The sequence below is a fragment of the Vibrio sp. 2096 genome, from assembly GCF_033339595.1.
Lineage (GTDB): Bacteria > Pseudomonadota > Gammaproteobacteria > Enterobacterales > Vibrionaceae > Vibrio > Vibrio alginolyticus.
In genome coordinates, this window is sequence record NZ_JAWOUX010000006.1 from 57,672 (window position 1) to 173,014 (window position 115,343).

The 115,343-nt window shown below is 42.6% G+C and carries 103 protein-coding genes and 7 tRNA genes (1 of these 110 only partly in view); 43 read left to right on the plus strand and 67 right to left on the minus strand.

All coding sequences use genetic code 11. The features are described from left to right. The first annotated feature begins 23 nt into the window (after window positions 1–23). Entirely contained in the window at window positions 24–458 is a 435-nt protein-coding gene (trxC, locus tag R7Q41_RS13220; RefSeq protein ID WP_005376074.1) for a thioredoxin TrxC, read from the plus strand. 176 nt (window positions 459–634) lie between these two features. Next, a complete protein-coding gene (locus tag R7Q41_RS13225; RefSeq protein WP_033907039.1) occupies window positions 635–1,795 on the plus strand; it encodes an MFS transporter in 1,161 nt (386 codons plus the stop codon). Window positions 1,796–1,844: 49 nt separating this feature from the next. On the opposite strand, the gene R7Q41_RS13230 is transcribed toward R7Q41_RS13225, so the two are convergent. Both R7Q41_RS13230 and R7Q41_RS13235 read right to left on the minus strand, forming a co-directional pair. Beyond that, window positions 1,845–2,234 (minus strand): nitrous oxide-stimulated promoter family protein, encoded by a 390-nt coding sequence (locus R7Q41_RS13230; RefSeq protein WP_025767744.1) that lies wholly within the window; start codon window positions 2,232–2,234, stop codon window positions 1,845–1,847. A 14-nt stretch (window positions 2,235–2,248) separates the two neighbouring features. Further along, entirely contained in the window at window positions 2,249–2,758 is a 510-nt protein-coding gene (locus tag R7Q41_RS13235) for a GNAT family N-acetyltransferase (RefSeq protein WP_005376068.1), read from the minus strand. Window positions 2,759–2,894: 136 nt separating this feature from the next. Between R7Q41_RS13235 and R7Q41_RS13240 the strand changes: the two genes are divergently transcribed. Further along, entirely contained in the window at window positions 2,895–3,086 is a 192-nt protein-coding gene (locus R7Q41_RS13240; protein WP_005376066.1) for a DUF2986 domain-containing protein, read from the plus strand. A gap of 49 nt (window positions 3,087–3,135) precedes the next feature. On the opposite strand, the gene R7Q41_RS13245 is transcribed toward R7Q41_RS13240, so the two are convergent. Next, a complete protein-coding gene (locus tag R7Q41_RS13245) occupies window positions 3,136–5,307 on the minus strand; it encodes a TonB-dependent receptor (RefSeq protein ID WP_213907651.1) in 2,172 nt (723 codons plus the stop codon). Window positions 5,308–5,396: 89 nt separating this feature from the next. After that, complete coding sequence (locus R7Q41_RS13250) at window positions 5,397–6,134, minus strand: siderophore ferric iron reductase (RefSeq protein WP_005376062.1); 738 nt, start codon at window positions 6,132–6,134, stop codon at window positions 5,397–5,399. A 419-nt stretch (window positions 6,135–6,553) separates the two neighbouring features. Here R7Q41_RS13250 and R7Q41_RS13255 point away from each other — a divergent pair, with 419 nt between their 5' ends. Next, window positions 6,554–7,885: an anaerobic C4-dicarboxylate transporter gene (locus tag R7Q41_RS13255; RefSeq protein WP_033907036.1), complete on the plus strand. Its 1,332-nt coding sequence runs from the start codon at window positions 6,554–6,556 to the stop codon at window positions 7,883–7,885. Between the two features lie 88 nt (window positions 7,886–7,973). Here the strand turns inward: R7Q41_RS13255 and R7Q41_RS13260 are convergent, their stop codons facing one another. Beyond that, the gene (locus R7Q41_RS13260; protein ID WP_005387978.1) at window positions 7,974–8,462 is read right to left on the minus strand and encodes an NYN domain-containing protein; all 489 of its coding nucleotides are present in this window, start codon (window positions 8,460–8,462) and stop codon (window positions 7,974–7,976) included. Between the two features lie 119 nt (window positions 8,463–8,581). Between R7Q41_RS13260 and R7Q41_RS13265 the strand changes: the two genes are divergently transcribed. After that, complete coding sequence (locus tag R7Q41_RS13265) at window positions 8,582–9,022, plus strand: DUF4174 domain-containing protein (RefSeq protein ID WP_005387976.1); 441 nt, start codon at window positions 8,582–8,584, stop codon at window positions 9,020–9,022. 16 nt (window positions 9,023–9,038) lie between these two features. Here R7Q41_RS13265 and cobA read toward each other — a convergent pair whose 3' ends face one another. The 4 genes from cobA to nirB (R7Q41_RS13285) form a co-directional block, all read right to left on the minus strand. Beyond that, window positions 9,039–9,797 (minus strand): uroporphyrinogen-III C-methyltransferase, encoded by a 759-nt coding sequence (cobA, locus tag R7Q41_RS13270; protein ID WP_025767740.1) that lies wholly within the window; start codon window positions 9,795–9,797, stop codon window positions 9,039–9,041. A gap of 173 nt (window positions 9,798–9,970) precedes the next feature. Then, on the minus strand, window positions 9,971–10,822 hold the full coding sequence (locus R7Q41_RS13275) for a formate/nitrite transporter family protein (protein ID WP_033907034.1): 852 nt from the start codon (window positions 10,820–10,822) through the stop codon (window positions 9,971–9,973). Window positions 10,823–11,017: 195 nt separating this feature from the next. Then, on the minus strand, window positions 11,018–11,341 hold the full coding sequence (nirD, locus tag R7Q41_RS13280; protein ID WP_005387969.1) for a nitrite reductase small subunit NirD: 324 nt from the start codon (window positions 11,339–11,341) through the stop codon (window positions 11,018–11,020). A gap of 13 nt (window positions 11,342–11,354) precedes the next feature. Then, window positions 11,355–13,919, minus strand: a complete 2,565-nt coding sequence (gene nirB / locus R7Q41_RS13285; RefSeq protein WP_132936432.1) for a nitrite reductase large subunit NirB — start codon at window positions 13,917–13,919, stop codon at window positions 11,355–11,357. Between the two features lie 527 nt (window positions 13,920–14,446). Between nirB (R7Q41_RS13285) and rnk the strand changes: the two genes are divergently transcribed. The 5 genes from rnk to R7Q41_RS13310 all read left to right on the plus strand — a co-directional run bounded on the left by rnk (window position 14,447) and on the right by R7Q41_RS13310 (window position 19,833). After that, on the plus strand, window positions 14,447–14,854 hold the full coding sequence (rnk, locus tag R7Q41_RS13290) for a nucleoside diphosphate kinase regulator (protein ID WP_005376048.1): 408 nt from the start codon (window positions 14,447–14,449) through the stop codon (window positions 14,852–14,854). A 238-nt stretch (window positions 14,855–15,092) separates the two neighbouring features. Continuing rightward, window positions 15,093–16,052, plus strand: a complete 960-nt coding sequence (locus R7Q41_RS13295; protein ID WP_318107930.1) for a GGDEF domain-containing protein — start codon at window positions 15,093–15,095, stop codon at window positions 16,050–16,052. Window positions 16,053–16,279: 227 nt separating this feature from the next. Beyond that, complete coding sequence (locus R7Q41_RS13300; RefSeq protein WP_318075909.1) at window positions 16,280–17,266, plus strand: ABC transporter substrate-binding protein; 987 nt, start codon at window positions 16,280–16,282, stop codon at window positions 17,264–17,266. Window positions 17,267–17,564: 298 nt separating this feature from the next. Next, window positions 17,565–18,605: a GGDEF domain-containing protein gene (locus R7Q41_RS13305; protein WP_225455651.1), complete on the plus strand. Its 1,041-nt coding sequence runs from the start codon at window positions 17,565–17,567 to the stop codon at window positions 18,603–18,605. A 235-nt stretch (window positions 18,606–18,840) separates the two neighbouring features. Beyond that, complete coding sequence (locus R7Q41_RS13310; protein WP_005376038.1) at window positions 18,841–19,833, plus strand: LLM class flavin-dependent oxidoreductase; 993 nt, start codon at window positions 18,841–18,843, stop codon at window positions 19,831–19,833. A 5-nt stretch (window positions 19,834–19,838) separates the two neighbouring features. Here the strand turns inward: R7Q41_RS13310 and R7Q41_RS13315 are convergent. Further along, window positions 19,839–19,912: transfer RNA gene (locus tag R7Q41_RS13315), tRNA-Cys, on the minus strand. Window positions 19,913–19,935: 23 nt separating this feature from the next. Continuing rightward, window positions 19,936–20,022 (minus strand) — tRNA-Leu (locus R7Q41_RS13320). A 301-nt stretch (window positions 20,023–20,323) separates the two neighbouring features. Between R7Q41_RS13320 and R7Q41_RS13325 the strand changes: the two genes are divergently transcribed. Together R7Q41_RS13325 and R7Q41_RS13330 are read left to right on the plus strand one after the other, a co-directional pair. Continuing rightward, the gene (locus R7Q41_RS13325) at window positions 20,324–21,253 is read left to right on the plus strand and encodes a CHAD domain-containing protein (protein ID WP_021707732.1); all 930 of its coding nucleotides are present in this window, start codon (window positions 20,324–20,326) and stop codon (window positions 21,251–21,253) included. Window positions 21,254–21,322: 69 nt separating this feature from the next. Next, the gene (locus R7Q41_RS13330) at window positions 21,323–22,111 is read left to right on the plus strand and encodes a lipase family protein (RefSeq protein WP_005375991.1); all 789 of its coding nucleotides are present in this window, start codon (window positions 21,323–21,325) and stop codon (window positions 22,109–22,111) included. Between the two features lie 74 nt (window positions 22,112–22,185). On the opposite strand, the gene R7Q41_RS13335 is transcribed toward R7Q41_RS13330, so the two are convergent. The 4 genes from R7Q41_RS13335 to R7Q41_RS13350 all read right to left on the minus strand — a co-directional run bounded on the left by R7Q41_RS13335 (window position 22,186) and on the right by R7Q41_RS13350 (window position 24,598). Beyond that, window positions 22,186–22,440, minus strand: coding sequence for a hypothetical protein (locus tag R7Q41_RS13335; protein WP_005375990.1), 255 nt, complete (start codon window positions 22,438–22,440; stop codon window positions 22,186–22,188). A gap of 130 nt (window positions 22,441–22,570) precedes the next feature. After that, window positions 22,571–24,094, minus strand: a complete 1,524-nt coding sequence (gene amyS, locus R7Q41_RS13340; RefSeq protein ID WP_213968368.1) for an alpha-amylase — start codon at window positions 24,092–24,094, stop codon at window positions 22,571–22,573. A 307-nt stretch (window positions 24,095–24,401) separates the two neighbouring features. Then, a tRNA-Cys gene (locus R7Q41_RS13345) sits at window positions 24,402–24,475 on the minus strand. Window positions 24,476–24,511: 36 nt separating this feature from the next. Further along, window positions 24,512–24,598, minus strand: a tRNA-Leu gene (locus R7Q41_RS13350). A gap of 481 nt (window positions 24,599–25,079) precedes the next feature. Between R7Q41_RS13350 and R7Q41_RS13355 the strand changes: the two genes are divergently transcribed. The 8 genes from R7Q41_RS13355 (at window position 25,080) to R7Q41_RS13390 (ending at window position 32,888) form a co-directional block, all read left to right on the plus strand. After that, entirely contained in the window at window positions 25,080–25,586 is a 507-nt protein-coding gene (locus tag R7Q41_RS13355; RefSeq protein WP_225492135.1) for a hypothetical protein, read from the plus strand. A 77-nt stretch (window positions 25,587–25,663) separates the two neighbouring features. Beyond that, window positions 25,664–26,164, plus strand: coding sequence for a hypothetical protein (locus R7Q41_RS13360; protein WP_169644000.1), 501 nt, complete (start codon window positions 25,664–25,666; stop codon window positions 26,162–26,164). A 75-nt stretch (window positions 26,165–26,239) separates the two neighbouring features. Then, window positions 26,240–26,947, plus strand: a complete 708-nt coding sequence (locus R7Q41_RS13365) for a molecular chaperone (protein ID WP_169643998.1) — start codon at window positions 26,240–26,242, stop codon at window positions 26,945–26,947. A gap of 2 nt (window positions 26,948–26,949) precedes the next feature. Continuing rightward, the gene (locus R7Q41_RS13370) at window positions 26,950–27,645 is read left to right on the plus strand and encodes a fimbria/pilus periplasmic chaperone (RefSeq protein WP_169643996.1); all 696 of its coding nucleotides are present in this window, start codon (window positions 26,950–26,952) and stop codon (window positions 27,643–27,645) included. Window positions 27,646–27,736: 91 nt separating this feature from the next. Further along, window positions 27,737–30,121 (plus strand): fimbria/pilus outer membrane usher protein, encoded by a 2,385-nt coding sequence (locus R7Q41_RS13375; protein WP_169644015.1) that lies wholly within the window; start codon window positions 27,737–27,739, stop codon window positions 30,119–30,121. Then, the gene (locus R7Q41_RS13380; protein ID WP_169643994.1) at window positions 30,111–30,992 is read left to right on the plus strand and encodes a hypothetical protein; all 882 of its coding nucleotides are present in this window, start codon (window positions 30,111–30,113) and stop codon (window positions 30,990–30,992) included. Before R7Q41_RS13375 ends, R7Q41_RS13380 begins: the two co-directional genes overlap by 11 nt. A gap of 107 nt (window positions 30,993–31,099) precedes the next feature. Continuing rightward, a complete protein-coding gene (locus tag R7Q41_RS13385; RefSeq protein WP_169643992.1) occupies window positions 31,100–31,801 on the plus strand; it encodes a response regulator transcription factor in 702 nt (233 codons plus the stop codon). 166 nt (window positions 31,802–31,967) lie between these two features. After that, window positions 31,968–32,888: an IS5 family transposase gene (locus R7Q41_RS13390; protein ID WP_182016104.1), complete on the plus strand. Its 921-nt coding sequence runs from the start codon at window positions 31,968–31,970 to the stop codon at window positions 32,886–32,888. A gap of 300 nt (window positions 32,889–33,188) precedes the next feature. Here the strand turns inward: R7Q41_RS13390 and R7Q41_RS13395 are convergent, their stop codons facing one another. Further along, window positions 33,189–34,223, minus strand: coding sequence for an IS110 family transposase (locus R7Q41_RS13395; protein ID WP_140136440.1), 1,035 nt, complete (start codon window positions 34,221–34,223; stop codon window positions 33,189–33,191). Between the two features lie 519 nt (window positions 34,224–34,742). On the opposite strand from R7Q41_RS13395, the gene R7Q41_RS13400 reads away from it, so the two are divergent. The 5 genes from R7Q41_RS13400 (at window position 34,743) to R7Q41_RS13420 (ending at window position 40,791) form a co-directional block, all read left to right on the plus strand. Next, window positions 34,743–35,306, plus strand: coding sequence for a hypothetical protein (locus R7Q41_RS13400; RefSeq protein ID WP_169643913.1), 564 nt, complete (start codon window positions 34,743–34,745; stop codon window positions 35,304–35,306). Between the two features lie 143 nt (window positions 35,307–35,449). Further along, complete coding sequence (locus R7Q41_RS13405; RefSeq protein ID WP_169643911.1) at window positions 35,450–36,070, plus strand: hypothetical protein; 621 nt, start codon at window positions 35,450–35,452, stop codon at window positions 36,068–36,070. 129 nt (window positions 36,071–36,199) lie between these two features. Then, complete coding sequence (locus R7Q41_RS13410; RefSeq protein WP_169643909.1) at window positions 36,200–36,856, plus strand: hypothetical protein; 657 nt, start codon at window positions 36,200–36,202, stop codon at window positions 36,854–36,856. After that, window positions 36,832–38,682 (plus strand): hypothetical protein, encoded by a 1,851-nt coding sequence (locus tag R7Q41_RS13415; RefSeq protein WP_250154728.1) that lies wholly within the window; start codon window positions 36,832–36,834, stop codon window positions 38,680–38,682. The genes R7Q41_RS13410 and R7Q41_RS13415 overlap by 25 nt, the downstream gene beginning before the upstream one ends. 66 nt (window positions 38,683–38,748) lie before the next feature. After that, window positions 38,749–40,791 (plus strand): DNA polymerase, encoded by a 2,043-nt coding sequence (locus R7Q41_RS13420; RefSeq protein ID WP_213965039.1) that lies wholly within the window; start codon window positions 38,749–38,751, stop codon window positions 40,789–40,791. A 60-nt stretch (window positions 40,792–40,851) separates the two neighbouring features. On the opposite strand, the gene R7Q41_RS13425 is transcribed toward R7Q41_RS13420, so the two are convergent. After that, window positions 40,852–41,877: a hypothetical protein gene (locus R7Q41_RS13425; RefSeq protein WP_182016105.1), complete on the minus strand. Its 1,026-nt coding sequence runs from the start codon at window positions 41,875–41,877 to the stop codon at window positions 40,852–40,854. Between the two features lie 353 nt (window positions 41,878–42,230). Between R7Q41_RS13425 and R7Q41_RS13430 the strand changes: the two genes are divergently transcribed. Together R7Q41_RS13430 and R7Q41_RS13435 are read left to right on the plus strand one after the other, a co-directional pair. Then, on the plus strand, window positions 42,231–42,713 hold the full coding sequence (locus tag R7Q41_RS13430) for a DNA polymerase (RefSeq protein ID WP_310650399.1): 483 nt from the start codon (window positions 42,231–42,233) through the stop codon (window positions 42,711–42,713). A 545-nt stretch (window positions 42,714–43,258) separates the two neighbouring features. Then, on the plus strand, window positions 43,259–43,933 hold the full coding sequence (locus R7Q41_RS13435; RefSeq protein ID WP_025607861.1) for a hypothetical protein: 675 nt from the start codon (window positions 43,259–43,261) through the stop codon (window positions 43,931–43,933). A 345-nt stretch (window positions 43,934–44,278) separates the two neighbouring features. Here R7Q41_RS13435 and R7Q41_RS13440 read toward each other — a convergent pair whose 3' ends face one another. Beyond that, a complete protein-coding gene (locus tag R7Q41_RS13440) occupies window positions 44,279–44,455 on the minus strand; it encodes a hypothetical protein (protein WP_019280745.1) in 177 nt (58 codons plus the stop codon). A gap of 296 nt (window positions 44,456–44,751) precedes the next feature. After that, on the minus strand, window positions 44,752–45,009 hold the full coding sequence (locus tag R7Q41_RS13445) for a hypothetical protein (protein ID WP_169644533.1): 258 nt from the start codon (window positions 45,007–45,009) through the stop codon (window positions 44,752–44,754). A gap of 267 nt (window positions 45,010–45,276) precedes the next feature. On the opposite strand from R7Q41_RS13445, the gene R7Q41_RS13450 reads away from it, so the two are divergent. Then, window positions 45,277–46,158, plus strand: coding sequence for a helix-turn-helix transcriptional regulator (locus tag R7Q41_RS13450; protein WP_169644535.1), 882 nt, complete (start codon window positions 45,277–45,279; stop codon window positions 46,156–46,158). An 801-nt stretch (window positions 46,159–46,959) separates the two neighbouring features. On the opposite strand, the gene R7Q41_RS13455 is transcribed toward R7Q41_RS13450, so the two are convergent. The 9 genes from R7Q41_RS13455 to R7Q41_RS13495 form a co-directional block, all read right to left on the minus strand. Continuing rightward, a complete protein-coding gene (locus R7Q41_RS13455; RefSeq protein ID WP_169644537.1) occupies window positions 46,960–47,382 on the minus strand; it encodes a DUF2787 family protein in 423 nt (140 codons plus the stop codon). 62 nt (window positions 47,383–47,444) lie between these two features. Beyond that, window positions 47,445–48,002 carry a hypothetical protein gene (locus tag R7Q41_RS13460; RefSeq protein WP_318144524.1) on the minus strand — a complete coding sequence of 186 codons (558 nt, stop codon included), beginning with the start codon at window positions 48,000–48,002 and terminating at the stop codon, window positions 47,445–47,447. Window positions 48,003–48,031: 29 nt separating this feature from the next. Further along, window positions 48,032–48,421, minus strand: coding sequence for a hypothetical protein (locus tag R7Q41_RS13465; protein ID WP_140139237.1), 390 nt, complete (start codon window positions 48,419–48,421; stop codon window positions 48,032–48,034). Between the two features lie 78 nt (window positions 48,422–48,499). Further along, a complete protein-coding gene (locus R7Q41_RS13470) occupies window positions 48,500–49,690 on the minus strand; it encodes a site-specific integrase (protein ID WP_140139238.1) in 1,191 nt (396 codons plus the stop codon). 81 nt (window positions 49,691–49,771) lie between these two features. Further along, window positions 49,772–50,323 (minus strand): adenylyltransferase/cytidyltransferase family protein, encoded by a 552-nt coding sequence (locus R7Q41_RS13475; protein WP_140139239.1) that lies wholly within the window; start codon window positions 50,321–50,323, stop codon window positions 49,772–49,774. An 8-nt stretch (window positions 50,324–50,331) separates the two neighbouring features. Then, window positions 50,332–51,300, minus strand: coding sequence for a hypothetical protein (locus R7Q41_RS13480; protein WP_276444243.1), 969 nt, complete (start codon window positions 51,298–51,300; stop codon window positions 50,332–50,334). Next, entirely contained in the window at window positions 51,263–52,120 is an 858-nt protein-coding gene (locus tag R7Q41_RS13485; protein ID WP_193246494.1) for a hypothetical protein, read from the minus strand. The genes R7Q41_RS13480 and R7Q41_RS13485 overlap by 38 nt, the downstream gene beginning before the upstream one ends. A 4-nt stretch (window positions 52,121–52,124) precedes the next feature. Continuing rightward, window positions 52,125–53,012, minus strand: coding sequence for an HTH domain-containing protein (locus R7Q41_RS13490; RefSeq protein WP_180769564.1), 888 nt, complete (start codon window positions 53,010–53,012; stop codon window positions 52,125–52,127). Window positions 53,013–53,412: 400 nt separating this feature from the next. Beyond that, a tRNA-Leu gene (locus tag R7Q41_RS13495) sits at window positions 53,413–53,492 on the minus strand. Between the two features lie 554 nt (window positions 53,493–54,046). Between R7Q41_RS13495 and R7Q41_RS13500 the strand changes: the two genes are divergently transcribed. The 4 genes from R7Q41_RS13500 to R7Q41_RS13515 all read left to right on the plus strand — a co-directional run bounded on the left by R7Q41_RS13500 (window position 54,047) and on the right by R7Q41_RS13515 (window position 58,457). Then, complete coding sequence (locus tag R7Q41_RS13500; RefSeq protein ID WP_005375988.1) at window positions 54,047–55,678, plus strand: methyl-accepting chemotaxis protein; 1,632 nt, start codon at window positions 54,047–54,049, stop codon at window positions 55,676–55,678. 201 nt (window positions 55,679–55,879) lie between these two features. Then, on the plus strand, window positions 55,880–57,109 hold the full coding sequence (alr, locus tag R7Q41_RS13505; protein WP_182038311.1) for an alanine racemase: 1,230 nt from the start codon (window positions 55,880–55,882) through the stop codon (window positions 57,107–57,109). 311 nt (window positions 57,110–57,420) lie between these two features. After that, the gene (locus R7Q41_RS13510) at window positions 57,421–58,152 is read left to right on the plus strand and encodes an AzlC family ABC transporter permease (protein ID WP_182038313.1); all 732 of its coding nucleotides are present in this window, start codon (window positions 57,421–57,423) and stop codon (window positions 58,150–58,152) included. Next, window positions 58,149–58,457, plus strand: coding sequence for an AzlD family protein (locus R7Q41_RS13515; RefSeq protein WP_182038315.1), 309 nt, complete (start codon window positions 58,149–58,151; stop codon window positions 58,455–58,457). Before R7Q41_RS13510 ends, R7Q41_RS13515 begins: the two co-directional genes overlap by 4 nt. 140 nt (window positions 58,458–58,597) lie before the next feature. On the opposite strand, the gene dld is transcribed toward R7Q41_RS13515, so the two are convergent. The 6 genes from dld to R7Q41_RS13545 all read right to left on the minus strand — a co-directional run bounded on the left by dld (window position 58,598) and on the right by R7Q41_RS13545 (window position 65,347). Further along, the gene (gene dld / locus R7Q41_RS13520; protein ID WP_054578961.1) at window positions 58,598–60,304 is read right to left on the minus strand and encodes a D-lactate dehydrogenase; all 1,707 of its coding nucleotides are present in this window, start codon (window positions 60,302–60,304) and stop codon (window positions 58,598–58,600) included. A gap of 384 nt (window positions 60,305–60,688) precedes the next feature. Then, complete coding sequence (locus tag R7Q41_RS13525) at window positions 60,689–61,591, minus strand: LysR family transcriptional regulator (protein ID WP_005375982.1); 903 nt, start codon at window positions 61,589–61,591, stop codon at window positions 60,689–60,691. Between the two features lie 239 nt (window positions 61,592–61,830). Continuing rightward, window positions 61,831–61,906, minus strand: a tRNA-Gly gene (locus tag R7Q41_RS13530). 37 nt (window positions 61,907–61,943) lie between these two features. After that, window positions 61,944–62,017, minus strand: a tRNA-Cys gene (locus tag R7Q41_RS13535). A gap of 204 nt (window positions 62,018–62,221) precedes the next feature. Continuing rightward, a complete protein-coding gene (gene viaA, locus R7Q41_RS13540) occupies window positions 62,222–63,676 on the minus strand; it encodes an ATPase RavA stimulator ViaA (RefSeq protein WP_064354821.1) in 1,455 nt (484 codons plus the stop codon). A gap of 9 nt (window positions 63,677–63,685) precedes the next feature. Continuing rightward, a complete protein-coding gene (locus R7Q41_RS13545; RefSeq protein ID WP_158173101.1) occupies window positions 63,686–65,347 on the minus strand; it encodes an ATPase RavA domain-containing protein in 1,662 nt (553 codons plus the stop codon). A 269-nt stretch (window positions 65,348–65,616) separates the two neighbouring features. Here R7Q41_RS13545 and R7Q41_RS13550 point away from each other — a divergent pair, with 269 nt between their 5' ends. The 5 genes from R7Q41_RS13550 (at window position 65,617) to R7Q41_RS13570 (ending at window position 70,409) form a co-directional block, all read left to right on the plus strand. Continuing rightward, the gene (locus tag R7Q41_RS13550; protein WP_017820203.1) at window positions 65,617–66,132 is read left to right on the plus strand and encodes an NUDIX hydrolase; all 516 of its coding nucleotides are present in this window, start codon (window positions 65,617–65,619) and stop codon (window positions 66,130–66,132) included. Window positions 66,133–66,154: 22 nt separating this feature from the next. Beyond that, window positions 66,155–67,159 (plus strand): low-specificity L-threonine aldolase, encoded by a 1,005-nt coding sequence (gene ltaE / locus R7Q41_RS13555; RefSeq protein ID WP_182038317.1) that lies wholly within the window; start codon window positions 66,155–66,157, stop codon window positions 67,157–67,159. 78 nt (window positions 67,160–67,237) lie between these two features. Then, window positions 67,238–67,558: a c-type cytochrome gene (locus R7Q41_RS13560; protein WP_186585269.1), complete on the plus strand. Its 321-nt coding sequence runs from the start codon at window positions 67,238–67,240 to the stop codon at window positions 67,556–67,558. A 212-nt stretch (window positions 67,559–67,770) separates the two neighbouring features. Beyond that, a complete protein-coding gene (yfcC, locus tag R7Q41_RS13565; protein ID WP_005387492.1) occupies window positions 67,771–69,303 on the plus strand; it encodes a putative basic amino acid antiporter YfcC in 1,533 nt (510 codons plus the stop codon). A gap of 110 nt (window positions 69,304–69,413) precedes the next feature. Then, window positions 69,414–70,409, plus strand: a complete 996-nt coding sequence (locus R7Q41_RS13570; RefSeq protein WP_042520988.1) for a succinylglutamate desuccinylase/aspartoacylase family protein — start codon at window positions 69,414–69,416, stop codon at window positions 70,407–70,409. 207 nt (window positions 70,410–70,616) lie between these two features. Here the strand turns inward: R7Q41_RS13570 and R7Q41_RS13575 are convergent, their stop codons facing one another. Beyond that, on the minus strand, window positions 70,617–71,150 hold the full coding sequence (locus R7Q41_RS13575; RefSeq protein ID WP_054576742.1) for a lipocalin family protein: 534 nt from the start codon (window positions 71,148–71,150) through the stop codon (window positions 70,617–70,619). A gap of 307 nt (window positions 71,151–71,457) precedes the next feature. Between R7Q41_RS13575 and R7Q41_RS13580 the strand changes: the two genes are divergently transcribed. Continuing rightward, entirely contained in the window at window positions 71,458–71,838 is a 381-nt protein-coding gene (locus R7Q41_RS13580) for a cystatin domain-containing protein (RefSeq protein WP_005387498.1), read from the plus strand. A 59-nt stretch (window positions 71,839–71,897) separates the two neighbouring features. On the opposite strand, the gene R7Q41_RS13585 is transcribed toward R7Q41_RS13580, so the two are convergent. The 22 genes from R7Q41_RS13585 to tagH form a co-directional block, all read right to left on the minus strand. Next, window positions 71,898–74,954 carry an SMC family ATPase gene (locus R7Q41_RS13585; RefSeq protein WP_262606014.1) on the minus strand — a complete coding sequence of 1,019 codons (3,057 nt, stop codon included), beginning with the start codon at window positions 74,952–74,954 and terminating at the stop codon, window positions 71,898–71,900. Between the two features lie 9 nt (window positions 74,955–74,963). Continuing rightward, the gene (locus R7Q41_RS13590) at window positions 74,964–76,097 is read right to left on the minus strand and encodes an exonuclease SbcCD subunit D (RefSeq protein ID WP_158173104.1); all 1,134 of its coding nucleotides are present in this window, start codon (window positions 76,095–76,097) and stop codon (window positions 74,964–74,966) included. Between the two features lie 364 nt (window positions 76,098–76,461). After that, window positions 76,462–77,301, minus strand: a complete 840-nt coding sequence (locus R7Q41_RS13595; RefSeq protein WP_115386667.1) for an NAD/NADP transhydrogenase subunit beta — start codon at window positions 77,299–77,301, stop codon at window positions 76,462–76,464. Continuing rightward, window positions 77,302–77,592, minus strand: a complete 291-nt coding sequence (locus tag R7Q41_RS13600; protein WP_005375969.1) for a PAAR domain-containing protein — start codon at window positions 77,590–77,592, stop codon at window positions 77,302–77,304. A gap of 11 nt (window positions 77,593–77,603) precedes the next feature. Continuing rightward, window positions 77,604–79,439, minus strand: coding sequence for a type VI secretion system tip protein TssI/VgrG (gene tssI / locus R7Q41_RS13605; protein ID WP_318107887.1), 1,836 nt, complete (start codon window positions 79,437–79,439; stop codon window positions 77,604–77,606). 49 nt (window positions 79,440–79,488) lie between these two features. After that, window positions 79,489–79,968, minus strand: a complete 480-nt coding sequence (locus R7Q41_RS13610; protein ID WP_005375967.1) for an Hcp family type VI secretion system effector — start codon at window positions 79,966–79,968, stop codon at window positions 79,489–79,491. 208 nt (window positions 79,969–80,176) lie between these two features. Then, window positions 80,177–82,744 carry a type VI secretion system ATPase TssH gene (gene tssH, locus R7Q41_RS13615; RefSeq protein ID WP_064369230.1) on the minus strand — a complete coding sequence of 856 codons (2,568 nt, stop codon included), beginning with the start codon at window positions 82,742–82,744 and terminating at the stop codon, window positions 80,177–80,179. Window positions 82,745–82,754: 10 nt separating this feature from the next. Then, window positions 82,755–83,720: a type VI secretion system baseplate subunit TssG gene (gene tssG / locus R7Q41_RS13620; RefSeq protein ID WP_005375963.1), complete on the minus strand. Its 966-nt coding sequence runs from the start codon at window positions 83,718–83,720 to the stop codon at window positions 82,755–82,757. Further along, window positions 83,717–85,540 carry a type VI secretion system baseplate subunit TssF gene (gene tssF, locus R7Q41_RS13625; protein ID WP_017820213.1) on the minus strand — a complete coding sequence of 608 codons (1,824 nt, stop codon included), beginning with the start codon at window positions 85,538–85,540 and terminating at the stop codon, window positions 83,717–83,719. The genes tssG and tssF overlap by 4 nt, the downstream gene beginning before the upstream one ends. Further along, entirely contained in the window at window positions 85,537–86,001 is a 465-nt protein-coding gene (gene tssE, locus R7Q41_RS13630; RefSeq protein ID WP_017635621.1) for a type VI secretion system baseplate subunit TssE, read from the minus strand. The genes tssF and tssE overlap by 4 nt, the downstream gene beginning before the upstream one ends. 7 nt (window positions 86,002–86,008) lie before the next feature. Beyond that, window positions 86,009–86,803, minus strand: a complete 795-nt coding sequence (locus R7Q41_RS13635; protein WP_017820215.1) for a type VI secretion system accessory protein TagJ — start codon at window positions 86,801–86,803, stop codon at window positions 86,009–86,011. A gap of 10 nt (window positions 86,804–86,813) precedes the next feature. Next, window positions 86,814–88,325, minus strand: a complete 1,512-nt coding sequence (gene tssC, locus R7Q41_RS13640; protein ID WP_053303680.1) for a type VI secretion system contractile sheath large subunit — start codon at window positions 88,323–88,325, stop codon at window positions 86,814–86,816. A 52-nt stretch (window positions 88,326–88,377) separates the two neighbouring features. Continuing rightward, window positions 88,378–89,871, minus strand: coding sequence for a type VI secretion system contractile sheath large subunit (gene tssC, locus R7Q41_RS13645; protein ID WP_005375950.1), 1,494 nt, complete (start codon window positions 89,869–89,871; stop codon window positions 88,378–88,380). Then, window positions 89,871–90,401 (minus strand): type VI secretion system contractile sheath small subunit, encoded by a 531-nt coding sequence (gene tssB, locus R7Q41_RS13650; protein ID WP_005375949.1) that lies wholly within the window; start codon window positions 90,399–90,401, stop codon window positions 89,871–89,873. Before tssB ends, tssC (R7Q41_RS13645) begins: the two co-directional genes overlap by 1 nt. 15 nt (window positions 90,402–90,416) lie before the next feature. Beyond that, complete coding sequence (gene tssA / locus R7Q41_RS13655; RefSeq protein ID WP_053307735.1) at window positions 90,417–91,532, minus strand: type VI secretion system protein TssA; 1,116 nt, start codon at window positions 91,530–91,532, stop codon at window positions 90,417–90,419. Then, a complete protein-coding gene (locus R7Q41_RS13660) occupies window positions 91,525–92,319 on the minus strand; it encodes a PP2C family protein-serine/threonine phosphatase (protein WP_005375947.1) in 795 nt (264 codons plus the stop codon). Before R7Q41_RS13660 ends, tssA begins: the two co-directional genes overlap by 8 nt. Window positions 92,320–92,328: 9 nt before the next feature. Beyond that, window positions 92,329–93,024 (minus strand): type VI secretion system-associated protein TagF, encoded by a 696-nt coding sequence (tagF, locus tag R7Q41_RS13665; RefSeq protein WP_005375944.1) that lies wholly within the window; start codon window positions 93,022–93,024, stop codon window positions 92,329–92,331. Beyond that, a complete protein-coding gene (tssM, locus tag R7Q41_RS13670; protein ID WP_047100988.1) occupies window positions 93,006–96,524 on the minus strand; it encodes a type VI secretion system membrane subunit TssM in 3,519 nt (1,172 codons plus the stop codon). The genes tagF and tssM overlap by 19 nt, the downstream gene beginning before the upstream one ends. A 16-nt stretch (window positions 96,525–96,540) precedes the next feature. Beyond that, complete coding sequence (tssL, locus tag R7Q41_RS13675) at window positions 96,541–97,833, minus strand: type VI secretion system protein TssL, long form (protein WP_005375939.1); 1,293 nt, start codon at window positions 97,831–97,833, stop codon at window positions 96,541–96,543. Window positions 97,834–97,844: 11 nt separating this feature from the next. Beyond that, the gene (gene tssK, locus R7Q41_RS13680) at window positions 97,845–99,170 is read right to left on the minus strand and encodes a type VI secretion system baseplate subunit TssK (protein ID WP_270054861.1); all 1,326 of its coding nucleotides are present in this window, start codon (window positions 99,168–99,170) and stop codon (window positions 97,845–97,847) included. 21 nt (window positions 99,171–99,191) lie between these two features. Further along, window positions 99,192–99,647, minus strand: a complete 456-nt coding sequence (gene tssJ / locus R7Q41_RS13685; protein WP_017820223.1) for a type VI secretion system lipoprotein TssJ — start codon at window positions 99,645–99,647, stop codon at window positions 99,192–99,194. A gap of 11 nt (window positions 99,648–99,658) precedes the next feature. After that, window positions 99,659–100,852 carry a type VI secretion system-associated FHA domain protein TagH gene (tagH, locus tag R7Q41_RS13690; RefSeq protein ID WP_318144525.1) on the minus strand — a complete coding sequence of 398 codons (1,194 nt, stop codon included), beginning with the start codon at window positions 100,850–100,852 and terminating at the stop codon, window positions 99,659–99,661. A gap of 312 nt (window positions 100,853–101,164) precedes the next feature. Here tagH and R7Q41_RS13695 point away from each other — a divergent pair, with 312 nt between their 5' ends. The 3 genes from R7Q41_RS13695 (at window position 101,165) to R7Q41_RS13705 (ending at window position 104,323) form a co-directional block, all read left to right on the plus strand. Then, window positions 101,165–103,315, plus strand: a complete 2,151-nt coding sequence (locus R7Q41_RS13695; protein ID WP_270054860.1) for a serine/threonine-protein kinase — start codon at window positions 101,165–101,167, stop codon at window positions 103,313–103,315. Between the two features lie 446 nt (window positions 103,316–103,761). After that, the gene (locus R7Q41_RS13700; RefSeq protein WP_031781126.1) at window positions 103,762–104,097 is read left to right on the plus strand and encodes an Hpt domain-containing protein; all 336 of its coding nucleotides are present in this window, start codon (window positions 103,762–103,764) and stop codon (window positions 104,095–104,097) included. A gap of 34 nt (window positions 104,098–104,131) precedes the next feature. Continuing rightward, a complete protein-coding gene (locus R7Q41_RS13705; protein WP_025767706.1) occupies window positions 104,132–104,323 on the plus strand; it encodes a hypothetical protein in 192 nt (63 codons plus the stop codon). 70 nt (window positions 104,324–104,393) lie between these two features. Here R7Q41_RS13705 and R7Q41_RS13710 read toward each other — a convergent pair whose 3' ends face one another. The 4 genes from R7Q41_RS13710 to R7Q41_RS13725 form a co-directional block, all read right to left on the minus strand. After that, a complete protein-coding gene (locus R7Q41_RS13710) occupies window positions 104,394–104,855 on the minus strand; it encodes an ATP-binding protein (RefSeq protein WP_025998580.1) in 462 nt (153 codons plus the stop codon). After that, window positions 104,836–106,065 (minus strand): PP2C family protein-serine/threonine phosphatase, encoded by a 1,230-nt coding sequence (locus R7Q41_RS13715; RefSeq protein ID WP_005387548.1) that lies wholly within the window; start codon window positions 106,063–106,065, stop codon window positions 104,836–104,838. The genes R7Q41_RS13710 and R7Q41_RS13715 overlap by 20 nt, the downstream gene beginning before the upstream one ends. A 29-nt stretch (window positions 106,066–106,094) precedes the next feature. Further along, entirely contained in the window at window positions 106,095–106,355 is a 261-nt protein-coding gene (locus tag R7Q41_RS13720) for a hypothetical protein (protein ID WP_017820228.1), read from the minus strand. Between the two features lie 220 nt (window positions 106,356–106,575). After that, complete coding sequence (locus R7Q41_RS13725) at window positions 106,576–107,190, minus strand: glutathione S-transferase family protein (protein WP_005387550.1); 615 nt, start codon at window positions 107,188–107,190, stop codon at window positions 106,576–106,578. 284 nt (window positions 107,191–107,474) lie between these two features. Between R7Q41_RS13725 and R7Q41_RS13730 the strand changes: the two genes are divergently transcribed. Together R7Q41_RS13730 and R7Q41_RS13735 are read left to right on the plus strand one after the other, a co-directional pair. Continuing rightward, window positions 107,475–108,050, plus strand: a complete 576-nt coding sequence (locus R7Q41_RS13730) for a TetR/AcrR family transcriptional regulator (RefSeq protein ID WP_005375904.1) — start codon at window positions 107,475–107,477, stop codon at window positions 108,048–108,050. A 1-nt stretch (window position 108,051) separates the two neighbouring features. Next, window positions 108,052–108,456 (plus strand): PPC domain-containing DNA-binding protein, encoded by a 405-nt coding sequence (locus tag R7Q41_RS13735; protein WP_054701378.1) that lies wholly within the window; start codon window positions 108,052–108,054, stop codon window positions 108,454–108,456. A 98-nt stretch (window positions 108,457–108,554) separates the two neighbouring features. Here R7Q41_RS13735 and nirD (R7Q41_RS13740) read toward each other — a convergent pair whose 3' ends face one another. From nirD (R7Q41_RS13740) to R7Q41_RS13765, 6 genes are all read right to left on the minus strand, one after another. Further along, on the minus strand, window positions 108,555–108,890 hold the full coding sequence (nirD, locus tag R7Q41_RS13740) for a nitrite reductase small subunit NirD (RefSeq protein ID WP_318107875.1): 336 nt from the start codon (window positions 108,888–108,890) through the stop codon (window positions 108,555–108,557). Next, complete coding sequence (gene nirB / locus R7Q41_RS13745) at window positions 108,891–111,410, minus strand: nitrite reductase large subunit NirB (protein WP_213914830.1); 2,520 nt, start codon at window positions 111,408–111,410, stop codon at window positions 108,891–108,893. 10 nt (window positions 111,411–111,420) lie between these two features. Continuing rightward, window positions 111,421–112,257: an ABC transporter ATP-binding protein gene (locus R7Q41_RS13750; protein WP_318144526.1), complete on the minus strand. Its 837-nt coding sequence runs from the start codon at window positions 112,255–112,257 to the stop codon at window positions 111,421–111,423. A gap of 11 nt (window positions 112,258–112,268) precedes the next feature. After that, entirely contained in the window at window positions 112,269–113,234 is a 966-nt protein-coding gene (locus R7Q41_RS13755; RefSeq protein ID WP_005375889.1) for an ABC transporter permease, read from the minus strand. Between the two features lie 72 nt (window positions 113,235–113,306). Beyond that, window positions 113,307–114,671, minus strand: a complete 1,365-nt coding sequence (locus R7Q41_RS13760) for a CmpA/NrtA family ABC transporter substrate-binding protein (protein WP_005387573.1) — start codon at window positions 114,669–114,671, stop codon at window positions 113,307–113,309. Window positions 114,672–114,936: 265 nt separating this feature from the next. Next, window positions 114,937–115,343, minus strand: partial view of an ANTAR domain-containing response regulator gene (locus R7Q41_RS13765; protein WP_213891300.1) — the 3' portion only. The gene runs 175 nt beyond the window's last position; the window shows 407 of its 582 coding nt (coding positions 176–582); the start codon falls outside the window, past its right edge; its stop codon occupies window positions 114,937–114,939.

Below are 115,343 nucleotides of genomic sequence, written 5' to 3' on the forward strand. Positions count from 1 at the left end.
AATACGTAATAAAGGAAGAAGTCATGTCATCGTTTAAAACTCGCTGCCCTTCGTGCGGCGGTCTAAATCGTGTCCCTAATGAGCGCGTTGCCGAATCTGCAACTTGCGGTAAATGTAAAAGTGCACTTTTAGACGGCTCGCCTATCGAAGGTACACAAGATAACTTTTCTGCTCTATTACAAAGTGATATGCCTGTTGTAGTAGATTTTTGGGCCCCATGGTGCAACCCGTGCGTTGGTTTTGCTCCTGTTTTCTCTGATGTTGCTCATGAACAAGCCGGTACGGCTCGTTTTGTTAAGATTGATACCGAAGCTCAACAACAACTTGCGGCGCAATTTGGTATTCGCAGTATTCCTACCATTATGGTTTTCAAGAATGGTCAACGCGTTGATATGATCAATGGTGCGTTACCTAAAACTCAATTTGATCAATGGTTAAATCAAGCACTTACTAAATAATCTTCCACGCCAACCTTGTTTGTAGGTTGGCGTTTTTATGCAACTTATCAACCTATCTAGTTAATAAATATTATTTGTCGAAACGACTTAAATTTATCATTTTACTTGCCTAACTATTAGCCTCATATTCGCGCCGAATAACCCTTAGATTTCATTTAACTTATAGGCGCAAAACAGTGGAAAACACAGTCGTTCCTGCAGCATCACCACGAGTTACAGTTCCAGTCGTCGCACTGTCTCTTTATGCGGTGGCTTCGGGCTATTTAATGAGCTTGATCCCTCTCATGCTCGGTGAATACAACATCTCAGCAGATTACGCGAGTTGGTTGGCGAGTGTGTTTTATGGCGGCTTATTAACCGGTGCTATTTTTATTGAACGTATCGTTCGTCAAGTTGGTCACCGTAACGCGTTTATTGGTTGCTTGGCCGTATTTTCGCTAACTATCGTCACACTACCCGTGTTTGCTAACGGATTGATGTGGCTTGCCGCTCGCTTTATTGCGGGTATCGCGGTTGCTGGTGTTTTTGTCATTGTTGAGTCTTGGCTAATGTCTGGAGACGAAGCATCGCGTGCGAAACGTTTGAGCTTGTACATGCTATCGCTTTATGGTGGTTCAGCATTAGGCCAGTTTGGTATTGGCGTGCTTGGCGTAAGTGGCGGCGTTCCGTTTATTGCGATCACGACGTTGATCTTAATGGCGATGCTGGTGCTAATGTTCATTGAGTGTGAGCAGCCAAACAGCCATGAATCAACCGCTTTATCATTTAAGCAAATTGCCAAACTAAACCATGCAGCAATTATTGGTTGTGTTGTTTCAGGTTTGACCTTAGGCGCGATCTACGGATTAATGCCAGTTGAGTTAACTAACCGTAAAATTAGCCATCAAGACATTGGTACATTGATGGCGCTAGTGATTCTAGGTGGCATGCTAGTCCAACCAATGGTGACCGCGTTAAACAAATACATGAGCCGCACAGTGCTAATGGCGTTTTTCTGTATTTTGGGTATTTTTTCGATCGGTATGACGTTTATTTCCTCGTCAGCCGTGGTATTGGCTGCTGCATTATTCTTTTTAGGTGCAGCTACTTTTGCCTTGTACCCGATTGCAATCAACTTAGGTTGCGAAGGACTTGATGAACGCTTTATTGTCTCTGCGACACAAGTCATGCTGTTTAGCTACAGCATCGGCTCTGTTGCTGGTCCTGTTGTCGCTGATAAATTTATGGGCCAAGAACACGGCTTGCTAGGCTACTTGTTTGCCGCTTTGGTTGCGACTGGCGTATACATGCTACTTGCTGCGAGCAAAACCAAGCAGCGTATGGCCGCTGGCCTCTAACCACGCCGCTTCTACTCAACGAAAACGAGGGCATGTCGCCCTCGTTTTTTTATTCTTCGCATTTTTGTTTAGATAAACGCTTGTGACGGTTTGACGCGTTCGCTGCAGGCTTTTCCGGTACCATTCGCTTTTCATGAAGCAAATGACGAACCGCCAAGATGGGATGTTTCAGTAACATTCTGGGGCCAGAGTAACGCATGACCAAACGCATTTGTTCTTTCGGCTCTGGTTTGTAGCAGTGAATCGGACATTTATTACACGTCGGTTTATTCTCTCCATAAGGACAGCGGTCGAGGCGCACTTCTGCGTATTCAAGCAGCTCATGACATTCTGAGCATAAGTCACGTTTTGTTCCATGATGGTCATGACAGTAAACCTCTACCATGGCTTTTACTGTCTTAAATTCAGTGGCGAGTTTGCCAAGTAAAATATCGCTCATGCGCTATCCAAAAATCACAACATCATTGTGTAAAGTTCTAACGTGCGGCCATTATCATATTGCTGCTCAACTCGTTCAAACTCAAAGCCCAGTTTTTTGAGCAAACTTATACTACGAATATTGTCATTGTTGGTGATGGCAACCAAATTATCGAGTTTCATTTCCTCTCTAGCGTATTCCAGCACTGCGGTTGCAGACTCCGTTCCGTAGCCGAAGCCATAAGCGGAAGGTAAAAATCCATATCCGAGATCATAGTGTTGTAATGTGTCACGTTTAACCAACCCACAAATCCCGATGGGTTGTCCATCTTCTTTCTTCTCTACAACGAGTAAACTCACGCCTTTAATTTGTTGCATGCGTAGCATGTTTTCTTTTATGTAACGCGCCGCTTCATATTCGGTACGAATTTGTTTGTCTCCGACAAAACGGTAGAAGTCTGGGTGGTTATAAAGTTTTAGTATAAATGGTGCATCATCTACACTCACAAGACGCAGTATCAAACGTTCGGTGTACAGTGTTTTCATTTGGGCTCCATTAAAACGCGATAGATGATTGGACATAGGAACGTACTTGAATTTTGCGACCGATACCGGCGCTTATTTAGTTGTAACTTGATAAAAAAGTAACTATCCTGCCTCGCTAAATTAAAGGACCACCACCATGAACCGCAAGAAGAAAATCAATCAGATCTTGAAAGCGAAGCAGAAGAAGCATAACGCTAAGCTACATAAGAGCAATAAGCCGCGTTATATCTCCAAAGCTGAACGCGCGAAAATGGAAGCTGAAGAACAAAACCAAGCTTCAGAACACACGGAAAACGTTGTAGACACAGCGCAGACAGATCAAGCCTAAAAGAAAAGCCGCTTCAAGCGGCTTTTTTGATATTCGGAGATAGTTAGCTTTAGTATTCGACACTGTAGTTCAGTGTGAATGTGCGACCTCTTCCTTTGTAGTCGTACGCTGCAGCATCGTAGTGTGCTGCATAAAGAATCTGCGCACGTTGTCCCCAAGCGGTTGTGTAGTCTTCGTCAAATAGGTTTTGAATACCAAAACCTAACTGCCCGATAGGTAGTGTTACGTTACCAAGAAGATCAAACGTAGTGTATCCATCTAGTTTATTGTTTGCGTCATCTTCGTAATCAAACATCGTCTGGCTTTGTAAACGTACTGAATAGCTATCCTGATAGTAAGCCGCCCACGCGTTCGCTTTTGATGTACTTGCTTTACCCGCGCTTAGATCTTCCCACTTACCGTTGGTTTTAAGCTCAGAAACCACATAGTGACCTGATGCACCTAACAAAATATCACGGTTTACCCAGTAGTTAATGTTTGCTTCGGCACCGTATACACGTTGCTCGTCATCAACATTGGTGATTAGGAGCGTCTTCTTGTCATACTTGATTGAGTTATCCGAAACCGAATAGTAACCCGCCGCTTGCAGTGCGACAGTATCCGTATCTAATCGGTAACCAATTTCATAGCTGTCCGTTTTGATGCCCGACATTTTTGAGTCAGATACATTAATGCTATTGTTCAACGCGTAGTGACCATTTGCATCCGCGGCATCGTAGCTACCTTGGCCGTAGTACTTTGCAGGATCAGCGAGTTCGAAACCTTGAGAGAAGTTCGCCCAAAGCTGAGATTCATCGTTAAGCTGATAAATGGTGCCCAAATTAAATAAGCTCACAGAGTAGTCAGTGCTGCCACCTGGTACCGCATCCGCTGATACACCATTACCCGATGCGATCTTCTTTTGTATACTATAGGCAACAAAATCATCAATCTTATTGTCCATGTATTGGTAGCGGTAGCCTGCTTGTACTGACCAATCTTGATTGATTTGGTAATCCCCTTGGACAAACATTGCGTAAGACGCCACATCAACATCTGGGTAACGCCCCACTTCGGCATAGGTTCGATTAATTAAGTTCCCAGAGCTGTTCGCAATGGTTGAATCGAACAGAGCCTGGTTACTTTCAAAACGGTCTAAGTACGCATCGACACCATAAACAAGTTTGAATGACTCCCAGCTTTTAGCTAATGCTAAGCGCCCAGCAAAAACTTCTGTTTTTTGTTGAGAGGCACTTTGGTAATAAGGAGTAAAGGTTTGGTCTTCACTACGGTAAGATAACTCGCCTATCAGTTGATGACCGAATACGCTGTCGTGAGCGTAGTTCGCACTTAAGAGAACTCGCTCTGTACCATGTTCACGGTCGGAATCGAACCCCTCTCGTACATCAACAAATTTATTGTTAACAATGTACAAACCGTATGGCGAGTCTTGCTGGCTGTCATAGTATTGTGCGACAAGGTTTAACTTGCTGGCATCGGAGATTTGAATCTCGGTCGATCCCATAACATCGAGCGTTGAATTATACTGCAAAGAGCCCTGTGAAATGTCTGGGGTGACAATGTCGCCATTTGCGTCAAATGCACCTTGTGTCTCGGTGTACACAACCGAACCTCTAGCGGTAATTCGCTCATTACCACCCGAGATAGACTGAGCGAGTTTGTAATCAAAGTCATCGCTGCTATTAAAGCCTGTAGTGCCACTCACGTAGGATTCAAACGACAAGTCATCCGAGTACGCTTTCTTGGTGATAATGTTAATAACACCACCAGTAGCGCCTGCACCATAAATGGAGGTTGCACCAGATAGTACTTCAATTCGCTCGATGTTGAATGGGTCTATTGCGTCTAACTGACGACTAATCGGGCGAGAAGACTGTAACGAGACACCATCAATCATTACCAACATTGCTCTACCGCGAAGGTTCTGACCATAGTTAGTTCGACCACCGGTGCCGACGTCTAAAGAAGGGATGGTTGCAGAAAGAATATCACCCAGTGTCTTGCCCGCACGATATTGCTGAGCAATCTCTTCTTGGCCAACAAACCAAACCGTTCCTGGAATATCGGAGATCGATTTCGGCATCACACTGCCTACAACAACCAATTGCTCATCGCTTGGAGTCGATGTTTGTTGAAGATCTTCTGCTGCTATTGAGCTAACTGCGTATCCACTGCTCATCGCAAGTACGATGAGATTGAAAGAAAACGTCCTTTTCATCATTGTATTTATCTTTTTGTTGTCAACAAGAGCATGCAATGATACTTATTCTCACTCTCAAATCGAGCACTGTTACACAAGTTAAATAAATGTTAATTAAGAACCTTCTTGCTCATAAGCTGTCGATTTTCCTCTAAACGAGGACAATCTGCACAAAGCTTTCTGCCTTCACACTTATAGACTAAACAACAACTTTTTCTTACTAACTTTAGCGACTGATCTGATTCCGTCTCATGAAGTGAGCGGCTATTATCAACATCCAAACCCATTGCGCTTAGCCACAAGACCGCATGCTCCTGAAGTGTCGAGTTAGTCATTTGCGGAAAGCGCTGTTGGAGACGAATTAAACAAGCCATGATTCCGTCCGACATCAATTGATGGGTGAAGCCAGGACGAATGCGTGTCCATTGACTCATCTCTTGTTGATAGAAGTCGAACAGTTCTCGGATTTGACGCCCCGCCTCTTTTATCAACGCTTCTGGCTCGCCATGTATATGCGCTTCGTCGGCGAATCGGTACCCAGAAACAAAACAAGGTTTGAGGTGCTGCGCTATCTCGCGAATGTTTGGCAACGTGTGGTAACCGTAAATAGAGATGAATGCGACATAAACTGGCTGCCAACAAAGTAAATCCCACGTTCTTGTCAACCAATATGCTTTTCCCGCTTCCGGATGAGCCTCCGAGATTTGCTGGTAAAGGCCTTGGATGATCGGGTTGATATCATTCTCGATATGGATAGCTTCTTGCCCTATCTCGCCGATATCACCGTGTAGGTAAGGTGTAATCTCACTCGAAGTTTGAAACAGTTGCGGGAAAAATTGCTCAGACATGATGGCTTATTGTTGGTGTAGTCATTCTGACACCTTTATACCCAAGCACCAATCGCAATGCAAACTATTATCCTTTGCGTTTTCATAACAAAGAAGCACTCTTAGGGTTAGTTATGAATGTATTTCCGAGTTCTGTGAAGCTGTAAGGTCTGGTTACGTATGCGATGAATAGCAACAAACTCTTAAACCTCTTCGCATTTAACGCTCACATGATCGCAAAAATACACAGCATAAAAACACCCTGATAAAACTGTGTTAACAGTTTCCCTGTGTAGCGTGAGTTATTGCCAATAATTGAATATTGCTGTTTCTTATCCAGCGGATTGTGAACAACATGAAGTATTTTCTTTCTGAATATCGAGACAATACAAAGAGGTAATTTGGCTATGTAGCCCTCTGTTTTGAATAAGGAAATCCACATGTTGTATCTTGAGTTTCTATTTTTGCTCGTGATGCTGTATATCGGCTCACGTTATGGTGGTATCGGCCTTGGGGTCGTATCCGGAATTGGCTTGGTGATTGAAGTCTTCATCTTTAAGATGCCGCCAACCTCTCCTCCTGTCACCGTTATGTTGATCATTTTAGCGGTGGTAACGTGTGCTTCCATTCTTGAAGCCGCTGGCGGTTTGAAATACATGCTGCAAGTTGCCGAGCGTGTGCTTCGTAAGAACCCAAAACGCGTCACCCTTATTGCTCCGTTCGTGACTTACTTTATGACCTTCCTACTTGGTACAGGTCATGCGGTTTACTCTATCATGCCAATCATTGGCGACGTTGCACTTAAAAATGGCATTCGTCCAGAGCGTCCTATGGCTGCCGCTTCTGTCGCGTCTCAAATCGCAATCACAGCCTCGCCAATTTCAGCAGCAGTGGTTTACTACTTGGCGCAACTCTCCGACATTCAACACGAGATCACTCTGCTCTCAATTCTGCTCGTTACTGTACCTGCAACCTTATTCGGTACGTTGTTGATGTCACTTTACAGCCTAAAGCGTGGTAAAGAACTAGACGACGATGAAGAATACCAAGAGCGTTTGAAAGATCCTGTGTGGAGAGAAAAAATCCTCAACACAACTGCAACGTCTCTTGATGAAGTACTACCAACAAGTGCTCGTAACTCTGTATTGCTGTTCATTGCATCGATCTTGGTGATCGTCGTTATCGCGATGTGGCCAGACATTCGTACCATCGTAGATGGCGCGAAGCCAATCAGCATGGCCGTTGTGATTCAAATGATGATGCTTTGCTTCGGCGGTATCATTTTGCTTGCGACCAAAACTGACCCGCGTGACGTACCAAATGGCGTGGTGTTTAAGTCAGGTATGGTGGCGGCGATTGCTATCTTCGGTATTGCATGGATGTCAGATACCTACTTCCAGTACGCTATGCCTCAATTTAAATCCGGCATCGTAGAGATGGTAACCAACTACCCTTGGACATTCGCGCTTGCGTTATTCATTGTGTCGGTTGTGGTGAACTCTCAAGCTGCAACGGCTCGCATGATGCTGCCTGTTGGTCTCGGCTTAGGTTTGGAACCTGCGCTGCTTATCGGCTTGATGCCAGCGGTATACGGCTACTTCTTTATTCCCAACTACCCTTCAGATATCGCGACTGTGAACTTCGATACCTCGGGCACAACTAAGATTGGTAAGTGGTACTTCAACCACTCATTCATGTCTGTGGGCTTAATCGGCGTGATTGGTGCGTGTTGCTTGGGTTACTTGCTAGGGCAAATGATCATTCCTTCGTAACTAGCCAAATCAACGATAAATTAGAGGCGAGTCATTGTACGTTTTCGTACAGCCTGAGTGACTCGCCTTTCTTTATTACACTATTTAACTACAGCAAGAAATCGTCATCAATCGCGACAAAATTGTCGGCACAATCAATCAGAGTTTGAGATGTAAGTTTAGGTACACCATAAACGGTCACCGTTTTATTGAAGCGCTGCTGAATTCTCTCTACTAGCAGACTAAAGTCTCCATCTCCCGAAACTAGAATCACTTCCTCAACTTCGGGAGCAATTTCAATTGCATCGAGAGTAATACCCACATCCCAATCGCCTTTCGAGCTGCCATCACGACGCTGGATGTAGGGTTTAAGCATCACCTCAAATCCAACACCACGAAGAATATGGTGGAACTGACGTTGCTTGGGATCATTGCTCGCAATAGCATAAGCACGAGCACTTACCACCTCTTTCCCTTGTGTGGCAACATACCAAAACTGGTTGTAATCAAAATTGCTTCGATACGCTTCGCGACAAGTGTAATACACATTCTGTACATCAACCAAAATGGCGATTTTTTGTTTGCTTTCCGAACTCATCTATTTCTACGCTCAATTTATTTGCTGCCTACCCTATGCCAGTTTTGGAAAAAGCACAATGAGCCAATTCCACTAAACTTAACGTATAAAAAGTTATTTGGGTTTCTAGGGGAACTGTCATGGGCGGAAAGTTACTAGTGATACTGCTTTCTTGTATCTTGTCATCGACAGCATTTGGTTATCCAGCGCACTCCAAATACTGGCCACATAGAAGTGTGCTCTACTTTGCGCCAGAAAATGATGAATACGTCAAACAATTCTTGCTAGAAACACTTATGAATGAGTGTGAGTTGGAAGACAGAGATGTCGTCACGCTGGTCATTACAGAGCAAGGTTATACTTTTCCTGCTTGGCTTAAAGAAGAGTTCGACCTAAAAATGCTAGCTCGTCTTTATGAGGTCGAAAAAGGTTCTCATACCGCTATTTTGCTTGGTAAAGATGGTCTAGAAAAGCACCGCTGGGGCGCAGAAACAGACTGGTCGTTTATCAACAACCTCATTGATCAAATGCCTATGCGTAAGCAAGAAATGCAGAGGCAACAAAGCCCCTGTAAAATATAGTCACTTCTGGGCAGTATTACTTTGCGAACCAATCCAACTTGTTGTGAAGTTGAGTCACGCTGCCAACCACAATCAATGCTGGGCTCACGGCTTGCTCTGCCATGATCGATAGCTCGTTCAACTTTCCTTGGAACACGCGCTGCTCTGGGCGCGTACCGTTTTCAATAATGGCGCATGACATCTCAGGATCTAACCCATGAGTGATCAGCTTATCCATAATATGGCCGCTTTGCTTCAAACCCATATAGAACACAAGTGTGTTGTTGGATTGCGCTAGTGAATGCCATTCAATCTCACGACCATCTTTTTGTACATGACCAGTGATAAATTGAACGCTTTGTGCATGGTCGCGGTGTGTTAATGGAATACCTGCGTAAGCCGTTGCACCCGCAGCAGCTGTGATACCCGGAACCACTTCGTATTTGATGCCGAATTCTGCTAGCTCTTCTAGCTCTTCACCGCCACGACCAAAGATAAATGAATCGCCGCCTTTTAGACGTACAACGCGTTTACCTTCTTGCGCTTTTTGCACCAAGATTTGGTTGATTTGATCTTGAGGCACGCAGTGAAAATCGAGCTTTTTCCCAACATAAATCATCTCTGCTGATGCATGCGCCAACTCAAGAATCTCTTTTGATACCAATCGGTCGTACACAACAACTTCAGCCGCTTGAATGGCTTTTAAGCCTTTTACTGTGAGTAAATCAGGGTCACCAGGACCTGCACCAACAAGAGAAACAAAGCCGCTGTTTAAAGATGAGTTAACAGTTGTCATATCAACGCCTATCGAAAATTTGGACATAAAAAGTAACACTCAAGTCATTAACTCAAGGTTAAAATCACCCCAAGGAGTTATTACTTTTTATAGCTAAATCAATACAATACTTATCGAAAGTTAAATGAGTTGAACAGCCCTACCTACCATAGGTAGGGCCAGATAAAAGCGGTTTATTTTGCGATTGCAGGCTCTGTTTTTACTTCTTCTTCAACTACGTTGATAGAAGGCGCTGTTTTTGCGTGAGTTAGGTACAGTGGAATACAAGTCATTACGAGACCACCGACAATATTACCTAGAATGGTTGGAATAAGGTTGAAGTTCAACCAAGTCGCGATACCAAAATCCGCACCTAGAATCATACCTAGTGGGAATAGGAACATGTTTACTACGGTGTGTTCAAATACTAGCGCAAAGAAGATGAAGATTGGGAACCACATCATTGCTACGCGACCAGACACCGAACGTGCCGTCATGTTGCCGATAACGCCTAGACACACCATTAGGTTACAGAAGATGCCGCGTACGAAACATGTGATCCATCCGTCCATACCCATGTTTTCAAAACCAAGGCTACGCGCGGTAGAAACAGCGACAAATTTCTTCGCTACTGCGTTCAGTTCTAGAGAAAAGTTACCTGTTAGAGAGATAGCCACTAGGTAAGCAACGATCAGAGAACCGATAAGGTTACCCAAGCCTACAAGCCCCCAACAACGGAAGATACGACCCCAAGTGATGCCCGGACGGTTCGCAAACTTAGCCAGAGGCGCTAGACCAAAAACACCGGTTACTAGGTCATACCCCATCACACTTAGAATTACGAAACCAACGGGGAAAACAAGTGCTCCTACAAGGCCGATACCCGTTTGTACAATCGCGGTAATAGCAACCACCACCGCAAGCGAAAGAATAACGCCAGCCATCGTACCGCGAAGGAGAAGATCTCGCGTGCTTGTATTGGTTTTCGCTTCACCAACATTGATCATGGTTTGCACGAATTCTGCAGGCTTAAAATCAGTAGACATGAATGTGTCCTTATCCAAAATTGAAAGTTAAAAAGTTAAAGATTGAATAGAGAAAGGCTTCCCGTTGACACCTGAACGCTGTCTACAACACCTCGCTTCCCTGTTCCCCTGAGTTGATGCTTGGAAAGCCTTTGTCTATTAAATCTAGGTTTCAGTTCATTCCCTCCCCCTAAGAGGAGGGAATGAAAACCAAGCTTACGCAGAGATTTCTACTTCGCCGTTGGTTACGCGGGTTTTGTACGCTTTCACGCTAAAACGCTCGTCTTCCATGCACGCACCTGTTGTCAGGTTAAAGCGTTGCTTCTTAAGTGGGCTAGCCACCCAAAGCTCGCCTTGGTGCTCACAGATCAAACCGCGAGAAAGCACGTTTGATTGGAAGAACGGGTCTGTGTTGCTGATCGCCAGCACTTCTTCTGCTTGTGTTGGGCGGAATACCGCAACTTGCTGACCATCAACCAGTGCACAAACGCCTGTGCCCGGTACGATGTCGCTGATTTGGCAAATCTTTTCAAATGACATAATCAACCTTCCCTTATGCTTCAGTGATCGCTACGTGTAGGATGTCGCCTTTCGCTTCAGGGTGCTTTTCCGTGAAGGTTGCTGGGCGGTGCTGTTCACGCTCTTGTACAAACACAACGTTGTCATCGCGCTTGTCAGAGTTGATGAAGTGCGCGAAACGAGTCAGTTGTGATTCGTCGTTGATGGTCGCAGTCCACTCACACTCGTACTCGTCTACAAGCTTCGCTACGTCTGCCTCTAGTTGAGCGTTGATACCAAGCTTGTCGTTAACAATCACTTCGCGTAGGTAGTCAACGCCACCTTCCATGTTTTCCATCCAAACTGATGTGCGTTGTAGTGGCGCAGCAGTACGGATGTAGAACATCATGAAGCGGTCGATGTACTTGATTAGTGTTTCTTTATCTAGGTCACTTGCAAGTAGGTCTGCGTGACGAGGCTTCATACCACCGTTACCACATACGTACATGTTCCAACCTGCATCAGTCGCGATAATGCCAAGGTCTTTACCTTGTGCTTCCGCACACTCACGAGTACAACCAGAAACACCGAACTTCATCTTATGAGGGGTACGAATGCCTTTGTAACGGTTCTCGATGTAAGAACCTAGACCAACAGAATCTTGAACGCCGTAGCGGCACCACGTTGAGCCAACACATGTCTTCGCCATACGAAGTGCTTTTGCGTACGCTTGACCTGTTTCGAACCCAGCGTCGATAAGCTTGCGCCAGATCTCTGGAAGATCGTCTTTTTGAGCACCAAACAGACCAATACGTTGAGCACCGGTTACTTTGGTGTATAGGTTGTATTCTGCTGCAACGTTCGCTAACGCACCCAGTGCTTGAGGTGTTACTTCACCACCCGCCATACGTGGGATAACAGAGTAAGTACCGTCTTTTTGGATGTTACCTAGGAAGTTATCGTTCGTGTCGTGCAGCTTAACCAGTTGTGGCTTAAGAATGTGCTCACCCCAGCAAGAAGCCAAGATAGAACCAGCCAGTGGTTTACAAACTTCACAGCCGTAACCTTTACCGTATTTCTCTAGAAGCTCATCAAACGTTTTGATCTCTTCAATACGGATTAGGTGGAACAGCTCTTGGCGTGAGTATGCAAAGTGCTCACACACGTCGTTCTTCACTTCGATACCAGATTTAGCAAGCTCAGCATTTAGAACAGACGTCACTAGAGGAATACAACCACCACAGCCTGTACCTGCGCCAGTCACTGCTTTGATGTCGCCCAATGTGTGGTGACCATTAGCCACCGCTTGTGCGATCTTGCCTTTGGTTACGTCGAAACAAGAACAGATCACTGCGCTTTCTGGTAGAGCATCTGCACCTAGTGCTGGTTTCTCAGCGCCTGCGTGTGCAGGAAGGATCAACGCATCTGGGTGTTCTGGTAGGTCGATTTCGTTCAACATAAGTTGAAGCAGATCGCCGTAGTCAGAGGTATCGCCAACCATTACCGCGCCAAGCAATTTCTTGTTGTCTTTAGAAACGATAAGACGTTTGTAAACTTCTTGTTCTTCGTTCTGGTAAACGTAACTCTTACAGCCTTCAGTACGACCGTTCGCGTCACCGATAGAGCCTACTTTAACGCCAAGAAGTTTCAGCTTCGCAGACATGTCAGCGCCTTCGAATTTGCTTTCTGTGTTACCTAGTAGGTGATCAACGGCAACTGTCGCCATCTTGTAGCCAGGAGCAACAAGGCCGTAGAACATTTCGTTCCAAGACGCACACTCACCAATCGCGTAGATGTTCTCATCAGAAGTCTGACAATGATCGTTGATAGCAACACCGCCACGAGGTGCCACTTCTAGCTCCATTTGGCGTGCTAGTTTGTCTTGTGGACGAATACCTGCAGAGAATACGATGAAGTCTGTTTCTAGTTCTGAACCGTCAGCAAAACGCATAACGTTGCGTGCGTTTGTGCCTTCTGGCGCAATCTCAAGCGTATTTTTGCTGGTGTGAACGTTCACGCCCATACGCTCGATCTTTTGACGAAGTTGGTTACCACCAGCCAGGTCAAGTTGCTCAGCCATTAGTTTTGGCGCGAACTCAACAACGTGCGTTTCTACACCCAGTGCTTTCAGTGCGCCTGCTGCTTCAAGGCCTAGCAGACCACCACCGACAACAACGCCTGATTTGCTCTTCTTCGCACACGCTTCGATCGCTTTAAGATCTTCGATAGTACGGTAAACAAAACAGTCTTTGCTTTCGTGACCTTTGATAGGTGGAACAAATGGGAATGAGCCAGTAGCAAGAATCAGCTTGTCGTATTGAACTTCACGGCCAGTGCTTGAGTAAACAATGCGGTTTTCACGGTTGATGTTAATCGCGCGTTCGCCGATCAGCATGTTAATACCGTGTTTCTCGTAGAAGCCTTCTTTTACTAAAGAAAGTTCATCTGCCGTATGGTGAGAAAAGTAAGAGGAAAGGTGCACACGGTCGTATGCGACACGAGGTTCTTCACAGAAAACTGTAATGTCCATATTAGACATATCAGCTTTCTCGACTAAGTCTTCAATATAACGGTGCCCTACCATACCGTTACCGATGACTACTAGCTTCAACTTGCTCATTATAATTCCTAAGGGTTAGGTTCTTATCACTGAGCTCATTGTTAATTGTGAAAGAAAATTAATACATGATGTAAATCAATTACAATTTCAAACTACCCTAAAGGGGTAGATGAACGTATTTATCTGACTATTGCGAAATAAAAAGTAATTTATTAACGGATATTGGTAGTTTTAACAAACTGAGATAACCGAAGCCATGCTAGCAACGGACTATACCGTTTTGCTTTTATGAAGTTAGGCTGACCATCGAAACCGAGCACACCTACGATAAATCCTGTTTTGCTTCTAAACGACGCACTCACTTGACTTCACCGTTTCAAGGTGATCAGAGAACAATATCTGAAGTGATTGAAAGATTTAGAAAAATCAAGCTTCACAACAAAAATTTTTTACTAGCTAAGTCGCACTATAAAGACTAAAATCAGGTTTAGTTCATATGGAATAGCGTCCATATGATTGATACCGTAATTGACATATAGAGTGCCGTCCCATTTTTGTGAGGCGGCCTTTTATTTGGGAGTCATAAAATGTCAGAAAACAATTCTATCTACATCTCAAGCTTAGATATGAACCGAATCACGGCCTTGTTGGATAAAATGCCAAACATCGCAGCGGAGCTTGTGGAATTAGAAGCAGAGCTCGACCGAGCAACAGTTCTTGAGCCAGAACAAATGCCAGATAACGTGGTCACGATGAACTCGACTGTAGAGTTTAAATTTTCAGGTGAAGATAGAACCATGACAAAGACACTGGTTTACCCTTCTGAACTGAAAAGCAGTGATGATATCTCTATTTTCGCGCCCGTAGGCAGTGCACTGATCGGTTTGTCTGTCGGCCAAAAACTTGAATGGCCAATGCCAAATAATCAAGTGAAGACAATTGAAATTGTCGATATCACCTACCAGCCTGAGCGTTGTGGTGCACTAAACCGCTAACCCTCAGTAGTCCCGGTGCAAAGGCCTCCATTTAAGACTTTGCACCAGGAGAGCCCCTCGCTTACCCCCTATTTCCTTCTTTGTTTTCCAAGCATTTACTTTGCAGCTCTTAAGTAACATCACCGATTCTTTATTATTTACCGCATATTCAATACTTATATCTCCAAGCTCAATCATAGAAATTGCAAAGTATTTTTCGTATATTGTCGCTCCGAAAACGACGTAAATTATGCGCAAAATGGAAGAATATCTAACTCGAATTGCCTGCTTAGAAAAAGAAAATGAAGAGCTGAAGCGGAAGAATGCGCGACTACAAGAAAAGTTGAATGCTGCACTCGACAGTAATGGACTGTGTTTGTGGGAGCAGCATATTCCTTCAGGTACTTTGACGATATTCAATATGCAATGGGGCAAAATGCTAGGTTATCAGCCCCATGAGTTAACCGCGACGGTTGAAACGTGGAAAAACAATCTCCACCCTGAAGATTACGAGCTTGCGGTGGGTGCATTTGAAGATCACCTAGCAGGCAAGACCGACCTTTATGAGGTAGTGCATCGCATGATTCATAAAGACGGCAGTGATAGCTGGGTCTACGATCGAGGGCGCATCGTCGAGTATGGTTCTGATGGCGAACCACTACGGATGATGGGTACTCATATCGATATTACAAAAGAAAAGCGTTATGAGCAGCAACTGGCCAAGTTGGCTTCGAGTGATCCATTGACTGGATTGTTAAATAGAAAAGCAATTGAGGAAAACTTTAATCATCAACCTCAAACCGAACCGTCTCAGCAGTCTGCTTTAGTGTTTGTTGATATAGATAATTTTAAAGCAGTTAACGACCAGCTAGGCCATCATACTGGTGATACTCTCCTCATCAATATCGCCAATAGCTTAACAGAGCTTGCGCCAAGCAAGTCTCAAGTCGGACGCATAGGAGGAGATGAGTTTGTCGTTTTAAGCTCTTATTCAAATCAAGAAGAAATATCTCAACTTTGTGATCGACTCTTAAGTTCCATCATTCCTGCGATAAATCAGGACTTAAATAAAGTAACGATTGGAATGAGCATCGGTGTTTGTCTATTTGATAAAGGAAAACAACAGTTTAATGAAGTTTATCAAAAAGCCGATCATGCAATGTATGAGATAAAGAAAAATGGCAAAAATGGAGTACAATTTTTCAACTTAAAAAGTTGATATCTCTCCATAAATCATCATGTTATGAAATCAGTCATTTGCTACAACTTGAACTAACTCAAGATAAATTCTTTATATCTAAGCCAGTTACCGAAATTACCCCTAGGTACTCATAAATTTGGCACGATACAAATAAATCCCCTCCTCTCCTAGCATCAACCCAATAAGCAACTACACTCATTTAACTGATAGATTAATTACTACTATTATGAAGGGAGTTGTTTTTGATGGATACAAAACAGATTTCTACAGTTATCATAATTTTAGTTCTTTCTGTATTAGTAGTTACTTATTTAAAGTTAACAACGGTATCAAATGCTATCCACAAACCTACAACAATCGGTATATCTAAGACGCCTCTGTCAGCCCCTTTTATCATTGCAGAGCACATAGGTGCGTTTGAAGAAAACGATTTAAACGTCGAACTTATCATGTGCTTTGGAGGGGTCGAATGTTCAAACCTACTTCTAGAAAACCATGTTAATTACGCCACTTTTTCTGAAAGCGTACTGATGTTTAAAAGCTTTGAATACAAAGATTTAGCATTAATCACTTCTTTTGCATCTTCTACGAATGATATTAAGCTGCTAACTAAAAAGCGGTCTGGTATAGAAAGTATAGATAAATTACCAGGAAAAAAGGTTGGTGTAATAAAAAAGAGCGCTAGCGAGTATTACTTAGACTTGTTGCTACAGGTAAATGACATTGATTTAGAAAAAGTAGAAAAAATATCATCAACAACGCAGGTTATTATAAATCATTTAATACAAGGAAACGTCGATGCAATATCTACTTGGGAGCCATACGGATTTATGGCCAAGAATAGAATAAATGAAGAAGTAAAGAACATAGGAATTATTGGCGTGTATAAACTTTACTTTTTGCTTGTATCAAAAGAAATACACATTGAAAAATCAGATAAAGAAGTAATGAAAATAATAAAGTCACTTCATCACTCAATTAACTGGATGGATAAAAACCCTCATTTAACAATGAAAATACTATCACAAAAACTTAACACAACAGTTGAAGAAATATCTTGGAGTTGGGATGATTATAACTTTCGATTAAATTTAACGAATTCTTTATTATTTACATTACAATCAGAAGCTAATTGGGCATTAAAACAAAACTATGTAGAAGGACAGATTCCAAATTACAGAAAAATATTTAAAGAAAACTATATCAATTCATATTTTGATGGTCTAGATTAAAATGCATCGTTCGTTAAACCACTATTTAGCATCACTATTCAGTCTAAGCGTAATACTATGTATCAGCGTTATAGTATACATAAGCTTCATAAAAATAGAAGATTATAAAGCCAAGAAACAATTAAACCAAATAATGGACATACAAATATCATTAGAGTCATTAAGTAGTTATCTTTGGGCTTACACTCAAAATAGGGGAAAAAACAATTTCACACAATTCATGATTTCTCATAACAAATTAAACGAATTATTATCTCAAAATGAAGATGTTTTATACCTTACTAAAGACCTAAAAAAAATGAATCTCGAACTGTATTTTTTAGTTCAATACGAAAATAATCATTTACTAGACAAAGATCGCCATTATGATTCAGTCGTAAATTATAATAAATCAAATCCTGTCATACAATCCAGAATAAACATTGTATCCCAGGATATGAATAATGAAATAATATATATTTATAAAAAAATACTTAATAATAAGTCTACAAAACTACAAAATTTAAATTATTACACTCAAGCAGGTATTATTTTTATCTCTCTGGTTGTTATGCTATTATGCTTTTATATAAAAATAAAGTTCAAGAGAAGCTTTCAAAGGTTTATAAATGGAATAAAACAATTAAGCAGGTCAAATTTTGACTATAAAATCCCTTCAGAAAATCAATTCACGGAATTTGAAAATCTGTCTTGTTACTTCAATAAAATGGCGGCATTGTTAAACCACACAACAATATCAAAATCAAAACTTAAAGAAGAAGTAGAGAATCAAACTTCAGTTCTAAATCGTCAAAAAGAAAGTTTGGTATTTTTGTCTGAGCACGACTCCTTAACTAATATCTACAATCGTCGAGCAATAGAAAAACATTTGATCCAGCTTACGCGTAATTTCAGAGGCAGTGAGAATAGTTTTAGTTTGTTTTTTATAGATTTAAATTTATTTAAGGATATTAACGATAGCCATGGCCATGAGGCAGGTGATGCAGTGTTAAAATCTGTAGCTAGTAGATTATCAAGTATTATCGACGAATCAGACATGGTAGGCCGCTTTGGTGGAGATGAATTTATTATTATTCATCGTTCACACACAACAGGTACGTCTCTGTCTGCATGTGCACTACGCTATATCCAAGAAATAGAAAAAGTAATTCATTTTAAAGGTAAAGAGTTATGCGTCGGAGCTAGCATTGGTATTGCACTCTATCCTGAGCATGGGTCGAATGTACATGAATTATTAACAGCGGCAGACAAGTCTATGTATCAGTCAAAACGTTCTAAAGCTAGCTCGTTCACTATTGTCGACAACAGCAGTTCGCTGTTAAAGAGGCCTATGTTTTAATCTAAAGTAGCTGTGGAAACGTTCTACATGCGAATATTCAACGACATCGACCACTGTGGCCACTTACAGTAATAAAGCCGCTTTTATCACATAGCAAAAGCTAAACTCGTAAGCTAAACGCTCTCCAGGCATTGAAGAAAAATAATCCATTGTGAATGGTTAATCCTCCCCTTTTAAACGTCAACTTTCACCACCATATGATAGTTAAGATTCATTAACAGGCTATAACTATCCTATGTCTTTTCCTCGTTTATCTGTTCTGGATTTGGCACCCGTGTCCGACGGAACAAACTTCACCGAAACGTTCGAACGCTCCGTTGAATTAGCTCAATCAATCGAGTCCTGGGGCTATCATCGGTTTTGGATGGCTGAACACCATAACATGCCCGACATCGCCAGTGCCGCAACCAGTGTATTACTCAGTCATATTGGAGCGCACACGAACTCGATCCGTTTAGGATCAGGTGGAATCATGTTACCTAACCATGCACCACTAGTTATTGCAGAGCAATTCGGAACGTTAGAGGCATTATACCCTGGTCGTATTGACCTCGGATTAGGACGCGCACCAGGCACCGACTACCAAACAATGCATGCATTAAGGCGGGAACCAGAGCATATGGATCCTGACTTTGAAGAGCTGTTGGAGGAACTTAATTTCTTTCTTGGTCCCGTATCTCGAAATCAACCAGTCGCGGCTTATCCAGGTAACAACACATCTCTGCCGATTTGGCTTCTGGGGTCGAGTACATACAGCGCACGTTTAGCAGCTAAGAGAGGCTTACCTTTCGCATTTGCTGCACACTTTGCTCCAGATGCAATGTCTCGTGCTCTAAACTTTTATCGAGATGAGTTTGTCCCATCCGAGCATTTAGCTCAACCCTATGTGATGATTTGTGCCAACGTTATCGTTGCGGATACTCAGTCACATGCAGATTTTCTCGCGACAACAGAGAAGCAAAAATTCTTAAAAATGATTCGCGGCAATCGCGAAAAACTTCGCGCACCAGTGAAAAGTATGGCACCACTATGGTCAGCACAGGAAAAGCTTCACGTTGAAACTCAATTACGTGAATCTATCCATGGTGATCAAACATATGTAAGACAGAAAATTGAGAAACTTTTGGAACGCACTGGGGCAGATGAAATTATGGTAAACACTATGGTGTTTGAACAATCTGAGAAGTTGAGATCCTACAGGTTACTATCGGAACTCATGGACAAGTAAAAGAATGGAGGCGCCTCCCGGAGTCGAACCGAGGTCCACGGATTTGCAATCCGCTGCATAGCCACTCTGCCAAGGCGCCTTTCTGATTTTCAAAGATTTTGATGGTGCCCCGGGCCGGACTTGAACCGGCACAGCGCGAACGCCGAGGGATTTTAAATCCCTTGTGTCTACCAATTCCACCACCAGGGCAACGCAATCATGCGATGGGTTAGACACCATCTATCTCGCGACCTTTGCCGTGAGAACAAGGCGTACTTTAACGGATTAATTTATCTGGTCAACAAAAAATTAGTCTTTTTTATTCAAATGGTTAAAAAGACGACTCTAACGAACAAAGGGCGATCATTTTGCTTATTTGATCATCAATACGCTTTGCTTTCGTGCCTTTTAACCTTCTCATTTTATATCAATGAAGAGCCAACAAATCGCGCAAGTTAACAGTATGGGTATAAACTTAACGTGTATTTCAGAGAACAAAATAGCGCTCATCATGTTTCGAAAACCATCATTTCACTTACCCTTACATGCCGACTCCGAACTCGACTTCGTAGTGCCCCACTTCTTCCTTACTGAATTTGATTATGCACGCTCTCTGGAGCAGGGAGTCATCGACGACTTGGATCCTGAATATACACACCAATATCGCGTCACACTGAGGCGCATACGCTCACTATGCTCACTACTTCGCGAACTGATCCCTCCTTTTGAACAGCGTATTTTGAAACCTCATTTAAGAATAATGATGAAGAAAACAAATAAGCTGCGTGATTTGGACGTATTTATCTTGGACAAAAACCAATACATTGAAATGCTCCCAAATCACAAATCGTCTCTTGAGCAACTTTTTTGCTTTATAGAATCTGAACGTGCTTACGAACAAGCAAAAGTTACGCGTTGGCTAGATACACAAGAATACACAACGCACTGCACTTTGATCAGGAATAGTATGTTGCGAAGTACGCAACACGAACCAGTGGATAGCAACGTACCTGCGTTACTTTTCGCAAGCCAAAAAATCTCCGTTCAATTTAAAAAAGTTGATAAAGCACGACGCAAAATCTCGGACAAAAGTCGTGACAGCGTGATTCATTCGATGCGGATAAAATGCAAAGCGCTTCGTTATTTGTTAGAAGGATTTTCCACGCTCTATCCTTCCCAACAGCACAAAAACAACGTGAAACAACTAAAACTATTGCAAGACAAGCTCGGTGACTTTAACGACACTTCAAGTCAAATTGAATTTTTCGCACAACTCAAAGAAACAGCAAATCTCAATAAACAAGATCGTAAGGCTTTGAAAAAGCTAATTAACGTGCTTAGCGAACATCATGAACTCTCTCGCCAAACCATCTTGACGCATTTAAGCCAGTTTGAGTCTTTCATTCGCGATTCCAATACACAAAATCTCTACCGACCCTAAATCAAGGTTCACGTATTCTTAATATTCATTAATTACAGTCAATCGTTGGGCTCCACTAAGAAAGATAACGTGAAACCATTAAAACGATACCAATACGAGCGCTATGCGGTGCTTTGTAATCTCGCCTACCCTCGCGTCTTCAGGCAAACTCAATACGGGTTCGATCCTAATGGGCAACGAGTCATTAGAAATGAACACGGTAAGATTATGATTCGCGTGCTCTGGAGTAAAAAACAGAGTGAAGTGGTCGTAGTGATTAAAGGCTCACACAGTATCAGTGATTGGTTGTTGAACTTCGCGATGTGGACGAGAAGCTGTCGAAGGTTGGGACTAAACTATCGCATTCACGCGGGTTTCTATCATCTGTTGTTCCAAGAAAGTTTACCGAGCCGGAATGAAGATCGGTTAGGGTTGACCGTGATCGAACGCCTCGAAGGTATCGTTGTACCGCTCATTCTTAGGGGAAAAAGAATCACTATTACTGGCCACTCTTCAGGTGGCGCGATTGGCAGTGTTTTTGCTGACTATATTGAGAAAAAATACCCAAAAAGCATTAAACGCGTGGTCACTTTCGGACAGCCCGCTGTCGGGGATTGGACGTTTAAGAAACGCTACCGTTTGGGGCACAAAACATACAGGATTTGTTGCGACATCGACATCGTGACCTTTATGCCGCCCGTACCTTTTTTGTATTGGCATGTAGGCAAAATGCTATGGTTATATAACGGGAGAATATACGAGAACACCCCAACGCTCATACGGCTTGGGCGCTCCTTATTTAGTTGGTTAATGCGACCGTTCTCTTATCACTTTATGAGTAAATACATTCGCGACAAAGACTTTTTTGATGAACGCTGAGTTAAACATCCGAAAGGTATGACGTACAGACACGAAAAAGCCGGACTTCGCCGGCTTTACGATTAAGTGGTGATCTACAGAGAGGCAATTTCTTTTTCAAGTTGATATTTGTTATCTGTGACAATTCGCTCTAACACTTCAACACGTCGCTTCAAGTCACCAATTTGCTTGTTAAGGTTATCTTGTTCTTCTCGGCTCATCGTATTACGTTCAGATATCTCCAACGCTCTTACTTCTTTACGATGGTTCAAGATTAACTTTATTATCCCGCCCCCAAATATGGCACCGAACACAATAGCCACAACCAATACATCAGCAATAGATTCCATTCTTTATCTTCCTCTAGATTATGCTCAAATATAAGTTACTCATTTGTAGAATGAATATCAAATAACACATTGATTCATTGAAAAGTTTTATTAAGAATTGCCTACTCTGTATCAAAATCACAAGAATGGATTATTCAACGCCAACCCAAACCGAGACAGATCCGCCGTTTACTGGGAACTCAGCCCAACCATTCGCATCAGTCCAAACTTCTTCAGTTCGGATACCCAACTTGTCTACGTAGCGAGCACTTGGTTTACCCGTATACATCCACTTCGAGCCGCCTGGTCCATCGCTCATGATCACGGCCATTGAATGTGGATGCTCTGCATCACCTTCTCGAGTCCAACCAATTACGTCCCAGTGGTCGAGATAAGAATGTTGTTTGCCATACGCATAATCTTTACGCAGTGTTACTAGCTCTTCAATGTAAGGCACTTTGACCATGTTGATGTCATGCCCTTTATCACTGTACTGCGCGCCGTAGTAATCTGCATAAAACACGGATGGATAACCTTCTTCACGCAATAAGATAAACGCGTAAGCGAGCGGCTTAAACCACCAATCAACCGTCGACTCCAAAGCCTGCAAAGGTTGAGTGTCATGGTTTTCTACTAAGGTTACCGCTTTGACTGAATTGTCCTTCATCAGCGTACCATCCATGATTTGACGCATATCGTAGCTACCACCCGATTTAGACGCATTGTAGAAGTTCATATGTAACGGTGCATCGAATAGAGACATGCTGCCAGAAGTTTTGATGATAAAGTTATGCAGCTGATTCACATCGTAGTTCCAGTACTCTCCGACCGTGAAAAGTTCTTTCCCTGTTTTCCAACGTAGGTGATCAATCCATTCTTGCAGGTATTGATATTTGATGTGCTTCACCGCGTCCATTCTAAACCCATCCACACCCGTCATGTTGATATACCACTCACCCCAGTCTTTAAGTTCTTTCTTAACTTCAGGGTGATCCATGTCTAGGTCAGCGTACATAAGGTAATCGTAGTTGCCTTTTTCCGAGCTCACTTCCCAATCCCATGCCTTACCCTCACCTTTGAATTTGAAGATAGCTTTTTCTTCGCCAGCATCGTCCCAGTCCACGCCATCAAAGTGGTACCACGTCCAATGAAAGTTTGAGTACTTGTCGTTGCGCCCAGGGAAATCAAACTCTACCCACGCTTCAATCCATTTATCACCAAGTTCAATATTTCGGTTGTTCCAATCTACTCGCTTGGTATCAACCCAAGACTTTCCATCCGCACCGCCACGGTGGTTAAACACTACATCACCATAAATCTGGATATTGTTTTTATGGGCAGCATTGATGGCGCTTAGGTACTGATCTTTGGTGCCATACTTGGTTCGCACCGATCCTTTTTGATCAAACTCCCCCAAGTCATACATATCGTAAACGCCATAACCGACGTCGTTGCTGCCACCAGCACCTTTATAGGCGGGCGGTAGCCATAACGCGGTGAAGCCGTTGTCCGATAGTGCCGGCGCGTTGTTTTCAACTTGTGTCCAGAGTGCGCCGTCATTTGGCACATACCAATGGAAGTACTGCATCATGGTGCCATTTTGTGCCGCCATTACAGGTGAACTGAGCAGCAAAGTTAAGGGTAAAAGTGTAGGTTTAAGGTTGAATGTTTTCATTATTTTTCTCTCACGTTAAGGACTAGAATCCTCCTTTCTGCATATACGCACCAAGCGATACTAACTATGACGCTAGCTAGGTTGCTGCCTGTAATACAAAAAGTTCGGATTACAATCGAAGAGAAACTATCACCAATCACACTATACAATTATTGAGTTGTCTAACATTTACAAAATCAATGATTAGCGCGTTAAAAATATTGAATGGTGATCAAAACATGGGAGACTTTAGGAAAGCGCGAAGGGTTACGAAAAGGCGGACTACAAACGAAAAAAGCCAGTCATTTAAGACTAGCTTTCGAAATAGTGGAGGCGCCTCCCGGAGTCGAACCGAGGTCCACGGATTTGCAATCCGCTGCATAGCCACTCTGCCAAGGCGCCTTTCTGATTTTGTATCTCTGTCACCAAAGATTTTGATGGTGCCCCGGGCCGGACTTGAACCGGCACAGCGCGAACGCCGAGGGATTTTAAATCCCTTGTGTCTACCAATTCCACCACCAGGGCAACGCAATCATGCGATGGGTTAGACACCATCTGTCTCAGCGACCTTTGCCGTGAGAACGAGGCGTACTTTAACGGATTAATTTATCTGGTCAACAAAAAATATTCTATTTATCAACTGACTGGAGATAAATCCACCTATTTGTATAAATTAATACCAGAAATGTCGATTCCTATCCCCTTTTTGTACTAGCAATTCGTTGCCTGAAAACATATCGTAAACGCATACTTCTGCTAGTTTATAAATCAGACATTTACAATAAGTAAAATATTCTTTATTCGCTAACTTTTAACCTCAATAAATACAACTCATTTTATATCAACCTATTGCAAACAAATGGGCTCATTTCTTTTAACTAAACTCATACTATTTCTCCTACTCTCCATTAATAATCAACTTTTTTTACTACTATGCCAAAGTCTGTGCTTTCTATAGTTTGAATTGTTAAACAACGAATGCAATTGAACAGATAGGGGCGAGTAAATGACTAAAATATTTTTTACTCTTCGTAGATTCGTGATAACGCTAACGGTTATGAGCCTATCGATCCCTTTCTATGTCCGTGCGAACACCTTGACCATGGGGTTAGCAGGTCAAATTAAAGATCGTTGTGAGATTACTTTTTTATCAGGCAATGTGATGACCTTTTCTGAGCAGAAGACGCAATCATTGCCCTTCTCACTATATTGCAATCGCCCTTTGGGGATCACCATCAATTCTCAATATGGTGGCCTTAAATATGAACATCAGGGCGTTGAATTAATTGAAAATTACGAATTATCGTTGCAAGTCGATGAGCTTCGATTAAATGAAAGTCGACTTAGTAGACAATTGCTTTCGCCCGCAATGATAGACAGCTCTGGTGTTATTCCTTTTACTCAACGAGGAGTACTTAGGGTAACGCTCGAAAATAACTTGCTTTATGCGGGTTATTATCATGACGTTATTGAAATTGAAGTATACCCTTCAATTCATAGCGTAACAAAGTAGGAACTCTGCAAATAACTGCAGAGCAATATACGCTCAGCCGTAATTGAGCCAACAATCAAAAGTGAAAGGAATTTCTTATGAAAAAGCTAACACTCTGTGCAGCTGCTGTAACCGCTATTTTTGGTGCTAACGCTTACGCCGCTCCAGGTGACGTTCAGTTAGTTGGTTATGTATCACCTGTTTGTGAAGTGACTGGCCTTGCCACACAGTTAATTGACTTTGGTAACGTCTCAACAATTCAAAGCGTTAGTGTAGGTGGTCTGGAATTGAAATGTAATGATGCAGATGGTGCGACCGTTACCATGACCAGTGCGGAAGGTGGTTTGGAGTCGGATGATAATGAAGACTTTGCTCTAAAATATGACGCAACATTTAACCCTGCTGGCGGTTTAGCATCCTTTACATTGAACGCACCGGGTGGCCCTGGTCTAAACGATGTTTCAGCTTCTCAATCTTATGGTGGTTCAGGCAATTTGGCTACTGGTGTAGGTGCATCAATTGACATTGTTACTACCGAGACATCTCCTTGGGCTGGTGGCTACTCTGACACATTAACTGTGAATATCACCTCAAACTAAACGTACAGAATGAGGGGGCGTATTTCGCCTCCTCCTTTATTGTCATGTAAGATTTTTTTGATGGAGCTCACTGCTATGATTCGTTGGTTCACATTTTTCTTTTTGTCGTTTACGTGTATGTTCGCACATGCTTTTAAAGTAGAACCGATGTCTGCCGAGATGGCACCATTAGGGAAACGTGCTCAAATGACGATGCGGGTGGAGAATACCTCTACTGTGCCATTGACGGTAGAACTACAACCCTATTTCATGACCATGGATGAATATGGTAACGAGACCATTGTGCCTGCGGATGAAGAATTATTGGTCATACCCGTCACTGCCATTATAGAACCAGGCCGGGCACAATCAGTTATGATTCGTTACTTAGGCGATCCATCCATCACTGAATCTAAAGCGTATCGGGTTGCGGTTAAACAAGTTAAAGTGGAACGAGCCAGCAGCAATCAAGGCCAAGTGAGTTTACTTCTTCGATTCAACACGCTCATCAATGTTCGTCCGCAAAACACCTCGCCCCAGTTTTCCGTCACAAGTATAAAACAAAACGACAAAGACAATTGGGTTCTAGATGTGCTGAATAGCGGCAACAGTTACGGACGATTAACCAACACGACGTGGAAAGTATCCGATGGCACTCAATCTACTTATTTAAAAGGAAATGAAATTTCACAACGTATCTCAGGGACGTTAGTATTGCCCCACTCCAAACGTTCTTTTGAAATGTTGCCACTCGAGAACTTCAACATTCGTACACTATCAATTGATATTGAACAGGAGGAGTAACGATGCAATGGCGTTTATTAGCCGGAGTGATAGTGTGCTTTATATATACTCAAGCGTTTGGAATTACACTCTCCCCCACGGTCATTGAGCTAAATACGGATCATCAACTAACTTCGCAGTTGGTAGTTTCCAACAACTCAACCAAAACGCTCGCACTTGAAGCCAACGTTCGACGTTTGACATTTGCGCCTAATGGTACGTTTGAAACGTCTACGTCTAGCTCACCAAATGAAGACATTTTGGTGTTTCCGCCCGCAGCAATGCTCGCGCCCGGAAAGCGTCAAACATTTAGAATACAATGGCTAAGTAAAGTGCCTCTCGAAATGTCGCAAAGTTACTTTATCCGCTTTAGCACCGCCGATATAAATCGAAGCAGTACTCAAGTTGAAAAGGTGAATGGTTTGTCTACTGGGATTAATCTACAGATCCACTACAATGCACTGTTACACGTTCACTCGTCTTCTCTTCAACCGGACATAAAGTTACATATTGGTGAACATGGTAGTTTAACGCTCACTAACACCGGGAATCGATTTACCTTCACTTCATTACTCAGGTTCGACAACCTTCCTGATGATATTAATCAGACCGTGCATAAGGCGCTGGGTGAGCAGTTTGTTCCGCCTCATTCTACTATTACTGTACATTCTTCTTCGATTCAATTACCCGTTGGCATATATCATGGTTATGAAAACTGACATTTTTAAGATCATGCGCACGTTGGTTACGCCCACTTTCATGTGCTGCTTGGTTCTATTCATAATAAATTCTGCTGCCCACAGCCAAGAAATGGTGCTTAATCCAACTGGCCGAGATATTAAACTCACCTCTTTACTAAGGGTCAGTGATACTATATTAGGTGAAGCAGACATCACCATTACGGCAGACAACCAAATTTTATTACCCAAAGAGGACACCCTGTCTCTCCTAACGTCAGTTGTGACACAAGAGGTAATAAATGCGCTTAAAGAATCCAGTGGTGATGACATATTGTCTCAACAGCACTTCGCACAAACAGGGGTAAGTTTAACCTTTGATTTTGCTTCATTAGAATGTGTCTTGACAATCCCACCACAGTCCAGCCTGACACAGAATTTATCTATGAGCGAAGCGGGAAATTTATATAATTATGCGAAGCCAAGCCTTTTGAGTGGCTATGTGAATGTGTCGCTTTCCGCCAATGAAAGTCAATTTGTCGACGAAGACTCTGCTCGAGAAAGCCTATATCGCAGTCGATTCGACTCAGCATTCAATCTAAGCATGCTTAATTTTGAATATGAATCCTTTATAGAAAATGGTTCTCTAACCGGTTCAAGCTACATTAGAGAAGGCACACGCCTTAATATCGATTACCCCCAACAAGGTACTCGAGTAGTAATAGGCGATATGTACAACAGTGGTCAAGCTTTTCAAGATGGAACAGACATTTTGGGAGTTGGCGTGACGCGTGACTTCACTCTTATACCCACCAAAAATGTACGCCCTCGTGCAAGTCAATCATTCACACTCCAGCGCACGTCTAATGTCGATGTGTATATCGATGGCATCCCTGTACAAAGATTAACCCTTGGTGCGGGCAGTTATAATCTCAGTGATATTCCACTAGCACAAGGAAACAATGATATTGAGCTCGTTATTACTGATCGTTCAGGAAATGAAGAACGCATTGAATTTTCGATTGCGACCGGTAATGATTTATTAAACAGTGGCGAATTCGAATACAGTATCATGTATGGCGTTCCATCAGAAATCCAAAATAAACAATTAGAATACCTCACGGATGAACGTATTTTTCACGGTTATCTCGATGTTGGTGTCTCACCTTGGTTAACCTTAGGAGTTAATTCTCAAGTGCGTGAAAACCTATACCAATATGGTGCTAGCGCACTTTTCGCTTCTAAACTAGGCATTACTGAATTAAACGCTTCACACAGTGATCATCCGATTTATGGTCGCGGTGACGCTTATAAAGTAGCATTCGATGCCGAATTTTCTAAATCAAACTCACTAGAGCCACAGTTAAGCCTCAGTTATGAATATTTAAGCAATAGCTTCAGTGGAATATCGGCATATGAAGCATCAAGCAGTGATATTAATTTAACGACTCATTATGCTAGTGCTTTTGGATCCATCTATCTTTCACGTTCATTACGCGCGGCTGTTACTCTAAATTATCGAGCTGGCGTTGATAAAAAAAACGACTATTGGATTGTAAGCCCCAGCCTATCTGCAAGATTATTCGATACACCCGCCACGTGGAGCGCTCGTGTTAATTATAAGAATAACGAGAGGGGGAGCGATGACATTAGCACGACTCTCACCTTAAGTTGGCCACTCAGCAAACAAACACGTGTCGTTGGTCGTTATTCAACAGAACTCAATGAAAGTGCCTTAGATTATAGTTATCAAAATAATATTGGAAGCACTGGCGGCGTTTCTGCATTTGCCAGTGCCATTAATAACAAAGAGACTGACGCGGATGTTAATCTTGGGGTTAACTATACGGCAAACCGCTATGAATTAAGCGCGAGTCACACCTCTCGCCTTGAGAGCATCAGTGATAATACGAGAAATCATAGCACCGATCTTAAGCTTAGTAGTGCGGTGGCATTTGCAGGGTCATCAGTGACAATAGGAAGACCCGTTAGAGAAGCGTTTGCCATCATTAATAAACATGAAAGCCTTGCAGAGAACGACATTGCCATCGACCCTACCCGAGACGGTAAGCAAGCACGCGTCTATCTCTATGAAGACTCTTCTGCGTTGGTTCCTGACCTTGTGGCCTATAGCAGCCAAGTGATCGGATACGACGTGGAAAACTTACCACCCGGTTACGATCTCGGAGAAGGCGCTTTTTGGGTTAAACCTGGCTATAAAAAAGGATTCCAACTGCAAATTGGTTCTGATGCGGTATTAACCGTCATTGGTAAACTGTTCGATCGTCAAAGTAACAGCCCTATTTCACTTGTTGCGGGCTTTGCGCAGTACCTTGGTAAAACACAGCAACAACCAATTGAATTCTTTACAAACCGTAGTGGTGTTTTTGCGATTTCTGGATTAAAACCGGGGCAATACAAACTCGTTCTTGACACTAAAGAACAAGAGTCAGTAGTTATTAATCTTAGTGAACGAAGTGACACCTTGATCAGATTAGGAGAGTTATATGTCGATTAAACAACTAAAGCGGAGCGCGTTGTTCTTGCTACCATTGGCTAATATACCTTCTGTTTGGGCTTGTGAAGCTAACTCTCTGTCTATCCAACCAGTATCAACACAAGCAAAATACGATGTCTTCAATAACAGCAGTTTTGCAACAACCAATACCTATCGTGTGAGTGCAAATATTATTGGTGAGGGCTGCAAACTGAACTTAGTTTTACAGCTTGACGATACAAGTAAATCATTGAAAAGTAGCCGTCAAGATTCGCTCTTTTTCGAGTGGAGTGGGCAATCAGGTAACACAATAGCTAATCAATGGCGCTTTACTTTGACCGAGAACCAACCTGCTGCAACCGTACAAATGCGCTTTCCCGCTAAACAATGGTTAACGTCAGGGATCTATCGAGGCGTATTAGAAGTTGCTACGTCATATGCACAAATAGACGGCAAAATAGAAATAAGTCCTACTTTGCTTCCTGTCACTGTGGATGTACCACCAGCAGCGAAAATTCATTTTTACGGATTATCACAACCACATTATGACCTTGACTTAGGAACGTTACACTCAAACAAAGTAATCAATTCATCGCCTAACCTATGGGTTCAAAGTAACTCTGCCTATGCGGTTGTTTTGGAGTCATCAAATCATGGTGCATTACGCCACGAATCACATGAACCCAAGTGGGATATTCCCTATCAAATTATCTTCGACAACGACTACGTCAATCTTACACAATTTAGTGTACGTATCCCACGTCACGCTGCTACGACTGGTCAACCTATTCCTCTGATCTTTGTTATTGGTAACGCAGAAGAAAAACCTGGAGGTCAATACGAAGACACATTGCAGATATCAATCGAACCTAATTTATCCCAACAGCCATAAAGCGATACATATATCAAAATATGAATACCACATTGGCAAACTTCCGCGTTGTTACCTAGAATTGACTAATCTATAAGTGAGCACAATAAAAAACGGAAATTATAACTATGAGTTATGTAGAACAAGAACATAATTGTAATCGGGCTATAAAGCATATACTTTTGATAGGCGATGACGGGATTAGCAACCAATTTATAATACAAGAAATAAACAAAAGTGGCTATTTTTCTTTTGAAAGAAAATGCTTACAAGAAATTAATAAATCTACTAAGACCATCAGCTCTGATCTCGTTCTTATTAGTTATCTAACCTTAGAAAAGGTTATCGATATCCAAGTAACGTTATCACAGGTATTATCCAATAAATGGATAATTTATGATTTTCCTAAAGAAATTGGAGAAATGATAGTAGCAGAAACACAATTAATGTATCTCATAGATTTGAAAGGGATTATCTACCAGGATGCACCTATAGAGCACTTTACGCGTTGTTTAAAAAGCGTAATTGATGGTGATCTGTGGCTGCCAAGAAAAGTAATGACAGAGATGATAACCGACATTCGTCCTTATGCACTACAGCTGCAAGCGAAACAGACTCATTTAACCAAGAGAGAGATTCAAATATTTAAACTTGTCATCAAAGGCGCATCCAATCGTGAGATATCTGAAGATTTATTTATCGCTGAATGTACCGTTAAAACACATGTTTACAACATATATAAAAAATTAAAAGTAAATAACCGTAAGGAAGCCATTCAAAAGGCAAGCTTTATTTATGATAAAATTTTATTTACCCAGTATCATCACTAACCTTTTCATTGCTTGCAAACTAAATTCACGGTGAAAACATCTAATTCATCTATCAGTTCTTTGATAGTAACTATTCACCCGCGAGCTGGCTTTGTTGCTTAAATCGATGGAACTAAATCAAGAAGCTACGATCTGATCGGCTACACCCATTAATCATCGTAGCCTCATGCCTAAACCTCGTTACAAAACAACTAACTGGACGCAGTACAACAAAGCCTTAATAAACCGTGGTTCTCTGACCTTTTGGATTGATGAGGAAGCGATAGCCGAGTGGAAGCAAAACAAACAAGGCAAGCGCGGCAGACCTCGCCAATTCAGCGACTTAGCCATTACTACTGCACTGATGGTGAAACGCATATTCTCTATGCCGTTGAGAGCACTGCAAGGATTTCTAGACTCGGTATTTAAGCTGGCTAACATCCCGCTAGTTTGTCCCCACTACACCTGTATAAGCCGTCGAGCTAAGGAAGTTGAGGTTTCATTTAAAACTAAAACCAGAGGTGCGATACAACACCTAGCCATTGATGCCACTGGCCTCAAGGTTTATGGCGAAGGCGAATGGAAGGTCAAGAAGCATGGTACTGACGGGAAGCGTAGGGTTTGGCGTAAGCTGCATATCGCAGTAGATACTAGCACCCACGAAATAGTCGCAGCAGAGCTGAGCTTATCTAACGTAACCGATGCCGAAGTACTTCCCAACTTGCTTAAGCAGACACGTCGTAAAATCATTGAGATATCAGGCGATGGTGCTTATGACACAAGGAATTGCCATGATGCCATACGGCTCAAGCGAGCTGTTCCGCTCATTCCGCCACGAGAAGGGGCAGCCTTCTGGGAACGAGGACCTCCTCGCAACTTAGCAGTGGGTTGCCAGAAGCTCTACGGCTCTAACAAGAAATGGAAAAAGCGGTATGGTTATCATAAGCGCTCTCTGTCAGAGACCGCAATGTACCGAGTAAAACAGTTGCTAGGTGGGAAATTAAGTCTAAGAAATTACAACGCTCAGGTTGGCGAGACTTACGCCATGATCAAAGCACTGAACAAACTTACAGGGCTTGGTATGCCTGAAACTCAGTATGTTGTTTAAGAACTGAACAACATGGGGCTACCATGTCTTCTCATCGAATTAAGCAACATATATGGACGCACCTCAGGATGCAATGGCTAATTGAATGATACGGTCGCTAACATATATCCGACGTCTTTCTAGGTCGATAATAAACCTGCGCCATGATGTAATCCGCCCCTCACTGTCTTTTCAAAGCCTCGGTTTCAATAACCATGTTGCGTTATCAGAGTGTAGTAAGGATGGTTCACCGTTTATTCATCAGCTATTGCAAACTCAGTTGCTTCTCTAGGATAACTCCTTAGAACTTGCTATTTTTTATCAAACAGGCTTAAAGGCCTGATTAATATCGTATTCACTATTTTTCATCAAGATGTGCCATGCTACCCGACCGAGCTTGTTTGCAAGAGCGACAATCGCTTTTGCTTTGCCTCGGCGTGCAATGAGTCCTCTCAACCATGCTCCCATAGAATCCACTTTGTTAGCTCCACACCGAACCACTGCGCGAGCGCCGTGAATAAGTAATGCTCTTAATTCGCGATTACCATTCTTCGATAGAGAGCCGAGACAACTTTTTCCACCTGTACTATTTTGTTTTGGAACCAGGCCACACCATGCTGAGAACTGGCGACCATTTTGGAATTGGTGTCCAGTACCTACCTCACTAATCAGTGCCGCTGTCAAAATCGGACCAAAACCAGGAATATTCCGAATAGCCTCATACCTTGGATTTTGCTGACTCAACATGGTGACACTTTGGGTCATTTCATCTATCTCTTCGCTAAGGCTGACAAAGTCACAGTATAAAGTTTGCAGTAAGTTCCTCATTACTGGGGAAAGATCATTCTCTGCATCTTCAAGAGCTATCGGTAAATGACTTCGCAAAGCTTTAATAGACAAAGGGAAAACCACTCCGTATTCAGCGGCGAGTCCTCTGATCTGGTTCGACAAGGCAGTTCTGTTCTCCACCAAGCGTTTACGGACACTGCGTATTGCTTTGAGGTCTTGTTGCTCAACAGACTTAACAGGAACAAAATGAATATCAGGCCTAGAAAATGCTTCGCAAATTGCTCTCGCATCATTAGCATCATTCTTTTGTCGCCCAACAAATGGCTTTACGTGCTGAGCTGGGATAAGAGCTACGCTATGTCCAAGCTCTTGAAATATTCTGCCCCAATGATGCGAAGTTGCGCATGATTCCATCGCAATAGCCGTTTTCTCTGGTAATTGACGGACTGTATCAAGAAGCTTGTCACGCTTTACCTTTCGGTTTGACAAGATTTGTCCATCAGAACTCAACACGCATACTTGAAAGAGGTTTTTGGCTATATCGATACCGACAACTTTAATAGACATGATGATTACTCCTGCTCTTACTGGTTGCACCATTAGTTTGGTACAACGGTGCTAGAAGGGAAGTGCGTCCATCACATCAAAGCCTCGTGTTACTTTTCTGCTACTGACAAGCGCAAGTATCACCACGATGACAGCACCAGCGATAGCCACGTGAATTATTGAGATTTGTTCCATTTACCCAGCCTATTGATTGCTTGTTATTTTGATATAAATACAACATAGCGCATATTCAACAACAGATTTCTAGGCCAGATCACAGACCTCGAACTCACCAAGTGGCCACCAACCCTTTAACATATTATTTTTAAAGGCTTCGTGGCCACTTTACTGTATTTACGTCCCCGCCACCTGACATAAACGCTACGTAAATAACATTACAAATCAACCAGATAGCCCCAAGACCCACTCTATGGGAATCCGTGAGATTCTATTTCCTGTCCTATTTTGGGCTCTGACTACATAATCCTTCCTGACTGAGCAGTTCGCTCACATATTGAAACATTTGATAAGGACTAAACCATGGAAAACAGAATCCCAGCTTCCATCCAAAAAGATATTAAGATTCTGACTAACCTACTGGTTGGTAACGAAAACTCTCTGGTTAACGAGCAAGATGAAACTGTAGAACTGGTCGCATACGGAGACTCTGAATTTGGCGGCCTGATCATGGCCTTTAACAACTCTGAGTCGCTGATCTGTACTAACGGAGAGTATGACCACGAACGTTTCTTAAGACTGACCGATCACTTCAGAACAGAATCTGAACATCTAGTAGGTAATACCCACATACTGACAACTAAAGTAACCTTCGAGGGTGTAGAACCTGCGGAATTTGAAGCCGTGTACGACTTTGACAATAACAAAGGACTGCCTCTGCAGATGTACCAAGCTTATGAGTACCTTCGCTCCAACCTTTCGCTTCCGTTGGACATTATGCTGGAAATATTTGGTGCGATTACCAGTGCAATCACATTCCACCAAGAGGAGTTATTTCATACCGGACTAGCCGGAACGATGGGCGACCACTTTGATGTCGAAAGAGCTATTGCCCACGATGTAAGACTTCAACACCAAAGCGACTAACACTTAAGTCTGTTTATTCAGACCGCACGAAAAATAAACACATATTAATTAAGCAACTAGCCGTGAAATATCGGTGACGGCCTCTTGCACCCTGAAATCACCGCTTAAGTTATTAAGCGGCCAATACAACACGGAGATTTATTATGAACAATTCAGTACAAGCTATTATTCCGAAGCCACTGACAGCCTATGTTGAGGCATATTTAGGTCTTATCACCGACCCGTTCTACTCGAATGAAGACCTGGGCATTAACCCAAATAAAAACCGAATATCTATCGGGGCAGAAAATATTGGTCCAGGTGCCTTTAGTATTTGTCACAATTCAGATGTTTTCACGAATGATCAGGAAGAAAACGCTCGTCGCATAAATCATTTCATCGACAGTGAGTTTCTCATCTATTTCGAAGTTCCAGAAGAACTCGACGCGCACTCAGAGTTTGCAGGCATCCACTTTGAAGATAAAGAGTTCTGGTCATCTTATGATTATCAAATGCCTGGATATCCGCAGTTCCTATACGACTTTCTCTCACATTTGATTGAAAGCAAGTCCTATTCCGTCGAAGGCACGCTTGCCATCTTTGGAAGCCTATTACATCAAATCACCGTGCCTTACTGGGGTGAGTTCATGGATGAAGAAGAGCTCCAACAAACCGAGGTTTCTCGTCTCCTTGGACTGCATTTTGACATTGTAACCGCTGTACGACATGACCTCGACTACAGTCAGCAACACCACTCAAAGATTACACAACCAGCTGAAGCTTAATGAATTAGCACTCAGTGGGAATGGGTGAGACACACTCTGATAGGACGAAATCACAATTCCATTTACATTCTACGGGTGGCCCCAGAGAGGCCCCCATTCAACAAATTTTTATGTTTAGAAGGATTCAATATGAACACTAATATCCAAACTAATGCTGTCACAACTGTCGTATCTGGTGCCCTTTCTCCGGAAGCATCATTAAACGATACACAAAAGAAACTCCAGACACTTAAAGATCGTGCCGCCGCTAATACCGTGCCAAGCCAAACCGTACTTGAACAAGCAAGAGTGGGCGAAAGCGCAACTCCCTTCATGGCTTTTTCCGTTGAGCATGAAGATGTGAATATTCACTGGATTGATACGCCAGAGAAGAAAGGCTACATCCTGTGTAACGGTAATGGTTGCCCGCTATGTCGTGCTGGCAACAAAGCATACAACCGCCTACTGCTACCTGTATTTAACTTCAGCTCTCGTCAAGTTGAGATTCTGGCAATCACCGATGCTACCCATCCCAAAGCAGCTCTGCCGCAAATCCTGCCAGTTTTTGATGCTGTAGAGCCAATGATGATACTCATGAGTCGTCACCGTAACAGCTATACCGTGGATTTAAAACCGATACCTGAGAACATCGATCTGGGCCAGTCAGAGATCGAAGTTTTTAATAATGCCTACGCTAACGGGGAGTTTAAACTGAGCGACGTGTTCCAGAAGTGTTCTAGCGAAGAGCTGGCAGCAATACCGAGTATCCAAGTGATGCTTCAATGTTATGGCTACACGGCGGCTTAACAATGAACTCGTCTCTGAATCAAATCAGCAGCGCTATGGCGCTTGCTGGTTTCAGAAAAGAAAATAATGGTCTCTATGTCCTGTCACTTCTTAAGAAGCACCCTCACCTGCTGATTAACTGGGCGGTAGGTGTGGGTAAATCTACCAATATGGATCAAGTGATAGAATATGGCATAGAATCAGGTCAGTATGATTTGATCATCGTGCTGGCCCCCACTCGCGCTATCATCAATGAGCGCGACTATATCCAGTTCCCGCCTGAAAATATCAAAATCACTAATCTCCGCCCGCGTCCTAAAGAGCTGTGCGGTAAGCAGCGCAATGCTGACTGGGCGGACTATGAACAGCGTGGCCTTTCTATACTTGGTAAACGCACTATTTGCGCCTTATGTCCTAATCAAGAGAAATGCCACTGGAAAGATCAATTTGGTGATGTTTTGCGCGGCACCCAAGTGCTCTTCGCTACCCAAGCCCATTTGACAAATGACTTGAATTTTATTGCTCGAATGAAAGCTAAGTGTGAAGCTCAGAATGTACTGGTTATTTTTGATGAAGCGACGGTATCGCTAACACCATATAGCCGCACTATCACGCAAGAAGAAATAGCGAACCTAATCTTCTGTTTGTGCGAATCAGACATCTCTCAGAAGCGCAAGGCCGCCAGCGTGTTTGCCTTGCAAAGCCTACTCAATGCAGCAACAGATGACCTGAGAGAGCCTGACGTATGGTCTATGCCCTCGATCTATCCGACGGAAATCCGAGAGCTGGTTACTATTGGGGAGCGCCACTGGCCGGGAGAATTCCGCAACATTCACTTTGACCTGCAAGCACTGATGAATTCGCCTTTAGATTCACGCGAGAAAACCGAGTTCGGTGATATACGCTTTTCTGCAACACCACTTGCGGCGGACTGCGATGTTCTACTCTACAGCGGCACGACTCATGAAACATTGCTGAACCATAAGCTGGGGCTTAATTTTCACAATTTCTATCAGGACACAGCCTTTAAAGGCGATGGTACTCAGTGGCTGAATATTGCCTCTTCTCTGGGTACATCTGGTCATTTCCTGAAGAACTCCCCACAGATATTGGACTTTTTTCTTGAGTTAACTCTCAAGCGCATCCGGGAAGGTAAACGAGTGCTGCTGATCTCAAAGAAAAAGCATAAGCAATATTGCATTGATACGCTGAATGAGATGCTAACCGTCCGTAGTATAGATGATGTTCAAATCGTCGATGGCGAAGAATACGATTCCAATGGCACCATCACTCAGATACCAGTCATCCACTACGGTGTAATTGGCATTAACCAGTTCGAGCAATTCGACTGTGCTTACTGTCTGAATAGCTACTACGTTACCAAAACCATATTAGCGAATGCCCTACAAGACATGCGAGCCAGTGATGAGCAGCTGGAAATGGAAATCAAAGTACTGCCGAACCCTCGCCGCCGTCATGCCCGCATTGCTGACAATAAGTACCGATATACCGATGTAGCTCAACTGACTGACCCGATGTTGCAGACCCTAGAAATGGGCACCGTGATACAGGCTGTAGGCCGAGTGCGTCCTTTCACATCGCCATGTGAGGTTATTACTTTCCAGAACAATCCGCACCCTAACTATCAGTACGATGCTGAGTTCAACAATCTGGCAGAAATACGCGAGCACTTCGGCATTGATAGTCAGCGCGCACGAACAACTGGTACTAAAAAGCAAGAAATACAGCAACTTAAACAACAAAGCTTAACACAAAAGCAAGTTGCTGAGCAGTTGGGTATAGGCGTTCGCACCGTCCGTCGCTACTGGAGTGGCCAAAAGTCCTAATAAAACCATTTTTATAGGGTTGCTGGCCACCCGGAGGCCCTACGTTTCCAAGAGAGAATATTGATTATGAATTTATTGCCCGCACTAGCAAAACGATTTAACGAAGCCGAATTCGAGCCAAAGAAAAGTGCTATTATATTGCCAATGCTGCCACCACTAGATTCAGCGGCGGTGACGTACATTGGAACCCAAGAAGACTTGGAAGATCTGATACATCTAGCTCATCAGTTGCCATTGACCGGCGTGTCACTAGACTTTGAGTTTAAGTTCAGCCGCCTCGCAATCCCACTTCGAGGTAACAAGCAAAAACAGGATATCCGAAGTATTCAACCCCTATTGATGGCTGTTACTTTGATGACCAACACAGGCAATCAGTTGCATCTTCACAATTATGTTATTGATTTAACTAAACTCAAAGATACGAAACGACTTCAGCCATTACTTGATCTACCCACGACCTATATCGCCCACCATGCCAAAGCCGAGTTACATTGTCTCTGGCAACTGGGTCTGACTGAGCCTCGCACTATCTGGGACACCTGTATCGCCGAGAGAGCACGATATCTGGGCCTGCATGTGTTTGACAATGATCAGGTATTTGATTCAGAGAACGCAGAGATTTGCGCCAGAGCAGAGCACGCTGAAAACAATCGGATCCGTTATGCATTGAATACCGTGGCGAGCCGCTATGATATTCACCACCGATTCAATTTGGTGAAATCAGACTTGCAGCACTCCTTTATTGACTATGACAGTGGAGAATTTACCAGCGAGCAGATCCACTATGCAGCTGAAGACGCTATTGTTGCAGCAAAGCTTTACCTTTCTCAGATGCAGCAGTTAACCCTCCAGGGAAGTTACCACCACCTTATCACGGTGGAGATGCCCTGGACCATCACCAATGCAGCCATGGAGTGGCATGGGGTGAGTGTTGATCGGGAAAAATGCAACGCTGTGCTCAATGCCAGTACGCCTAAGCTGGAAGCGCTCAGAAGTCAGCTGGCACAAATGGGGTTAGACAATCCCAATAGTCACCAACAAAAAGAAACGTTTTTCCGTCAACTCAACTTACTCGATCATTTTAACAAGGGCGGCAAATACAGCTTCAAGTTACAACTATTGAAAGATCTGGCCCATATCCACCCTGCTATCGGCCTACTGGCTGAATTTAGCAAGGTTCAAGCCATTGAGAGAGATATACTGCTTCGGCCTACTATTATCGGTTCCGATAGTCGCGTGCACCCAGAGCACAAACAGCTGGAAGTCGTAACCGGGAGACAATCTTGTGCCAGCCCGAACCTGCTCGGACTACCTGGCGCAATGCGCCCACTCATCATCCCGAAGACAGGAAATGGAATCGGTGAAGCGGACTATTCCCAGATTGAAGTCGGCATCACAGCTGCGGTCTACAGCGATAAGAATCTGATTGCTAAGTTCAACGCGGGGGATATCTACACAGTCATGGCTCAGGAGTTCTATGCCAACGACCTGGATGACGAAGATCGGCAATGCGATTCCGACACTTTCAAGCATAAGCACAAAGACAAGCGGGATATCATGAAAACATGTGTACTCGGTATTCTGTACGGCCTATCCCCCTTCGGACTGGGTAGCCGTCTTGAGATATCAGAACTCGAAGCCAAACAGTTGATGAATCGGTTCCTAGCTATGTTTCCTACCCTGAAACACATGATGGAAACCGCGCCACAACAAGCAGCATATCGGGGTTGTGTGAGCACCAGTACCGGATTACATCGCCACCGTTCTAATAGCGGTGCACTAAGCCGCCACGAGACAAACTGGATGGTGAATATGCCTGTTCAAGGAACAGCTGCCGCTCTGTTTAAGATCGCGGGGAATCGACTCTACCAACTTTACAAGCCCTATGGTGCTAAGCTGATCTTGGCTATGCATGATGCCTTTATCTTCGAAGCCCCATTAGACAAGATGCCAGAGGTTGGACGATTGACAATCGACGTGATGATTCAGACTGTGGTTGAATTCTTCCCTGAACTCAAGCCACGCATCGACCTGAATGACTCTGCCACTCATTGCTGGACTAAAGATGGGGATGCAGGCAGTGTTGAACGTTGGATTGCAGAGCGTTAACAGTATATGGAGGGGTTAGCAATGCTACCCCCACAATCAGCCTTTAGCATCTGATTACGACTATTCAGAACCCGCGTAATATTTTAGTAATTCACCTGGCTTTTTGATCTTGCTGAGCCAACGATTTACCGATTTTGATTTATCACCCTGACCATCTGACAAATTAAATTTATCGATGATTTCATACACTAACTGTGTTTGCGCATACTCTTTTTCATCGTTGGTCATGTGGTAGAGCCAGCCTTTTAAGAACACCAGCTTAACTGTTTCCTGAGACAGGTAGACTTTTTCCATGTCTTGTTTGTCTGTCTTGCTCTCTGCCTTCTTTTTACGCCCAGCCTTACCAAGCTGGTTAGCTAAGAAAAGATCGGGACACTTTACCTGTCTTTTCTTCTTCGTTGATCTTTCCTGCACTTGCTCTTCTTCAGCTTTCTCTATCAAAGAGTAAATCAGGGGGAGCAAGCGCTTAGCTTGATTTAAGGTCCATAACGATTCATGTTCTTTTAGTAATTGAGTTAAGTTGAGCGCCAGTACTGCCAAAACATGGTGTTCTCGGATTTTCGTACCAGACGTAAGATCTTTGGTCACCTCCGATACGGCCCCTTTATCAACACAGTACTGCGTCAATTCAAACCAACTTTCTTTACTTCTCTCTAAAGCAAGCTCATATGGCGGCACAAATGGCTTTGTCGGTTCATCTTCGTCAATAAGCGCCAGTATTTCTGAAAACTCAATACTCGATACTATATCTGATATTAAGTCATCGATGCTTCGCAACGCTTTGCCTATCAGCTCATACAGCTGCTCATCTTGCTGGCTATGCTCAACAAGTCTCGGAAGAACATTCATCACGATCGAGAAGTTTCTCTCACTCACATTCAGCAAAAATTTGCAATGCTCAGTACAGTGGCGAAGATAAAGCTTCATCAAGGGTCCATAAAACAGATCTAACTGAGACCAGCCGTACGTTTCTGTTCCAGGTAAATGTGTTCTTTTATGTTTTGGATGGAATACGTCCAGCTCATCTCCGTACAACTTTTTCATAGTAATAATATCTGGATCGCTGCTACTGATTTTGTAACCCATCGCCTCTCTCTTTTTCCAGCCAAATCAAAGGCGCATAGTACAGCAATTGAAGGTGGCCACCAATCCTATTACATGCTTTAAAAGACTCTTAACCACGTGGTCTCTCCGGCTCCGTGGCGATTGCTGCTGGCGTGTATGGTGACTCAAACTTAGTCAAGATGTATAACCAAGGCGATCTTTACACAGCCATGGCGCAAGAGTTCTTTTTGTAATGAGTTAGAATCAGAATACCGCAGCTGCGATTCGTCGGCCTTCAAAGAAAAATATCCAGAGAAACGAGCGGTCATGAAGTAATTCACACTTGGCCTAATTTACGGTATCACCAGCTTTGGAATAGCGAAAAAAAACTCAATATCAGGGTCAACAATGCCACGGAACTGATGGATAAATTTCTATCGATGTTCCCCGAACTGCAAAAAGCAATTGATAAAACGCCCCAGTATGGCGCTCTGCGAGGCCATGTAAGCACTGCAACGGGATTGCACCGATACCGCCAATTGGACGCTAAGCGCGGCCATACTGAGAAAAACTGGATGGTGAACATGCCAGTGCAAGGTACAGCTGCGGCACTGTTCAAAGCAGCCGGAAATCGACTTCATCAATTGTATAAAGGTTACGACGCCAAATTGATCGTTGCGATGCACGATGCCTTTGTTTTCGAAGCACCGAAAAAACACCTAAGCGCAGTCAGCGAGTTAACTGCACAGATCATGACCCAAGTAGTGCAGGAGATGTACCCTCAGTTGAAGATAAGAGCCGATATCAACATAAGCCAACCAGATTGTTGGACCAAAGATGGTGATCCGAACACACTTGATGTGTGGCTAGCTAAATGACCAGAACTGGACGCAAGGCCTAATGGATTTAGTATTAAGGTTTTGTGTCCACTTTTTCTGTTTCTCAAATAGTGATTAGTGGGCAAATCGATACTTAGTTGATTGGATAGCTCTCTTAGTGGTACCAATTCCCTAGCACACTTATGCCCCCTTTTCTTGTTATCACTGAAGCTAATTAATTTCTCTTGGATGAAAGTTCCCCTTACCCAAAGTTTTCCGAGGGCGCGTCGAAGTAAGCAATTTAAAAATTATGCGTCATTTTGTAATCTAAGATCCAACAACTCTCGTTAACCTATTGATTATCAAATGAACTATGATTGGAAAGGCTGCATGATAGGAGTATGAAAAGCTGCTAAAAGAGTTAAAAGCATTCTATAGTGGAGAAATAATGTTCGAGTTTCAGAGAAATAAAGCAGAATATTTGTATCACCATACAAAAAGTTATACCGCGATTAACTTTATCCTCAAGAATAACGTTTATTTTAAAATGCAATCAAGTGTGTATACTATATGCCGTTCAATGGGGCTAAAAATAAAGGAACTATATGTTTAATAATAAATTACTTTTAGTAGGGTTGTCGTTAGCTGCGTTGGGTGGCTGTACATCTGTTCAATACAATGGTTCGCCAGCGAACTCGGTCACTAAAGTTGACTATCCATCTGTTGGTGAAGTTAAAACAGCTTATGTCGGAGACCATTTGGTTAGCAAAGGCACAATGGCTGAAATGAGCGTATTACGCGTATCAAGCATGATTAAAAGTTTGGCGTATGACATACCTCAGGGTGACTACAATCAACTCGGATACGATAACAAGCAACAGTTTTTCTCTCCTGTTGGCGTTATTAAAGCGGCATTAGCGGACCCTATACAGGGCATTGCCGTAGAAAATAATCAACAAAATGAAGTTTGTTTTGTAACCATCTTTGGTGCGAAGTCTTGTGTAGATGATGCTTATGGTAAGTTTACTATCACTAAGAAAATGTCCCAGTTCCAAGACAGTTTCCAACAGACTTTGATATACAGCGGTAAGGTAGGAAATAAAATCAATATTAGTTACCGTGAGTTTTCCAATGACATGGCAAGACCAGCTTTTAATAATGAAGCAGAGTATGACCTAAGTGAGTCGAATCAAATTGGTTATAAGGGCGCTGTGATTGATGTTTTGGAAGCCGACAATACCAAAATTACATATCGGCTTATCAGAAACTTTCCAAACTAAATATTAGCCCACGAAGAGGTATAGTTTTTGGGAATGGTTGTACAGACTCAGATATATCTTCAATTTGATCTGCTCCAGTCAGAGTGGACACTGAACTTAAGTGAATTTTCCATACTTGAAGTTATTCGTGTTTTGCTACTTTAAGTAGAAACTCTAAGTAACTTCTGTCCAAAAATAATTTGGAGACACTCAGAACTCAAAAATCAAGTGTAATCACTGCGTGAACGAAAGTGGACGACATTCCTTAATGAGTCATTTACTAAGGAAACACGTCCACTTTTGTGAGCCTCATTGCCCCTTAACAAAAAAAAGCAGAGGGTTCTCCCCTGCTCTTCTGGCGCTCAGTCAATCATCTATAACCTCGTCGGCGACAATACCGATCAAAAACCCAGCAACTCCACCAGCTAAAGCACCGTAGGCCCCATAGTACCTAGCTCCGAGAGCTGCACCTATTTTCGCTGCACGAATACCTGTGTTCTTTTTGGATTGGGATGACGATTGTGAAAAGGTTCTGCTTTGCATGTTTGCCTCTTTTATATATGAAAAAGGACCATGCTCAGTAAAGAACATGGTCCTCTAATTTTTTGTAACACTGCTTAGTGAGAGTGACCACACACCTGACAGCTACCATCATCATAAGCACGCTCACCGCATGCCGGACAGGTTGTTACTAGGGTTGTGATTGATTTAATCGTCATATAAAGACTCCTTATTGTTTATTGGATGAAGTAATGGGGTGTTGCGAAGCTCATTGATACCTCGGCCTAGAGAGTCCAATTCGAAACCGATGTACCTTGAGCCAAGCTCCGCAACGAAACTTATTGTGCTTTACCTTTAGGGGTATCTAGACCGCATTTCGCCACATCCATGACTTTGCCATTCATGGTTCCACAGGCATCGGCATACCACTCAATACGTGGGCCAGACTGAGAGTAAACTTGTTTACCTGCTTTCCCATTCCAGGATTTTTCTATCTTCGAAATGTCAGCCGGATTACCGCCGAGCGTACCGCCAGCGAATGATGATGTGGTAGCGAATAGACACGTTAGACCTAGCAGGATGATTGATTTTTTCATTGTGTTGTTTCCTTGAATACGTCATGACGCCATCGGTAAAGGCACCGAAAGCGAGAATGGTTAATAGTTTAAAGAGGGTGATCGACAGGTAGTGTCGAGACGAGTGAATCAATTTCACTCAAGTTATATATGCCTTGTCAGACATACGCTGTGGCGACCAATAAAAGCTATAGCAATATCAGTAACCTTATGAAGTTTAGCTAGAAATAATCGGATTCTCTCAAAGCACGACATGCCCTGACGAGTGGTCTATCTAAAATGCGTAGCATGAAAGAACACGACACCCTAGCGAAAAGACTTGGTATTATTTTGACCCGTTTGAATACGGGAGAACGGCTATATCTGGAAGAATTGAGGCGAGAGTTCGGTGTGAGTGAAAGAACCCTGCAGAGGGATTTCAATGAGCGATTAAATTACCTCCCTATTCAACGCGAAGGTGCATGTTATTTTCTTGATCCAAAAGTCTTGGGTAAGCAGACTAACCACGAAATATCAACATTACTTGCCAACATGGGACTCGACACCCTGTTTTCAGGCAAGCACTACCTGAGTAACGGAGTGCTTAACAACAAACCGACGACGCCGTTTCTATTCAAGAACCCACGGATTGAAGACATCAGCGAAAACGCTTCTATGTTCCAGAAACTTATCGAATCGGTTCAACTACGGCACGTAATCAGCTTTGTCTGCGATGGACAGGCCTATGATCAGTTCCACCCATACCGGTTGGTGAACGATAGAGGACTCTGGTATCTCGCCGGAGCACACAGAAACCGCCTAGATTTACTCAGAGTTGCCAGAATTTCCGAGTTAGTCCGATATGAGGACAAATACTCTCCCGATACTAACGTCGAGCAGAGCATCACTGGTTGGCGATCAGATGTTGAGTTAATAACTCCTGTTGACGTGGTTATACAGATTCGGGGACGAATTGCCGATGCCTTCTTCAATGAAAGCACCGACCATGATTTTCGAATGTTGAAAGTACTGGATTCCGGAGACGTATTAGCCTGTAACCAAACCAATAACATTCCACACTTGCTTCGTCAGCTAAAGGCGTGGCTTCCTGATGCAGAGGTATTGTCACCCGACTGGTTGCGGTACCAGTTGAAGCAAGAACTTCAGATCTACCTGAACACCGTCATGTAAAAGCCACAGTTCCTAGTCAATCACCGTCTAAATCTTGGTGTTGGCTGACATCTCCGTCGTAGACACCCCGCTACATAATCAAGCCGCGAGTTACCCAACTCCTCGGCCCTAGCCTTGAACATTCCAGTATGAGCCATTTTCTTGTCTTTCCATGCTCCGCATACAAAGCCCTTGACTTGATGGAATCGTAGACTGATACCGAATAAGGGAAAACTTAAATCGTTGCTATTTTTTAGTACATCCTAATAAACTAATAAATAACCCGCTAGGGGCCGAATTGTTAATAATATATAGCTATTGAAATTACAGATTCAATCACCTCTGGCTATCGTTAGAGTGCATCACGTTTAACGAAAATTGTCCGTTTGGCGATCCATTACCCTTCCTCATTGCCAGTAATGGTAATGGGGCCGGAATAGCCGATTACTAATCCGTCCCCCATCAACCGGCCAGTTCACCTTATAACAATGTGATTTAGGCTCCGTGGCCGCTTTGACCTTCCACAAACACAACGCACCTGTTTTCAGCCCTTACTTTTACATGTAGCCATGAGTCGAACGCTAACTTTCTCGGGAATTTTCCCTGACAGTTCCAACTACTGATTTGACACAAGATCATTCAGATCTCCTCCTTTGGCTTTGAAGTTCAAGGATTTTCTAATCCCTTGGCTCGGTGACCAGTAATGAAAAGGCAAAAGCCATCGCACCTTGTTTTCACTGGCATGATGGCTTGTCCAATGTACAGACCAGAGCAACGTGAAAATTTCTCCTGTTCATTTCTTGTCCCGGTCTGGTCGTTCCTTCAGTCCACAGTTAGCTTAACGTCATCGTAAGCTTCCATTGCTACATAGCTGATAAAGTTAGCCTGGTAAGTTTTAAAGAAGTCCTGCACATCTGGCCTGCTTAGTGGTACTTCGCCCATGAACCGGATGAAAGCGACATCGTGAGTCACATCGAAATCAATTTCTTTCTCAAGTTCAGAGTAAAGGCCAGCATAGGAAAAGTCAGTCAGGTAAGCCAGATGCCAGCAGTTATCTTTTTTCTCAAAACGTAGCTCTACTGGGTGAAATCCTCCATCTTCGGGTGTATATAAACTATCACGGTAATTAAGCGTAATTGCGGTAACGTCATTGTTGATTTGATGTTTACTGACTTCTTCATTAATTAGTTGTTTAAAAGCATCAGACACAGGTAGCCCTAGCTTTTCGCCATAGGTCAGTTTCATAATAATTTCTCTTTGATTTTTCGAGGATTGCGCTCTTGATTAGTGCGCAGTATGAAAGGGGTTTATGCGGTAGTTTCGGTGGAGGTGTCAGCGTCAACTAATGCGAGCAGTTGATCACGACGTTCATCAAAATTTGTCGACAGAACGTGAAGAAACAGACTATTCGGCGCAGCCTTTATTAGTCCAATCGTATCAGATCTCAGTGCACTAGCTGTAAACGAGGGATTATTAGCACTTCCGCCGATTATTGCTGGTTTTAACACTGTACTTTTAAATGATTTATCTTTGTACTCCTTAAGAATATTTATCAATTTTCTTATTGAAATGAGTTCTTTGGTAAATAAGCCCCCACTATCATTGCCCGTTAGCTTTAGATGCAGTTCTTCATCTTCTATTGTTTTGACCAAGTCGAAATAAATGTAACTCTCGCTCTTTGGACTAAGCTTTTTAGCTTTCCCTGATAGCAGGATGGCAGTACCCTCACACTCTATTGCTTCCTGATTATCTTGGTCTTGCGTCTCTTGTGCTTTCTCCGGTTCCACTCCTGTCTGTAAGTTTTCTTCCATAACTTCTACTTCGCTATCGGCTTTATTTTTATTACTGGCGATTTTGCGGGACATAGATACTTATCCTTATTGTTTGGCTTGAGTTATAACGACTCTGCGTGCGGTAACAAAATCCGTACAGGGTGAGACGTATTTGATGTTGGACTAACTAAATAAACGCCGCCCCCTGCTGAGGTGACGATGGCAAGGGCAATGATAAAGTCCGTGTCGGTACTGTTAATTAGGTAAACCGTTTCGGGGTAGTTTTGTACAAAACGAATAAGATGCTGAACACTCTCTGGTTGCTGATTAATGGATTCATCCGTATCTGACTCTTCGATTAATATCAGGCTAGTGCTAACCTCTTGCCAGAATTCAGCAGTAATTACATCATCAAATTCGAATGGTTCAGTCATGTGGTGTCGTAAAGCTGCTATTGTCTCTTCCGATAACGGTAGAGAATCAAGCTCATTGAATTGTGTGATTATTTTCATTTTCAAAACTCCATATATAAGAAAGCCCGAACTCATTCGTTGGGTTCGGGCTGATATGTTGATTTAATATCGAAGCGATTAGGCTTCGTCGATTAATTGGATTAGAACTTGCGAAGATTGACGAAGAGACTCATTCCCAGCTCTCGCATAACGCATTGTGCTACTAATGGATTTATGGCCGAGAAGTTGCTTTAGCACACCAACATCAACGCCTGCAGATATAAGTGATGATGCATAAGAGTGACGTGCTGTATGAAAAACGATCTGATCGGGTTCCTTAAGCATCAATTCTTTTTTGATCTTGTTGAATAAATGTCGAGGTTGGCTGATGTGTGACTTTTCTTTTTGCCCTGGAAATACATATGGGTTCCCCTTCTTCTTGAGCCTTAGCAAAAACCGAAACTCTTGAATCGCCTGGGGCGTAAGCTGGATCTGGTGTTGAAACCCATTCTTTGAGTCTTCCCTTGGTATACGCATCACACCATTTTCAAGGTCAATATTTGGCCAACGAGCAGCCCTGAGACTGCGCTCTCTGCATCCCAGCATGAAAAGCAGAATAATAAACCGGCTACGAATAGGACAATAATCCGGTTTTCTTAGCTCTTCGAAAATCCGTTTTATCTCCTGAGGCGATAGCCATCGCTCCCTAGCTCCTGTTTCTGGAAACAACTTAACACGAGCCGCAACGTTGGGAATGGAGTACTCTTCTTCTATCATGCGTCCCATTAGCTTGAGCAAACATAACACACGGTTAATTGTTGAACGACTTAGCTTCTTACCACGTAAATGAACCTTATCCATCAATCCTGCGACCATGGACTGTATGTGTGAAACTTTAAGCTGGTCATAACTGATATCCCAAATATCAACACAGTGGTTAAATCTTGCTATATCATGTCGCCAGCTTTTCTTGCGTGACTTAGAAATTTTAATGAAGTGATTGTTGAAGTATTCAGATACAGTAGGTATGTCTGGTTTGACGGTTGAGTTTTTTGGATCTATTCCTTCAGCAACCATTAGCTTAATACGTTGCGCCTTCTTCCTTGCATCCGCCAAGGAAACTTCTGGAAACGTACCAAGAGATAAAGAGCCTTTTTTACCATTTAAGGTATATCGAACCAACCACTTCTTTCGCCCATTTTTACCAACCAGAACCTTGAAGCCCGATAATTCGGAACAGGAATACTCTGCTTCAGTGGACCGAGAATTAAGGTCATTGGAAGGTAAGCTAGTGATCTTAGCCGTAGTGAATTTAAACCTTTTATCCATACTGCATACCATTTACAATATAACTTATAATATTAATATATGTTATAGATTGCATTCAATACGGATTTTGTTCATTTAATTCTATGAAAGATTTTTATTCAAAACTGAAACGAAATCGATTTCTTCCAAGTAGTCAGAACATCCTTTAGGAACATCATCCTTCCAACTTTCATCTCCATTCAAAACTTTTTCCCTGATATTAGTCGACGTAATTCTAGTTGGTGAATAATCTTCTTTCAATACTTCAACCTGATACCCCAAAGACATTAATGTCTGTATCTTTTTATTGTTCCATTCTTCTCGAATCGTTGTATAGCATTTACAACTAAGATTCAAATTTTCTTTTATTTTTTCTGGGTCATCAATATCAAACATAATAAAACTATACGAGTTTTTCTCAACTTTAAAATAATCCAATACTCTAGTAATCATTTCAACCCTCTGATTATAAGTTAACGGATTATCAATAGAAGATACTCTCTTTCTAATCCCATAAATTGAACTTAATGAATTTATATCAGGCTGAGTTATTCCAATGATAATATGTTCACATTTAGACTTAGCCATCATTAAATATTCAAGATGTTCATTATGAAAGGGTTGAAACCTGCCATGAATACACGCAAAATCCATTTTAATCCTCACTTAAAATCAATCTTGATATCACTGCCACTAGTTACTACCTCCCCTATCAAGATTGGGCATAGGTCATGTAAAGATAGATAGGAAAGAACTTGTTCACAGTCATTAGTAAAAATAACCACAGGACCGTTAGTTTGACCAATAAACATTTTATTAAACATAAAGTCATCTCTAATTTCACTTGAAACATAATCAGAGAAAGACTCAATATTTCGCCTAAAGGAACAATGTTCTTCTTTATTGTCTCCAATATAAAATTCAGAATGTTTATATAATTTTACTCCACAAGAGCTATCGTATAGAAAGGGGAAAATACTTCCAATAAGTCCAAAACCTGAAACATCTTTACAAATAACATTATATCTTTTTTTCAATTCTACAACTATTTTATTGGAGGTACTTAGTACCCAACTATCGCTAGAGTCATGATCCAGTCCATAATCAAGTATTGGCTTTGTTAAAATTATTTTCATTCCAGAATTTATCTTAGAGCAATCTAAAACATCAAGGTCTTTTTCTCCAAAAATAGTCATAGTAATAGACGTTTGATCTGACAAATAAGAATGAAAATTAACACATCTAACTGACTCTAGTCGTAAAACTTTATTCATCTCTTCGACGATGTCTTTCTTTTCTAAATCCGATAAACCAAAATAAAATCCAAATGATATTGTACAATATTTAGGAATAACTCCATGTGAATATAAATCATTTGCGCAATGATAAAATGTCGATTCTACATACAACTTAATAGAATTTGATATTGGCATAACAGTATCAACCGAAACAGCCACATCTTTATCATATAATCTTGCAAACTCAGAATCATTTTCAAGTTTAGAGTAATTTTCTATAAAACCTAAATCTATAAGATTTTTAGCGGAAATTTTATTACCACAACCTAAGTAAGTAAAATCATAGTCTAACATATTATTCTTTATTTTTACCTGTATAAGTATTACATTCATTTAGCTCCCAAAGTCGTTCAAAATACTTATTAAACGCGAAGTAAAAGCTTTCTGGATTTTTTGAATTTTCAGGATGAACAATATGCAATTGTGGAAGTTGTGTCCCATCTTTAGTATCTGGACTAAAGAAATTGTAGGAACACAAGCATTGATTCTTATTAAAAAAAGCCAATCTAAAAATAGGCATTTGTTCGATTAAATCAGCTTTATAAAGTCTAAGTTCCAAATCGTGGCCATCATCAACATACTCCTTTAATCGTTCCACTGATGCTTTTACAGTGTTTATATAATCAGTTTTAGCTCTGGAGCTTATTTTCTCAAGCGCTTTACTTTCTGGATCACAAACCAAAAACTTCACACTCCCACACTTTAGAAGTTCATTAAACTGCTCGGGATGTGAAGTAAGCTTATTAGCACCTGTCCCTAAAAACATAAAATTACTATTGACGTTAGAAAGCATTGTTTTAGCATCCATACCAGTCTCTATGCTCTGATCTGCTTTAACCAACCCAACCTCTTGAAAATCTTTAATTATTCCTTCCTTTTCGCAAAGTGTATCTTTATACTTTTTCACAAACCTATTATTGATAGTTTTAAAAATTATAAACAATAAAAACACAACCACAATTAACAATGTTATCAAAATCCATTTTTCAACATTGTAATCAACATCAGAATATTTAATTGATATAGAAAAATCACTATCTTTAAAAAAATAAATTAAACCTGCAGATAACAGCGTAATGATATACCAATCTACAGGGTTATCTCTCGTCCATTTATTAATACTAATTCTGATATTTAATATACTTTCAATCATATTTTTATTCCACATCAAATATTGTTTTTATGACAACTGAAGACCAGTTTTCAAACTCATCACGTTTTATTTTCAGTTCTTCAATTGGTATCCATTCTGGATTTATGTGATATCCTTTTTCTTTAACAATCACATCTTGACTTTTTAATTCGACGTGGTGTAACAAAGATAAATGCTGAGAGCTTACTGTTCGGCTATCGTCATACATACAACCTATAAATTTCATATTGCTATTAGTTTTTAGCTCTACTTCTTCTTCTAATTCTCTTGTAAATAATTTTGCTTGCTCAAAGAGATCGAAATTTATATCGCTACTTAACTGCATCACTTCGTCATACTCAATATGTCCCCCTAGTAATATTGATTTTTCTCCCTTCAACCTTGATTCTGGAGCTCGGCCAGATCTAACGTGAGTGAACATAGACGAACCACTGGTGATAACAAATGAACTTACTAATTGAATATATTCAGTAGATTGCTCTGCATCTCTTCGTAACATTGGCTGACAGTTTGAAGCAAACCAAGCTAATGGAGGTTCCATCGTTCTTAGTCCATTGCCAGGCAACAACTCACTTAATAAACTCCTCTCAAAGACGGCAATGACTTCATCTAGGTGGGATTTGTGTATTTCCTTTTCCCTAGGCTCGTATTGCTCATAGTTCTTTCTATCTAGCCAAGAACTTAAGCCAAATGTATTCGGGGCAAGCACAGCAAATTTACTAACGGGCTTTTCTTTGATATCCGTATACAAACGGGCCCTTATCTGGGTTACCAAATTTGATGACTTTGACCTATATTCTTCTTGTTCACGCAACTTCGCCTCTATTTGTTTATCCGTTAAGGCTACGTCAGCGGACTCCAATACCTCATAAATATTTTCAAGAAGCGTCATACTTTTGTCCTTGTTTTCTTTATAGCAACTATATTCATAACACATCAGACAAGATCAGGCCGAACAAAAGTACTGAAAGATCGTTGATATCATACTTTTTGCATTGTCCGTGACCAAAGTAAATTCCGGCAGTGGACACTAACCCTTACATAAAAACTTTTACTAGGTTTCGCGTCCGCTTCATCACGCCCCACCAGACCGGACTAAGACAAGAGAAGCACAGAAATTTAGCCTTGGGTATGCTGGCACGAAGATTACGCACAGTTCATCAGCACAGGAGGTTCTTGACACTTAACTTGCGCAGGAAATCTGCACAGGGAACAGGAGATAGACAGGAGAAAAGATTCTGAGGAGAGGTTTATCTGAATTTCAGGCACAAAAAAACCAGCATTAAGCTGGCTTGATAAATCCGGACTTGAACCGGCACAGCGCGAACGCCGAGGGATTTTAAATCCCTTGTGTCTACCAATTCCACCACCAGGGCAACGCAATCATGCGATGGGTTAGACACCATCTGTCTCATCGACCTTTGCCGTGAGAACGAGGCGTACTTTAACGGATTAATTTATCTGGTCAACAATAAATTTTATCTTTTTTATTTAAGTGCTTAAAAAGCGATCTGACTAGTACATTTGGCATTCAATTAGACCAATAAGCACCCGTTCCCTTTCATTGTCTATTAAGTCATACGCATACTAGTGCCCGTAACTGCTTCGAGGTAAACACGCGACTATCACGTTATGAACGCTGATCTTTTCACCGCTGTAACATCTGTAACAATTTAATTCCCTACTCTTGGCACGACTGCGTACAGAACATCATATTTTGTTACTGATAACTTTATATCGAATGTGGTCGTACCTTTATAAAATCATTGACTTTTTTTATTTTCAAACAAAGCTCAATTCATTATCGAAAATATCAATAAATAATGGTACGTTACACGAGTTGCAGTAATTTAATGGACATATATCACATATAAGGATGTGGTTTACTTTGGCGACACAACATAAGAAAAACAAGGTATATCACTAATGTCTATCAAGAATCTTTCTATAGCGAAAAAGATATCGCTATCGTTTTTACTCATTGCCATCGTCAACATTGCATTTGGCGTGTTTTTATCTACAGAGCTCAAAAGCATCAAATCTGAGCTTTTAAACTATACCGATGATACGCTTCCTGCAATGGAAAGGGTCGATTCGATTCGAGATCATTTGTCTCGCTGGCGCCGAGCTCAATTTGCTGCGTACACTTATGAAGACGCAGACCAAGTCAAAACTAAAATTTCTAACAATATTAGAGAACGCGAAAAGATCACTAGAGAGCTCAACGCTTACGGTGAAACTATCTGGCCTGGCGAAGAGCAGCAAACTTACCAGCGTCTTATGCGTCAGTGGAAAAAGTACTTGGTTACTATGGACCAGTACAATGAAGCGATGCTAGCTAACGACAAAAGCAAGGCCCACCCTATTTTGGCGAACTCTTTGTCTGCTTTCGAAGCGGTTGACTCAGAGTTAGGCGAACTAATCCGTCTCCTTAAAGAAGCTATGGACAGCAACAAAACTCATATCCTGTCCTCTGTAAATGGATTGAGTAATTCTTCAATTGCAAGTAACGTGATTATTCTACTGATCATGGTAGGCATGACATACGTGCTGACTCGCCTAATTTGTGGCCCACTTAAACTTGTTGTTGAGCAAGCAAATGCCATCGCAACAGGTGATCTATCAAGTGACATTGACCGTAAAGCAATCGGCAATGATGAGCTTGGTGAACTGGCAGACGCGACCACTAAGATGCAAGATGACTTACGCCAAGTTATCGATAACGTGATTGCTGCAGTTACTCAGTTAAGCAGCGCTGTCGAAGAGATGAACCAAATCTCCGATATTTCTGCGTCTGGTATGAAAGATCAACAGCTGCAAATTACGCACATCGCAACAGCAATGACAGAAATGAAAGCGGCCGTAGCCGATGTTGCTCGTAACACTGAAGACTCAGCGAACCAAGCTAACGAAGCAAACCGCCGCACACAACACGGTGTTCGTGAAACCCAAGGTATGGTTGACGCGATTCAAGAAGTTTCAAACGTAATTGGCGCTGCAGGCGATACCGTAGCAGAGCTTGAACAGCAATCGAATAAAATTAACGTGATCGTGGATGTTATCCGCGACATCGCCGATCAAACCAACCTACTTGCACTTAATGCAGCCATTGAAGCGGCGCGTGCTGGTGAGTCTGGTCGTGGCTTTGCCGTCGTTGCAGACGAAGTTCGAACTCTTGCCGGCCGTACGCAAGATTCAACGAGTGAAATCACTTCGATCATTGAGCAGCTACAATCACTTGCAAAAGACGCAAAATCAGCCACTGAACTTTCTAGAACCAGTATCTCAGAATGTGCAGAACAAGGCATTCAATCAAAACAGCTGATGAGCGACATTGAGCATTCGATTTCGGACATCTCAGACATGGGTACCCAAATCGCCACGGCTTGTAACCAGCAAGACTCCGTTGCGGAAGAGCTTAACCGCAGCATTGAAAACATACATTTGGCATCTCAAGAGGTCTCTCAAGGTTCGGAGCAAACCGCACAGGCGTGCCGCGAACTAAGCCAGCTATCCATTTCTCTTAAAGATGTAATGAGCCGCTTTAAACTGAGTTAAACTCAGTGGGTACCTTAGCAGATATCAAATCAATCCCGATTTGCTTAAATTGAATGTCATCACTGAGGTATATTTAGGTATATATTAAATCACTATCTTAACAAACGCTCCAAAGCACCACTTGGAGCGTTTTACTTCGTCAGGTACTTTCCCCAAGTACTCAATAACATAACCAATACAAAAAACGCGTACGGAGACTTTATGCGCTTAAATAAAACCTTACTATCACTGACTATCGCTGCTGCAATCGCGGCTCCTGTAATGCAAGCTACTGCTGCTCCTCTTCAAATTAGCAATACAGCAGCAAAAGCAGAGCAAGTTCAAGGTGCTAACGCTTGGCTAGAAATAAACTTAGGTCAGTTCCGCGATAATATTGAGCAGTTTAAATCGCACATGGATGGCAAAACGAAAATCTGCGCCGTGATGAAAGCCGACGCATACGGTAATGGTATCGCAGGCCTGATGCCGACTATTATCGAACAACAAATTCCTTGCGTTGCCGTTGCAAGTAACGCCGAAGCACAAACTGTTCGCGACAGTGGCTTTAAAGGCCAACTTATGCGTGTACGCTCAGCGGATATTGGCGAGATTGAAGCCGCAATCGACCTAAATGTCGAAGAGTTGATAGGCACAGCAGAGCAAGCTAAAGCACTGTCTAAACTAGCCGAGAAAGCTGGTAAAGAAATCAAAGCTCACCTTGCTCTGAACGACGGTGGTATGGGGCGTAATGGTGTTGATATGACGACAGAAGCGGGCAAGAAAGAAGCGCTAGAAATCGCTCAACAAACTGGCGTTAGTATTGTTGGTATCATGACTCATTTCCCTAACTACAATGCAGACGACGTGCGCCAAAAGTTAGCTTCATTCAAAGACAGTTCTGCATGGCTGATTAAAGAAGCGAATCTAAAACGCGACAACATTTTACTGCACGTAGCTAACTCTTACACCGCGCTTAATGTTCCTGAGGCGCAGCTTGATATGGTTCGTCCTGGTGGCGTTTTATACGGAGACTTACCCACTAACCCTGAGTACCCTTCTATCGTGTCTTTCAAAACACGCGTGGCATCCGTTCACCACCTGCCAAAAAATAGCACAGTCGGTTACGACAGCAGCTACACAACAAGCAAAGAAAGCTTAATGGCGAACATTCCTGTTGGTTACTCTGATGGTTACCCACGAAAAATGGGGAATACAGCAGAAGTTCTGATCAATGGCCAACGTGCAAAAGTTGCGGGCGTTGCTTCAATGAACACTACAATGGTAGATGTTACAGGTATCAAAGATGTTGAGCCTGGTTCTGAAGTTGTTTTGTTTGGCTCCCAACAAGGCAAAACGATTTCAGCTGCTGAGATGGAAAAACACGCAGAAGTCATCTTCCCTGAACTTTACACGGTTTGGGGAAGCGCGAACCCTCGTGTCTACGTAAAATAAACCTACTCAGTTATTCGTAACAGACCGAAAAAGCGAGCCTCGTGCTCGCTTTCTTTCTTATTTACTAATCTGTACTAGCTCGTGATGTTATCAATTAAACAGAGCTTACTATTTCTGTTGTTTTACTCTCCTTTAGCACTACCAAGTACGACTCTCTACACTCTGTTTCTTAAAGCCGCTTGGATGGCTCATTTTTATATAGCACTTAGTGTTTGAAAGCCCCTCTAATTGATGTTAAACATGAAGTTTACAAAAGAATAACAAACACACTCGTATGGCACTGCCCCTTTGCCTGCTAGCTAGGTATCTCTATGACAGAAAATACTCAACATCTTCAACGCTCCTCCACTGAGTTGCACGAATTTAATCGGCTTGACGTCTGGAACGGATTCACCCAACTTTTACCCCTCTCTATGTTCGTGGTCATATTTGGCCTCGCTTTCGGTGTTGCTGCCGTACAGACTGGACTAGATGTATTTCCCACTATGTTGATGAGCACACTGGTCTTCGCCGGTGCTTCACAATTTGCCACGTTAGAAATGTGGGGAGCAGAAGTCCCTCTCATTCCAGTTCTTATTACTGTATTTGCTATTAATGCTCGTCACCTCTTGATGGGAGCCACACTTTATCCATGGTTACGACAACTCCCACCAACAAAACGTTACGGTGTAATGCTGGTAGCATCAGACGCTAACTGGGCAATGGCACTCAATGCATTTGGTAGAAAAGAACCAGGCTTTGGCTTGCTTATTGGTGGCGGCTTAGCGATGTGGTCTTTTTGGATTGTGGGCACCTGGATCGGCATTTATTTTGGTAGCGTAATCAAAGATCCGGTAGCCCTAGGGCTCGATATGGTTATGGGGTGCTTCCTGCTGTCTATGGTGGTAGCCGGGCCGAAAGACTTAAGAATCTTTGCGATTTGGGCCATAGCAGCGGCATCTTCTATGTTGGCGTATTGGTATTTGCCAGAGAATAGCCACGTAGTGGTTGGCGCCATTACTGGCGGAGTCTTGGGTGCTTGTTGGAAGGAGAAGAAAGCATGAACATCGAAACAACCTTAGGTGGCACACTGCTTATCATCATCGCTATGGCGCTAGTCACGCTCATAACCCGCTGGGGCGGAGTGTATGTTATGTCATTCATTCCAATTGGCGAACGGGTTCAACGTTTCATTACTGCGATGTCAGGCTCTGTATTGGTTGCGCTTTTAGCTCCGCTAGCAGTAGAGGGTGATAACGGTGCTAGAGCAGCACTGTTTTCTACTGCCGTTGTCATGTTCATCGTGAAAAAGCCTCTACCCGCAATTGCAGCAGGCATCATCGCCGCCGCCGCGGTACGTGCTCTTTAGTCGCTGTTTCAACGCCGATACCAGTCATCAATAAAAGACCCAAAACACAAAGCCCTGATGTCACAAGTGTCATCAGGGCTTATCTTATGCTCATCATTTGAACGATGAACAACGATTATTAATCATAGTGAGACAGCACATTACGCACAGCAGTTACAATTGCGCTTATATTTGTCCATTTTACCAATACCAGGGTTAAAGGTATTGGTTGGGTCTAATTCGTGGTAAAACTTCTGCAACGAGTTTTCGGCTTCATACAAGTGACCCACATTATGTTCTGCTGGGTATTTGGCACCACGGCTATTGAGGTGCTCTAGCATCAGCTTTTTCATCAACTTCGTGTCAGTCCCTTTTTTGAAAATGTAATCTTGATGGAAGACGTAACACATAAAGTGACCATAATAGAGCGCTTGAACAAGGTTCTTACTCACCTCTTCAGGCAAAGTTTCTAGCCACTCTTCATCATTGCGTCGCAATGCGATATCAAGTGCAACGATGTCTTCTACGTCTTTTCGATGAATTGTCTCGTACCGAATTGCTGCACCAGCGGCTGCAAAGCGATGTAAATAAGCTTTTTTACCTTCTTCCGGCGTACACTCGAAGAAATCACAGTCGTCTTCAACAGCCCAAACTTCTTTGAGGTATTTTTGTGCTTCAGCAATACCACCATCACTCATTTTCAATACCAGGTGATGCTCATACTTGTCACGGAAATCCAGCATTCGCTCTGGTAAATGTTGTGGGAACAACTTGCTCGCGTAGTACAAAATGGTGTCTGGCAGATATTTACTGACAAACGGGATGCGCTCTAAGAAATTTTCTACCTTAGCTTTAAGTGCGAACATTTTTGGCAGCTTATCTGTGCCTAACAAGTCGATGGATAAGAACACATCCTTGCCGTACTTCTCTGCCATGTTGAAGATATCTCGATGCAAGTATTCTCCCATCTCAGGCAAGTTATCAAACGTAGATAAGAAGTCTTTTCGCAACTTCGTTAGTTTCGCAGGGTCATTGGTGCCAAGGTAAAAAACCTGCTCTTTTTCGGGTACTGGGTAGCTGTCAACCCGAACGGCAAAAACTCCCAACTTACCAGCGCAGCCACTGGCTTCAAATAATCGGCGTTCATCGGCATTAAAGCGAGAAGGAATGTCAGAAGTCACGTCTCGAACACGTTCATCGTATTCTTTGTCTGACGCCATTCGCTCATCATGAATGATCTTCGCTGGGTCAAAGTTCCCTTCTTGCAGGTTTGTTAGAATTTCTTCTGGCGTTTCACCTAACCCTTCAATACCAAGGTGGTTCACCAGATGTAACTGGCCTTGCTTATCCACCTGCGCATAGATCGCCAGTTCCGTATAAGCAGGACCACGCTTAACTAGCGCACCGCCTGAGTTATTGGCGATACCACCGACCACAGTGGCACCTAGCGATGAAGAGCCGATGATAGAATGCGGTGCTCGGTTCACTGCCTTCAACTCTTTCTCCAAAGAGTGTAAGCTCGCACCAGGCAAGCAAACCGCCTGCTTACCGCCATCTAATAAGTGAATCTTCTTGATTTTGGTAATATTGATCACGACCACATCACGGTCATAATCATTACCACTTGGAGCTGAGCCTTCTGTTAAACCTGTTTTGGCAGCCTGCATAATAATAATGCAGTTTGCTTCAACGCACTGTTTAATTATCTTCCATTGTTCTACAAGAGTATTAGGAAACACGATAGCAAGCGCAGTGCCACTACCTGAGCGAAAACCTGAGCGGTAGTATTTTGTTTTAACCTCGTCGGTTAGGACATTTTCTTCCCCAACGATAGTTTTAAATTCGTCAATCAGCTGCTTTTGTTTCATATCCGTATCTCTAGTTATTGTACTTCGCTCACATCACCGTTTAGTGACGGTAATGGGCGTTTGAGCCACTATAAGCAGTCCTTTTCTCGGCGTCTATGTCAGGCAGGCGAGCAACACCTAACCAATAGACAACAAACAAAATAATTCTTTTATTTTTCTGTCACTTATCTTTCACATTCGGAAAATTTAACGCAAGAAACAGACCGTTTCTTAAAAGAAACAATAGCAAAACCACTTGTTAACAGTTGTGCGCAGCATCTTGTTATCAATATTAGTGATAAAACAAGGAGAAAGCTTAAGCTTCTAAATTTATAAGAATTATTAGAAATGAAGATGGAAACAATAACTCAACACCAACATAACGATTAGTGTTGAGTTATTGTCTTAAAATCGATGATTTTGACTTTGAAAGCTGGTGTATAGATGATCAATGAAGATCTTAATTTTTTCTGGTTGTTGACGAGTGTAAGGATACACCGCATAAATACCCAAACATTTGGCGGTTTCGTCTTTAAATAACTGAATCAGACTGCCTTGCTTTAAGTCTTCATAAACCAAGACACGCGGTACATAGATGATTCCCTGCCCTAACAGCGCCACATTTCTCAATACCGAAGAGTTGTTGGTACAGAGGTTACCGTCGACGGTGATTTGATATACCTCGTCTCCATCTTTAAACGCCCACTCATGCGCTCCGGTTTCTTGGTAGGAATAGACTAAACAATTGTGTTTAGCCAAGGCTTGAGGTTGTTTAGGTATGCCATGTTTAGCTAGGTATTGGGGTGACGCGCAAATGATCCAATTCGCATCCACCAGCTTTCTTGCAATCAGACTAGAATCTGGCAACACACCCGTTCTAATTGCCAAATCAAAACGTTCATTCACGATATCGACGAAACGATTATCTAGATCCATATCGATATTGATGTCTGGGTATTTCTGATTAAATTCATTAATCACTTGAGGAAGAATTAATTCACCAGAGATAGTAGGCACCGAAATTTTAATGTGTCCAGATAAGTTTTTACCTAAACCCACAATGGATTCTTCCGCCGTTGCCACCGCTTGATAAACCGCTTTTGCATGAGTAAAAAACGCTCGTCCTGCTTCAGTCAACGTTAGCGTTCGCGTTGTTCGGTAGAGAAGCTGTACACCAAGCTCTTGTTCAAGCTTGGCAATGCGTTTACTGACGACCGATTTGGTCAGTGACATATGTCTCGCGGCAGCACTGAATGAACCTTGCTCGATCAAGTGATAAAAAATGATGTAATCGTCGGTATTTCTCATGCGTCTTCGTCAAATCCTTTGGAAGCCCGTATTGTAAACTGAAATTGGCTGAGGTGCGAAACATCGGGTCACACTTAATATCAGAAACTCGTGACAGAGATGGGGTTGCTAAGCTCACAGGTAATGAAAAAGAGATGGTGTGAATTTATCAGTCTTCAGATACAAAAAAACCAGCTTTCGCTGGTTTTAAGTTGATGCACTTGGCATCGAGATACCGGCATGGCCATATCTGAATAATTTGGAGCGACACACGAGGTTCGAACTCGTGACCTCAACCTTGGCAAGGTTGCGCTCTACCAACTGAGCTAGTGTCGCATTTATTCTCGAAAGCCATTCACTCTCAAAAGAATAATGGAGGCGCCTCCCGGAGTCGAACCGAGGTCCACGGATTTGCAATCCGCTGCATAGCCACTCTGCCAAGGCGCCTTTTTACTACGCTTCAGGGCTCTACCCCGTTGCGTTGGTGGCTACTTTACGGATTGAGAGAAGATAGTCAAACAAAAATATTTCATTTTCTGTTCGTTTGATTTCTTTTAAGTCAATTCGACCAAAGTTCGATCTTATTGGCTTAAAACGAAGCAATATAAATCTCGCTTTCAGTTTGTTTTGTCCCATGAAACATTAAGGCGTTTAATAGTTGCTGACCCTTTTTAGCAATCTTCCCACAACATTAGGGTGATAAGACCAAGTGTGATCAAACATCGACATTAATGCAGGATTTCCGTATTTCGATAAGCTAATCGCGTGAAAACGGTTTTTCTTCGCTTTGAGCGCATCCACTTTGGCCAGTAACTCGTCTTGTTGTTTTGGCGCGATAAAGTCGGAAATGACTACCATGTCTGCGTTTTTATATTTATCACCGCTCATCAAGTCGATAGATTTAATCAAAGTTGGCTCTAAGTCTGTACCACCATGGAAGCTATAAGTTAGAAAGTCCGCCGCCTCGCGCAGACCATCTTGTTTGGTTAGTTCGTAGGTAATGTGTTCCGTAGAAAAAATAATGACATAGCAATCACGTTGCTCCGCTAGTGCGATTTGCATCAGAGCATAAGCCATGGCTTTGGCGCATTGCTCAGGAAAGCCACTCATGGAACCGGACGCGTCCACACAAACAATGAAGGGGCCTTTTTCGATATCTACCGCTTTATGGTCAGGTCGGTGAGCTTTAACTTTACGTAACGTGCGCGATTTGCCTTGTGTACGATAGTTCATGAGCCGTTTATCAACTAAGTGTTTATAGAACACAACTTCAAGTTCAGGATACGCCAAAAACATCGTTTCGTTGGGAAGTAGCTTATTTAGATCATCGCTTTCGTGAATACCGACAATATCATCCGTCGCCTCATCACTTTTCTCTTCGACCAATTGAAGTTCTTCAGTGGGCGCACGATTTAGTTCAGGATCATTTACTTGCCCCGCCATACGACCGAGTTGCTCCGCAATTTCTTGCAAGCCTTGGTGCTTCTCCAGAAACTCAGCATGGCGTTTCATCACCGTTAAGTCTGTTTTACTCAACTTGGCAGATGCCATATCCCACAGGCGCCCTACACTTTCAGCGTCACCCGACTCCGTGACTTTATCCATATTACGCATGGTTTCCATACGTTGATACAGGTCATTCAGCACCTTTTCTTTATTGGCTTCAAGCTCGCTTACTTGCGCTTGTTTTATTGCATCGGTGAGGCTTTGGTACCATTGATCACAAAAGTAATGAGGGAACATAGGGTTATTCATCCCTTTGTTCTTTTCCATCATTCGGCGAGCTTGCATGTAAAACGCAGAGTGCCATTCCAGCTTTTTAATCACATCTTCGATGTTTTCAAAAAACGCCTCCTCATCCCAGTGAATGACCTCTTGATATAAAGACAGCTCTTGTTGGAAACGCTCTGTCTCACATACCTTGGTGATCCGTTTTTTGACGCTGCCTCGCCACTTTAACAAGTGACCTTTGACCGAAGATTTAACACCTCGGTTTTCTGCCATCATCATGACTTGTGAACGCGCCATCAAATCATTAACTGCGCTATCGATGATGCCAGAGTCGGCCACCATCAGCGCGAGGTTAAGTCCGTCTGCACCTAGCATGTCGTCTCCTTATGAGAAAAACTGATTTAAGTTTTTAAAGCGTTGGATAACTTTTTCACTTTCTGCTTGGATTGATTCAAGTCTCTGACTAACCTGTTGCAGACTCGACTCCATTAGGCGGGGTAATTCAGGATCAACAAAGCTATGCGGAAGCGCATCATGAAAGTTCGCTTTCACCTTGCGCATATGGTGTTCTGCCTCACTAAGCTGATTTACGGCTTTTTCGCTCTGCGTTAACCACTTTTGGTAGAGCTCTACATCCAAGCCCTCTTGAGTCACTAGGCTAACCAAAATGCCTCGATTCGCGATATCACGGATAGCTAGGTTATTCGCCGCGTCAACGTCAAATCGTAAACGGCACATGTTGGTGTTTTGATTGACGTAACCATACACATCACCGCTTCCCTCTTTAATGACTCGATCTAACTCATCTTTGGGTACATAAACCCAGCGGCTATCACCTTTTTCTGATTCTGAAACCGACATGTTACTTTGCAAGACAACCAATTTAACTAAGTTAACGGCTGCGCCAACTTTGTACATCTTGGCTTTAGAGGTATCAAAGCGCATGGTTTCTTTACGCAAAATACCCGTTGCCGCTTCAGACGTTAACGTCATGCGGTAGGCATCTTCTAGTTCATGTTGAACATCAACCAAAGACTCACGGCAGTACTCAATTTCCTGCTCCGCGTCTTGTTGATCAAATGCATGTTTTAAGGCGAACTCTTGAACCACTTCACGTACCACATCTCGCGATTCAGGACTGTTCCATAAACAATCTTGCAACAGTAGAAGGTCAAGAGGATTGATTTCATCGCGACCATTAAAAAACGCGCTCGCTTTTAACAACTTCACGGCTTTCTTCCAGCGGCGGTCAGAGACATACATATCGGTATTGGCCACATCACCAAACTGAGCTTCAACTTTGCTTTCTAACATCGTTTTAAGCTGGAAAAGCTTTTCGAATGCATTGTCGGTTAACGTCAATTTGTCGAGCTGTTGTTGCCATTGATGATATTCTTCATCAGTTATCGCTAGGCCTTCTGGTACTTGTGCCTCTTGCGATGTGCCCACAGTCAACATCGACTTAAAGTTTTGTTTATTCTGAATTCGATTCACAAACACACGCACCAACATGCGGTCGTAGAGCGCATCCAATCCACTATCTTCATCGGGTAATTCATTGGAAGCCGATACCAACAAGCGCATTGGCACACGCTCGATATCGCTGCCATTTTTGAATGTTTTCTCATTAACCACTGTCAGCAATGTGTTAAGAATTGCAGGCCCCGCCTTCCAGATTTCATCCAAAAATACGACTTGTGCAGTTGGCAAATACCCTTTAGTTAAGCGAACATAACGGCCGTTGTCTTTTAGCTCTTGGATACTCAGTGGCCCAAACACCTCTTCAGGGGTTGAGAAGCGCGTCATCAGGTATTCGAAGTAACTGCTGTTATCGAACGCTTGGATGAGTCGTTTGGCAATTAAGCTTTTTGCAATACCAGGGGGGCCTAAAAGAAAAACACTTTCACCAGCAAGTGCAGCAAGAAGGCAGAGCTTGATCGTATGTTCACGCTCATAAACGCCATCCGTTAACGCTTTCGCCAATTTATTGATGCGTTCTGAGAGAAGCGCTTTTTCGGCATTTGAGGCAAATAAGGTTTGTGTCATACGTTCTCCGGCTACTGAAGTGGTATTGCGTTAACATTTTTATACACTTGTTATAACTTTGTTACAAATGTATTTTGTCGAATTCCCCTTATAGCAGATGCTTTTCCCCATCTTGACGAAGCAATCAAAGTTTCCATTTATGAGATATTGCTCACTTAAAGTGCAAACGCTTTCGTCGTGTTGCAGTATTTTTTGCTTTTGTTTCCCACCATTTGTGGTTAATGTCGAAAAACGTCAAAAATGCGGTAACAGCTAGGGTTCATAACTGCATGAGCAAGATAATTCATAAATGGAAGCAAATTTCTCTGATTGAAGAAGACGTTATGCTTCCTACAGGACAGGCAATTACGCACACCACAATCCATCATCCGGGCGCTGCAGTGATTCTCCCTATTACAGCGGAGGGTGAGATTGTCCTTGTCCACCAATTTCGGCCTTCACTTAATAAATGGCTATTGGAACTTCCTGCTGGTACCAGGGAAGGCAACGAAGAGCCACTCTGCTGCGCCAAAAGAGAGTTAGAGGAAGAAACTGGGTTTAGTGCAGAGAAATTCACGTCTCTCGGCCAAGTCACCCCTCTTGCCGGATTTTGTGATGAGATACAGTATCTATTTGTTGCCGAAAAGCTCAACAAAACAAACCGTTACGAGTGCGATGAAGACGAAGTGATTGAGGTCGTCACCTTGTCAATCAAGCAACTCGAAGAAAAGATTGTCGATGGCACGATCACCGATGCCAAAACGATCGCTTGCTTAAGCAAAGCGCGCCTTTGCGGATATATTTAGGACTTTGACCAAGGAGACATTCATGGATTTTCGATCAGATACCGTTACACAGCCCACCCAAGCCATGCGAGAAGCCATGTTTAAGGCCCCCGTTGGGGATGATGTTTATGGTGATGACCCTACGGTCAATGAGCTTGAAAAATTTGCTGCGCAGCTTGCTGGTTTCGAAGCAGCTTTGTTTACCACTTCAGGCACTCAAGCCAATCTGCTCGGTTTAATGGCGCATTGCGAGCGGGGAGATGAATATCTATGTGGGCAACAAGCACATAACTACAAATACGAAGCTGGTGGCGCGGCGGTTTTGGGATCAATTCAACCTCAACCAGTCGAAAATAACCCAGATGGCACGCTACCATTTGATAAACTGGCTGCTGCGATTAAACCAGATGATTGTCACTTTGCTCGCACTAAGCTTCTCAGCTTAGAAAACACAATTAATGGTAAAGCACTACCTCTGTCTTACTTAGCAGAAGCACGTGACTTCGTGAATAAACATAACTTGCAGATGCATCTAGATGGCGCTCGCGTTTTTAATGCAGCCGTTGCACTTGATGTTCCGGTAAAAGAGATCGGTCAGTACTTTGATTCAATGACGATCTGTCTGTCGAAAGGTCTGGCTGCCCCTGTTGGCTCGCTACTGCTTGGTAGCAAAGACTACATCGCAAAAGCACGTCGCTTAAGAAAGATGGTCGGCGGTGGTATGCGTCAAGCGGGTATTCTTGCCGCAGCAGGCAAACTTGCCCTTACCGAACAAGTGGAACAGCTAAAACAAGATCACATCAACGCAAAAACCTTAGCGGAAGGTTTAGCAGAACTGCCTGGTTTTTCAGTCAACCCTGAATTTGTTCAAACGAACATTGTGTTCGCGAAGCTTGATCCTCAAGTGGACATAGTAAGTATCGCTGCGAAACTAAAGGAACAAAACATCACGATAACCCCTGGAAATCCAATTCGTTTTGTAACTCATAAAGATATTTCAGCGAAAGACATCGACACTTTCTTATCAAGTATAAAATCTCTACTTTAATTTGATTTTGATCATTGAGCTTCCCCTAAGGGGAAGCTTTATTGTATCGGCATGATTTTTAGCGAATAGATAACCTCCATGCTCAGATTTGTACTTCTAATCTCTTTTATTTTCTCTTCCGCTATCCATGCCGAGCCGTTTGGTGATGCTGATAAAGGTAAAATCAAATCACCTAGCTGTGTCTATTGTCACGGTGTTAAAGGCATCGCAACGAACAACACCTATCCAAGCCTTGCTGGTCAAAATGCTCAGTACCTTTACAATGCAATGAAATCTTATCAAGCCGGTGAGCGTAAAGGGCCACTTGCAGAAATGATGGCAGCACAGTTAAAAATGTTAAATGATGAAGACCTTCGTGATGTCGCTGCTTTTTATGCAGAACAGACAGAAATCAAGTGATTAGATCACCTGTAGATGTACTATGAAAGCTCGTGAATCATCCAAACTCAACACATATTGAAACATTAACCCAACATTTGACCACAAAACAATCAAATTAACTTCACTTCAAATATTTGATGAATTTATAGTTCAACATAAGCATTAATATTGACTTTTTATTCTATTTTATCGACATTTCATGCTTTATTGAATTTGACGTGAAGTAAGTTATGTCTCACACACATGCGCAACCAGCAGACTCGGTTGCTACCCCTAAGTCGTGGCAGATGCCAGATACCCTCATTTTGATCTTCATTGTTGGTATTCTTGCTGCGATTCTTACCTACTTAATTCCTGCTGGTCATTTTGATAGCCAACAGGTGACCTACATGGTCGACGGTGCAGAAAAAACTCGCACAGTTATCGATCCTTCTTCTTTCTCTTATGCAACCGACGAAAACGGTGAATTGGTTTACAACAAGGTTGGCCTGTTTGCTTCTGGTGGTGGCATTGGTTTGATGAACTTCCCTTTCGAAGGGCTAGTTTCTGGCTCTAAATGGGGCAGCGCGATCGGCGTGATTATGTTCATGTTGGTTATCGGCGGTGCTTTCGGCGTTGTAATGCGCACAGGCACAATCGATAACGGTATCCTGCGCCTTATCGATAAGACCAAAGGTAACGAAGCGCTATTCATTCCAGTGCTATTTTTGCTGTTCTCGCTAGGCGGTGCGGTATTTGGTATGGGTGAAGAAGCCGTAGCGTTTGCGATTATTATCGCGCCGCTTATGGTTCGCCTTGGTTATGATGGTATCACTACGGTAATGGTTACCTATGTTGCGACTCAAATTGGCTTCGCTACTTCTTGGATGAACCCTTTTTCCGTAGCTATTGCGCAAGGCATTGCGGGTGTACCTGTTTTATCCGGCATGACAGTACGCATGGGGTTATGGGCTGGCTTTACGTTAATCGGTATCGCTTTCACAATGATCTACGCCGCTCGTGTGAAGTCAAATCCTAAACTTTCTTACAGCCATCGCACAGACCAGTATTTCCGTCAGCAAGAGCTTGGCAATCAAGATTCTCGTTGGAACCTAGGTGACACACTCGTTATCCTTACGGTTATTGCGACCACGGTGTGGGTCGTTTGGGGCGTAGTCGCTAACGCATGGTACATCCCAGAAATCGCGTCTCAATTTTTCACTATGGGCTTTGTTGTCGCGATCATCGGTACGATTTTCCGCCTGAACGGTATGACGCTAAACTGCGCAGCTGATGCATTTAAAGAAGGTGCAGCTATTATGCTTGCACCTGCCCTGTTAGTGGGTTGTGCAAAAGGTGTATTGTTGATCCTTGGTGGTGGTACAACTGATGAAGCGAGTGTACTGAACTCAATTCTAAACAGTGCTGGCGGCGTGATTAGCGGGCTTCCTGACGTGGCTGCGGCATGGTTAATGTATGTATTCCAATCTATCTTCAACTTCTTCGTCACTTCGGGCTCTGGACAAGCGGCACTAACGATGCCTCTACTGGCCCCTCTGGCAGACATTGCAGGAGTTACGCGCCAAGTGGCAGTTTTGTCATTCCAACTTGGCGATGGCTTTACTAACGTTATCGTCCCTACTTCGGCATCTCTCATGGCAACGCTTGGTGTCTGCCGTATCGACTGGGGTGACTGGGCAAAATTCTGCTGGCGATTTATTCTATTACTCTTTACCCTATCAAGTATCGTCGTTATCGCAGCTCATATTATGGGTTTTGCGTAAAACGAAGCCAATTGGTAATTAAGGCGAGACATGTTCTCGCCTTATTAATATTCATGGTATGACGACGCTAAGGTTTTAGATTAGCTTATGGTTTTGGAGTGGTAACTTTAATGGCAACACAATTTCTCGATGACGTGATTCAAGGTCATCAAGTGATTCAATCTCTCAATGTAGCAGACCTAAATTCGGGCGAGCATAAGTTTTGGTTTCGCATCGCAACGAATGCTCTCTCTCAGTGGCAACACCTACCTGTGCTAGTGTTCAAAGGTGAAAAACCTGGCAAGAAGATCATGATTACCGCAGGGGTTCATGGTGATGAGTACAATGGTGTGTTAGCAGCGCAGAAAACTGCTCGAGAGCTCATCGGCACTGAAGTCGCTGGTACTGTCACTATTGTTCCAACCATTAACATGCCTGGTATGCTAAACCACAGCCGCGATTTCTATTCCGCAGACCCTGATGCGTCTCCTGCAAACTTAAACCGCTTTTTTCCTGGTGACCAAAACGGCAATGAGGCCCAACGTTACTTATATGCATTGTGGAATGATTTGCTCAAGCCAAATGCTGATTTAGCCATTGACGTTCACACTCAAACCAGTGGTGCTGCCTATCCACTTTACGTGTTTGCAGATTTCCGAATCGAGCAATCATTAGAAATGGCTCGCCTCATTAATCCTGATGCGATTTTAAATGATCCTGGAGATGCTGGCGTCCTTGAAACGGTCTGGAATAACCATGGTGTCCCAAGCATTACTGTTGAAGTAGGTATGGGGCGATACACCGAGCAAGAACTTATCAGTCGAACTGTAACAGGCATTTTTAATGTGCTGAAAAAGCATAACATTGTTGAAGGTGATATGGACCCTATTACGTCATGCTTGGAAGGAAACGAAATCATCAGTGTGAAAGCGACACACGGCGGCTTTGTACTGCCTCATGTCAGTTTGATGGATTTTGTCGAGCAAGGTCAACTTCTTGCGATTCAATACGACAGCTTTGGCGCTGAGATTAAACGCTACACCGCCCCAACAAGCGGCACAGTACTTAGCCACAATGTTGAATCTATTCGAGCACCAGGTTCCCTGATCGTTCGTTTGATTAAGTAAACCATAACCGTTTGTTGATAGATCAACCTTTCGACGCTCACTCAAATTTATATAAGCCCCATCACGAGTAATCACAAATGATGGGGCTATATCCATTTTGACCACATTAAGTTACGCGGTAACAAATTACTGTTAAGCGAAATGACAAACCGAGCTCTTAATTAGGAAGCTGCCCCTCTGTCCGCTTTTTCAGCCACGCTGATGAACTTAAAGCTGTCTTTGTTTCTCTTGTTCAACAAAAATGAGCTCGTCGATAGCGAAACCTTTCTCTTTAGCTACGTACTTAAAGCGCTCCACTACTCTCTCATCAACGTTAGGCGTTCTAGACAATAGCCACAAATAGTCGTGGTTGTAACCGGAAACAAACGCATAGTCATAGTTTTCACCTAGCTCAAAAACAATGTAAGAAGAGTATATTGGCCCAAAAAAGGAAACCTTTAAGTGTCCAACCGTTTTATCTTCAACAAAATAAGCTTTGCCTTCAGCTTCTGACCACTGTCGCTCTTCTTCGGAATATCCACGGTTTATCACCTTAACCCCACCATCCTCGCGAACCTGATACTCAGCGGTAACGTTGGATAAGCCTCGCTCAAATGAATGGTCTAGGCGTGCAATTTCGTACCACTTACCTAGATATGGCTCTAAATCGAAATTATTGACGGGTTCCACCCCATCCGGCTTCGAGGTACAACCAAATAAAGTTGCAAGTGACAAAAGTAAAAATATTTTTATCGATTTCATACAACACCTAAATTTTAATTAGTGATTGATTTTACTCTAGAAGATAACAAATCGATCACTAAGCCGCACCATCGCCCTCATAGGTACACATCACAATTCTTTATCATCAATAGCGCGCTGAACACCGAAACCTCGTCATCTCAGCAAATCGATAACAAGATTGCTCTATTTTTGACTTACAAGCTGACCATGCTTGTACATTTTGTCAGCATTTAACCCTATGCATATAGAAACTTTGCACAACATAGACATTCGTAGGCATATCACCCTCCTATAATACGTTGCGTTATAGACAGAGGTTATTGTTATGAAATTAAAAACAGTGTCAGTTTGTGCACTTTTGGTGTTACTTGCAGGTTGTCAGCAGGAAAAGCCGAGCGAAACGACACAATTAACGACCTCGGCAGATGTATGTAATGCACAAGGAAACATGCCAGGTGGGTGGAATGAGTTTAACGCGACCCCTGATGCACAAAAGGCAATGGCCTTTGTTTTAAAGAAAATGGACACAATAGCGTCGTTTAAACAAATACTGAATGTTCACGCGCAAATCGTTAGCGGCGTCAACTATGCTATTGAGTTTGAATTGGATGATGGCTCTGTTTGGAACACGATTGTTTATCGCAACCTCGATGGCGAATATGCGATTACCCAATCGCCAAAAGAAGGCCACTTTTGCGAACAGTAGCGACTTAGTCAGAAAGCCCCTAACAATAGGGGCTTTTTGATCTAACAGTAATCACTGAATTAGACAGCGAAGCGACATTGAGATTTAATCGACACCGTTGAACCAAGTCTTGATGGTTCAACATCAATCCTCTGCGCCATTTGCTCTTTCAGCTCAGAAACGTGAGAAATAACACCGATCATGCGCCCAGTCTGTTGCAGGTCCACTAGCGTTTGAATAGCAAGATCTAAAGACTCTGGATCTAAACTACCGAAGCCCTCATCAATAAATAAAGTGTCTAAACGGATACCGCCACTATAGGATTGCACAACATCCGACAAACCAAGTGCCAGAGCAAGCGCTGCCATAAATGATTCACCGCCGGAAAGTGTCGCAACATCACGCGTTTTTCCTGTGTAGCCATCTTCAACCATTAAATCTAAGCCGCGACCCGCAGCGCCTTTGAAGCCCTCTGTTTTTCGAGCAAGAATATAGCGCCCTTTACTCATAAGGCTTAAGCGTTGAGAGGCCTGAATCAGCACATCATCCAACAGTACACCAAGAACAAAGCGATGTAGGCTAACCCTGCTGCCTGTTTTACCGCTAGCAACGTCGTACAACGTACCAAAGACTTTGTATTCTTCTTCTAACTTACTATTTTTCTCATGCAACACGGCAATATCTTTACGAACCTTTTCAAGACGTTCAAATATTGAGCGTGTGGTATCAAGTTGATTCCTTACTTCAATATATTGCGCCTGCAGAGTGGTTAACCTATCGTTAAACGACTCTAAATTAGGCCTTTCAAGATCTTTCAATGCATGATTTAAATCATGTAGTGTTTGCTCAAGCTTGGTTTGTGCCTGTTTGAAGCTGTCTATTTCTTGCTGCCAGGCTTGAAGTTCATCATCTCCCACTCGACTACTTAGATAATGGCTTTCATCCTCAAATTTACTCGCCTGTAGTGCCTCATTCCACGCTAATTCTGCTTGGCTAAGTTTTTGCTCTGACTCAGATAACCACTGCTTGTTCGTCGCTAAGTGACTTTCCGCATTTGATTTCTCCAATATCGCTTGCTGCAAAGCGGTTTGCGCCTTTTCTAAGCCTGTGTTCAAACTCAGAATTTGCTCTTTTGTCAGCAAAATTTCACGTTCAAGCAAGTCAGCGGAACTGTATTTTGGGTCAATAGAAGCTTGTAATTGAGCCAATTGTTCTTGGTTCGCTTTAACGGTTGATTCATTTGCCGCCATTTTATTCTGCAGCTCATGAATTTTATTTTCACCCACGACGCAGCGTTGATTAAGCTGTTCAACGTTCTTTTCTAGCTTTTCAATATCAATAGCTTGTAGACGTAGGAGTTGAGCATTGATCGCTTGCAAATCATTTTGAACCGTCGAGATCTCAGATGTAGCATACTCACCCAACTCCTCTTTCAACTGGTTACACTGATTCTGATACTGACTAATGACAACGTTATGTTGTTCTAGCTGATTGCTTAGTTGGTTCAACAAGGTTTGAGCTTCTCGCTCTTTAGCTCTAGCCGCCTGAACTTGCTCTTTTGTAACGGCTTCTTCAACAAACGTTGCGGGGTTAGGATGCGTTTCGCTACCACACACCGGGCATGCTTCACCTGCTTTTAGTCGCTGCGCTAATACTGCCGCTTGAGCGTTGTGCCACTTAAGCTCTATCGTATCAGCGGCTTGTTGACGCTGCATATAGCGCTGACTGGCTTCGTGTAGTGACTGCTGCTTGCCTACAGTTAGCGCATTGAGTTTAGAGAGCTCTAAAGTAAGATCATGCAGCTTTTGTAGATCCTGTAACAGCCGTTGTTTTTGTTTTATTTCCGCATCGATGCTGCCAATAAGCGCAACATCAACTCGTGCTTTCTCTAGCTCCTTCTGTCCCTGCTGGGCCTGTAACGTTAACTTATCTTTTAGTTCTATGTACTGTTTTAACGTTGCTTCAAATTGTTGTTTTTGTTGATAACCCGCCGTTATTTTACTTTCCAAATTGTCTTTCTCGACCAACTTGTTTTTCATACTTTCAAGTTGATACTGCAGTTGCGTTAACTGCGGGACCTTTGCCGCTGCCTTTTTTGCACTTTGCTGCAAGTTTTCTTGTTCTCTCGCAACGACATTAGCTTTTTCGAGACTCTCTTCCAAAGCTACGATTTTTTGCCTAAGCTCTTGCGTTTGAGCTTTTGCATTTTGTAATGAGATGTAGGGCAACTCTATCTTATTGGCATTTTTAGCGTTTTCTAATTGCTGTTGACGAGCTTTTATCGAATCTGAGTGTTCTAGATGCAGCTTGAGTGCGCTTTCTGCTTGCTCTCGTTTCGAAAACTCTCCATTCAAGGTTTCCGCTTTTTGCAATTCAGATTTAGCAGTATTGAGCTTATCTAACGCTGCTTGCTCATTCTTTTTATCAGACTCTAATTGCTTAGTTACTTGTTCCAGTTGTTGTAATAGTTCTTGTTCAGAACTCGCTTCTGCAACTTGTAAAGCACCTCGAATTTGATTATCAAATTCGCCTTTCGCTTTACTAATTGCACTCGCTTTATCTTTGAGCGCGTACTCAATTTTTTTATATATGTCAGTTTGAAAGAGCTGGCCAAAAATTTCTTCACGCTCTTTAGAGCTAGCAAGCAACAGTTCTCGGAATTTTCCTTGAGGCAACACCATAACTTGACGAAATTGAGTTTCATTCAAGCCAATAATATTGCTAACTTCAGTTTTAACCTGAGTCGTCTTGCTGGTGATAAGCGTTTCAGTCTCACCGAGTTCATAAAGAGCCGCAGTGTGCTTTTTAATCGTCATCCCTTCACCACGGGCCTTGGGCGCTTCCTGCTCAGGGGATCGAACAACTCGGTATTGTTTGCCGTGTAACGAAAATTCGAGAACTACTTCGGTTGGTAAGTCTTGCGCGGATAAGTCACACCGCATCTGAATACCTTGTCGCTCATTACCTGTGGTTTCACCATAAAGGGCGAAGCAAATGGCATCTAAGATCGACGTTTTACCGGAACCTGTAGGACCATTAATCAAAAATAGAGGGTTACTGCCAAGCTTCTCAAAATGAATGATTTCAGTTTTTGCAAACGGACCAAAGGCTTGCATGGTTAGTTTAATTGGTTTCATCTTTGGTCCCTATTGCTGTGATAATTGCTTAATAATGTCAGTAACAGCTTGCTCTTGCTCTTTAGACAACTGGCTATCTTGCGCCTCAATAAAAAAATCTCGGAACATATCAATTTCGCTTCGCGCCAACTTTGCTTGCGCCATTTCCTGCTCTACCCCAATTAACATGCCTGGTTTCTCAAGGTGTAAAACGTTTGGATACACTGAACGAAGTTTTTCCATTGGGTTTAAAATCGCATGTTTATCCATCAAACGAACTAACAAATAATCTTCATTCTTGGGGTCTGTTTTCCCTTGCTCAATAACTTTATCCAGCTCGCCCTCTACAATACGCATTTCATGAGGAGCCGTAAGATCAATATGCTTTGCAGAAACGAATCCTTTCTTGTCCAGTTCAACTAACGTGAAACCTTTTCTCTGGTTCTGTTCACCAAAGCTATACTTCATGAGAGAGCCAGAGTAACGGATATGCTCTGCGCCTTTCTTTTGAGGCTGATGCAAATGACCAAGTGCGACGTAGTCAAAATCTAAGAAGTGTTCATGACTCACGCGATCAGAACCACCAATAGATAATGGTCGTTCAGAGTCTGACTCGATAGCCCCATCAACAAAACAGTGACTCACGAGCACGCGCTTTTGCTTAGAGATAAAGCGCTCTTTAATTTGCTCAACAAGCAATTGATGAGCCTCATCATGAGTGGATACCGAGGCTTTGTAGGCAAACCTGACCTGTTCAGGGTCGTTATAAGGCATACCATAAAACGCGACCTCGTCCGCAGAGTCCGTTTTTATGACGATGGGAGTGAGCATCTCTTCAAAGTTGCTAACAATATGGAGACCTGCATTTTTCATTTGCTCTGAGCCGAAACCTAGCCTTTCTGCACCATCATGGTTGCCAGATATCAATATCATTGGTGTTTCTAACTCGGTACAAATGCGTTTCACGACTCGATTTAACAGTTCTATTGCAACCGTTGGTGGCACCGAACGGTCATAGATATCTCCCGCCACTACAACTGCATCGACGGGGTTGCGTTCAATATAGTTAATCAGTTGTTCGAGTACTGCTTGTTGATCTTCGAGTAGTGATACGTTGTGGAATTGTCGACCAAGATGCCAATCTGAGGTGTGGATAAACTTCATTCGAATTCACTTTCCGCCAATTCTATGAGTAGGCTTGCTTCTGTCAGAGTCCATGTACCGTTTATAAAAAGGAATGCGTCACGGGTGGGATCTCGAACAAGCCAAAACTCAAGTTATTTTATTTCGGTAAGGATATCTTGAGTCGAACAGCTTTTCATGTGGTTTGTGTTCTATGGCTGGCTATTTAATCAGAAAGCGAGAAGAACACTGTAAAAACGCGGTGAGCAAAGCTATTTTGAAAAGCAAGCTGCGCCTAGTCATTGTCCAAACATCATTAAAGGGCCAGTTTCGAGTCAATCCCCCATAACATTTGCATCACTAAAACCTCAGCTACTACTACTAGAAGGAAAAGCAATAGCCAGACCTATTCACTACGCCAATTGTATATTACTCCTACCGCATAGCCATCTGACTCGATGTCCGCTTGCAACACGTGAAAGTCTGGGCAGGGGCTGCTTCTTTGAAGCTCATCAATCACTAACGCTTTTAAAACGCCGCCACATGCACCCAATCCGCCAAGTTTGATATCAACAAATTGATACTGAGTTTGATCGGTCACCCACGGAGACAAGAATTGCATTGAGTTTAACCATTGCGGTTCTTCCTTATTAACGGATAAATACAATTGACTGAGTGGATGTTCACAACTTACTCCTAATTGCTTAAACACCTTGTCCACGGCGATGCGTTGTTGTTTGGCATCTAAATCAATTCGAACAACATCAGGCACAAGACCTGAATGTCGAAAAAAACACTTGGTTAAAATGATAGAGCTTTGAGGTTTGACATGCCCTTCTACATCACTCGTAACCTCTATAGCCAGTATCCAAGTCGCTTGCGTTTCATTAACTTCACGATTTATCCGATTTAGTGCCATCAAAAATGCAGCTTGGCCATAAGGATAAAAGTAAATTTCAGTATTGACAGTTTGGCCAACGAAAATAGAAAGCTCGCTTATCAATGCTTTAAGCAAGCGTTTGTCTACCGAAGATGGTAAAAGAACACAGAGATTCCCCTTGATATCAGCTTGCTCAAGACTCTCGCGCTCAGAGCGCACGAGGCTTAATATATGCTCATCTATTGATTGAGCAAAGTCTTGGGGTCGGATTTCCTCGGACAATCTAAAAGAATCATCAGCTATCTCGCGAACGGTGTGTGAACGGCCATTAAAGGATAGAAGATGCGTTTGAAATGCGAGTGGCATCTAGCCTCCGATTAAAACCGTAGGCATACCAGATAGAATTTTGCCACCATGAGACGTTGAATCGCCGACTCTCGCGGCTGGTTTACCGTTGATTGTTACGCTAGAAGAACCTGCTGAGATACTATCCGGAGGACCGATACAAATAAGCTTGTCGCCTTGTCTTGCCGCAGGTATCCCGCCAATCGTTACGTTTGGTGAACCAACAACGACGGGACCACCGACATGCGGTATCTTTCCTGTTTTTTTAGGGCAAAGATGAAAGCTGCCCAAAATTGCGGCTGGTTTACCCACTTTAAATCACCTTAGTTCAATGAAATTTGCCCAGCTTTAAGAGCAATAGCTGAGCCGTTAATGGATATTTTATTACCTTTGATATTGATTTCTCCAGAGCTAGACATCTGAATAGAAGCACCACCTACTTTGATCTCGACGCTCTTTCCTGCATTAAAAGACAGTACTTCACCCGTTTCATTCGAAAAGTTTTTACCTACTTTCAAGCTCGCGTTCTGACCAACCTCTTGATTAACATCATTGGTCACTTTTTCGGTTTTACTGTTTTCAACGGCGATATCAACACAGTCTTCAACTAGCATTTGGAACAGTTTTTCAGCATGAAGATAAATGTGCTCTTCACCAGGCTTATCATCGAAGCGCAACTCATTAAAATTGGATGTACCTTTTTGTACAGAGCGTGATTTATAACCACTCTGAGAACTTTGCTCTGGTAAAGCGTAAGGAGGGAGTTGACTACCGTTATATAGTGACCCCGTAACGATTGGTTGATCAGGGTCTCCGTTGACAAACTCGACGATGACCTCTTGTCCGACTCTAGGGTGAAACACCGACCCCCATCCGTTACCTGCGATATTTTGCGCAACACGAATCCAACATGAACTATTTACATCGTATTTACCAACACGGTCCCAGTGAAACTGAACTTTGATACGGCCATGTTTGTCTATGTAAATTTCACCATCTTTGTTCCCCGTAACTATTGCAGTTTGCAAACCTTTCATCTGAGGTTTCGGATAGTTAACTGAAGGACGAAGGATTGTCTTTGAGTCAACACAACTAAACGAGACTTTGACACCTTGCGCACCGGTGCCACCTTGACCAGTCTGGTTATAAACAGCAGCAGACAAAAAAACAGAAGACAGTACATATTCTTTGCCAACTCGAGATTTATCTTCATGTTTTTTAAACTTGAAGCACTTGCCTACGCTGAATGTTCTGCACGTAGCCTCGCCACGACACAAATATGCATTTTGCTGTAGTGCTTCTATTGCATGCGTGTTTCTCAGTGCGTATTGATCATTGCTCTCCATTTCACCCATGTATTCAAAATACTCGCTTTCAGGCACTGTAAAAAAATCACTTTCACCCTTTGCAGTATTTTTAGGATTCGAAGAAGGCTTGAGCATGTTATAGCCTGACTTTTGACTCGCTTTAGTAGTCAGAATTTGCGTTTCATGCCAAGAAGAAATGTGGCTAGATTTCGCCGTACCTGTATCAAAATCGACTAAAAACTCAGTACCCGGCTTATAAAAACTGATGTCATCAAAAATATTGAGCGTATGGGCAGACTTAGTATGTGTAAAACAAAATGATAGCCCCTCTTCCGATAACAGACGTCGAACAAATTCAAGATCTGATTCTTCATATTGTACTTTGTACGTGTATTTAGGATAGGACTTGGTTAGCTCAAAACTAAAGGCAACACTATGCTCCGATAGTACTTCAGAGATAATTTCCTTTATATCTTTATGCTGAAATATTCTGCAATTTTTTCGATATTCAGCGAAACGTAATTTAGGCTCTATTAATAATTCTATGTTTTTATAATTTTCGCCTTTATGTGTATTAGAAACCCTTTTCCCTTCTAATCTTGCAGCAGAAACGTAACCATGCATATAACGAGGATTTGAAGAAACATCCTCATTATTTTCAAGGGTAATGGTAACTTCCTTACCAATAATTTCGTTTAACTCACTTCGTTGATCATTAAAGTAAGCTTTAGCACGCAATGAAAAAAGTTCTGAGATCTCTTCTCTATACTCAAACGAGTTTAGTATGATGGCATCTTTACCGAATGGCGAAGAAATTCGGATGAAATTGTTATCTTGAGTTGCTCTTTTCATTAAATACTTCTTTCAAAAAAATGCGGAGGAATACTCCCCCGCATGAAAATTACATTTGTTGACCTTTAACACCGCTGTAGCCGTATACCAATGGAGCAGAAGTGTTGTTCTTATCGTCAGTAGGAGTCACTGTCATCATCATTTCTGTGTAAGAAATTGTGATAGTTTCAACTGGACGATCGTCTTGGATAGAAACTGAGTAGTTAGAAATCATCGCATCAGTCAGTTCGATCTTCATGATCTCTTCAACCTTCTCACCCTGCTTAGTAATATGGAAAACCGCTGGTTTACCTTTACCAATCGTCGCTTCTTTAAATAAGTCAGGAGAAGAACGGTCTTGAAGTTTAGTGATAGTCAAATCATATAGACGAGTAGCGCTCGCTTCACGGTCCATCGCTGTACCAGTGTATGATGAGATCTCACGACCTACACTCCAATCTACAGATAGTAGTGTAATCAAATCTTTGTATTGCTCGGCTGTTGCCTCACCCTTAATATCTGCGTATTTAAGATACGTATTAGACTGCATGCTAATCTCCTATAGCATTATTAATTGACATATATCGTAATAATTTAATTATCTGACGTTTGGTGATAATTAGTGATTAATGTATCAAAAACTTCATTTTAAATACGCCCTTTTATATCTTTAAATAAGATTTAATTTAAGCGTTTTTTATAAAAAATAATAGTTAATATGAACCAACTCCCAATTATTATTGAGAGTGTAAAGGATGTTAAACTATTGAGACATCAAGTCCACTAGTTGTACCTTTAACAATAATTTCATCAAACGTCTTATCATTAAGAATTGCATGCAATATTTCATGAGAAATCTTCGGAAGCAATGTATTTTCTATGGTTGTTTGTACCACACGCGCACCACTCCCAGACTCATTGCTATTGTCTACAATATCATTAATTAGTTCCTCATCAAAAAACAGGTCAGCGTTATAGTGCTTACGAATACGAGTCGTAATTTTATCCAACTTTAATTTTGTTATTTCTATCAATACTTTTCTTGATAGAGGCAAATAAGGTAATACATTCACACGCCCTAAAAATGCTGGTTTAAAGTCAACCAACAAATCATCGCGTAAAGCATCTTTTAGTGCTGACGGCTCAGGAGCTAAATCAGGATCAGAATACAAAGACATCGTCGTTTCGGTCCCTGTGTTCGCGGTCATAATAATAATAGTGTTTTTAAAGTCTATATCTCGACCTTCACCGTCTTTAATTGAGCCTTTATCAAATACCTGATAAAAAATATCTTGAACACCAGGGTGCGCTTTTTCCATTTCATCGAGGAGAATTACACTATAAGGTTTACGTCTAACAGCTTCAGTCAGTACACCTCCTTCTCCATAACCGACATAACCAGGAGGAGAACCTAATAGCAATGAGACTTTATGCTCTTCCTTAAATTCCGACATATTGATAGTCGTGACATTTTCTTCACTACCATACACTTTCTCTGCAATCGCCAAAGCCGATTCGGTTTTACCCACTCCGCTTGGTCCGGTTAGGAGAAATACACCATTTGGTCGTGTCTCATCCGTGAGCTGCGCACTCGCGGTTTTTATCACTTCAGACATGAGCTCTAAAGCGTGATCCTGCCCGACAACTCGCTTACACAAACTTTCTTTCAAACCCAATACTGCTTGGATTTCATCATCCTGAAGTTTACCCAGCGGTATACCGGTCCAATCCGAAATAACTTCTGCGATTAGCGCTTCATTTACATGCGAAAAAACTAACGGCTGTGAGTTAGCGGAAAGGTTATTTTCAAGCTCTTGTAACTTGTCTCTAGCAGTTTCAGAACCCTCCTGGATTATTTGGGTTCTAAGTGACTTAGCTTCACTTACCCATTCTTTTTCTTTTTCCCAAAGTACCTCTAATTCAATAATGTCATTAGATAGCGCATCAATCTCTTTTCGGACACCTTGGAGCTGCACATCAAGAGATGCTCCTAATCGATTCTCTTGGCTAAGATGCTCATACTCAGCTTGCTTTGCTTTAAGTTTGTTTCTTTTCGCATCTAGACCTCCCGGTGTAGATGACTGACTTAACGCAACTCGAGAACAGGCCGTATCCAAAACAGAAACCGCCTTATCTGGCAGTTGACGACCATTAATGTATCGAGCTGAGAGTTGGACCGCTGCATTGAGAGCTTGGTTAGTGATATGAACATCGTGGTGTTGTGCCATTACATCAAGTAAGCCTCGTAACATTTCGATCGCGAGCTCAGGGGCTGGCTCATCAACCTTTACGACTTGAAAACGCCTAGTTAAAGCTGCATCTTTTTCAAAATACTTTTTATACTCTGCCCACGTTGTTGCCGCGATCGTTCTGAGTTCGCCTCTCGCCAATGCTGGCTTCAGAATATTCGCCGCATCACCTTGGCCCGCTTGCCCACCACCGCCAATTAGGCCATGAGCTTCATCAATAAACAATATAATAGGCTGTGGAGCGTCGTTTACTTCCTTCACAAGGTTCTTAAGCCTGTTTTCAAACTCACCTTTCATGCCTGCACCGGCTTGCAGTAACGCCAAATCCAGAGACTTAATTGCCACATTTTGCAGAGCGGGAGGTACATCGCCATCAATGATCTTTTGCGCCAAACCTTCAACAACGGCTGTTTTTCCAACACCAGCTTCTCCCGTAAGAATCGGGTTGTTTTGTCGGCGTCTTAATAAAATATCGATCATTAGGCGAATTTCATTATCTCTGCCAATCACCGGATCTATTTTACCTTCCCTAGCTTGCTCAGTAAGGTCTGTTGTAAATTGATTCAAGGCGGAATTCGCGTTTGACTGCGCTAAGTCATTCGATCTTGATTGAGGCGCATTACTTTCTTTAAAGTTCAATAAGCGAGATGGTTCTATCTTGTTTAGTTCAGGACTAATCGAACCAGCCATGTTGACTAACGTATCATCAGACAAGTAGGCAAATAAAAGATGGATGCACCCCAACTGTTCTTGATTGAATTCAATGGTTGCAGATAACAAGGCATTTTGCATAACAGTCACCGTATGAGCTGATAGCCCAGGCACCGACTGGCATCCTGTTTTGTATTTTTCTAATGCCTTTTGAATATCGGTTTCAACCTTGATTTTATCGACATCAAATTCGTCAAAAACTTCAGAGTAAATATCGTCAGGATGGCGGATAATCATCATTAACCAGTGAGACATTTCAATACTGTGATGAGTTCGGGAGCTTGCCATCGCAGCTGCCTGTTCAAGTGTTTCCTTAGCCTGAGGAGACAATCTTTCGACCAACGCTGAAAGTGAGAGTGAAGCCATTACATTTCCTTTAAATAGTAATTGTTATAGTTCGATCTTTTGTACGTTCGTGTTTTTTAAGCACAGAACCAATACCTAACTGCCCCTGCTGTTTCGATAAACAAGCTTGTGGTAGCAAACTATGTTTGGTGGTGAGCTGCCACTTCAGTTGTTTATGTTTTCCAATCAACTCATAAGCAGCGTTCTTAATGATTGCTATATTGGGTTGGTTAGGAAGCAATTTACTAACTAGCTGTTTATCTTTTGGCAGAAATTCTATTGTTGTCCCCGCGTTGATGTTCCATGCTTTCGAACCCAAAGACGCTCCTAAACCAAGTTGAGCAAACTGCCCTTCAGGCATAGTTCGGGATGCAAGGCGTGTTTGCTCTTCTTTCGTAAGGTGTAACCATTGTCCTTGAAATTCATGAACTTTTACTTGGCATCCAGATAAACATTCAAGAATACTTTTCAGTCCACCTTTACTTCTCACTGGTGAAGCAAACACACCACCATAGTGCCGGGACAGTGAACTCCCTTTCCCAGTTAATGCCGATTTACAGCTTTCTAACGGCGAACGCGCGCCCTGCGCATGCGCACGAGACTGAACAGTCAGCTGACTCAGTTGCCAACATCGATAATAAAGAGATAATAAGCGATGATTGAAAATATCGTAGAAGTCCACCATAGCCGTATCGCCTTCTTTTTGGCGATGTAAAGCTAATTCACTATAGTGCTGGGGAAGCACACCTTGCTCACCCGTTAGGCCTATTAAATTGGTCTCAATCTCTAACTTGCTGTCATCTATATTTTTCAGTTCACAAAGCTGAGCATTTTCAAAACCTAATGATGGATTAACCTTTAAGTTTAGCTTTTCATGCTTCGGTAACGCATCTGTTCCTATTTGCGCCTCTGCTTGCAGAACTTCGTGTTCAATAAGATGAATCGCTTCAAACAATGGATGTTGCTTTAATTCTCGATAAAATTGTTCCGCGCTCATAGCAACACCTTATCGCCAGTTAATGCGGGCCATAGGTGGAAAGACTTTCCCGTGGACTTAATTCTTATTTCTAACTGCGTAAAAATGTTAATTTCAGCATATTGCGAGAAGTAAACAGATAAAACACTACCTAAGAGAAAGATCTGCTCTTTAGGTAAAATTTGATCAGAAACCGTCAAAATAATTTTTATACCGTGCGCAAATCCAACTTTGCCTTTCTGACTAATTCTTCCTGTAGTAGGCTCAAACTCTAACTTAGTTAAAGCATCGATTACCGCTTTCGTTTCTGCTGTCCCAGAAAATGCATAGAGATTAAGGGTCTGCTTCAAAGTTGCTAAACCATCTTCCTCGGTAAAATGGTTTAAAGTTAAAAGCTTAGTTAACTGCCATCGTGTGCTTTCATCCATTTCTGGCCGAATAGTTTCTGATAAAGAAACTAAACAACGAACAGATTCGAAATTGTCATTTACCTCCGGTAAAGATACTTGCGGCAGCCCACCTCCAAATGGAAGTTTCTGCGCTAAGTTGCGGTTACAGCACTCAGCTTCCACGTACATTAACCAGTTTTCCCGGCTATCCGGGCTGAACAATTGATGTTTTTTATCAACAAAAGAAATGTAAGTTTCTCTACCTGGCTCATCATACCCACCAGCCCAGTTCTTATCCTCACGTCTCATCAACCAATAAATCTCACTAGTGTTTGTATAATGCGTGTGCTCACCAGCGTGATAACATGGCAAATTGTGGTACGTTTTGTTCCAGTTTCTCAACGTTACGTCAGAAATTGAGACAACCTCATTACTTTCAGATTCTTGGTATTGCGGAGACAAGTGGTAATCGTATTCAGTTGGTAGAATACGCTTAGGCTCCATAATACTTTTAAATAAGTTGATTACAGGCACACAACCTACCATTAAGCTTTCTTCGTCCACTTGCTTTGGAAGCCAGTCATCGTTGGTATCAAAGTAAAAATACAGTTCGACTTGCTCTCCAAGATCTAGCTCAGATAATCCAAGTTCGGTGATATCAAAGAACATAAACTTCTCAGGAAAGTGCAAATACTCAACAAGTAATCTTGCTCCTGAAAAGCTTCTTTTACTGTATGGCACAACTTTCTCATCTTCTGAAAATCCTACTTCAGAAAGATGTCTTTTGGTTAAAGGACGAACTTCTTTGCCATCCACAACAACAGATAAACCAATTAGGTTTTGAAACAGCATTTGGTAGAGCTTAAAAGTCAATTGAGATTGACCGTTTAAATAGAAGCGCAGCCGTTCTATCCCCATTTCACCAAGAGGAGTCTCTTCATCTTGAGCCGTGAGCTGTACTTTCAAAACTGAATGAGCATTGCTTTCCCATCGTGAGCCAACTGGCTTGAAAGGCGCATTTTTAAAAACGCCAGAGGTCACATCAACAGGATACATTCTGACCGGATAACAAGTTCTAAACTCGCATTCATGATATCCAGTAGCACCGATAACAACTCGCTCGCCTTCTTCTACATCAAAATAAGAGGAAGTGGAGTTAGAACAGCTCATTTTAATGACTGACATTGACGGGATTGGGGCGTGAAAATCCGGATATAACTGTCCCATCAAAGACTCTGTAAACTGAGGGTAACTATTGTCTAAGCTTTGTCTAATCCTTGCTGTTAGAAATGCGCAGCCTTCTAACAATCTTTCTACGTGTGGATCGTCAACCTGTTCCTCACTAATACGAAGTCTCGCGGCAATCTTGGGATACTGCTCACCAAACTCTTGCCCTTTGTGACGCAAATAAGCTAACTCGCGATTATAGTACTTGAGAAACTCTTCACTCATTTTGCTCTACTCAGTTTCATACCTAAATTTACCGGCTCTACTTCAGAATTGAATCGCACTTCATGAATACTGTTATCAATTAAGCAAGTGGCATTTATCTGTAACCTCAATACCCTATCAATAGCGTTTTTCTCGTCTGAAATCTGGACATGAGGGTTCCTTAACCTCGGCTCAAACTCTTTAATTGCATCATGAACGATGTCGCAAAGCTGATTCTGCCCTTCTTGGCTGCTATAGGGCATTGAGGAAAAATCTGGCAGCCCATAATTCAATATTGAATAACGAACCTCTAAAAGATCATCAGGAATGTTTTTCCATCCAATACGACTATTCAGCATCGACTCTAGATCTCTAAGTAAGCTGCTCAACATCTGTTGCTGGCTTGCAGGGAAGTCTTTCTCATCTCGAGTGAGAGGATCACTATCTATCAATTTGTCGAGCAGAGAAACGGTTAACGACATGATATTTCTACGCTATTTGTTTCTGTTCTAATAATGTAGTCAAATCACAGATTGGAAGCGCTGAGTCACCGACTAACCAACATTTTTGACCCAAGCCAACAAAAGATTCTTGCTCACCAATCTGCTTCCAATCCGTTTCTCGGCCTAACTTTTGTGCATCGGTCTCTGAGTCGACATACGTCAAAGGCATATGGCCTTCGCCTTCACCAAGTCCATCGATATCAAACTCGACAGGTCGCCAAATACTTTCTAACAAAGAAGTAGGTGCTTTAACTTCTAGCGTATGGATGCTCGATATGGGTACAAGAAAATAGTTACCTGCTGTAGAAAACAGTTCAATGTAACCACCTAAACGATCATCAATATCTCTAGCATCTTCGTAGTTTGTGCCGTTTACGTTAAACCCTTTAATAGTACGACGCTCTTCAATGCGATGCGATAGACGTGACGCTTCTTCGTACTCTTGATTTCCGAGAGCAAGATTAAATCGAACAAGCTCTTTAGTTAATTCCTCATCACCTAATACTTTGGCACTAGCCGCACCATTGATAAAATCCTTTCTAGCTTGAGCTGCTTTCACTAAATGTCGTAGCTGACTTGCACCAGGCAGATACTCAGGAAACAATTTAATCGATTGCATGAGCTGAGCGTCCGCACGCTCGAAGTCCCCATCAATGCAAAGAAGCTCAATGAAGGAACTTCTCAAGCTCGCATCTTTAGGGGTGGCTTTAATTTCATCAATTAATTGCTCTAGAGCGTGTTGCAATAGGCCTTGGGACAAAGCATTTTTCCATTGAGTCATTGTTATTTCCTTACACCATGTGCTCTGGTGATAATTCGGTAATTAATTTAATGCTAGATACCATTTGATCGAGTTGAAAATGCGGTCGCAAATGGATAACTGAGTAATAATGTCCAGGAGTTTCTCTTTTCTCTCGAACTGTAATTTTCGCTTCATTTAGGGGGTATTTAGCTCGAAGCTCATCAGACGCTTCATCTGATGCGGTAGTGTACTGGTGTAACCAGCGTTGAAAGTCACGCTCTAGGCTTTCTGCGTCTTGATACCCACCAATTTTGTCACGCCCCATAACCTTGAGATAATGTGCGACTCGCGATACACACAATGTGTATTGCAACATCGATGTCAGTTTTGCATTCGTTGAAATATGCTTTTCTGCGTATTGTTTGGGCTTGTAGAGAGATACATTCGAGGTCATCCCTACCATATCAGTCTCAGGTATTGGAGAAATAGAAATAAAACCGCACTCAGACAATTCTTGTTCTTTTCTCTCAGTGATTTTCAAGTTTAACGGACATCTTTCACGATCATTCTTGCCATTAACACGCATCGTGCTCCTTGTAGGAGCGACGATAATACCCTGACTGTAATCGCCTTGTTTAATCCCTCGCATATGCGTGAACCAACCATGTTCCTGAAATGCTCTAATTGATACAGCAGCAAAACAGTACGCACTACTCCCCCATAGCAAATCTCGGTTGGAGTCGTAGATGTGTTCTTGAAAATTGAATTTATCATTCCGCGAGCCATCACTTTTGTATGGCTGACGGAACAAGACGTTAGGTGCAGTCAAACCAATAAATTTAGCGTCATCGTTATCTCTCAAACTACGCCACTTTGCATAATCTTCCTGTTCAAATTGGGCTGCTATATCTCTTATCGCAGAGAGTTGAGCGAAACTATCAACACCAAACATCTCTGGCGATGCAGACATGATAAATGGGCTGAATGCTGCAGCTGCAGACTGAGAGATCTTACTCAACACAGACAGATCTCTATCAAAATAATTTTTACTAGGATCACAGCGAAGCTGATAATCTCCAACCACCACACCAAAGGGTTCTCCCCCTGCCATGCCATATTCATTTTGATAGAGCAACTTAAATAGTGCTGATTGGTCAAACTCGATGGCTTTTAAAGCATCTTTACTGATTTCATTCCATGTCGCCGTTAAAACCTTAACTTTTACAGAGTCCGATGAACGAGAATCAACCTGTTCACATAAATACCTAACTCCAACCCACCCCCTTTCGAGCTGTTGAAACTCAGGATGATGTAATATTTCATTTAGTTGAGATTCTAATAGCTCATCAATGCGGTTAATTGTGTTCATCACACTATGACGAAAGCTGTCCAAATCTCTTGAACGTGTACCTTCTAGCCAAATTCGCGCTGACGCTACAAGATCAGAAGATTCATTGAATCGAGTCAACCACGGGCTATCAAGTTCAGCATAGCCTCCGGTACTGAACTCATGTTTTAGCTTGCTAGGGTCGCGAAAGTTAAGTGACACTGCTAATTCCATCTAGAACATAAAGATTGGTCATGGCTGGCCTTTCGACCAGCCAATTCATTTCTTATCCACCTGACTGAGGGATCTTTGCCACAAGTCGCAAAGATGTGGTCAGTTCTTCCATTTGTAACCAAGGCTTCAGCCATGCTACGGCATTGTAAGAACCAGGTGCGCCAGGAATTTCCTTAACTTGAACACGAGCGTCTGCTAGAGGGTATTTCGCTCTGATCTCTTGACCACCGCCTTCAGAAGCATTGACGTAACCTAGGATCCAGCGGTTCAGCCAAGACTCAACGTCTTCTGCTTCCATAAAGCTACCAATTTTATCTCGAGCCATTACTTTCAAATAATGCGCAAAACGAGATGTTGCCATCATATAAGGTAGGCGGGCAGAAATGGCCGCATTGGCCGTTGCTTCAGGGGATTCATGGTTCGCTGGTTTTTGACAGGTTTGCGCACCAAAGAACACTGCATAGTTGGTGTTTTTGTAGTGACAAAGCGGTAAGAAACCAAGCTTACCAAGCTCCGCCTCACGTCTGTCGGTAATACCAATCTCTGTTGGGCACTTCATATCAGGGTCGCCATCATCACTCATGAAGAAATGCGTTGGCAAGTTATCCACTCGACCGCCGCCTTCTGCACCACGGATGGCAGTACAAAATCCATATTTTGAAAATGCGTCGGTTAACTTAACACCAAGAACATACGAAGAGTTCATCCAACAGTAGTCGTTATGTTCAGCGTTAACAGCAATACCTGAAACAGGATCTACTTCGAACTCTTCAAACCCAAACTCTTCGACTGGAGCGGTAGCTTGTCCGTATGGCAAACGAGCAAGGACTTTTGGCATCGTCAGACTAACGAAGCGCGAATCGGCACTCTCGCGGAACGAACGCCATTGGGCGTATTCTAGTGATTCAAATACCTTATCTAGGTCGCGTGGTTTTGACAGCTCAGTCCACTCATCAAAGCCGAATAGTGCTGGTGAAGCCGCGGACAAGAATGGAGAGAAGCCAGAAGCCGCTACATTTGACATTAGGCGTAACGACTCAATATCTTCTGGGTGGTTGGTAAACTCATAGTCTCCAATCAATGCACCATACGGTTCACCACCAGCACTACCAAACTCAGACTCGTAAACCTTTTTAAAGATCTGGCTTTGATCAAACTCAACAGCTTTGCTCAAGTCTTTATGTAGCTCTTTCTTGGTCATGCTCATCATGCGAACTTTCAGAGTAGAGCTGGTCTCTGAATTCATCACTAGATAATTTAAGCCGCGCCAAGAACCTTCGAGTTTCTGTAATTCTGGGTGATGCATTACTTCAGACAACTGATCAGAAATCTGCCTATCGAGCAAATTAATCGCTTCACGAAAAGTTACTGTTAGGTTTTTGTTCCAAGTAACTGTCCCTTTCATTGCTTCTTCAGCGAGCGTTTTAATCAGCTCCTCAGCACGAGAAGCTTCGGTCTGCTTAGTCGCACCAATAGCTTGATCTAAGAATGAAGTTGTCTGTTCATTAACAGTTGGATCTAACTGTTTTTCAGCTTCAGTCGTCATTATTCCGCTCCTTCAGTACTGTCTGACTTCGCTTTCTTGCCAAGATCTAACTCGCCTGCAAGTCTTGCCAGATTGTCTGTATTGTTCAAAACATCCTCTAGGATATTTTCAAGCTCTTCTGAGCGGTCAACTTTTGTCATCAAATCACGCAGTTTATTACGCGTTTCCATCAATTGGCGTAGTGGATCAACTTGATTTACGATCGCAGCAGGCTCAAAGTCTTGCATTGATTTAAAGTTTAAATCGACCTCAAACTGTGAATCGTCATTCGCAAGCTTATTCGCAACTTTAAACTTCACCGATGGATTCATTTTTTTGAGTACATCGTCAAAGTTATCTCGATCGATCTGAATAAAACGGCGGTCTTTTAATGGCTTCAACGCTTCTGTGTTTTGACCAGCGAAGTCACCCATTACACCTACAACAAAAGGCAGTTCTTTCTTAAGAGTCGTACCTTCAGTTTCAACATCATAGGTAATGTGGACACGAGGCTTCCGTACTCGTGATAGTTTCGAGTGGATACTCGTCATACCATTCTCCCTTTATTAATTTTCATTTTGTTCTGCTATGCCAACCAAACGGAAGTAGCTTTTCTTTGCATCCCCGTCGGAGATAAGTTCCGCCAGTAACTCCGGCAGAGGCATCCCACACCAACGAATAATCTGTTCGATGGAGTAAGAAACTGGTGAGTGAGGTTCACTCTCTCGGAAGAAATCAGCTACTTGCTGCAATTGTCTAATTGCCTGCTCTCGTGATTTCATGTTTGTCGCTAATAATGCATCACAACTTTGTGAACTTAACGGTTGTTCAGAAGACGATTCATCAAGATCCTCTAGCTCTTCAAACACGGCTTGTGGTTGATTGAAACGATCTCCTAGAAGGTGCTTTAATGCCGAGTGTATTGATTCGAGTCTTTTTGATATATAAGAGCTAGGAGTCACATCACCGACCGCTTCGTCTAATCGCTGACTGAATTCATTAAATGATTCTGTAGCGAACTCCAAATCCGTGATTAATTCTTGATAAAACGTATCAGAAGTCGACTTAACCGTAGTTATAATTTCAGATAGCTCAACAGCCCCAAGCTCGACTCGATTTCGGCGCTTATCTTCGTCTAAGCGCTCAAGCTCTATAGCTTGCTGATATTCCCAATAGGCATAAGCTTGCTCCACGCCTAAGTCAGTCAATGGTATACAAGCAATTGGAAAAATAAGTGTTCCTTCACTATCGATACCATTGAGGCCAATAATCGCCGATATTCTTGTCTCAATACCATCTTCATCAGGCATTGGGTACAGATCATCCCAAAAGTTCTCAATTAAACTGGTTGCGAGTTTGTAGCCAACGCCCATACCACGAAAACCATACAATCGAGTTAGGGCTTCTATAAGCCAGGCAACAAATTCCAAATCTTTAGACTGATTCGTGAGTATTTCTGGGACATCTTCAATAAATACTCGCCATAAATTACTGTGGGTATAGATACTTTCTTCTTCTATAAGAGCATTACGTTCAGCGTTGCGGGCGGCCATACGCTGATCTTTCAACCGATAGTAAGCAGACTGTGGTGATACATCCTCTCTAGGATCAATACCTGTAGGATTTTCTTGAGATATAGGAGCCAACGCTTGTTCATACCAATCAAACATTTCATTACTCATAAGCTCTCCCTCTTAGAAAGACAGGTATCGTCGCGTCTTCTCTAGTTACTGTTTCGCACTCCGTTTGCGCTTGGCGAACTTTGATCAAAGCACAAGTTACGTTATCACTTGCGCCCCGAACCAAAGCCGAATGCATGAGCGCTAATCCAGCTTGGTTGACTGAGTCTGCATACAATGTCCGATGAATTTCATCACTCGTAAGTTCCTTAGAGAGTCCATCGCTACAGAGTAGAAACTGATCGCCGTCAGCCAACTGCCCTGAAACTTGATCAATAGTGACACTTTCGTCGACCCCAACAGCTCTGGTAATAACATTTGCAAGAGGGTGCGATTCGGCATCTTCAAATGCCAATAAGCCCTGATCCACTAAGTCCATGACTTGACTATGATCACGTGTTTTTTGGACAAAATTACCACTTCTAAGCTGGTAAATTCGGCTATCACCCACCCAAAGACAGTGGTAATACCCATCCTGAATAAACAACAAAACAAGTGTTGTTCCCATCGTTTTACCGTCTAAGTGATTTTGTGCGTATTGGTAAATTTCTAAGTTCGCTTCTTGAACCACTCTTCGGATATCATCGATATTAGTATTGGAGACATCCTGCATGTGGCGCGCGACTCTATCCACTAGCATCTGGCTTGCTATATCGCCAGCACTGTGTCCACCCATTCCATCGGCAACCACCCAAATATGCTGTTCTGTCATATCCAACAGAGCATCCTCGTTATAAGGGCGTACTTTTCCTGCGTGCGATTTAGCAAAGGTAAAATAGTTCCAATTCATTCTTCTATCCTACCAATTCCACTTTTTCCAGCCGCCATCAAGCATGGCTGAAAACTGACCAATTGAAGGAAATCCACTAGTAATGAACATGCATGGTTCAACCTTCGTTGAACCTTCAGTCCACCAAAAACATGGTTTACTCAATTTTTCTTTAATGAGGTAATTCAAAAGCGTGTTTTGATCAGTATTGCCGTGATCATGAAAAACTGTAGATATTTGGCTTTGATAAAGAAACTCTAGAGGCTTCACTTCACTTGTTACATTCGCAACGAGGTCATTTTTTTCTTGAGTACTCTTATGCCAAACATCAAAGACAAAGTCGTCCTCAAGTACTGAAAGAGCAAGAGCGGCACTGTCCTCGGTCCAAGCTCTGTCACCCCAATATTGCGCAGCTTCACCTTTTACGGCACGAGCTATAGTAAAGAAAAAGTATCTACCGCATGCATCAACACTAGGAATCATGCTACCAATGTAGGTTGAGTCTTCTAAATAGCTAATATCCAAAGCAAAGTGCCACACAGGAGCCGTTAAAAAGTGCTCATTCCAGCTTTCACCCAGTTGTTCCCTGCTGACTGCAATAACCGCCTGTTGCCAATCATGCCAACGCTCCGAGAAATCTTGTGATAAACCATCTTTCACAAAGTCCCCTTTTGCAGGCATTTTACCGATATAGCCCCAGCCTGATGTTATAAGGTTCGTGGACATCTGAACCTCTCCATTTCATTTGACCAAAACGGATTAATGGCACTAGAAGGAATAAGCTCTAGCTGCACCTTATTTCCCTTTAAATCAATCATAACTATATTGTCTTTACGCGATTCTGGCCTTGCTTTAAGTGATTGATCCAAAAGCTTGAATATGCCCCACTCACCTTCATAGGTATGCGCAATTTCGCGTTTAGATTCAGGTGGTGTGAACACAATTCGAGTCTGATCTTGACCGGCAGGCCAACTCAACGATTTAGCTCTTGCTGGTCCATGCTTATAAACCAAATCTTGTCCACCCAACTCTAAGACAAATCGAGTAATGTGCTGGTCTAGATAAACAGGCTTCATCCCAAACTCTACGCGTAATGAATTATCAGATTCAAAGAAAGACTGCCTGATACGTTGCGCTCTTTGAAAGACCATTAGTGTTTCTGGACGAACTCCAATTTCCTTTTCTAATCGCCAACGACTTTTCGAAGTATCCACAAACGGTTCGAGGTATTCTTGGAAGAATGCGTCAAGCGTACCTCCATAACCAAAGAATCGCTTAAAGTCTTTCAATCTAACTTCTCTGCTCGCGTTGGGCTCGAATGGATATCTGCCAGCAATAGTCCGCTGATAAGGGCGGACCACCTGTGTTACCCAAAGTTGATTTAGATGATCCTTCGAACCGCTCTCCGCAAACTTAACCGACTCTTGAGAAAGCTCACCTAGCCATTGATTAAATGGTCTCGGCAAAAGTTCTTTAGCACGAGCGAAGGAAGCTGCGACATCTTGTGTAACGGTTCCATCTAAAATACTTTTGTAGGCAATTTTCTGATTGTTACCAGAGCTTGATAAGTCACTTAAATACGAACGCAAGTTAACCATTGCTTGTTGAATATCATCAAAGTCTTGCTCACCAAGGCGTAAGATCTCTGAAAAATGCGATTCGACTTCTTTACCTGGCAGAGCAACATTGAAGCCGTTTTCTTCAGGTAAATACATGTCTAGTCTATCTGCCGTATTTGAAAACTTAACTTTGGCAACTTTACCAGCAACTTCAGAAGCGGCTTTTTGATTTTCTGACAATGATACTTTTGATAGAGCAACCTCTTTTTGGATTGCTCTCAACAAAGATTCGATTGGTCTTTCAACTCCAGATAAAACCCTCGCTTGCTCTGTCGCAAGTTCTAGGCTCGGAGCCTGCTTCAATTGAATATCTTCGATCAACGTTTTCCATTCATTAACATAATCTTGATAGTATCGAGACTGAACGCCTTGGATGGCACTATCTTGATCAATTTCATGAGCCTTAAGATCGTCACCATAAACCCAGTTCTCTTCCATTAGGCTTTTTACTGTACGGTTGATCTGAATCTGAAAAATGCTATGAAAACCATTGTACGTGTAGAAACCCGAAATGCCTTGTGATAGCGGTTTTCCACTAGCTCGCTCGAACTGCTCAAGCCCTTTAGGTCCCAATACATCAGTCAAGCGAAATGAAGGTACATGACTCTTAGAAAATTGTATTTTCATTCGCTGATAAGCACGTTCAGGTAGAGACATTTGAGTCAACACTTCTCGAGCACTCGTCACGGCAGCAGTGTTGTAAGTAAAGCCTTGTCCATCGTTGCCTAATAAATATTGAGTGTGCTGTAGCAAACGTCTTCTTAAGTCTGCGTTTAGCTCACCCGGATATTGACGTTCGAAATAAAAGTTAAACCAAGCCAACACTTCATCTTGTTGATATTTGTCTGGATTGAATAACATCAAATACGTTTTTAACGTTTCGTACAAATACTCACGATGCTGTTGATTGCTCTCCATTTCTGACACCAAGCTATCAAGAAGCAGAGGGGCGTAATATTGGGTCAAAGCATCAGAATATGCATTGTTTGCCGCCTGAGACACTTTGTCTCCTTGATAGAGACCAAACCTCTTTACAGAGTCGGCATCACCGTAGTCGCTTTGCTTTCCGAGAGGAAGCGTCATCAACCTATCTAATGTTTCTACAGCTGAAACAATATCCGCTTCAAAATCTAAACTTTGAGCGCCAATCATTGCATCAATATGGCTCGCTTGTTCATTGGTATCGACAATTAACTGTGAGTTCCACTTATAACTCATAAACCAAAGCGCAGAAGCTCCTAGCAGTAGCGTTGTACATCCAATGTAAACACCTCGACGCATCCAACCTGACTGCTTTTGATAGTGACGATTAACTGTTCCTAACAGTTGCTCTTTGAAAATAACCTTGTCAAAAAGATTCTTTACGAAATAACTATGAGAACCAGTCTGACTCTTTGCTAGAGCTAAACGATTTAACCCAAGTCCATTGGTTGATTCATTCATCAGCTTATCGACTGGTAAGCCTTCTTGAACCGAACTCAACATAAACACACCACGAATCAAGGCAGGCTCTTCAAAACTGTTTTGTGCAAAAATTTCAGCTAAAAACTCGTCAAGATTAGCTTGTAGCACTCTTAATTGCTTTGGAAATTCAAAGATAAGCGCGCGTTTATCTAAATCGTCCTCTGTTTCAAGTATTCTAAGCATACGGGCATCAAGGCGCTCCAACATGCCATGAAATTCTTTGTTGAATAGAGAAATAACGCCTCTTTCATCATCCACTTCACGAGGGAACATGAAACCAAATAATTCCTCTCGCTCTTCCTTACTTAAATCGGCAAAAAACTCATTGAAACCGGCAACTAAATCCATTTTGGTGAGCAATACGTAAATCGGAAACTGCATGCCTAACTGGTTTTTCAGTTCTTGAAGTCTCGACTTAATTGCTCGAGCATGAAGACTTCGCTCGGTTCGAGTCTGAGACATCACGCTGGCTAAACTTATCGTAACAATCGCACCATTAATTGGTCTTTGCGTTCTATACTTTTTCAACAATCCTAAGAAACCATGCCACGCTTTAGAGTCGACCTTTTCTTGACTGTCTTGTGTCGTATACCGGCCAGCCGTATCTATAAGAACTGCTTTATTTGCAAACCACCAATCACAGTGGCGAGTGCCACCTACACCGGCAATAGAGTCAGAGCCAAGGCTGTCTCCTAATGGAAACTCTAACCCCGACTGCTTTAATACGGTTGTTTTCCCCGTTCCAGGAGGGCCAATCAACACATACCACGGTAAGTCATACAAGCTTCTCTTGCCTTTGTGTGTTTTCGTCACTACTTTGACAGCTTGCTCAATACGCTCGCGCATTAAGTCAATTTCACTTGCCGCTTCTTTATCTGATAGGCTATCAACCTCAAGCAACGTTTGAATACTTTCGTCTTCTTTCACCTTTTGCTTATGCTGCTTGGTAACGTTAAATATCGCCCAAAGCAACACCAACACTAGAATAGTGACTAGCCGTTGAAAGTCACTCTTTAGGGGCTCATATCCCGCTATCGCAATAAGTGGACCAACAACCCAAATGAAAATAGAACAAGCAGCGACACCTATAAGACCGAGAAACCATCTTTGAGTAAATATTCTGCCAATTTCTTTAATACGCATCTCTATCTACCTATTATTAATTCGCGACAAGAAGGTCGATTTCAATCCGGCGGTTAATAGCTCGGTTTTCATCACTACTGTTTTCAACTAATGGTCTTGCATCCCCCAATCCCTCGGGTATCACTCGCCCTTCTAATGCACTATTCGAGATCAGTTGTTCAGACATAGCAGTGGCTCGAGCTAATGATAGGTGCCAGTTCGAGGGATATTTACTCGTGAAAATAGGCCTATCGTCGGTGTGACCAGTAACAATGATCTTGCCTTGGGTCGACTCCAATGTTCTCGCAAGCTTAGAAATAACGGGTTGGATGTAAGCGACAACATCAGCACTACCTGATTCAAATAGATCTTGAGACTTTAACGAAATTCTTACCCTGTCTTGCAGCGGCTCAACATTGATTAGCCCCTTACCGATCTCAGTTGCTAGATACATTGAAATCTTTTCTGCAATTGGCGCTGATTTTGATTCTGACGTTGCATCTTGGTTAAGTTGTTGCGGTTGAATCAAATTGACTAATTGAGAAAAGGTGCGATTGGATGCCTTATTTAGCTCATAACTAAAATACATATATATGCAGACCAATAGTGCCGCCGTTACAGAACATACAACCCAAAGAGGAGCTCTATCAGAAGCCTTTGAGCCATTCAAAATGTGTTGGTCGATACTATTGCTTAGTTCCTGAGGGACTCCTCTCCCATAAGTCTTAAGAGTAGCAATAACCTGTCTTCTCAATTTCCGGTGCGATTCCAGTCCATTTTTTTCTAAACGGTATTGACCCAGAAACCCGAGAGATAAGCACACATACATTAGTTCAAGCAAATCTAAGTTCACATCTGGTTTCGCCATGCACTTATCAAGATGCTTAAAGAACGCTTCCCCACCTTGACTGCTAGCATAGAAGGAGCTAAGTAATGAATCGTGACTCCAGAATGAATTCCCACCCCAATTGGTGTTAAGGACAACTTCATCTAGTGAACAGCATAAACAATAACGAGCTGTATCAATGGTATCCAAATCAACGTCATGCTGACGTAATCGGTTCTCATAATCTCTAAGCTTTTGTGCCAATGTCTCTTTTAGAAACAACGGATCGGAATGAGTCGCTGTCGAGCGAATTTGACCGATAATAGATAACAGGCCATTCGCCTCTGCTAGTAGAGAGTTATTCCCATAAGCGACCACTGAATCATTGTTCACCAATTCAGGACTTTTTGAGATAACTACGGTATTATCCACAGACTTTTCTGATTGTGGTTTCGATGCGGGTGCTCTTCCACCCGGTGTTGGTTTTACTATCGTTTGTTCCATACAGAGCGCGCCTATTGATTAATACTCCAAAGCTCAAGTTCAGCATTCGGAAAATGCCCTGATAGGTGAAGCGCAATACCGCCACTATCTTTTAGCCTCATCCAAAATGGCCCTTTCTTGACAACTTCGAAATAAACATAGCCCGTTTGGTAAGGAATCTGTCTCGGGACGACACTCAACGGCACTACGTTTATACCGTTGATCTGATTATTAATTAGATCGCGAATCTGTTCTGCCGGGCCAAACTTGAGTTGCGCTGGGACCAGGCGTCTTATTTCATCTGTTGTGGTGTCTGCTTTAATTGCTAGCACAAATTGGCATGACTCAAGCAAGCGTTTATCTGGAAGCGGCGTCACTTGAATACCGTATTGGCGAGGCTCCAACGGAAGTTTGGTCGCAGTTTGGTCAAGAACAACACTGAGGTACTGACTGAGTATCTGATTCAACTCGCTATAAACACTTGATACATCTAAGTGATCATACGCAAGCAAACTTGGGACTCTTTTAGTTTTATTAGAAAAAGTGGCTAACTCACCAATGTAACCTTTAAGTGTCGTCGCTAATTCCAGTGGATGTAACCTATCTAACTCACTGAAATGCTTTAACTTCGCCTCATATCGGTTCAGCATTTGGAGCATGATGAAATCAACAGCAGATGCCGATGCAGATTTACCCTTAATCAAGCGCTGCGCAATAACGTCAGCACGCATCTTTGTCATCGCGATAACGTTACGTAGATAGGCTGACATAACTTTGTCGCTAAGGAGATTGATAAGCGGAGGAACGTACTCATCGTCTAGTATAACTTCCCCTTCAGGAGTTACCTCTTTGATCCTTAAGATAGGTAACTCCACATAACCCGCTAATTTGTCATTACTCGCTTTCAACTCTAGGTTAAGGGCTGCAACTTGGATGGTTTCTTCATCTTGTCCTGTAAGGTTATCTATCACGTCGATATCTTGAAGTACATAACGAGAGACGATCGATTCGCTTACATCCGAAACGTTTTTACCTGTAATACTTGAAAGAGGGAGAGTTATTTTTACTAACGTATTTTCAGTGTTTTTATCAATAAGTAGAGACGAAACTGAATCGTTGGATATTAACGTATTAACCAACGTCATATCTGGCAAAACAGCTTCAAGATGCTCAAGTTCAATAAGACCATCTTTTAGCGCGTGTTTTTTTACTCGACATTTCCAAACTCCCCAATTGTAAGCCCCACCTAACTGATGTAAGCCCTTGAATTCTTGAGAGGTTGCGCGTTCTTGTTGTTGGAAGTGCTGGGGACGTAAAAACATTCCTTCGCACCAAGCCGTCTTGGAGTATTGCGTCATTTATAATTAGCCAACTAAACGTTATTTAACGACCAAAGACAGATCTTCTAACAATACTTGATATGTGTTGTAACCGGTCTTATCCACTTTAATGACTTGTCGCCAATTTGAGTTTTCAATATCTCGAAACGCTACGACAATGCCTAAATATTCTGTCTTTGGAGACATACTTGCTTGATATGTTTCTTTCTGACCTGGAGTTAATGAAACTTCATATTTATTCACTAAATCAGGTCCTAAGACTTTTTCACTTTCTTCATAAATAGAAAAAAAGTCCTGGCTTTCGAAAATGGTATTTGACGTTAATTCAAATACATACACCACTACAGGAGAAGGCCTGCCGTTTGAATCAGGATTAATGTTATGACTTGCTGCTATTTCTAAATCTGAGTATGGATCAACAACTAGGTTCGCTGCTGAGCACCCAAATAAAGCCATTGAAATTAATAACAAAATATATTGGTAAAACTTTTTCATCACCCAAATTCCTAGCCTTTGTTTTTTATTGCTAATTCATAGTGCTTAGCGAAGTCTTCTAAATAGAACGGAGACTCTTTATTGATAATATCATCGGATAGCTTTTCATGAATATCCTCAAACCTCTTCCAACTTTGAGCATATTTTCTAGCTGGAATAACCTTATTAATAACCGTGTCTTTCGCTAAAGCATCTGAGTATATAGAAGTAGGTTCAACAAGTGACATAACACTCGAAACCGTACCTTCAACACCTTTCATTAAGGCTTGCTCATGACTTTCGATGTCATTAAATGCTTCTTTAATGGCTGCATTTGGCTTTAAGAAGCTAGCAGTTTGACGGTTATATAAGTTATGAATCGCATCTTCTAAGTTTGCAGAAAACTTTAAAGGGTTATTTTCTGACTTACGAAATGCGGTATGACTAAGTCGATTTGTTTGCTTAAACACTGCTCTGTTATGCAGTGTTTCCATTAAACCAACTAGCATCAAAGAAAATGACTCCCCCAGTTGTTCAAACCATTCCTCTCGGTTATCGCTGGGAATCATCATTGGATCTATACCCACCCCTCTAACAAAAGCCGCAAGTTCACCCCCATTGGTATCAAAGTTGGGAGTCGATAGGTGTTCTGATTGTCGGTTAACTTTCGGTAAAGTTTCAGATACGGTGCTCTGTTTTTCGGGCTTTGGGATATCAATAAAATCATCGACTAAACCAATATCTAGCTGAAAGTCAGAAGGAACACTTTCGTTTAAGAGTTCACTAGCACTAAGGCCTAGGTCAACAAATTCTGCTTCCGATGGACTTGAGACTACTTCAGGGGGTGCGCTAGAAAGACTTTTACTTGTCTCAAGACTGAATACATCTGTATCTGTTTGAATAGAAGCTGAAATTTGATAATCCCCTAAGCTAACCATATCGTCATCGCTTAGTGCTATTTCATTTCCTTGACCCACAGGAGTTACAGCATTATTTACAAAAGTACCATTCGTTGAGAGGTCTTTTATCAAGTATTTGTCACCAAACTTAATCAGTTCTCCGTGGGTTCCGGATACCACTCTTTCAGGATCTGGTAGTGTCCAATCACATTGTTCAGACCTACCAAATGTAACCTTGGCATGTTCATCACTTGATTCAAACACGAACTCACTCTCAATCTCTGGAGTAAATTTGTGAAAACTTGTTATGGTTAAAACCAACTTCATGTAAACCTCGCCAAAGACCTGCTAGATATTATTTTTAATTTTATTATTAACTGCTTTCTTATTAACAGTAAGATTAATAAAAATCTTAATACTGCCATTGAAAATCATGCACGGAATAATGAATCATTTTTTTATCAAAGCAATCACGTATTGTTCAACAATTTTAATTATCCAACCAAGTTCAAATTTTTGACACTTAGACTTTCATCAATAAAAAAACGAATGTTAGTTTGGCCGAGAAATTCTAACATAATGACTTTTCATTGAGCAGAAAGGTATATATTCCCCCATCATTTATACGGAGTTCTTGTGATGGAAGACAGTAATAAAAACAATTCTATAAATAACGAAGAAAGCGGAGATAAAACTAAAATTGTAAAGACTCAAAAACGAGACAATGCAATTAAATCAACCAAACTCACTAATAATGAAACCTCCGTTAAAAATAAAAATGAAACAAATACAAAACTGTCTCAAAAAGAAAACACTCCGTTAGTTAATAAGAAAAAAAACAATAAAGATGACTCATTAAATAATAACAAAGATGTTATTAACGAAAGCTTAATAGGAACGACCGTTAAAAATCGGTATGAAATTGAGTCGGTTATTGGGCATGGTGGGCTTTGCGATGTTTACTTAGCTAAAGATAAGATTCTTGAATCTTCAGGTTCAGAAACACCCTACGTTGCGTTAAAAATATTACAGAAAGAGTTTGCTTCTCAACCAGAGACTGCACGCATGTTAATACGTGAAGCTCAACAAACTCAAAGGTTAAGCCACCCTAATATCATTAGGGTTTTTGATTTTGGTGTTGATGGCGAAATATACTTTTTAGTTATGGAGTATATTAACGGAGAAACATTAGAGAGTTTAATACAGCGTTCTAGGCCCCATGGGCTGAAGTTTAATGCAACTTTATCAATCCTAAATCAGGTACTCGATGCACTCTCATATGCTCACTCTCTTGGTGTAGTGCACGCCGACCTAAAGCCCGCTAATGTGATTTTAACGTCTGAGGGTAACGTTAAGCTGCTTGATTTTGGTGTATCTAAAACTCATCAATTAAAGCAGGATCAATATGCGGCTAAACGTAAATCCGAAAATGTTGAAACGCTTGGTTATACTCCCAACTATGCATCACTCAACCTGTTATCCGGTAAGGAACCGAACTTAAGCGACGATATGTTTGCTCTATTTTGTATTGTTTACGAGTTATTGAGTTGCAAACACCCTTACGCAAGAACTCCAGTTAATGAAGCTCTCAAACAGAAGATCAAGGTCTCTAAACCAACTAACATGCCCGCATCTAAGTGGCCAATATTTTCAAGCGTATTTTCAACTGGCATCATTCCGAACGAGCTGACCCCTGAGCAGTTGAAACGCAAATTGAATATGCGCTATTGGCCTATCGCTAGCGGCGCGGCAGCGAGTATATTATTAGTTAGCGGAATTGTATTTGGTTATCAGCAGCAACAAGAAACCATCGCCACTTTGGAAACCGTTATTAGCAAGCAAAATGATCAAATTGCCGGACAAGAGTGGCAGCTTGATACGCCAGCAGAAAAAAGTTTGGCACTGATTGATAGTGAAAAAAGCTTACATCCAGTCGTTAAGGCTGGCTTATTACGCTTACACAAGACCTATATTCTCAGCGAGTTTGAATCTGAAATTGATCAGGTTTTGAATTCTGATGCCAACAACTACCCGAATTATGATGAAATTGAGTCCATACTTGATAAAGCAAAAATCTACTACCCTGACTCACATAAAATAGAAGTTCTTGCCTTAGATATTCAGTCAAGCAAGCACTCCACGTTACTTTCGATAGCAAGGCAAATCAACAGTCAACTTGAAAAGTCTCGGTACAGTAAAGAAGACGGCAGTAAGTCCATCTATGAGCTCAAGGATGAGTTAAATCAGATTCATCAAGGTTATCCTTTCACGCCAAGTTCGTTATCTAGCGATGTTTTCGGTCAGCACCTCACTGAAGCACTCAAAAAGAAAGACGCAGCTGCACTTGTTGCTCTTATTAAGGTTGGGAACACCTTCTTTTCAAACGTAGAAGAGCATCAAGAGAACTTACAGATAAGTAATGCGATGAAAGATGCAGTGCTGGAAATGAAATTATATGAGACAGCGCTAGATTCCAACAGCCCTCTACCGTTTCCAGAAGATGCCGCTAGAATCCTGTTCCAAGAAGAGTTTGAAAACTTTTATTCTCGCCTAGAAAAGGCAAGGACGACAACTCATCTCGATAACTTAGTGAAGGATGTGGATCTGTTCTCGAAAAACTTTCCTATTGGTTTTCAGGATGTTAACGATTTAAGATTCAAAACTGCTGATAAATACTTACGCTTCTCCGATATATTGCTTAATAAGCGAAGGACTTCAAGCGCAAGACGCGCTATGAAGAAAGCCAACGAGCTTATGAAGCAAATAGAACAGGACTCTAAGCAAAGCTAGTAATACAAAAGGGACGCGAGTCCCTTTTTTGCCGTAGATTACTTGCCAATATGCAACTAGATTGCTAATTTATACTTGTACTTAATGAGGAGAGTTAGCCTTGACTGAAGGAATAGTCAAAGTTGGCGAACGTCTGGCGTCCGTATGTAACGATAGCCTTAAACTAGGACTGCAAGACACTTACCGACTCGGCGTTTTACTTGGAAACATCCCCTTTGCTACTTGTGTTAAAAACACGCGAGTTGAAGTTTTTTCATCCCTACATTTCGACCATTGCCGTTTGGATATAAGTCAAAATATCTTTAACAATGACTTTCTTTTTGTAAGTTTATCTCAAGCGACAAGCAAACTATTTCTGCTCAAATACTGGTTATGCCATTCATACCTTCGGCTAAGCCTTCATTATCCGAAACATTCCTCTACCTCAACGTTTAATAGGGGTATACATGATTAATTTTGATGTTCTCAATACATACATGGATAACGACGTAGATCTGATCGTCACTGTTTTTTCTACATACCTTGAAGATCACACGAATGATATAGAGCGTATAGATGAGCTATATGCAAGCAAATGTTGGTCAGAACTCTATCTATTAGCTCATAGTTTAAAGGGCATTCTAGAGAGTTTCGGAGAAGACACCGCGGTCATTGCGTTTCAAAGAATAGAAGAAAAAACCAGAAACGATACAGCGCCAGATAGCTCAGATATAGCTATAGTTACTAAAGAGCTAGCTGCAATTAATCAACAAATCTTCACTTACTTGAAGAATATGCAATAAAGAAATTCAAGGCTTAACTGGGGGAAATATGGCAATGAATAATAGCAATTTCAGGGAGTTGATTGAGTCTCTCAAAGACTTAACACCAACTCAAAAAAGGTACTTACTTAGCCGTACAAAGATGGCGCTAGATGATGAAAGTAATATGTTAAACATCAGTGATATTCTAACACCAGAAGAGTTGGAGGCGTTACTATCACCGGCACCAACAACGAATACAAAATAACAATGATATACAACGCAACCGTCAGATTAACGCTAGGGACCAAGTGAAGCAAATCGACTTTGCTTGGTTGTTAGTTTCTCTCCCTATTCCTTTTCACTACAACAAACGTATTGTTTTCGAAACCTTTTTCCAATGTAAACAGGTCAGATAATTGAGCGACTAACATCAGTCCGCGACCTGAGGAGGACCAACTATCGTCATCCATTAAGTTAGGTGCCTCAATCTGTTTATTTTTATGTTGGATGAACGTCTTTTCATTGATCGGCGCTCCGCAATCAGAGACTCTCAGTTCCACGAAACCGGACACTTGGTCATCCCCAACCCTACACTCCACTTCAATTGGCAGGCCTTCTATTTCACTGTAAGAATGAATATAAGCGTTATTCATGAGCTCAACGACACAAAGCTCCAATGATTGAATTGCATTTAAGGGGATTTGATGACCCATCAAAAACCGAACAACGTCTTTGCTCGCACTTCGTGAGTGAGTAAGGGAGCTACCGTAAGTTCGTTTAAATTCGCTCTTTGACATTCTTTTCCTTAAAATCGAGCCTCTCACCATGCCATTTTACCTGTAAAAGGCTGGCATCATCATCAAACTCATCTTCGTTATGCCAAGATTGTACTTTTTTAAAGACGTCTCCCACTTGGTCTTCAACTGTCAGCGTGCAAACAGCTTTTATACTCGATGCCAATCGTTGTAGTGAAAACATCTCCTCACCCTGCCTCGCTTCAATCAAACCATCCGAATAAAGCCACAATGCATCGCCCTCATCCAGACTAATTTGGTTACCGATATATTCCATCGGCTGCATTGCACCAACGATAAAGTTATCGTCACCTATCTGTTCCATCGTTTTCGTACTCGTTCGCCAAACTAAGATCCTGGGGTGGCCAGCCGTGCAATAGCTAAGTTGCCCTGATTTTGTGTTAAGAATGGCGTAAGCCATAGTAAAGTAAAGTTGACTGTTTCTAGTTTGCTGATAACGCCGATTTAGCCGTTCAATCACAGATGCAGGCTCACTTACGCAATAGCCGTCATCTCTCAACTCCATCGTGATCGAATCAGGCCCCTGACTTTGAGATAGCGTCTGTTGAATAGAAAAAGCCATCAAAGCTGAAGAAATACCATGACCAGAAACATCAAATACATAAAACGCAACATGTCGTTCATCGAGCTCCAAATACCCCAACATATCACCACCAATCTGGGAGCATGGTTTGTAGACATAGCTAAAATTTACATTCTGAATAGTTGATTCAGCAGGGAGTAGTTGCTCCATCAGATGACTAGCAGACTGTAGGTCTTGGTGAATTGTTTGATAGGCCGCATCTAGCTCTTTATTTCTCTCAACGAGTTTGTTGTGCAGTTCTAAAGTACGAAACCCCGCACGGATTCTGGCCTGAAGTTCCTCTACAGACGTCTTCTTATCTACGAAATCATCTGCGCCAGCATCAATGCCTTTCACGATCGAACTTTGGTCATTTCTAGAAGACAGTAGAACAAAGAAAATGTAACGTTCGCTAACTTTAGATTTTAATTGGCGACACAATTCAATACCATTAATTCCAGGCATCATTAAATCACTCAGCACAAACTGAATATCAGGGCGGTGGGTTAGCACCTCAAGCGCCGCTCTTCCGTCTTCAACTGCAACCACTTCATAGCCCTGCTTTTCCAATGCACTGCTGATGTAAAGCAGTACTGTTTTACTATCATCGACCAAAAGAATGGGTTTCATCTTCCTCCTTAATACGGTTGCTTTACTGGCTAACGCAAAACACTAGTCACTGACTGCTCATTTCTAAAACGGCTGTAGTCTTCGGCTAATAATTGGTGTTGATATCGAGTGTAAGACAACGCTTCATTAGAAATTAGTATCTGATGCTCTTTTTCGATTAACTGACTTTGCAGCCTTTCAATCTGTTCATTCTGCTGTGTGTAATTGAGGTACAGTGCGAATAGACCAAAAACCGAAACCATTAACAGGGCGATTAGAATATTATTGATAGTTTTCACTTGAATACTCATGACCTCTCCTTGTCTATTATTAGACTTTCCATGATGAAAGAGAGCGTCTACGGACCAAGAGCCCAAGGCTCTAAAACGCAACGAAGCAAATTGAGGTTGTTTTTCCAATTATAGGCGATAGGAGAAAAAATAAGAAAAATCTGAAAAAATTTGAATATCCTGCTGAGTTAAGAATCGGTAAGGTGGTAGCAGCGAGCTATCATCCACTCGCTGCAATACATTAACTCTGAAATGCAGGTCTAGCTAAAATTTGGTTATACCATCGAGCAATGTTTGGCGACGTCGATAGCACATCAATTTCTAGGCCTTTAATTGCGAAACTGATCAAAATAAAGCCTGTTATATCGACGATAGTAAAATGGTCTACGGCGATAAAATAATTATGTTCAAGCCGCTTGTCTAAGACAGGCAGAAATTCATAGACGCGTTGTTTTGATTCTTCGCCCCATGCTTCAACGCAACGTTCTCTGTCTCCATAAACTCCGGTCATGTTTCGAAACGCCTGAAATGCCGCATTTAGTCCTTGGAACTCCACCACACGATGCCACATTTCCACCTGAGCACGTTCAAGCTGGTTAGCACCAAACAGCGCCAGATCATTTTCAAACGCTTCATCTAGGTAGCGACAAATCGCAACGCTTTCACAGATCGTCGTACCATCATCCAATTCCAGCAGAGGCACTTTGCCGTTCACGCTTTTCGATTTAAACGGTTCAGATAGGTTATCGCCCTCACGAACGTTCAGCGCAATTCGCTCAACCTCGCCACCGATTTCCTTTAGAAAAATGCTAACTCGCTTACAACTTGGAGTCATTGCGGTTTCATAGAGCTTCATTTCACATCCTTTTATCTTTTTCTAACCGATTGGTTAGGATATACTGTAGCCAGTTTATAAACGATCAGTCAAGAACTTCACTATCAAAAATTTTCAAACAGTTGTGGGTCTGTTTGCTGAGCGAGATTTTTGATGCCGTTTGTGAGTTCACATGAATTTGGAGGCTGATACCCAAGAATAGATGGGTATTCATCATATTGGTTCAGTTCGAACGCTAGAGGTTCTCTGTACCATCCCTCCAAAGCAATTTAATTACCCGATAAGCAGACCCAGGCAGGTAATTTATGGCAAGAAAAGCCAACTTCGACCGAGATGAAAAGCTTCTCGTGGCTATGGATGTGTTTTGGCGCAAGGGCTTTGCGAACACGTCGATCTCGGATCTCACCGACGAGTTAAACATCAACCGCTTCAGTCTTTACAACACCTATGGTGACAAGCAACAGCTCTACTACGAAGCGCTCGATACTTACTTAAAAAAGGTCTCGCTACCGTCACTGAATGATTTGGAAAAAGACGATGCGTCTTTACCTGAGTTGGAATCGTTCCTTAAATCTTTTGCTGAGCTGCAACGCAAACGCAACTGTGGGTGTTTTATCCAAAATGCGTTGATTGAGCACGCTGGTGAAGACGATGATGTACTGCGTAAAGGGCATTTTTTGTTTGACCATCTTATCGACATCATTGCGGATGCGCTGACCAATGCACAAAAAGAAACCTTAGTGCCGAAAACGCTGAAACCAGAAGAGCTTGCTCGTTTTGTTCTCAACAACATGCAAGGCATGCGCGTGCTTGGCAAAGCCAAACGTTATGCCGACTTGGATACCGCGCTTTCCTGCTTACTGGTTTTGATTAGGAAATAACATGTCGATTGAAGTGATAGCAGTACGCCTTACCAAAGGCATGGACTTAAAGCTGAGCCTAGCGAAATTGGTCGAGCAGCATGGTATCAAAGCAGGCTCGATTGCTTCATGCGTTGGCTGTATCTCTCACCTCAACCTTCGTTTGGCAGGTGCAGAGAGTACGTTAACCAAACAAGAGCCATTTGAAATCGTCTCTGTGATGGGAACACTAACGCCTGAGCATCAGCACGTTCATATCTCAGTGTCTGATCGTGATGGACTAGTTTGGGGTGGGCATTTGCTGGAAGGCACAGTGATTGATACTACCGCAGAATTGATCATCCATTCTTACTCAGAACTTGAGTTTACCAGAACGATGGACGACTCGACTGGCTATACCGAGCTTAAAGTGAATCCTTCCAAATAGTAAAAAGCTCCAGAGCCATACTGTGCTGTCTCTGGAGCTTTATTCGCTTGTCTCTTACGCTAAGAATTTACTCATATCGAGCAAGCTAATTTCGAGGATCATTCTTCGGCTAAATAACAAACCTGATTATCGTCGATCGTTACTTGCCACGTTTTTAGACAGTGCGCTTCTTCTTCCAAACATTGCCCACTCTTTAAACTGAAGTGCTGTTTATACAGTGGTGATGCAACACACATCTCACCATCAATATCACCGACAATCCCTCGACTCATTACATAAGCCTTACCTATTGGGTCCCAGTTCTGAACAGCGTAAACACCGCTATCTGGAATGTAGAACAACGCCACATGCTCGCCTTCAATCAATACAGTAGCACCGATAAACGGCATTAAGTCATCAAGCTGACACAAATTCACTTTGGTTAACGCTGCCATTTACACCTCCTGTTTCACTGGAATACGCTGACCGCGCACACGCTGGTACGGCAAGACTTTGCTGCCCGACGTGCTGTTCAAGAAAGGACGGAAGCGTTGCAATTTTTGAGGATTATCCAACGTACTCTTCCACTCACATTGATAGGTATCTACGACGCGCGCCATTTGTTCATCCAACGAGTCACATAGATTCAGAGAGTCATCCAAAATCACTTGTTTAAGGTAATCTAAGCCCCCTTCCATGTTCTCCATCCACACCGACGTACGCTGCAAACGATCTGAGGTGCTGACGTAGAACATCAATACTCGGTCAATCATGGTGATCAACTCTGATTTAGATAAGTCGGATGCAAACAAATCAGCGTGTCTTGGTCTCATGCCGCCATTACCGCAAACGTATAGATTCCAGCCGTTTTCAGTGGCGATCACCCCAATGTCTTTACTTTGCGCTTCTGCACACTCGCGAGTACAGCCCGATACGGCAAACTTAAGCTTATGGGGCGCTCGCAATCCTTTGTAGCGGTTCTCTAACTCAATAGCTAATCCGACCGAGTCATCAACACCATAGCGACACCAAGTAGAACCGACGCAAGATTTCACGGTGCGCACCGACTTGCCGTAGGCGTGCCCTGTTTCAAAACCAGCATCAATTAAGGTTTGCCAGATTTCTGGGAGTTGCTCTAACTGCGCGCCAAATAAATCCACGCGCTGACCGCCAGTGATTTTGGTGTATAGATCGTATTGCTGAGCAACTTCGCCTAGCACGATGAGTTTGTCTGGTGTGATTTCGCCGCCCGGAACACGAGGTACAATCGAGTAAGAACCATCTTTTTGCAGGTTCGCCATAAAGGCATCGTTGGAATCTTGCAGAGATTGATGTTGAGGCTCCATGATGTGTTCATTCCACAAAGAAGCAAACACAGATGCTGCTGTCGGCTTACAGATATCACACCCATGCCCCTTGCCATGCAGTGCAATTAAGGTTTCGAAGTCTTTGATTTGTTCCACTTGGCAAATATGGAACATCTCTTGGCGACTGAGCTCAAAGTGCTCACAAAGGTGGTTGTTAACCTCTACCCCCATGGCTGCCAGTTGAGTATCCAATACCGACTTCACCATATTACTACACCCACCACAGCCAGTACCGGCTTTGGTGTTGGCTTTGAGGTCTGTCAGGTTGGTGGTTCCAGCTTGTATCTCGGCAACTAAGTCACCTTTTGTGACGTTGTGACAAGAACAGATGATGGCGCTGTCTGGCATCTCTCCATCCAGCATTCCGGTATCAAATAGCAGGTTCGCCGCGTGGTCTGGCAAGACTGTTTTGTTCAAATAACACTGTAAGAGCGCATCGTAATCGCTGTTATCACCGACGAGAATCGCACCAAGTAATTGGGTGCCGCTCGCATCAACCACCAGCTTTTTGTAGATGCCTGCAACCGCATCTTGCAATACCATTTCTTGTGCGCCTTCGGTTTGCATTTGTGCATCGCCGATAGACGCCACATCTACCCCAAGCAGCTTAAGTTTAGTGCTCATGTCTGCACCTTTAAAACCATCGCTCGGCATCCCAGTCAAGACATCGGCAGTGGTTCTCGCCATGGTGTAACCGGGTGCGACTAAACCAAATATCTTCTGCTCCCAAAGGGCACATTCACCAATCGCGTATATGTTCTCATCGCTGGTTTGGCATTGGTTGTTAATCACAATGCCGCCTCGCTCGCCTATTTCTAGCTCAGCCAGCCTTGCCAACTCATCTTGAGGACGAATGCCTGCGGAGAAGACAATCACATCCACTTCGAGAGGATCTTTGTCTTTAAACACCATGCGATGCTTAGCCGTTTCACCATCGCAGATTCGTTCCGTACCCGTTGAGGTGTGAACGGTTAGCCCTAGCGCTTCAATCTTCTCTTTTAGCACTAAGCCAGCACCATCATCTAACTGTACGGGCATCAGGCGAGGTGCAAACTCAATGACGTGAGTTTCTAGCCCCAATAGTTTGAGTGCATTTGCCGCTTCTAAACCCAACAAGCCGCCACCAATCACTGCGCCTGTTTTTGCGCCTTCACATGCCTTTTTGATTTGTGAAAGGTCATCAAGCGTGCGGTAGACAAACACATTGTCTCGGTCTTTACCTTCAATTGGAGGCACAAACGGGTAAGAACCGGTCGCGAGCACGAGTTGGTCGTAACCCAGCACATCTTCACCATCAAGCAGAATACGCTTTTGCTCTCTGTCGATGCCTGTTACTTGGCTGCCAAGTACGAGTTGGATGCCATGCATGTCGTACCATTCTTGGTTACTCAGCATCAAATCATCATGAGACTTACCCGCAAATAAAGAAGAAAGTTGTACACGGTCATACGCGATAAAGCGCTCTGCACCAATCACGGTAATTCGGTGCTCCAAATGTGCATTTTTCTGCACCAATTGCTCGACAAGGTGTTGCCCGACCATACCGTTGCCTACCACAACAATGTGGCTTAATGCGTTCTTTACTGGAATCGTTAAAGGACTATTCATCACTGCCTCCTTATGCCGTTTGCGCTGCGGTTTTGGGCTTGCCTTCTTTCGAAGCAGGAATCTCGACTTTGGATTGCTTCTCGTAAAGGAACTTCAGCACCGCTTGTCGACACTTCTGATACTGCGCATCATCTGCCAGTGCGACACGCTCGCGAGGACGCGGTAGATTCACTTCCAACACTTCACCAATGGTCGCTGCCGGACCGTTAGTCATCATCACGATTTTGTCGGATAGCAGCACCGCTTCATCCACGTCATGTGTAATCATGATGACGGTATTGTTTAACTCGGCTTGAATCTTCATCAGTGCATCCTGTAAATGCGCACGAGTTAACGCATCCAACGCGCCAAATGGTTCATCCATCAATAAAACCTTTGGTTGAAGTGCCAGTGCTCTCGCAATGCCGACTCGCTGCTTCATACCACCCGAGATTTCATCCGGCTTTTTGTGCGCGGCATGCTGCATTTGAATCAGCTCCAAGTAGTGATTCACTTGTTCCTGAATCCACGCTTGGCCCTTTTTGCCTTCAATTTGTTTTACAGCTAGCTCAACGTTTTGATATACGGTGAGCCAAGGCAATAATGAATGGTTTTGGAACACCACTGCGCGGTCTGGTCCCGGTCCAGCTACTTCTCGTCCATCGACGATCACGCCGCCGTCTGTTGGCATGTGTAGCCCTGCGACTAAGTTCAATACCGTTGATTTACCACAGCCAGAGTGACCAATTAGGGATACAAACTCGCCTTTATTGATTTGTAAATCGACGTTGTTAAGCGCGATGAACTCGCCATCTGGCGTTGGGAATCGCATCCCTAAACGCGTTAGATCTAATAATGCTTTTTCCATGATCTTTTCCCTTATCTCAACGCTTGTTGTTTATTCCAAGACAGCCACTTTTGAAGTTGCAACATGCCTCTATCGAGCATCAATCCAATAAAGCCGATTGTGATGACTGCGACCATAATACGACCCAATGATGCCGAGCTGCCGTTCTGGAATTCATCCCAAACGAACTTGCCTAACCCAGGGTTCTGCGCGAGCATCTCTGCTGCAATCAATACCATCCAAGCGATACCTAAAGAGAGACGTAAACCGGTGAAGATCATTGGAATGGCAGAAGGTAAAACGATGGTACGAATGTGCTGCCACCACGAAAGTTGGAGCACTTTGCTCACGTTGATTAAGTCTTTATCAACGCTCGTTACACCCACAGCGGTATTAATCAGCGTCGGCCATAAGCTACACAGCGCCACGGTGATCAGAGAGTTAATGAACGACTTAGCAAACATCGGGTCATCACTCACATAAGTGGCACTCACCACCATAGTAACGATAGGCAGCCATGCCAAAGGTGATACAGGCTTGAGCAATTGAATGATTGGGTTGAACGCTTGATACAGCCCTTGATTAAGACCAAGCACGATGCCAAGTGGAATCGCGATAACCGTCGCCAGCAAAAAGCCCGCGGTTACAGTCACTAAGCTTGTTATGATTTGATCGAAGAACGTCGGTTTACCTGTGTAAGGACGAATCTTCACTTCCGCATCTGGATTCTTCGCTAACTTCGCAGCATTGCGCTTTTCCTGACGCTCGATAAACGCTTGTTCCTTTTCTCGCTCTTGCCAATGGTCATCGACAAGGTTGCTGAACTGCTGAAAAGTTTGCACAGGTCCCGGTAGCGTACCTAATGAAGTTTGCACTTCTCTCGCCGCTAAGTGCCACATTGCCAAAAAGATCAGCAAGCCAATGACGGGCAAAAGCACCAGCCGACTTCGGTTCACTACCTGCTTAGCAGGAAACAGGGAAATGACATTACTAGACATACTCACTCCTAAGAAATTTACATCCTTGTTGCCACAAGCGAATTCCCTCGCCTGTGGCGTTTATCGTTATGGTTAAACCTTGTCTTTTCCTTTAAGCCCGATAGAGAACTTCTCTAGATATTTATTTGGCTCGCGACCGTCATAAACGATGTTGTCGATAAAGTGTGTTTGTGGCGCACGGAAACCATCTTCAGCACTGAAATCTGGGAAGTCTTTTTTGCTCAACACTCCATCTTCAATTAGCGCTTGAGCTGCTTGTTGGTAGATATCTGGACGGTACACCTCTTTCGCCACATCCATGTACCAATCATCGGATTTCTCGCTTGAGATTTGTCCCCAACGGCGCATTTGAGTCAGATACCAAATCGCATCGCTGTAATACGGATAAGTGGCGTTATGACGGAAGAACACGTTGAAGTCTGGCACGTCTCGTTTGTCGCCTTTCTCGTATTCAAATGTGCCCGTCATTGAGTTGGCGATAACTTCGGCATCCGCTCCAACGTATTCGCTTTTTGATAGCATCTTCACTGCTTCTTGGCGGTTGGCATTGTCGTTTTCATCCAACCAATGTGCAGCTCGAATCAAGGCTTTCACTACGCGAATGTGCGTGTTTGGATACTTCTCAGCCCAAGCTTTAGAAACACCAAACACTTTCTCTGGGTTGTTCTTCCAGATCTCGTAATCGGTCACGACTGGCGTACCGATGCCTTTAAATACGGCTTGTTGGTTCCATGGTTCGCCTACGCAGTACCCTTTGATCGTGCCCGCTTCCATTGTTGCTGGCATTTGTGGTGGCGGTGTAACACTCAAAAGAACGTCAGCATCCAACTGACCACTGTTGTCACCGGATTCTGGTGCATAAAAACCTGGGTGAATCCCACCTGCCGCTAGCCAGTATCGCAACTCATAGTTGTGCGTCGATACAGGGAACACCATCCCCATATTGAATGGTTTGCCTTTATCCAGATAGCTGTCGACCACAGGCTTCAATGCATCCGCTTTGATTGGGTGAACAGGTTTGCCATCTGGTTGCTTTGGAATGTACTGCTTCATCTGCTCCCAAGTATCATTGGAAACCGTGATTGCGTTGCCGTTCAAATCCATACTGAACGCGGTAATCACTTCTGCTTTTGTGCCGACACCAATCGTTGCGCCCAATGGCTGACCAGCAAGCATGTGCGCGCCAGCAAGCTCACCATCGATGACTCGGTCTAAAAGCACCTTCCAGTTTGCTTGCGCTTCTAAAGTGACGTACAAGCCTTCGTCTTCAAAAAAGCCTTTCTCATAAGCAACCGCCAGCGGTGCCATATCGGTTAACTTAATAAAACCAAACTTCAGGTCTTCAATTTCTGGTTCACCCAACTCTGCCTTTACGCTGACCGTGGTGAATACCGATAACGAAATTGCTGACACTTTCAGCATCGAACTCCATTTCATTGGTTTGCTCCCATAAAAAAAGCGCCACTACTCCGAAGAGCAGTAGCGCCGTTGCTAAGTCTACAATTACCGCCGTTGATAATTGAGATAAGCGATTCAACAATAAACCCAATTCTACTAATCCAATTACTGTGCCAACTTATTTTTCACTGTAAATACAATGAATTAGTTTATTCTACCGTTTCTAATTCCCTGTTATTGCTTGCTGATAGTGCAACACGCACCACGTTAGAAAACGCACCCTAACCCCAAAGAGGTAGAGCGACTAATCCAACACTTCCAAAGTAGTTATCAAATTCTTGGCAACTTGTGCGAGCGTTTGGCTCGATTGCATGGCTGAATTTCGTAGCGCTTTATAAGCCTGTTCTTCATCAACGCTGTGCATCTTCATCAGCAGCCCCTTGGCTTTTTCCACCAGCTTGCGCTCTTCGATCTTAAAGGTCAGCGATTCAATTTCCGATTGCATACTTTCGAATTTCGCTCTCACTAGTGTCGCATGTTCAATCCAAGGCTGAAGCGCAAACTCACTATCGTGCGGCATGAGCACATAGTCCATTTTTTCTGATAACCGATTGATATCATTAGATGATAACTGCTTTAAGACGATAAGAAGTGGTGCCGATTTTCTGCGGCAGAAATCGACGATCAAACGCAGTTCCGCGGTTGGTTGCT

Excerpts from the sequence above, each read along its gene's own strand:
- R7Q41_RS13550 (WP_017820203.1), top strand. The coding sequence starts at position 65,617 with ATGAGCAAGATAATTCATAAATGGAAGCAAATTTCTCTGATTGAAGAA.
- R7Q41_RS13660 (WP_005375947.1), bottom strand. The coding sequence starts at position 92,319 with ATGAATTGGAACTATTTTACCTTTGCTAAATCGCACGCAGGAAAAGTA.
- rnk (WP_005376048.1), top strand. The coding sequence starts at position 14,447 with ATGTCAGAAAACAATTCTATCTACATCTCAAGCTTAGATATGAACCGA.
- R7Q41_RS13470 (WP_140139238.1), bottom strand. The coding sequence starts at position 49,690 with ATGGATAAAAGGTTTAAATTCACTACGGCTAAGATCACTAGCTTACCT.
- R7Q41_RS13760 (WP_005387573.1), bottom strand. The coding sequence starts at position 114,671 with ATGAAATGGAGTTCGATGCTGAAAGTGTCAGCAATTTCGTTATCGGTA.
- R7Q41_RS13485 (WP_193246494.1), bottom strand. The coding sequence starts at position 52,120 with ATGATTGAAAGTATATTAAATATCAGAATTAGTATTAATAAATGGACG.
- R7Q41_RS13480 (WP_276444243.1), bottom strand. The coding sequence starts at position 51,300 with ATGAATGTAATACTTATACAGGTAAAAATAAAGAATAATATGTTAGAC.
- R7Q41_RS13295 (WP_318107930.1), top strand. The coding sequence starts at position 15,093 with ATGGAAGAATATCTAACTCGAATTGCCTGCTTAGAAAAAGAAAATGAA.
- R7Q41_RS13580 (WP_005387498.1), top strand. The coding sequence starts at position 71,458 with ATGAAATTAAAAACAGTGTCAGTTTGTGCACTTTTGGTGTTACTTGCA.
- R7Q41_RS13545 (WP_158173101.1), bottom strand. The coding sequence starts at position 65,347 with ATGACACAAACCTTATTTGCCTCAAATGCCGAAAAAGCGCTTCTCTCA.
- R7Q41_RS13305 (WP_225455651.1), top strand. The coding sequence starts at position 17,565 with ATGAATCTCGAACTGTATTTTTTAGTTCAATACGAAAATAATCATTTA.
- R7Q41_RS13735 (WP_054701378.1), top strand. The coding sequence starts at position 108,052 with ATGTCGATTGAAGTGATAGCAGTACGCCTTACCAAAGGCATGGACTTA.
- nirB (WP_132936432.1), bottom strand. The coding sequence starts at position 13,919 with ATGAGCAAGTTGAAGCTAGTAGTCATCGGTAACGGTATGGTAGGGCAC.
- R7Q41_RS13710 (WP_025998580.1), bottom strand. The coding sequence starts at position 104,855 with ATGTCAAAGAGCGAATTTAAACGAACTTACGGTAGCTCCCTTACTCAC.
- R7Q41_RS13265 (WP_005387976.1), top strand. The coding sequence starts at position 8,582 with ATGGGCGGAAAGTTACTAGTGATACTGCTTTCTTGTATCTTGTCATCG.
- R7Q41_RS13725 (WP_005387550.1), bottom strand. The coding sequence starts at position 107,190 with ATGAAGCTCTATGAAACCGCAATGACTCCAAGTTGTAAGCGAGTTAGC.
- tssK (WP_270054861.1), bottom strand. The coding sequence starts at position 99,170 with ATGACGCAATACTCCAAGACGGCTTGGTGCGAAGGAATGTTTTTACGT.
- cobA (WP_025767740.1), bottom strand. The coding sequence starts at position 9,797 with ATGACAACTGTTAACTCATCTTTAAACAGCGGCTTTGTTTCTCTTGTT.
- R7Q41_RS13750 (WP_318144526.1), bottom strand. The coding sequence starts at position 112,257 with ATGGAAAAAGCATTATTAGATCTAACGCGTTTAGGGATGCGATTCCCA.
- tagH (WP_318144525.1), bottom strand. The coding sequence starts at position 100,852 with ATGAAGTTGGTTTTAACCATAACAAGTTTTCACAAATTTACTCCAGAG.
- R7Q41_RS13240 (WP_005376066.1), top strand. The coding sequence starts at position 2,895 with ATGAACCGCAAGAAGAAAATCAATCAGATCTTGAAAGCGAAGCAGAAG.
- R7Q41_RS13475 (WP_140139239.1), bottom strand. The coding sequence starts at position 50,323 with ATGGATTTTGCGTGTATTCATGGCAGGTTTCAACCCTTTCATAATGAA.
- R7Q41_RS13445 (WP_169644533.1), bottom strand. The coding sequence starts at position 45,009 with ATGAAAAAATCAATCATCCTGCTAGGTCTAACGTGTCTATTCGCTACC.
- R7Q41_RS13440 (WP_019280745.1), bottom strand. The coding sequence starts at position 44,455 with ATGCAAAGCAGAACCTTTTCACAATCGTCATCCCAATCCAAAAAGAAC.
- R7Q41_RS13705 (WP_025767706.1), top strand. The coding sequence starts at position 104,132 with ATGAATAATAGCAATTTCAGGGAGTTGATTGAGTCTCTCAAAGACTTA.
- nirD (WP_005387969.1), bottom strand. The coding sequence starts at position 11,341 with ATGTCATTTGAAAAGATTTGCCAAATCAGCGACATCGTACCGGGCACA.
- tssA (WP_053307735.1), bottom strand. The coding sequence starts at position 91,532 with ATGAGTAATGAAATGTTTGATTGGTATGAACAAGCGTTGGCTCCTATA.
- tagF (WP_005375944.1), bottom strand. The coding sequence starts at position 93,024 with ATGTCCACGAACCTTATAACATCAGGCTGGGGCTATATCGGTAAAATG.
- R7Q41_RS13500 (WP_005375988.1), top strand. The coding sequence starts at position 54,047 with ATGTCTATCAAGAATCTTTCTATAGCGAAAAAGATATCGCTATCGTTT.
- ltaE (WP_182038317.1), top strand. The coding sequence starts at position 66,155 with ATGGATTTTCGATCAGATACCGTTACACAGCCCACCCAAGCCATGCGA.
- tssL (WP_005375939.1), bottom strand. The coding sequence starts at position 97,833 with ATGGAACAAACGATAGTAAAACCAACACCGGGTGGAAGAGCACCCGCA.
- R7Q41_RS13335 (WP_005375990.1), bottom strand. The coding sequence starts at position 22,440 with ATGGAATCTATTGCTGATGTATTGGTTGTGGCTATTGTGTTCGGTGCC.
- tssH (WP_064369230.1), bottom strand. The coding sequence starts at position 82,744 with ATGGCTTCACTCTCACTTTCAGCGTTGGTCGAAAGATTGTCTCCTCAG.
- R7Q41_RS13575 (WP_054576742.1), bottom strand. The coding sequence starts at position 71,150 with ATGAAATCGATAAAAATATTTTTACTTTTGTCACTTGCAACTTTATTT.
- R7Q41_RS13450 (WP_169644535.1), top strand. The coding sequence starts at position 45,277 with ATGAAAGAACACGACACCCTAGCGAAAAGACTTGGTATTATTTTGACC.
- R7Q41_RS13490 (WP_180769564.1), bottom strand. The coding sequence starts at position 53,012 with ATGACGCTTCTTGAAAATATTTATGAGGTATTGGAGTCCGCTGACGTA.
- viaA (WP_064354821.1), bottom strand. The coding sequence starts at position 63,676 with ATGCTAGGTGCAGACGGACTTAACCTCGCGCTGATGGTGGCCGACTCT.
- R7Q41_RS13235 (WP_005376068.1), bottom strand. The coding sequence starts at position 2,758 with ATGAAAACACTGTACACCGAACGTTTGATACTGCGTCTTGTGAGTGTA.
- R7Q41_RS13515 (WP_182038315.1), top strand. The coding sequence starts at position 58,149 with ATGAACATCGAAACAACCTTAGGTGGCACACTGCTTATCATCATCGCT.
- alr (WP_182038311.1), top strand. The coding sequence starts at position 55,880 with ATGCGCTTAAATAAAACCTTACTATCACTGACTATCGCTGCTGCAATC.
- tssF (WP_017820213.1), bottom strand. The coding sequence starts at position 85,540 with ATGAGTGAAGAGTTTCTCAAGTACTATAATCGCGAGTTAGCTTATTTG.
- R7Q41_RS13370 (WP_169643996.1), top strand. The coding sequence starts at position 26,950 with ATGCAATGGCGTTTATTAGCCGGAGTGATAGTGTGCTTTATATATACT.
- R7Q41_RS13465 (WP_140139237.1), bottom strand. The coding sequence starts at position 48,421 with ATGAAAATAATCACACAATTCAATGAGCTTGATTCTCTACCGTTATCG.
- R7Q41_RS13420 (WP_213965039.1), top strand. The coding sequence starts at position 38,749 with ATGAATTTATTGCCCGCACTAGCAAAACGATTTAACGAAGCCGAATTC.
- dld (WP_054578961.1), bottom strand. The coding sequence starts at position 60,304 with ATGAAACAAAAGCAGCTGATTGACGAATTTAAAACTATCGTTGGGGAA.
- R7Q41_RS13260 (WP_005387978.1), bottom strand. The coding sequence starts at position 8,462 with ATGAGTTCGGAAAGCAAACAAAAAATCGCCATTTTGGTTGATGTACAG.
- R7Q41_RS13455 (WP_169644537.1), bottom strand. The coding sequence starts at position 47,382 with ATGAAACTGACCTATGGCGAAAAGCTAGGGCTACCTGTGTCTGATGCT.
- R7Q41_RS13365 (WP_169643998.1), top strand. The coding sequence starts at position 26,240 with ATGATTCGTTGGTTCACATTTTTCTTTTTGTCGTTTACGTGTATGTTC.
- tssM (WP_047100988.1), bottom strand. The coding sequence starts at position 96,524 with ATGCGTATTAAAGAAATTGGCAGAATATTTACTCAAAGATGGTTTCTC.
- R7Q41_RS13230 (WP_025767744.1), bottom strand. The coding sequence starts at position 2,234 with ATGAGCGATATTTTACTTGGCAAACTCGCCACTGAATTTAAGACAGTA.
- tssC (WP_005375950.1), bottom strand. The coding sequence starts at position 89,871 with ATGACGACTGAAGCTGAAAAACAGTTAGATCCAACTGTTAATGAACAG.
- R7Q41_RS13360 (WP_169644000.1), top strand. The coding sequence starts at position 25,664 with ATGAAAAAGCTAACACTCTGTGCAGCTGCTGTAACCGCTATTTTTGGT.
- R7Q41_RS13570 (WP_042520988.1), top strand. The coding sequence starts at position 69,414 with ATGGCAACACAATTTCTCGATGACGTGATTCAAGGTCATCAAGTGATT.
- nirB (WP_213914830.1), bottom strand. The coding sequence starts at position 111,410 with ATGAATAGTCCTTTAACGATTCCAGTAAAGAACGCATTAAGCCACATT.
- R7Q41_RS13395 (WP_140136440.1), bottom strand. The coding sequence starts at position 34,223 with ATGTCTATTAAAGTTGTCGGTATCGATATAGCCAAAAACCTCTTTCAA.
- R7Q41_RS13560 (WP_186585269.1), top strand. The coding sequence starts at position 67,238 with ATGCTCAGATTTGTACTTCTAATCTCTTTTATTTTCTCTTCCGCTATC.
- R7Q41_RS13385 (WP_169643992.1), top strand. The coding sequence starts at position 31,100 with ATGAGTTATGTAGAACAAGAACATAATTGTAATCGGGCTATAAAGCAT.
- nirD (WP_318107875.1), bottom strand. The coding sequence starts at position 108,890 with ATGGCAGCGTTAACCAAAGTGAATTTGTGTCAGCTTGATGACTTAATG.
- amyS (WP_213968368.1), bottom strand. The coding sequence starts at position 24,094 with ATGAAAACATTCAACCTTAAACCTACACTTTTACCCTTAACTTTGCTG.
- R7Q41_RS13425 (WP_182016105.1), bottom strand. The coding sequence starts at position 41,877 with ATGGGTTACAAAATCAGTAGCAGCGATCCAGATATTATTACTATGAAA.
- R7Q41_RS13245 (WP_213907651.1), bottom strand. The coding sequence starts at position 5,307 with ATGATGAAAAGGACGTTTTCTTTCAATCTCATCGTACTTGCGATGAGC.
- R7Q41_RS13610 (WP_005375967.1), bottom strand. The coding sequence starts at position 79,968 with ATGCAGTCTAATACGTATCTTAAATACGCAGATATTAAGGGTGAGGCA.
- R7Q41_RS13380 (WP_169643994.1), top strand. The coding sequence starts at position 30,111 with ATGTCGATTAAACAACTAAAGCGGAGCGCGTTGTTCTTGCTACCATTG.
- R7Q41_RS13700 (WP_031781126.1), top strand. The coding sequence starts at position 103,762 with ATGATTAATTTTGATGTTCTCAATACATACATGGATAACGACGTAGAT.
- R7Q41_RS13375 (WP_169644015.1), top strand. The coding sequence starts at position 27,737 with ATGGTGCTTAATCCAACTGGCCGAGATATTAAACTCACCTCTTTACTA.
- R7Q41_RS13585 (WP_262606014.1), bottom strand. The coding sequence starts at position 74,954 with ATGAAACCAATTAAACTAACCATGCAAGCCTTTGGTCCGTTTGCAAAA.
- R7Q41_RS13325 (WP_021707732.1), top strand. The coding sequence starts at position 20,324 with ATGTTTCGAAAACCATCATTTCACTTACCCTTACATGCCGACTCCGAA.
- R7Q41_RS13275 (WP_033907034.1), bottom strand. The coding sequence starts at position 10,822 with ATGTCTACTGATTTTAAGCCTGCAGAATTCGTGCAAACCATGATCAAT.
- R7Q41_RS13590 (WP_158173104.1), bottom strand. The coding sequence starts at position 76,097 with ATGAAGTTTATCCACACCTCAGATTGGCATCTTGGTCGACAATTCCAC.
- tssE (WP_017635621.1), bottom strand. The coding sequence starts at position 86,001 with ATGTCGTTAACCGTTTCTCTGCTCGACAAATTGATAGATAGTGATCCT.
- tssI (WP_318107887.1), bottom strand. The coding sequence starts at position 79,439 with ATGAAAAGAGCAACTCAAGATAACAATTTCATCCGAATTTCTTCGCCA.
- tssJ (WP_017820223.1), bottom strand. The coding sequence starts at position 99,647 with ATGAAAAAGTTTTACCAATATATTTTGTTATTAATTTCAATGGCTTTA.
- yfcC (WP_005387492.1), top strand. The coding sequence starts at position 67,771 with ATGTCTCACACACATGCGCAACCAGCAGACTCGGTTGCTACCCCTAAG.
- R7Q41_RS13510 (WP_182038313.1), top strand. The coding sequence starts at position 57,421 with ATGACAGAAAATACTCAACATCTTCAACGCTCCTCCACTGAGTTGCAC.
- R7Q41_RS13730 (WP_005375904.1), top strand. The coding sequence starts at position 107,475 with ATGGCAAGAAAAGCCAACTTCGACCGAGATGAAAAGCTTCTCGTGGCT.
- R7Q41_RS13390 (WP_182016104.1), top strand. The coding sequence starts at position 31,968 with ATGCCTAAACCTCGTTACAAAACAACTAACTGGACGCAGTACAACAAA.
- tssB (WP_005375949.1), bottom strand. The coding sequence starts at position 90,401 with ATGACGAGTATCCACTCGAAACTATCACGAGTACGGAAGCCTCGTGTC.
- R7Q41_RS13255 (WP_033907036.1), top strand. The coding sequence starts at position 6,554 with ATGTTGTATCTTGAGTTTCTATTTTTGCTCGTGATGCTGTATATCGGC.
- R7Q41_RS13695 (WP_270054860.1), top strand. The coding sequence starts at position 101,165 with ATGGAAGACAGTAATAAAAACAATTCTATAAATAACGAAGAAAGCGGA.
- R7Q41_RS13635 (WP_017820215.1), bottom strand. The coding sequence starts at position 86,803 with ATGACTCAATGGAAAAATGCTTTGTCCCAAGGCCTATTGCAACACGCT.
- R7Q41_RS13310 (WP_005376038.1), top strand. The coding sequence starts at position 18,841 with ATGTCTTTTCCTCGTTTATCTGTTCTGGATTTGGCACCCGTGTCCGAC.
- R7Q41_RS13400 (WP_169643913.1), top strand. The coding sequence starts at position 34,743 with ATGGAAAACAGAATCCCAGCTTCCATCCAAAAAGATATTAAGATTCTG.
- R7Q41_RS13525 (WP_005375982.1), bottom strand. The coding sequence starts at position 61,591 with ATGAGAAATACCGACGATTACATCATTTTTTATCACTTGATCGAGCAA.
- R7Q41_RS13355 (WP_225492135.1), top strand. The coding sequence starts at position 25,080 with ATGACTAAAATATTTTTTACTCTTCGTAGATTCGTGATAACGCTAACG.
- tssC (WP_053303680.1), bottom strand. The coding sequence starts at position 88,325 with ATGGAATTAGCAGTGTCACTTAACTTTCGCGACCCTAGCAAGCTAAAA.
- R7Q41_RS13595 (WP_115386667.1), bottom strand. The coding sequence starts at position 77,301 with ATGCCACTCGCATTTCAAACGCATCTTCTATCCTTTAATGGCCGTTCA.
- R7Q41_RS13410 (WP_169643909.1), top strand. The coding sequence starts at position 36,200 with ATGAACACTAATATCCAAACTAATGCTGTCACAACTGTCGTATCTGGT.
- R7Q41_RS13415 (WP_250154728.1), top strand. The coding sequence starts at position 36,832 with ATGTTATGGCTACACGGCGGCTTAACAATGAACTCGTCTCTGAATCAA.
- R7Q41_RS13755 (WP_005375889.1), bottom strand. The coding sequence starts at position 113,234 with ATGTCTAGTAATGTCATTTCCCTGTTTCCTGCTAAGCAGGTAGTGAAC.
- tssG (WP_005375963.1), bottom strand. The coding sequence starts at position 83,720 with ATGAGCGCGGAACAATTTTATCGAGAATTAAAGCAACATCCATTGTTT.
- trxC (WP_005376074.1), top strand. The coding sequence starts at position 24 with ATGTCATCGTTTAAAACTCGCTGCCCTTCGTGCGGCGGTCTAAATCGT.
- R7Q41_RS13250 (WP_005376062.1), bottom strand. The coding sequence starts at position 6,134 with ATGTCTGAGCAATTTTTCCCGCAACTGTTTCAAACTTCGAGTGAGATT.
- R7Q41_RS13435 (WP_025607861.1), top strand. The coding sequence starts at position 43,259 with ATGTTTAATAATAAATTACTTTTAGTAGGGTTGTCGTTAGCTGCGTTG.
- R7Q41_RS13405 (WP_169643911.1), top strand. The coding sequence starts at position 35,450 with ATGAACAATTCAGTACAAGCTATTATTCCGAAGCCACTGACAGCCTAT.
- R7Q41_RS13720 (WP_017820228.1), bottom strand. The coding sequence starts at position 106,355 with ATGAGTATTCAAGTGAAAACTATCAATAATATTCTAATCGCCCTGTTA.
- R7Q41_RS13460 (WP_318144524.1), bottom strand. The coding sequence starts at position 48,002 with ATGTCCCGCAAAATCGCCAGTAATAAAAATAAAGCCGATAGCGAAGTA.
- R7Q41_RS13300 (WP_318075909.1), top strand. The coding sequence starts at position 16,280 with ATGGATACAAAACAGATTTCTACAGTTATCATAATTTTAGTTCTTTCT.
- R7Q41_RS13715 (WP_005387548.1), bottom strand. The coding sequence starts at position 106,065 with ATGAAACCCATTCTTTTGGTCGATGATAGTAAAACAGTACTGCTTTAC.